Here is a 95336-nt window from a genome sequence, read left to right on the forward strand (position 1 = left end):
AAATGTCACGTTATTTGTATGCGGACATTCAAAAGTCAGACGAACAAATCACAATCACGAAAAATGATACGTCCATTTCTTATAATTTTCTAACCACTGAAACGACAGTCAATCAAGTGATTATTCCCGACAACGCAATCCAAATGATCGACGATATTCTGTACATTCCAATTCGCTTGTTAGGAGAATCCACAGATTTCAAAGTTGATTACTTATCCGACATCTTAACAGTAAGACTTTATACGGATCGTTACCCCCATCTGAGCCATCCGCAGTTTATTCAACAAATAAAGAAGAAACGTAACGAAAATGCATCACCGAAACCAAACCCACCCGCTGAGCCTGGAAAGCCAATTGTTTATTTGACCTTTGACGATGGACCGAATCGCTATACATCCGAGCATTTAAAAATCATGAGAAATTATAATGTAAAGGGCACGTTCTTTTTCGTTGGAAATCAGATTTCAAGTTTCAAATCATTGACTCAGCAAACTTATAATGAAGGTCACACCCTCGCTCTTCACAGCATGACGCATGACCGTAAGAACGTTTATGCGTCCGCACCCGCATTCATCGGTGAAATGAAGAAAGAAACGGAAATGATCCAATCGCTGACTGGGTTCAAGCCTACGTTGGTTCGTCCCCCCTATGGAAGTAAGCCCTACGTAACGTCTGCCATGCGTAGTTTGCTGAAACAGGAAGGCTACAAAATGTGGGATTGGGATGTCGATACATTGGATTGGAAAATATCAGAAGCCAATTTCCAACAAATTATCACGAATGTTAAAAGAGGTGTGGAGGAAGCCATTCGGGCCAAGGATCAACACATTGTGATATTACTCCATGATCGTGTACAGACCACAAAAGCGTTACCTGGAATCATTGCATGGCTAATCGAACAAGGGTATTCAATTCAGCCATATAAGTCGGAGTTGCACGTTCTACAAAATTTTTGGCATGATAATGAGCTTTAGAGGAACTAATTTTTAAAAGCCCATTGAAGACTTTTCTTAATTTTTTTATCAAACATCGTTTTAATTCAATCCATATAAAAAAGGGAGTAGCGTTTAATCTACTCCCTTCAAAATTGCTTATATACCGCCTAGGTATGCTAATTTGATTTGCTCACTTGCTTGTAACTCTGCAGCTGGCCCTGAAACGACCACGCGTCCAGTTTCAATTACGTAACCCCGGTTTGCAATGGATAAGGCAACGTTGGCATTTTGTTCAACTAATAATATCGTCGTACCTTCACGATTGATTTCTTCAATAATTTGAAAAATAGTCTTTACCATAAGCGGTGCTAGGCCCATGGATGGTTCATCAAGCAAAAGAAGTTTTGGTTTTGCCATTATGGCTCTTCCCATCGCTAACATTTGTTGCTCCCCACCCGAAAGTGTGCCCGACATCTGTTTTCTTCGCTCAAATAATCGAGGGAAAAGTTCATACACCTTATCAAAATCTTTGCTTATTTCTTTTGCATCTATTCGTAAATAAGCCCCTAACTCTAGATTTTCCAGAACGGTCATATTCGAAAAAACACGTCTTCCTTCTGGAACATGAGAAATTCCGGCTTTCACAATGCCTTGAGCTGGTTTACCTGCGATTGAAGAATTCATGTAATTAATGAGTCCTGATTTGGGCTTAAGTAATCCTGAAACCGTTTTTAGTAGAGTACTTTTTCCCGCTCCATTTGCTCCGATTAACGTTACAATTTCACCTTCGTTGACTTCCAGTGAAATTCCTTTTAGTGCTTGTATATTTCCATAGTAAACATCCAATTGATCTACTTTAAGTAAAGTCATTTCGGAACCTCCTCTCCTAAATAGGCCTCAATCACTTTAGGATGGTTACGGATGTATTCAGGTGTGCCATCAGCTATCAATACCCCATGGTCTAACACATAAATTCTTTCACAGATACCCATAACCAAGTTCATATCATGCTCAATTAATAAAATCGTTAAATTGAACTTTTCTCGAACAAATGCGATTAATGACATTAAATCGTGTGTTTCTTTATGATTCATCCCCGCTGCCGGTTCGTCTAATAATAATAATTGAGGTCCCGCTGCTAAAGCACGGGCAATTTCCAATCTTCTTTGCTTACCATAAGGAAGATTCTTGGCAATCTCATCTTTGTATTGGTCCAATTCGAAAAGCTTGAGAAACTCTAAAGATTTCTCTTCCATTTCTTTTTCACCAGAAAAGTGAGAAGGCAAACGCAAAATCGAGCTAAACATTGAATGCTTCGCTAATGAATGATAAGCAACTTTCACATTATCTAAAACAGATAATTCATTAAAAAGTCGGATATTTTGAAAGGTACGACTAATTCCCCCACGGGTTACTTGATATGGCGCCAGTCCATTCAAACGTTTTCCGTTGAATACAATCTCACCTTCTGTTGGTACATACACGCCAGTCAATAAGTTAAAGCTAGTTGTCTTTCCAGCACCATTAGGTCCTATAAGACCAATTAACTCTCCCTGATGGATTTCTAAGTTAAAATCAGAGACAGCCTTAAGTCCACCAAAATGAATGCCAACATTTTGTACTTGAAGTAAAGGTTTACTTACCATATTGGTTGTCTCCTTTCGAACTTTTCCATGATTTGAAATAATCGGTGATTTCGCGCGTTCCCATTAATCCTTTAGGTCGATATAACATGACAATGATTAAAATAAGACTATAGATAATCATACGTGTTTCGGGATAACTTTGAAGAAAAGTCGATACAATCGTTAACAGCACCGCTGCAATAACTGCTCCAGATAAACTTCCTAATCCACCTAACACAACGTATATTAAAATATCAAATGATTTTAAAAACGTGAAGTTTGTAGGTTGAATAATATAAAAATTATGAGCATATAAAGCACCTGCAACCCCTGCAAAAAACGACCCTATAACAAAGGCTGTCACTTTGTAATAAGTTGTATTTATACCCATAGCATCTGCAGCAATCTCGTTTTCTCGTATAGAGATACATGCGCGTCCATGTCTGGAATTAGTAAAGTTCACAATCACAATAATCGTAATTACTAAACAGACAAAAGAAGTTGTCCATGTAGTTAATTGATCAACTTGCATACCTGCTGCCCCACCGACATAGTCAATGTTAAGAAAGACAATCCGAATAATTTCTCCAAATCCTAATGTGGCAATTGCCAAGTAATCACCTTTTAATCGTAAAGAAGGAATTCCAACGAGCATTCCGGCTAACGCAGCAACCAAACCAGCCATGACGATTGCAAGAGCAAAAGGTAGCTGAAGTTTCATTGTTACAATAGCTGATATGTATGCCCCAATTGCCATGAATCCCGCATGACCAATTGAAAATTGTCCCGTAACCCCAATTACTAAATGTAAGCTTACGGCTAATATTATATTGATGATAATAAAGATGAGTGTGTTTGAATAAAACAGATCCAAAACTCCACCGGTGATGAGAAATTGGATAACTCCATAAATCACTACCGATAAAATGATAAATAACCAGAATCCCTTTATCTTTTTCATATGTGCCTTCACCTACACTTTCTCTCGTGTATTTTTCCCAAAGATGCCATTCGGTCTGAAAATTAGAATTAAAATTAGAATGATGAAAGCTGCCGCATCTCTCCATAGTGAGAACCCTAAGCCACTTACCACCGTTTCAACAACTCCAAGGACAAGACCTCCGACCATTGCTCCTGGAATAATACCAATACCACCTAGAACGGCAGCAACAAAAGCCTTCAACCCTGGAATAACTCCCATTAATGGTTCGATCTTTGTATAATACACGCCAAAAATAACACCAGCGGCTCCAGCTAAAGCTGAACCAATCGCAAAGGTAGCTGAAATCGTATTATCAACATTTATACCCATCAATTTTGCTGCGTCTACATCATGTGAAACGGCCCGCATTGCTTTACCAATTTTTGTTTTATGTACGATTAATTGCAAAATAATCATAAGTATCACTGATACAGAAAGGATTAAAATAGACTGACTGCTAATTTGAGCCCCGAATAAATCAAAAGAAATATTAGGCACTACATCTGGATATGCTTCCGGTTGAGCCCCTCTAACATATATGACACCGTATTCAATAAGAAGTGAAACCCCAATTGCGGTAATTAAGGCGGCTATGCGAGTTGCATTTCGAAGTCGCTTATAGGCAATTCTTTCAATGAGGACACCAAATGCTGCACATGCAACCATTGACAATAATAATGCTGGGAAAAATCCAAATCCAAACGCGGTAATTGAATAAAACCCAATAAAAGAACCTACCATGAATACGTCCCCGTGGGCGAAGTTGATTAATTTAATAATTCCATAAACCATCGTGTAGCCGAGTGCGATTAACGCATAGATGCTGCCGAGTGATATTCCGTTAATAATCTGTTGAATCCATTCCATGTATTCTCACTCCCTTATAAAATCTCAACATCTTAATAAAAACAAGATGAGAGGATGGTTGTTCCATCCTCCCATCTCAAGTTAAATCATTAAGGATTTACTTTTGTATTAAAGACTTGTTTGCCATCTTTGTATTCCAAAATTGTTGCAGACTTGATTGGATTATGTTGCTCATCAATTGTTACATTTCCAGTAACTAAAGATAAATCTTTCGTTGCTGCTAGTTCATCTTTAATCTTAGTTGTATCTAAATCTCCTGCACGTTCAATTGCGTCTGCTAACAAATAGACAGAATCATAACCAAGTGCGTTAAATGCGTCAGGTGATGCGCCGTCATATTTATCAGAGAAGCTCTTAACGAATTTTTGAATTTTCTCATCTGGATCTTCAGAAGAATAGTGATTTGTAATAAATGTATTATTAAGTGCTTCTGCACCTGCTAATTCAACTAACTTCGGAGAATCCCAACCATCAGCACCCATTAGAGGAACATCAATGCCCATTTCTCGAGCTTGTTTTACAATCAAACCAACTTCTTCATAATAACCAGGAATAAAAATGAAGTCTGGTTTTGCTGATTTAATACGCGTTAATGTCGAGCGGAAATCTGTATCTTTCGCAACGTACGCTTCTTCAGCTACAATTTTTCCACCAGCTTCTCCAAACGTTTCTTTGAAAGATTTTGCAAGACCTTTTGCGTAGTCACTTGAACTATCAGAAAAGATAGCTACGTTTTTAATTTTCAACTCATTTGCTGCAAAGTTAGCTGCCACTGTTCCTTGGAATGGGTCGATGAACGAAGTTCGGAAAGCAAACTCATTTACACTACCATCTTCATTAACAGTTACGTTTGGACTTGTACCAGAAGGTGTCAGTAGAATTGTTTTATTTTTATTCGCAATTTGTGCTTGTGCAACTGTATTACCGCTTGTAGCTGCGCCAATAATTGCAGTAACTTTGTCCTTGCTTGTTAATCTAATGGCCCCACTTGTTGCTTCTGAACCTTCGGATTTATTATCCACTTTAATAATTTCAATTTCTTTACCGTCGACTCCACCAGCTTTGTTAATTTCTTCAACAGCAAGGTCGATTCCTTTTGAGATTGAAGAACCAAAAGAAGCAACACCGCCAGAAAGCTCTAAGTTCGCACCAATTTTAATGGTGTCTCCGTTAGCTGAACCCCCACCTTCTGCTCCGCAACCAGTTAAAATACCAGCTAGTAATGTAGAAACCACAGCCAATTTCGTAAACTTTCTCTTTATCATACGCAATCCCCTTTTTGATAATTCTGAAAACTTAAATCGCAATATGTTTATGGAGTTTAGTAGTCAGATATTATCATTATTTTATAGTAAGCAATTTGATTGTAAAACAAGATATCCGTTTAGTCTATGTTATTTTTTGTTAATTTAGATATTTCGGAATATTAATTAACATAATATAATGATTTTTATAATTATTTATTGTATAAGTGCGGCTTTTATTAATATTATTAATCAAGAATAAAAAGTTAGAATACTCTGTTTTTATTCCTTCTCATTTATGTTTATCCGAAACCTAAAGCTAAATCAAAACGTATAGATGGAATAATAGGTAAAAAATGTTATTACCACGATAGTTATTCTGATACTTCAAAATGATTAGGAGTGAGGTTTTGAAAAAGTTTATCACTTTAAGCGTAACTATTTTAATTATTGGGAGTTTGCATGGAATTACTGCTTTTATATTTGACTCTAATTTTGTTGATATCGCCATTCCCTTCGGATTAGCAGCTATATTCTTGGCATACATTTTTACAAACAAGGGCGGGGCCTTAAGTCGTCAGATGGATATGCATATTCAAGGAGAAACCGGAATTCGAATAGCCACGACAAAAAAAGTGACCAGTCAATCATTTGTCTTCCTCGGATCAATTGTGTATTTTTCTCTGGCTCTATTACTTACACTTTATTTTTATAAAGATTATTTCATTGATTAATAAGGAACTTAAAGGGGGTTTTTATGAGAAGTTTTGCAGTCATATCATTAAAATTTGTGCTGGGCATCCATACTGACTGCCCCTCGAATAAATATACTTGAAACAGTATCTATGAAACCAAAGATAGAAAAACAAACGCCCGATACAAAAAGTTTTATTCGGTTAGGTGATGTGAAATAATCCTTGTATGGTCTCCTTTAGTCTTAGGCTCTGTTGAACATCGATATTGATAATTAAGCAAATTAAAAAGGACTCAATTGCAGTCCTTTTTTGTGTTTTTATTAATATTTGACCAATGCATGCAGTAAGTATGTAAAATCTTCGTCTGTTATGGCAGCTTCTTTTCCACAAATCCCTAAAAGGCTTTCGAGTGTGCATTTTGGATTTTCCCATGACATATCAATTAGTTCCTGCCTTAATCCATCTTTTTTTGCACTGCCCCATAGCATAGGAATAATTTTAAAAGCCCTGCTTGTTTTTACTGACTTACTCTTTCCCACAATTCTCATTTCAAAATCAAGATTTTCAATTCTGGACTCCATTTCCGTTTCCCTTAATTGAAATTTGATTTTATTACCAAAAAACTAAAATTCTATTTTCTTTATCACTCTTGCTGGGTTTCCACCTACAATCACATTTTCTGGAACATCTTTCGTCACGACTGCCCCGGAAGCAATGACAACATTATCACCAATCGTTATTCCGGGATTGATGATTGCACGCCCACCGATCCAAACGTTGTCACCGATTGTAATAGATTTTCCGTATTCGTGCATCGTGTTCCGTTCTGCCGGATGAATCGGGTGGGTAGCCGTATACAAATGGACACCAGGTGCCATAAAGCAATTGTCTCCTATACGTACTTCACACGCATCGAGAATGACGCAATCGAAGTTAGCGAAAAAGTTCTCTCCTACGTGGATGTTGTATCCGTAATCGCATCGGAATGTGGGTTCAACGTATAAGCTTTTACCCGTTGAGCCTAACAAATTCTTCAGCATCTCCACTCTCTTGTCCGTCTCATATTCAAGTGTATTGTTAAATAATCTAGTTTTAAGTCGGGCTGTCCCCCGTTCGATTGTCAGTTCCGGATCTGCGGGATTGTACATATCACCAGCAAGCATTTTCTCTTTTTCAGTAGCCAAATGGTGTTCCTCTTTTCTATCGCAACTTTTATAAATCGAATCTTTTTCTAATTAACTCCGCAGTTTCAGCTGCAGTCAAATGTGTATTGTTAACTTTTATGTAGTTTTCCTTCTTAATTTCCCCATCGATTGAGTTAAGCCTAAATTTATTAGCTACGCTTTTCAGATGTGCCTCTGACCATGATATGTCTCGTTTGGTTGGTTTGTGTTCAAGGCGATGAGGGGATTTATTTCGTTCAAGTCTTTCATCCATGTCAGCCTGCAACTCAACGATATAGACTGCCGCTCCTTTGGATTCGAAAATTCGACTTATTTTCTCGACATAATCCCAGTCGACTTGCACGTCGAAGCGCCACACAAACGTAAAAATCACACCGTACATCTCACTTACCGCAAACTCCTCGAACATTTGCTGACGGAATGATTTAACCAACCGATTTCCCGCTTCGGTGCCGTAATCAAAAAATGGATGGACGAGCTCGATGGTCAAATGATTATGAAACAGCTTTAAGTCCGTTATCTTTTCCAGTTCATGCCCGACTGTCATCTTCCCGACAGCCTGGGGTCCCACGATGATGACAAATTTCATATTTTTCTTTCCTTTCCTGTTTTTACTTTGATAACAGAATTTCGCTACAAAGCCAACAAGTATGGTGCCTGACACCCAGACTCAGCTTTCCAAATAATACCCAGCTTTTCTCATCTAACCAAAGGCTTTGAAGATGTTTTTGGGAAGATGAGTGCCCAACCGATGACGACAGCTCCCAGTAGGACAATAAAATAGATGGGTAATACGTAAGGGACCTTCAATGCTAAGTGATGAGCTCCGTAAAAGAGTCCGGTGACTAAAGCGAGCAAGAAGGTTTTGGCGGATTTGGCTTCTTTAATGAATTTGAACGACTTAGAAAAAGGATGAATCTCATTGTCGAGCAGTTTGTAGGTCACGAGAGTCTGTACGATACCAGCTAGGAAGATAATGACCAACTGCGGCAGGAGACTGACCGAAAACAACCAAGTAAAACCGATGCTAACGACAAGGAAGATTGGCATATACAGTTTCACGATGAACGATTTTAGTGTCGCGCTATATGTTGACGTAATCTGCTCAATGGGAGTGGTCTTGAATATCCAGCTTGCTTTGTCGTTTCCTGAGTATTGAAGCATTTGAATGACTGCAGGTATCATAAAATTACAGAAGTAAATTGATAAGTATCCGTTCCCACTTGAAACTTCCTCCATGGAACTAAAGCGGGTTTGATTCACCACGAATAGGAAGGGGATGAAAAGTGACAAGGCCAATCCCGGATAAACCTTCAGTTTGAATTCCCTGTCCTTCTCCATCATCAATCCTGCAAAACGGAACATCGCTCGTTCTTCATTTGTTCGACATAGAATCTTTGCCCACAATTCGTTAACGCCACTCCATCTCTTCTTGCTTTTGCTTGAGTGAGTCAGCAACTTTTGCAAATTCCGTTCGAATGAAGGCATCATCTTCAAGTAAACAATCAATGAAATGACCGGAACCAGTAATGCTAGGATGGATAATCCAATCAATGGTGTGGAAAAATCCCCGCGCAACAAAAGTTCGAATGGGGCACCGAACCAGAAGGCAGGAACAAAGAGATGCCACCAGTCGAATTGATAAATAAATCCTGACATGGTGAACTCAACTGACCTCCCAACAAGTTGGTACCCCAAGAAGATGCCGATGCTCAAGATGATTTGGACATAGTTGATGATGTCTTTAAGACGCTCGCCATCAAAAAATTTCAACACCAACAAATACAACAGTGCCGTTAACACTACAACGAACAGGCTAACAAAAATTAAGACCCCCACAAACAACAGAGCAAATAAGGGACCTTGGCTGAACAAACTGACAGCTACCGGAATAGTAACAAAAGCACAGGTAATTGACACCATATAAATTAGCACATGAATGGTCTTGGCAGCCTGGATGGTCCGATTGTCAACCGGTCGGCTATTCAACATGGTTTTATCCCTTAAATCCAACAAAACGGTTGAAAAGTCGGTGATCATGGTGGTCATTAGGATGAAGATGATGATGCCGAAGACCAGGCTTAATTGAATCATATAGTTTTCACCAAGCAGGATGAAGGGAATCAAAATCAACCCGTAGAGTGCATATATGCCCAATGATTTCAGGAAGTGATTTTCTCCTTCTTCTGGATTGGCTCCATCGAAAATGGTTGGTACACGACGGTCATCCATCGTAAGCTTCAATTGAAGAATTTTTCGCATGACGTCGTAATCAATACCTACTGCTATGAACAATTTACGAAATGCATCCAGCATTCTCAGTGAGCGAAAATTATCCATTCTGCTGTCCCCCCGCCATTGTCGTGACAAGGCGTACGGCAATATTCCGATGTTCATTAAAACCCGTCAATTGATTGAAAATGTCTTCTAGAGACCCTTGTTCACTTTTCATGACCAGCTCCTCGAACGTTCCATCTGCTACAATCGCGCCTTCCACTAGAAGGATAATACGAGTACTGATTTTTTCGACGACATCCATGATGTGGGACGAATAGAAGATGGTTTTGCCTGCAGCTGCAAGCAATGTGATCATTTCCTTGACGACCATCATGCTGTTGGCATCAAGCCCGCTCAGCGGTTCATCGAAAAATAATAAATCCGGGTCATGTAACAAGCTTGAGATAATCAAGACTTTTTGTTTCATTCCCTTCGAAAAGGAAGATATGCGGCTGTCATACACTTTCTCTAGTCCAAAATCCCTCAGCAAGTCGAGTGCTTTGTGCTCTGCTTCTTTTCGATCAAGCCCATAAAGCTCACCTGTGAACGTCAAATATTCCCGTGGCGTTAAGGTCTCATACAGTTCCGCATTTTCAGGAACATAGCCAATTTTTTTCTTATATGTAATGTCACCGTCAATAATATCCTGACCGAAAATCTCCACTTTTCCCTTGTATCCATTAATCAGGCCCAACATAATTTTAACGGTGGTACTTTTCCCTGCTCCATTCGGCCCAATATAGCCAATGATTTGACCTCGGTAAACGTCCAAATTGATTCCTTTTAAGACGGATTTATTTCCGTAATTCATCTTCAAATCGGTCAGTGACAATATCTTTTCTCTCGATCCATTCATGTTAATTCCCCCTATTACCAGTTTAACACGATTCCAACATTTGGATATACCTATACAATTTATCCAATTCATTTAATGCTGTAGGCAAAAAATGCAACATGTCGACAAAGGTTAAGATACACCCGCCATCAAATGTGACGTGTGTAAAATGAAAAAGGAGCATACTTTCCGTTGTGGAAGTACACTCCTATTTGTATACCTATGGCAGTACTGTTGTTCCCATCAAATAGCGATCACATTCCCTCGCTACTTCACGCCCTTCGTTAATGGCCCATACAATCAAGCTTTGTCCGCGACGCATATCACCTGCAGAAAAAACACCTTCCACATTTGTTGCATACTTGCCGTATTCCGCCTTGACCGTAGAGTTTCGGTTTGTTTCAACATTCAATTGCTGAAGAAGTCCTTGCTCCGGACCATTAAACCCTATGGCAAGCAAAACAAGATCAGCTGGCCATACTTTCTCGGTCCCCGGAATTTCTTCGCGGACACGGTTTCCATTTTCATCGATGCGGAGTTTTACATTAATAGTGTGAACTTCTTTGACGTGACCATCTTTGTTCCCTACAAAATGTGTGGTTTGAACGGCATAGGCGCGTGGGTCTTCTCCAAATTTACTGGCCGCCTCCTTTTGGCCATACTCCATACGATGGATGATGGGATATTGTGGCCAAGGATTGCCCAACTCGTCACGCACCGCACCTTTTTTATCGTAAATATCAAACTGCGTTAAACTTTTGCAATCATGACGAACGGCTGTCGCCAGACAATCTGTCCCTGTATCGCCACCCCCAATTACAACGACATCTTTGCCCTCCGCTGAAAGGAAATTGCCATCTTGAAGATTTGAATCCAGCAAACTTTTAGTATTGGCATGAAGGAAGTCCATGGCGAAATGAATACCTCTTAATTCTCGACCCTCCACTTGGATGTCACGATGAACCGTTGCCCCTCCACATAAAATGGTCGCATCAAACTCGGTTTGCAGTTTTTCAGCAGGGTAGTTCTTTCCAACTTCTGTTTTGGTAATGAACGTAATGCCTTCTTTAATCAATAAGGCAACCCGTCGTTCCACCATTTCGTATGGCAATTTCATTTCAGGAATTCCATACGTCAACAATCCGCCTACGCGATCGTTACGTTCGAAAACCGTTACCCAGTGCCCTGCTTTATTTAATTGCGCTGCCGCAGCAAGACCAGCTGGTCCTGATCCGATGACCGCTACTTTTTTTCCTGTACGTTTTTCGGGAGGCTCAGGAACAACCCAACCTTCTTCAAAACCTTTTTCGATAATGGCACGTTCTACGGTACGAATGGCAACAGGAGGTTCGTTTATTCCAAGGACACACGCACCTTCACATGGAGCGGGACAAGCAGTGCCTGTAAATTCAGGGAAGTTGTTCATTTCATGTTCACGCTTCAAGGCTTCCTGCCATTGTCCCTGATAGACAAGGTCATTCCATTCAGGTATCAAGTGATATACCGGACAACCGGATGTCACCCCGTTGATTTCTGTTCCTGTATGGCATGTAGGCACTCCGCAATCCATGCAGCGTGCCGCTTGTATCTGCACTTCCTGTTCCGTCATCGGTGCAGTATAATCCTGCCAATCCTTTACACGATGTTGCGGTTCACGTTCTCGTTGCGAATGACGCTCATACTCCATAAATCCAGTTGGCCTTCCCATCGTATCCCTCCTTTTCGCCAGATTATTTTTCCGCTCCTACTTTTTTACTTTCCTCAAATGCAGTCATTTGTGCATCGAATACCGTTAAGCCACTATCGTGAAGCTCTTTGATTCGATCGTTTATCGTTAAATAGGATTTCGGAATAACTCGCACAAATTGTGATGAGTATTTCTCCCAGTAAGTTAAAATGCGTTTGCCCAGTCCACTGCTTGTATAATCCACATGCTTTTCAATCATTGAGAAGAGCTCATTCAACTCTTCATTATTTTCAATTGGCTGGATATGAACGAGCTCCGCATTGCACTTGGATAGGAATGTTCCATCTTCGTCAAAGACATACGCTACACCACCAGACATCCCTGCAGCGAAATTGCGTCCGGTTGAGCCAAGAACGACCACTTTTCCACCCGTCATATATTCACAGCCATGATCGCCAACTCCCTCTACCACTACGTTGGCACCACTATTACGGACACAGAAACGCTCTCCAGCGACTCCTTGGATATATGCCTCCCCGGCTGAAGCCCCGTAAAAAGCAACGTTACCGATGATAATATTTTTCTCGGGTGGGAATGTGACCACTGGATCGGGATGAACGATGATTTTCCCGCCAGACAATCCTTTTCCAACAAAGTCATTCGAATCTCCAACGAGTCGAAGCGTTATTCCCCGGGGAATAAATGCACCAAAGCTTTGACCTGCAGATCCTTTTAACGTCAGACGAATGGTATCCTCAGGTAGTCCTTTTTCACCGTATCGTCGCGTGATTTCGCTGCCGAGCATTGTTCCGGTTACCCGGTTAATATTTCGAATAGCGGTTGTAAATTCGATTGGTTGTTGTTTTTCGATGGCATTTCGACAAATCGGTATCAGCTCCTGGAAATCGAGCGTTTTCTCTAAATCATGGTCTTGGTCTACTGTGTGATAGCGACCTACTTTTGCTGGCAGTTTAGGTGAGTAAAGGAGTGCAGACAAGTCGATGTCTTTCGCTTTCCAATGGTCAATCGCTTCGTTTACTTCAAGTGCATCTGTGCGTCCCACCATTTCGTTGATTGTTCTGAAACCAAGTTCAGCCATCAGCTCTCTCGTTTCAGTGGCAACAAAACGCATAAAGTTCGCGACATGTTCAGCATCCCCCGTAAATTTCTTACGCAGTTCAGGATTTTGCGTCGCAATTCCTACTGGACATGTATCCATATGACATACGCGCATCATGACACATCCTAGGACTACAAGTGGAGCGGTCGAGAATCCATACTCTTCTGCTCCGAGAAGTGTGGCCAATACTACATCTCTTCCGGTCATCATTTTCCCGTCTGTTTCCACAACGATTCGATCACGAAGTCCATTTAATAGCAAGGTCTGGTGCGTTTCAGCTAAACCGATTTCCCATGGTAGCCCTGTATGTTTCAGACTCGTACGAGGTGCCGCCCCCGTACCACCATCATATCCACTGATTAATACAAGGTCTGCTCTTCCTTTTGCGACACCAGCAGCAATTGTTCCCACCCCAACAGCGGATACCAATTTAACGCTGATACGTGCTTGTGGATTAGCATTTTTCAAATTATGAATAAGCTCGGCTAAATCCTCAATGGAATAGATATCGTGATGCGGTGGAGGTGAAATGAGTTCAACCCCAGGCGTAGAGCCACGGACTTCTGCAATCCACGGATATACTTTCTTGCCAGGCAAATGCCCACCTTCACCTGGTTTTGCCCCTTGAGCCACTTTGATTTGGATTTCATCGGCATTGACAAGGTAATGGCTCGTCACCCCAAATCGGCCTGATGCCACTTGTTTAATTGCACTTCGTCTGGAATCTCCATTTGAATCAGGTGTGTAACGGTCGATATCTTCCCCGCCTTCACCTGTGTTACTTCTTCCGCCTACGCGGTTCATGGCAATCGCCAATGCTTCATGTGCTTCTTTCGAAATGGATCCATACGACATGGCACCCGTTTTAAATCGTCGACAAATTGTCTCAACGGATTCTACCTCTTCAATCGGCACGGACTGTACTTTCTTAAATTTTAAAAGTCCACGCAATGATTGTAAGTTGGTTGTTTCATCAGTTAACAATTTCGTGTACTTTTTGAACAAGTCGTAGTTATTTGTACGGCAAGCATGTTGAAGCGTGTGGATGGTACTAGGATTGTATTGATGGTCTTCCCCGTTCGCACGGTATTGGAATTCATCACCAGCCTCCAGAGCCTGATTGTTCCCACGATTTTCGCCAAACGCCATTTCATGTCGCATAAGCACTTCTTTTTCAATCATTTGGATGCCGATTCCACCAAGCCGTGAAGATGTTCGTGTGAAATACTTCTCGATGACATCCATGTGAATGCCAACCGCTTCAAAAATTTGAGCACCACGATAACTTTGAATCGTAGAAATCCCCATTTTGGAAAGGACTTTAATGACTCCGTCTGTTACTGAATGAATATAGTTAGCTACTGCCTGGTCAAAGGACTCCATGGCGATTTCACCTTTATCCATCAGGCTTCGTACTGAATCAAATGCTAAATATGGATTGATACCTTCAGCCCCGTAACCGAGTAAGGTAGCAAAATGATGAACTTCTCTCGGTTCTCCTGACTCTATTAAAATACTAATTTTTGTACGCGTACCTTGGCGAATGAGATGATGATGCAACCCCGATACCGCGAGTAGTGCCGGAATGGCTGCATATTTTTCCGACGTGCCACGATCGGATAGAATCAACAACGTATGTCCTGCTTGAACTGCCTGGTCAGCTTTAACAAACAATGCGTCGAGTGCTTTTTCTAAATTGCATTCGTTACTTTCGCTTGATGTTGCGTCAAACAGCGTCGAGAATGTAATGGATTTAAAGCCTTCCATTTGTTGCGTTCTTAGTTTTTGGAGTTGTTGATTTGTCAGGACCGGTGTTTTCAAACGAATATGCCTACAGCTCTCTGGACCTGGTTTTACCAAGTTCCCTTCAGCACCTATCGTGGTATCGACCATCGTCACGATTTTTTCGCGAATGGCATCTATGGGTGGATTTGTTACTTGAGCAAAGAGCTGCTTAAAGTAGTTATAGAGTAATTGTGGTTTTTTCGATAAAACGGCTAGTGGGGAATCATAGCCCATGGAACCGACTGGATCTTTGCCTTCCATTACGAGGGGCTTAATGATTTTATTGAGTTCTTCTCTTGTATAGCCAAATACAAGCTGTTGTTTTAACAGTTCTTCTCCCATGTACACGGGTGGTTGTTCCACTGCTTCAGGTAAATCCTCTAAATCTTTCATATTTTTCAGCCACTCTTTATATGGCTGTTCAGAAGCAATTTGTAGTTTAATTTCTTCATCCGGAATGATTGTTCCTTTTTCCAAATCAACCAAAAGAATTTTACCAGGTGCAAGTCTTCCCTTGTATTCGATATCATCGGCGAAAATATCCAATGCGCCAACTTCGGAGCCCAGGACAATCATGCCACCCTTAGTTACATAATAACGGGCAGGTCTCAGTCCATTTCGATCAAGACACGCACAGATTTGGTTGCCATCTGTAAATACCAGTGCAGCCGGGCCATCCCAAGGTTCCATCAATGTACTGTGGTATTCGTAAAAATCACGTTTTTCTTCTTTGATGGTCTGATCATTCGACCAAGGTTCTGGCACCATCATCATAGCTGTATGGGCCAAGGAACGTCCTGATAGATGTAAAAATTCAAAGCAATTATCAAACATCGACGAATCACTGCCGTCAGCATCGATGACAGGTAATACTTTTAACAAATCTTCCTGACTGAAAAACTTCGATTCGCATAGTTGCTCACGTGCTCGCATCCAGTTGACATTGCCTCTTAATGTATTAAATTCACCATTGTGGATGGTATATCGATTCGGGTGAGATCTCTTCCAGCTCGGGAAGGTATTTGTACTAAAGCGGGAATGAACAAGTGCTAAAGCGGATTTAAATTCCGGATGATTTAAGTCGATGTAAAACGAATCAAGTTGTTCGGGGATCAGCATGCCTTTGTAGACTATAGTGCGCGTCGATAAACTACAAATGTAAACATCCTCAAAGCCCTTCACACTTGCTAACTCTTTTTCAATTCGTTTGCGAATCACATAAAGCTTTCGTTCAAAATCCATTTGATCTTTAATATCTTCAGATACTTGAATAAATAATTGCCTAATGGCAGGTTTGGTTTTTGTCGCTACTTTCCCTACAAATGAGTCGTTGATTGGAACAGGGCGCCATCCCAGAAACAGTTGACCTTCTTCAGCAATAATCTGCTCAAAAACTTCTTTGCTTTTCATGCGCAAATCGTGCTCTTTAGGTAAATAAACCATGCCAACACCATATTCGCCTTCTCTAGGCAACACGATGTTCTCCTTCTCACATTGTTTTTTAAAAAAACGATGGGGAATCTGCGTTAATATCCCAGCTCCGTCTCCTGTACTCGTGTCAGCGGATTGCCCACCGCGATGCTCCATATTGCAAAGCATGTTGATGGCATTCTGTACGATACCATGTGTCTTTCTACCGTTGATATTGGCAAGCATCCCAATCCCGCAAGCTTCGTGCTCTTGCTCAGGATTGTATAAACCTTGAGGTGCGGGATATCCAAACTTCGTCATGATAACATCTCCTTTCTATTAATCTGCTGAAAGATGTTCACTCTTTTCATGAAGGGGTTCTTCACTGTATGCACACTTTCAATTTTGGAAAGTATATCACAAAACTACATTAACACACAATTCGAATAATATTATTTATTCATTTTCTTCGATAAATATAAATGAAAACGCTGTCATTTTCTGTTCATTTTTTTATTATATGCACCATAAATGCATACATACTCGCGTTTTTCATTATCTAATGTTCTATTGTATTTTTTCTTCTAAACAGTCTTATTCATCTTCAACAACTCGATTTATGAATTAGGAGTTTAGATAGGAGAAGTTGGGTAAACTATACATATGTAAATTTCTAAGGGAGGTTAATCATGAAAACGAAAGCTAAATTTCTAGCCATGCCACTGGCAGCTGCATTATTATTAGGTGCTTGCGGTGAGGATGATAAAGCGGATGAAATTGAAGTCGAGGACCCGATGTTAGAAGACAACGGGGAAAACGATATAGGTGGATGACTTAGTCATCTAAACGAAGAGATTGAGATCTCTTCGTTTTTTTGTTATTTAAACAAATAAGCATTCCCTTAAAAAAATCCCAAGAAATTTTTGATCTAAAAAAGAGGTTAAAAAAACCGCAGGCACGAATGCCAACGGTTTCATAAATAGGTTTGTTGCCACAATAGCGGTTCGCTTTCCCAGTTCAATGAATAAATGTCCAATCTGTCCTGGGGATTTAGCCAAATAAAAGTGAAACACAGTCAGGCTCTTTTATTATGAAGGAATAATAATTGAAAAACATGTTCCCTTCCCTTTTTCACTTTTTATTTCTATATCCCCGTTTAATTCTTTAATAATTCCATATGCAATCATAGTGCCGAGCCCAGTCCCCTCCTCTTTTAATGAATAAAACGGCATGGCGATTCGCTTTATCTCCTCAGGAGACATTCCAATACCTGAATCGATAATCTCAATTACAATACTATTCTTTCTCTTTTTTACATTAATTCGTAGCATCCCGCCATTTGCCATGGCTTCAATCCCGTTTTTTATTATGTTAATTAAACACTGTTTAATTTTATCGGCATTTGCATTTATAGAAAGTGAATCATTAATACTGCTTTTGATTTCAATATTATGTAAGCTTGCTAGCGGTGAAATATTATTTATTACTTGATTGACAATTAGCCTAATATTTAACGAGTCTTTTATAACATTATTTTGTGGTTTTCCTAATGATAAATAATCGTCAATAATGAGCTGTGCCTTTTCTAACTCCTGCTGAATGACTTGTAAATACTCATCCTTATGTGTTTCCGAGATTTCATTTTTATGAACCAACTGTGTAAATCCAGATATAGTTGTTAGTGGATTTCGAATCTCGTGAGCAAAAGAGGCGGCCAATTCACTTATTACATAAAATTTTTCTGCCCTTTGAATTTTTTCTTTCATTTTATACTTTTCAATCATTCCTTCAATTAAATAAATAGAAAATAATCCCGTAAGGATATTGATTACTATATAACTGCATAAAAATTGCATACGAACATAGCCGGCCGTTCCATCTATTTTTATTTCGGTCATTATAGCAAAAACAGAAAAAGTAATAGTGCTAATAAGAATTAGCAGTGTGCCGAAGAATTTTCTCCTTTTCTCTAACTTTGCCGGTTCAACAAAATAAACTATTACAATAATAGAAACGAACAAAATAACCATAATAATAAATGATGGGAAAAAGCCGTTTCCTCCTAAGTAAAAACGGTAAGAAAGATATACAAAGGTGACAAAAATAAAGCTTCTTAAACCTCCATATAGAAAAGCTAAAAGGATAGGAATAAGCCGTAAATCATAAATATATCCCAAATGAAAACTAAAGGGGAACGTTATACAAAGAACAGTAGAAATTGATGAAAGAAAGGAAATCAATACCTTATTACGTACTTTATTACTATCTTTATCTAACCAAAATATTTGATAGCAAAAAATACAAAGGATAATAATGAATGCATTTAATAACAGTGTATGTATCCACATGCTCTATCCCCTTCTTTCCATTAAAATAAATGTCTATTAAGTATAATTAACAAAATATTATTATGATTATACATGATTTTACCCAGATGAAAAGTATGAATATTGCGAAATTTATATTAATTTTTTTAAAAAAATTATGAAAGGAGGAAATAAATAAATTCGTTAAGTAGGGGGACAGTTTAGTTCATGGGATCATCGTCCCACGCACCCGTACGTCCTACCCTGGCTACTGATATCTTAAATCCTATAAAAATAAGGTCAACCAGTAAAAACTAGTTGACCTTATAATACGAACGCACCCGTTAGCATAATAAGTTATTTATTAAATTCTTCTAATTCCTTTTCTATTTCTTCGTTAGAATACTCATACTCAGCTTCATTTTCCTTATTTCTACCACCAGAAAAAAACAATGCAAGACCTATTACAAAAACAATTATAACTAAAACTACAGTCATAGTAGGCGGATCTCCACCATCTGTCCTAGAATTTTGTGAAATAATGGCACCCGCAAGCAATGACAAACTAATTATTAAAATACCGAATAACCTATTAAATACATTTATCATTTGACTCACTTTATCCCTCCACTATTTAATTCTATTCTGCTTTGTAAAATGGCTGTGTAGGCTAAATCTCGGTTACGATGGGCTCTTTATAGCGACCACTCGCCGTAGGCTCTGATTTTGACTCTGGTCATGATAAAAAATTGCCGTACAGTATGCAACACCACGGTCGTTGAACTGACCTTCCGCATCGGTTGGATTGATTTGTTGCCAAAACAAATCATCCAATTTTCGTATGGGAAGACAGTTGGATTATATGTTATTTATACCGCTTCATAATGACCAGTTGTGTGCATGTGCACTTCTTCATATGTAGGGTTCTCAACGAGGCCACCTGTGTAACCTGAGACCACATCAAGAATACCCGTCTGCTCATCAAATGGCGACACCATGCACCAGAAACACCCGCCCGCAAACGTAGCGAGTTTCGTATGTTAGTCTCTATTTGTTTAATGGGGCACGTAATGATTGTTCCCAAATCGCCGGGTAATCCAAGTCTACGATCGGTTCGTCCTTAATTAGACGATTGCGAATACCAACTACGAGCTCATTTACACGTTCATTGTTTGCTAGGTCGACCTTCTTGTGGAAAACTCCATACAATGTATAGTCGCGCATCTTCAAGAATAAAGGCAAACGCTCAATCCATTCTAGCGGTATGGCTCTTACATTCAAATAACCTTTCAGGAAATGGGTCAATACTTCAGTGCCAAAAGCTGAGCGTGTTTCAAGCGATTCTTCTCCGTACTTCCACCACGTTGTGTAATAGACCGGTATGGCAATATCGCTCACAAAATAAAAATACATCGCATCATCGAAATCAAATACGTGAATGTCGCCGTCATGGTAGAAGAAGTTGCCAGGATGTATGTCCGAGTGAATCAAACCAAATGTTTCCTTTGTTTGTGGCAATTGTTGAATCTCCGCGACAAGATTACGATTGCCTTCAACAATTGCTTGATCTTTTACGGGATCAATATATTTGTCGAGCTCAATTAAATCATCCTGTTCCCAACTTAAACGCTCTGTCCCCGACGCTTCATAATCTTCGGTGACTAAGTGCATTTTCGCTGTAATAGCTCCCCATTTTTCAAAAAGTTCCGGCCCAAATTGAGGATCCTTCATTTTAACTGGAGTTCCAGGTGCCTTATCAAACAAGCAGACATAGAAATAAGAATCACCAACCGATAATTCTTCGACGAGTTCACCTTTTACAGACTTATGTACAAGTGACACGTTGATTCCGTGCCCGTTTAGAAAGTTAATCCACGTCAGTTCGCCTTCTACTTCCGATTTTGAACGATGCGAGGAGTGTGTCAGCCTTAATATAAATGGTTTGCCATCCCGTTTTACTTCATATACATAATTCTCGAAATCCCCTAGCCTCTTGGCGTCCGTTGCATCCGCTCCGTATCGTGTTGCCGCATCCTCCAAAACCTCTTTTGTAAAAAGATTTTCCACCCATTGTTCCATAATTATTCCCCCGTTAATCTTTATTTATTGTTGTATGAACTATCACAATTGCCATTCATGAACTTTCAGGATACATGTTTTGCAAAAATGTGATGGATTGATGGATCAACTCTTTCATTACATCCACGTCAATATCGTCTAGTTTGTTAATATACACGCAGGCTTTTCCTGACGTGTGTTTGCCAAACTTTTCGAGCAGCTGCTCACGTTCGGTATCACCCGTCGCAAAGTACAAGCTGATTTTCGCTTTGCGTGGTGAAAATCCTACGAGAGGGGCATCACCTCCATGTCCTGTCGGATATTTATAATGGTATCTACCGAATCCAATTATGCTCGGTCCCCACAGTTTCGCCTCATAGCCTGAAGTTTCTTTGAAGATGTCGAGCAATTTGTATGCATCTTCCCGCTTTTTCGGATGATCCACTCCTTCAATGAACTCAATTACACTGCGATCAGTTTCCTTCGTTTTCAATTCATATGTCATCTATGTTTGTCCTTCCTTTTCACTAAAAACATGTGTCGTCAAATCTGGTTATGTACTTCCTTTTCGATTTTACAAGTATGAAATCCTTTATTTTTGAAACATACCTTTTAGGAATCTGACAAAAGATTTCTTCTTATAGTATTTTCACGAAAACCTTTGCTACTAGAATTTCAAATGCTCTGAAGTTGAATATGGGTTATACTTTTTAATATCAAAGTGTTGAATCTTTTCTGGGATTCATCGAATTCGGCAAAGGAAGGATGATGTTGAAATGGAAGATAAAAAAAATCCGAACGACAAAGGATTAAGATTACTGTTAATTGGGCCGAACATTCTTATGTGGGTGTTATTTTTAGGACTGTTATTGTGGTTTGGACTACATTTGGAAGAAATCAAAGAAAACAATCGCTTAATTGTTTATTTAATTTTGCTTGGCGCACTGTTATTCGTTTCGATATTTGGTGCCTTTCGTAATTGGCTTTGGATTAAAGAAGGCAAAATGTAAGGTTTTCTGTATCAAACGATTGAAAACATCAAATCCCTCCAATCATTTACTGATTGGAGGGATTTTTTGTGCTTATTTTGCCTGAATGTTTAAAAACGCTCTTACTACTTTTGCATAGTCTTGAGGCTCTTCAACTCCTGGCATATGAGAGCTGTTTTCGAATACATGAAACTCGGAATCTGGAACTAAGCTCGAATAGTATTCTGTTGTATTCGGTGTTGCTTCATCATAGCGTCCACACGTAAAGAGGCTTGGTATGTCGATTTCATGCAATCTATCGGTGACATCAAAGCTTTTTAATGTTCCTGTCACGGTAAATTCTGACGCACCCCACATGTAGCCATAGATTTGATGATTGCCTTTCGACATATTTGCCAGAAGTTCTTCAGGCCAAGGCAACAATCTGCAGACATGTCGTTCATAAAATTGAATCATCGCTTGATGATACTCTGCTGAATCAGTTGTATTCTCCCGTTCGCTTCTTTCGATGATATCCTGTGATTCTTGAGGTAACTGTTTCAAGTATTCGCGCTGGTCGCGTTCCCACATGCTTGAATTAAGACACGGGCTAGAGAAAATAACACTTTTTACGCCTTTCGGTTGTTCAAGAAGGTATGCAGCGGCAAGCATAGTTCCCCATGAATGTCCGAGAATATGCACTTCATCCAATCCAAGAGCTTCTCTCACTTGAGCTAATTCTTCCACATAGCGTTCAACCGTCCATAATGAAAGATCTTCCGGACGATCTGAATTCCCACATCCCAATTGATCATAATGAATGACCGGTCTGTCGTCACCCAGTTCCCTAAGAGGATCAGATTCCCGGCTCATTCCGCCTGGTCCCCCATGTAAAACCAGCAGTGGAACTCCAGGTCCATCCCCTGTCTTTCGATAATAAACATTTCCTCCTGTAACAGGAACGAATCCTTCTGAGAGATGCTTCATGTGATAACCCCTTTTGTATTTGTTTCTGTAAAGTTACTACTATTTTTAGTATAGAACAATAGCTGCAAACGTTTTATAAGGTCTTCATGAAAAATTAACCATCAACAGTAATACACCGAGACCCGCAACCCATAGCATTGGAATCGAATTGATGATAATGGCGGTTCGTTTTCTCTGTATATGCAGAAGCCAGGAAAAAATGGAACAGAGGATAACGGCTATCGGGTAAAATCCAATCACGAGAACAAATGAAACGTTCCATACGCTAAACCCATTATCAAAACTCATAAACGACAAGCCCCAAATCACGAACCAAGGAATCAGACACAGCACATAAAAAATCTGACTGCCAATTAAAAACCCCTTCATTCTACTCTCCTTACCTATTTGAAATCTTCACTCAGCTACACATAAATTGGCCAAACGTCTAATTTCTTCACCCATCCTCTGATTGATAGGAAAAACATCTTCTAAATACTTTAATATATGCAACGCTAATTCAGGGACATGGTGATACCCTTGCATCATGTCACCAATCGTCTGTGCAAAACGTGGAAATCTTTTTTCCAAGCGTCTTTCATTGCTAAATACGTCTGGAAAGTACTCTACTTCTGGTTCAATCAAATGCAGCACATTCAGAATATTATCGATTTTTTCTGTTTTCTCAATCGCGCACTCCTCCCATATGAATAAAAAAAGGGTCCAACCACCGTATTTGTGAGGTTGAACCCAATCGTTACATAGCCTTTAGTTTTCTTAACTTGAAATTATCGTTTGTGTTGTCTCTGAAACTTCAGGATGAACAAGGGCATATTTTTCCCAAGCTCTGCTCTTCCATCTAAAATACATAATGATCCCTCGTGTCCATTCATCTGCAGCAATGGCCAACCAAATTCCTGGCAGCCCCATATTCAAATGAAAAACGAAGAGATAGCCTAAAGGCAAACTCATCAACACCATTGAAAAGACTCCTATTAGTACTGGGAATTTAGCATCTCCTGCAGCGCGCAAGGAATTGATGATGACGATATTCATTGTCCGTCCCGTTTCCAGAAGGATACTGAGCAACAGAACAGTGGACGCTATTTTGATGACTTCTGGATTATCCGTAAACAACCCGATCAGCTGATTGCGGAAAATCATAACAAGAATGACCATACATAGCGTAAAGATAAGAGCTGATTTTAAACTCTTCCATAATCGCGAATATGCTTCTTCTTTTTCATTTGCCCCGACCAATCGCCCAACGATGATAGCGGTTCCCATACCAATCGCGATGGCAAATAAGAATGTGAACATGGAAATATTCATCGCATATTGTCTGGCAGCTAAAGCTTCCGCTCCTAGATAAGTCGCATAATACAAGAAGACAATTTGACACGCTTGATACATAACTTGCTCAAACGCTGCCGGAATCCCGATGTGCAGGATTTTGCCAATGTATTCTTTGGACAGGTTAATGTAATAGTGAAATTTCACTCGATATTCCATGACTTGATAGAGTAACCAGAAGAACACAATGAGTGCAAGGAAGCGACTGATGACTGAAGAGATGGCGGCACCTTGAACCCCCATTTCAGGGAATCCGAATTTCCCGAAAATCAGCAAATAGTTACCGATTACGTGAATAATGTTCATGCCCAACGAAACATACATCGTTTGTTTGGTCCACCCGTGTACACGTATAATGGCCGCTAACGAATTAATGATGGCCTGAAGAAAGATTGCGCCTCCTACAATGGACAAATATTGTTCTGCATACGCCAATACCTCGCCTTGTAAATTCATGGCCGACATCATGCTTCGCGCAAACAACAAGTATCCAGCGCTTATTACAAGACCAATCCCAAGATTTAATGTAACGGCTAGCCCGGATATTTTTGATGCTTCGATATACCTCTTGGAACCGAGATATTGTGAAACCACAATCGCAGCACCTGTTCCGACAACTTCGAGTACTAAAATGGCAATGTGTATATATTGATTTGCTGCACCGACTCCCGATACGGCATCATCCGAAAGGGCACTCAGCATGAACGTATCTACAATTCCCATTAACATAAAAAGAAAAATTTCTAAAAAAATAGGCCATGTCAGGCTGAATAATTTCAACTTCTCCATTGGCTTGTTCTCTGCTTTAATGGTTGCCATTTTTTCACCTACTTCCCAAGTAACAATATGTTATCTTATCAATTACTAGGACAAAAAGAAAGACAAGTAACACAGTGGTTACTTGTCTCAGCTATTTTTCAGATAGGTCATTTCTTCAGCAAAGTTGTGTTAGATGAATAGTCCAACGACTGTAGCTGTTAGTACCGATGCCATTGTAGCAACTAACAACATCTTGAGGCCAAACTTGGCTACAACCCCTGATTGTTTTTCATCAATTGCCTGTACTGTTCCGATGATGATTCCAATAGAACTAAAGTTAGCAAATGAGATTAAGAATGCTGATACAACGCCTACAGTTTTTGCAGACAAGTTAGGGATCATTTCTTGGAAGCCCAACATGGCAACAAACTCATTAGAGATGATTTTTGTTCCCATTACCCCGCCTGCTTGTACCATTTCATTAGCTGGTACACCCATTAACCAAGCTACAGGTGATAATACAAACCCCATAATTGTAGTCAAGTCTATACCAATAGTTGATGTAAGAACAAAGTTAACCATTGCAATAAGAGAGATGTATGCAATAAGCATAGCTCCTACAATTCCTGCAACTTTCATCCCATCGATGGCACCATTGCCAATTGCCTCGAATAGAGACTTATCATTAATCATATCTTTAACTCTTATTTCTTCACCTTCAACTGATTGAGCCGGAGCCACCATAGAGGCAAGTAGTAAACCTGACATTATATTAAGAGGTAGAGCTACCAGTACGTATTCAGAAGGTATCATCGTCATATAAGCTCCTACAATGGATGCTGATACACTTGTCAGAGATGCTGTAGTAGCAATAAATAATCTGTTCTTATTCATTTTAGGAATATGGTTCTTTACTGCGATTAAAGCTCCTGTATCTCCAAAGATTGAAGAGGCTACAGTAGAGAAAGATTCAATTACAGGAAGACCTGTTAATTTAGAAACTGCTCCTCCAAGATACTTGATCATAAGAGGTAAAATTCTGATGTATGTCAATACACTTAGCAACGTGGATGTAAATACAATCAGCAATAAAACCGAGATAAAGAATACTGGTCTGTCATTCTCAAACACAAAGCCACCAAAGACAAAAGCGATCCCTTCATTACCAAATACCATCAACTTAGCGAAAAAGTCAGTAACTGCTTTTACTACCTGTCCACCAATTGCTGTATTAAGCATGGCATAAGCTGTAACAAGCTGAGCTACAAACAAGATTACTACTGCTCTATAGTTGATGTTTTTCTTATCATTCGACATTAAGAACGCCGCTCCAAGTAATACAATAACTGATAAGATTGCTGTTAATATTCCTGTCATGTTGATTACTCCCCATTTCATCAGTTTATTATTTTACATCCTCTGATTTGTTAAACAATGTGTGTCATTATTCAAAAACTGCAAATCCAATGTAGATTATCCATGTCACCACGGAATTTTCAATTCCTATGATATCCCTTAAAATTTAGCTTTTCCCATACTTTTAACTAAATACATTGATAAATGAAATCGTTTTCTTAAAACGGTACACGATTGGAAAAGCACAATTTTTTTAAAAAAAATTAAGTGTTGGTACAGAGCATTTTACACACTCGTTAGGATTACGACGAATCGCTGAATAGAGTTATGTTTAACATAATCAAGAGGTTTTATATACGTGCTCCAAAAACCAAAGCTACGGACGATTATAAAAAATTGACAACAAAAAAAGCATCTCTAGAGAGACACTTAAACAATATACTATATCAAATTGGATTCTCTTTAATTTTGAAAACTTATACTTAACTGATTTTAATTGCCGTTTCAATTAGGAATTGGACATAATGACAACAACCGAGCAGAAAGAACAGGTGCCAGAACACTGTTTCTCTTTGATAACCCAATGCTTCATCTTTCAACTTTGATTGTTGTCATTTTTCCATATATTTCTTAGGTTAACAAGATTTTATTTTAAAATTACTCGGTTTTTTTATGATTTTAATCATTTAACAATCAAGCTTTCTTCCTTAACGATCGAGCAATCGAAGAAGGCACAACCAATTATTTTCAGTATATGATCCTCATCCAGAACTCAGAGGAAGCAACTCCTTATTAGGCGTTCGAACGATTTCGCATAACTCCCCATACTTTGTCATAACGTGGAGATATGGGGGGAATAAAATTACAAAGGTACAGAAAACTGCAGATGTCGTAAAGAAAGGAATCGGTTTTGGAACTTGCCTTTCGATGGTTATCTCGTACACGGCTTATAAGTCTATTGGTTGGGCCATTGTACACGGGTTTTTTAGTTGGTTTTATGTCCTTTATTATTTTATAAAGAATTCAACAGATTTATTTTAAAAAACAAAAGACAGACTTCTGCAAACGAAGTCTGTCTTTTGTTTTTCGAGTTTCACTTACACGTACCACTGATTAAAATCCTTGTTCTTTTGCCTTGAACACCGCTTTATGCCTTCCCGTAACTTCTAATTTTGAATAAATATTTGAAATATAATTTTTCACTGTTCCTTCCGTCAATGTCCACCAGAATATACTACTTATGGTGATAATTCATTCGTGATGAAGAAAATTCGACACTAATCCATAATGCAAACGCGGTTAGACTTTCAAAGTGAATTTAGGCAACTTTTTAAGGCCGTAATATACAAGGATTGTTTCTGAATCCTGTATATTACGGCCTTTTTAATTTATTTATATGATGATTTCGTATACATAGGACATAAACAAATATTCTCTAGACCATGAATCTGTAGCAATAGATGCTTACTGTGTGTCTTCCCATTTTGCGACTTCTTCCCGAACGATCGGTGCCACTTCCGTTCCTAACAGTTCAATGGCCTTCATCACATCAGCATGAGGCATCGTCCCAACGGGTACATGTAGCATAAAGCGTGTAATCCCTACATTTTTACGCAGGTGTATGATCTTTTGGGCAACGGTTTCCGAATCCCCTACATACAATGCCCCTTTAAAACTCCGAGCTGCATCGAATGCCGCACGGTCGTAATGACCCCAGCCTCTCTCCCGTCCAAGGACGTTCATGACTTGCTGAGTCGGTGGGAAAAATTTATCTGCTGCCGTCTCATTATCCTCTGCAATAAACCCGTGTGAATGGGAGGCAATCGGTAATTTTGATACGTCATGACCTGCCTTAGCCGCTGCTTGTTTATAGAGCTGAACAAGTGGGGCAAACTGCACGGGGCGTCCTCCTATTATTGCCAAAACCAGTGGCAGTCCCAAAAGTCCTGCGCGGACGACCGATTCACTATTACCCCCGCTACCAATCCATATAGGCAAAGGATCTTGAACAGGACGCGGATATATACCAACATTATCAATGGCTGGACGATGCTTTCCAGACCATGACACGATTTCGGACTTCTGTAATTTCAGCAGCAAGTCCAACTTTTCTTCAAACAGTTCGTTATAGTCCTCTAAATCATAGCCAAACAGCGGAAAGGATTCGATAAAAGAACCCCGTCCAGCCATAATTTCCGCACGCCCATTCGAGATACCATCAAGTGTAGCAAAGTCCTGGAATACCCGGACTGGATCTGCAGATGAAAGCACAGTGACCGCACTCGTCAATCGGATTCTCTTTGTCTGTGATGCTGCAGCTGCCAACACAATTGCTGGCGAAGAGGCCGCAAAATCATGACGATGATGCTCCCCAACCCCAAATACATCCAATCCAACTTGATCGGCAAACACAATTTCCTCCACGACTTCACGCAACCGTTGTGCGTGGCTGATTACTTTACCGGTTTTAACATCAGGTGTTGTTTCTACAAACGTGCTGATTCCTATCTCCATTAACAAGACCCCCTATATAATTCACCGTTTTCTGAAATGAATAAATTTTATATTTTCTTTAATATACTTCATTTTCGAGATATTTTCCTTTCGAAGGATTTCTTTCAAGCAAATTGAAAATCGCACGTTTATTTAAGAATTTTCATGGGCAACTGCTAATTAAGGTTTTGAAGATTTTAATTTTTCCCATTGCATAACACCCGTTTTACAGCATCCTTAATTCCATCAAATCCTGTCATAATGGGCTCCATTTTCAAAATTCCGTTTAAACCTATCGTTTTTTGGCTTCCTTTTTCACGGTTTATTTGTTCTGTGGCGAGTACAAAGAATTCCCATTGATCCAAATCTAATGGATTTACGAGTTGACGATCCTGTTCGTTCAATAAGCAAAAAACATATACATCTGCTGTTCGCTTAATCTCGGTCGCATACGTATTCGTACTAGCTTCCCACGTCAATGTAGGTCGAATATTGTATTGAATTATTGAATTCTTTGATTGCTGCCATGATTGCAGGTAAGCTGCAGATTTTACTTCAATTTTGATACCATCAGCTGTTAAAAGGTCGTAGGCATCCCATTCGACTCTCGTTTCATTAATGGCATTTACAGCTTTTGAAACAATAAATTCTGCTAGGATTCCTCGAAGAGAATTATTTAAGATGTCCGATTGATTCCATTTCCAAAAATCTAATAATCGAATATCCGTTTCAGTATTTTGTAATATAAAGCGTTCCTCCCCAGTCTTTTTCATATTTATTCATCCCCATTCTTATGGCTTATTAAGATTGAACTGAATAGTTGAATTTTGCTTTTCACCTCGTATGCTTGCATCTATATCCCGTTACCCAGTATTGTCTGAATGAGAATTGTTACTATTTCTTTTTCCCGTTCTCCACTCAGAAAAACCACGTGTATACCGCCCTATACATCAACAGAACACTGATATATAGTAAAATCAGGTGATGATATGAAAACAAACATATACTTAAACAATGAAAAATTTATTGCAGGAATGACCATGAAAGATGAAGTCGAATTGGAGCACAACAATATGGCTCTTCATGCCTGTGAAACCACGGCCGACATAGTGGAAAACCGCAAGAAATTAGCTGCTTACTTGCAATGCGAACTGGATACTTTCGTGTGTGCGAATCAGACACATAGTGCGAATTTCCATCGTGTAACGCTTGATGATAAAGGACGCGGCGCGAATCAGGTTGATACAGCCATTGCGGATACAGATGCCCTGTATACGTATGAGCCTAATATCTTGCTAAGCAGCTTCACAGCTGATTGTGTTCCTGTGATTTTTTACAATGAAGTGACTGGCCTGATAGGCGTTATTCATTCCGGCTGGCAAGGTACCGTCAAAGAAATCTCATTAAAACTTTTTGAGCATTTAAATCAAGTTGAACGTTGTAACCCAAGTGATTTACATGTCCATATTGGTGCAGCGCTGAGCCAAGAAAAATTTGAAGTTGATGAAAATGTGTATGTAAAATTCAAAGACCTTGGCTACGCCGATGATTTTATGTATTACAATGATCAAACCCACAAGTATCACATTGACAATCAATCAACCGTGAAAAAGCAATGTGAATTAGCAGGCATCCCATCAGAGCAAATTACGATTGACCGTACGTGCACGTTTGTTAGTCCGGATGGCTTCTCTTATCGCCAAGACAAACAAAGCGGAAGGCATTTGAGTTTTATTATGAAAAAAGGGAATGACCCGGAATAATTTTAAAAGCACATCAACATTAAAAAGTTGATGTGCTTTCTTATTGTTACAGCTCGACCTTGGTTAATGCTCCTATTTCAATGGAAATTCATCTTTTTTGACAGTCCTTTAATTCCCATTTTTCAAAATGGAATCTAAATACATTTCACACACCTACAAGTGTACGCATAGCATAGGAGATAATTTCATAACGATGGAGGTACAAATTTGGTCAATTTTTTATCTTTCCAGGGAACGGTCACGGAAATCAGTGATTTCATGATAGGAGCAAATGGTGAAGGAGAAGGTTGCTATACGTTGATGTCAGTAGATAATGGTGCTGGAGCTTCAGTAAATTTCGTGGTATCGCCGACCACTTATTTTGTTAACCAGGAGATGGTCGCTGTGGGAGACCGGGTAACCGGGTACTATGATGGAAATGCCCCTGTTCCTCTCATTTATCCACCGCAATACCGGGCACTTATCATCGTGAAAGATAATCCTTATCAAGATGTGAAAGTCGATTACTTCAATAGCCAATTGGAAAGTCAGGATGGACAATTAAAATTAAATCTCTCTCCTTATACTCCGATTGTATCTAGGAATGGGCAACCATTCACACGGAATATTACGAATCGAGACCTGATTGTCATCTATGGTCCAACTACGAGAAGCATTCCGGCACAGACCACGCCATATGGAATTATTGTTTGGTGTTGAATTTAAAGGAATCCGCATGGAACTTACGATTTTTATTTATTCGTTCATGGTAGGGTTCATCGAAATAATGTAAGAGACAAAAAAGACGGGAGATTTTTTCTTCCGTTTATTTTTTTTATGCCGGTAGCACCTTAATCTGACCCCTACATTTTGCTATAAACTGATACTTTTAAATAGTCCAGCCCTTTGCTACTGTTATCAGTGAATTCAAAAAAACGCAAAGAAGGGTTAAACTATGCAAAATACACAAAGTTATTCAAGCTCAATCTCACGCACTCGCACATTTGATTTAATTTTAACGTCTATGTTAATTGCACTTGTATTCGTTGCTACACTCTTATTAAATATCAAACTACCTATTACGGCGAATGGCGGTTTAGTTCATCTTGGAACAGCTATGCTCTTCATTGCCTCCATTTTATTTGGTCCTAAAAAAGCAGCCATCGCTGGTGCTGTTGGGATGGGGTTATTCGACATAGTCTCTAATTGGACATTGTGGGCACCCTTCACCATTGTGGCTCGCGGCTTACAAGGATATATAGTTGGAAAAATTGCTTGGTCGAACGGTCGCAATGGTAGCAGTGTTGCTTTCAATCTACTCGCTACTATTGTTTCTATTCCTGTGATGTTAGCGGTTTATTACCTTTGTGAAGGGGTTCTATATGGTAACTGGATTGCACCTGTGGCCTCTATTCCTGGAAACATCGTTCAAAATGTTGTCGGGATCATTGTAGCCATTCCTGTAGCTATTGCACTGAAAAAGGTTCCTTTTTTTAAGTAGTACTATTGTTAAACACCATATAACAATTTTTATATAACCTAAAAAGGGGAAGGCTTTGTTATTAAGCCTTCCCCTTTACTATTGTTTTTTAGAAAGTGAATTATCGGTTAGTCACTTGATCATCTTTTTGAGTATCTATTGGAACACGCTTGCCGATTCGAAAAGCGTAAAAACTAATGACAACAAGACATAAGAACACAATACCTGCAATAAGCGACATCCGTGTGTCCTCATTAAACCACATGCCAACTAAAACTATAATTAAAAAGGCGATGGTAATGTAGTTTGTCACCGGTGCAAAAGGCATTTTGAATGGATGATTATCCATTTCAGCCCCTTTTCTTTTTCGGAATTGAATTTGACTAATTAGAATGACAAACCACGGAATCATACCAGGCAGTACACTTGCACTGTATACATACACAAATAAATTTTCTGGTGCAATGTAACTTAGCACAACGCCAACTATTAAACCAAGCATTACACCAAGCAAACTAAATATAGGCACTCCATTACGAGATAGTTTTGTAAAGAACTTTGGTGCTTGTCCATTTATCCCTAATGTATAAAGCATACGTCCTGCACTATAAATACCACTGTTACAGCCTGACAACGCCGCTGTGATGACGACAAAGTTAATAAGTCCGGCGGCGGCTGTAATACCCACTTTCGCAAAAGTTGCTACAAATGGGCTACCAATCGAACTCAGCTGATCCCAAGGATAAACTGTTACTATAACAAAAATCGCACCAATGTAGAAAATTAAAATACGCCAAATAAGACTTTGAATGGCTTTCGTTAATGTTTTTTGCGGATCTTTCGCTTCACCAGCTGTAATCCCAATTAGTTCGACACCTTGATAAGCCCCAATAACTAGTGATAGCGCAAAGAAGAAGCCTGTCCAGCCACCTGTAAAGAAGCCGCCATGTTCCCAAAGGTTAGATAATCCGATTGCATTTCCTCCATTACCAAATCCGAAGAAAATAAGGCCAAACCCAGCAATAATCATCAATACAATTGTAACGATTTTAATCATCGCAAACCAAAATTCAAATTCACCAAATACTTTAACAGAAACTAAGTTAGCTGCACCCAGAATCACTATTGCGATAAGACCTGGTATCCAAGCAGGCAGGTCTGGGAACCAGTACTTCATGTATGCCCCAACAGCTATAATTTCTGACATCCCAACAATTACCCACTGGAACCAGTTACTCCATGCCGTCATATACCCCGCTAAGGGATGAATGTACTTATGGCCAAATGTCGCATATGAACCTGTACTTGGCTCTAAATATAACATTTCTCCCATTGCACGCATTATGAAAAAGATAAAAATCCCTGTTATTGCATAAGCAAGCATTACAGACGGACCCGTCCATTTAATTGTGCTGGCTGAACCCATAAATAAACCAACACCAATTGTACCTCCCAAAGCAATCATCTGAATATGACGCGCTTCCAAGCCTCTCTTTAATTCTTTGTTTGCCATTCAATTTCCTCCTCTTAGACTATAAAATTGCTTCAATTAACAGCAAGCTACTAATATCTCTATTCGGTATTAAAAATGATGAAGGGAGCGTCACTTTCAATATATTTTAAAAGTAATTTACTTGTCTTATAATAATAAATTATCCGACAGAATACAAATGTATTTTTCAGGAAAACACTGGTATAATCAGTATCTTTCGACTATATATAAAACAGTAACTATGTTAGAAACAAAATAATTTTTATTTCAAAATAGTAATAATATTATACAGATTCTTTCTATTGTATTCTTTCCCTCGATAAATATCTTTTCTTTATTGGATAAAAAATCAAACTTAAAAAATATATTGAATTTCACTTTCAGTAAACAGACATAGCTCCAGAGTTGTCGGAATCATTGTAGTTATTTTAGCTAAAATAAAAAAGGGGAAGGCTTATTATATCAAGCCTTCCCCTTTTTTATTGTTTTTAAATGCTATGTTAAAGAAAGTATGAAAATTCCATATCCAAAATTAACTTTAGACTTGTTCTTTTTCACTTAGACCAAGCTTCTCTGCTATTGAAATATTTATTTCGTGCAGAAGCTCTGGATTTTCCATTAGTGACACGCCATAAGAAGGAATCATTTCTTTGATTTTTGGTTCCCATTCTTCCATATGTTGCGGGAAGCATTTTTTAATTACTTCGAGCATAACGTGAACTGCCGTAGAAGCACCGGGAGAAGCCCCTAGTAATGCTGCAATCGAGCCATCAGCAGCACTAACAACTTCCGTACCAAATTGAAGCGTTCCTTTGCCTTCAGAAGTATCTTTGATCACTTGTACACGTTGACCAGCTACAACTAAATCCCAATCCTCGCTCTTGGCGTTCGGGATAAACTCTCGTAACTCATCCATACGCTGTTCTTTCGATAACATAACTTGCTGAATCAGGTATTTTGTCAATGACATCTCTTTTGCGCCTGCAGCCAACATGGTTAAGATATTATTCGGTTTTACAGAGGTCACTAGATCCAAATTTGAACCGGTTTTTAAGAACTTAGGTGAGAAGCCGGCAAATGGTCCAAATAGCAACGATTTTTTATTGTCAATAAATCGTGTATCAAGATGCGGAACAGACATTGGTGGAGCACCAACTTTAGCTTTTCCGTATACTTTTGCATGATTTTGAGCAATAACTTCTGGATTATTACACACCATGAAGATTCCGCTTACTGGGAATCCTCCAATTTGTCTTCCTTCAGGAATGCCGGATTTTTGCAGTAAATGCACGCTTCCGCCTCCGCCTCCGATAAAGACGAATTTTGCAGTATGGTGTTCCACGATACCGCTGTAGACATTACTCACTTTTAATTCCCATGAACCATCGCCATTCTGGTACAAATTATCAACATTGTGGTTATATTTGATACGGACGTTCTTATTCTGCAAGTGGTCAAACAACATGCGCGTTAAAGCACCAAAGTTAACATCCGTTCCAGAGTCGATTTTTGTTGCCGCTATGACTTCATCCGAAGGACGATCTTGCATAATGAGCGGAATCCATTCCATCAGTTTTGCTGGGTCATCAGAAAATTCCATTCCTTGGAACAGCGGATTTTTTGATAGCGCTTCAAAACGTTTCTTTAAGAACGCCACATTTTGTTCCCCTTGTACCATACTCATATGAGGCAATGGCATGATAAAGTCTTCTGGATTATTTATCAACCCGTTTTTTACAAGATGTGACCAAAACTGCGTGGACAGCCGAAACTGTTCATTTATTTTAATCGCTTTGCTAATATCAATAGATCCGTCTGGTTTTTCAGTTGTATAGTTAAGCTCACACAGGGCCGCATGACCTGTTCCTGCATTATTCCATTCGTTCGAGCTTTCCTCTCCTGCATTGTCGAGCTTCTCAATCACTGTAATTTTCAATTCCGGCGCTAATTCTTTCAAAAGTGTCCCTAAAGTGGCACTCATGACTCCGGCACCAATTAAGATAACGTCTGTATTAGTTTCTCTCATGTTCATTTTTACCATCCTTAGTCCCTAAAATTGCAGAAAGGATCTAGGCGCTCTTGCTTAGAAAGCATAATAAGCCAAGGCGCGACCTAGTCACACACCTTTTCTGTTTAAAATATATCCATATTATAGTGTAATACAATTATTTAAACATTAATATATATTTACTATTACCTAATAATTATAAGCTAAATAAAAGCAGGTTAACAGTGAGAAGTCCTTCCATAAGGCTATGGAACATCCTAGTGTGTGCTGCACTGAAAAAATTCTATTTTATATAGTTAATTATAGTGATTTACAGCGATTTAAATCTTTTCATTCTATATGACACAAAAAAGGGAGAATGCTTCGTATAACAAGCATTCTCCTTCTTTTTTGATTTAACTTCAAGTTTAAGTTACCTCATTTTGAAAGATTATTTTGCTCAAGACTTTGATAAACGAATATCATATCTTGTTTATCCAACTCACGAATACGATTGAAAATGGGTATATCCGCCACACCCTCTGTAAGCAATCTTTCAGCCACTACATCCCTTACTTTACCGGTCAGCCAGGTTTGTACGTCGAAACTTTCGATAATTTCCTTCCGACCTTCATCATTGATACCACTAGCATGACAACTCACACAGGGCACCGACAATTTATACACGCCGTCATGAAGACCATCTTCGGAAATGACTTTCTTCCCTGCACAGAATGGACATTTATGACTTGCTTTAACTTTATTGATTTGGGTAACAATTTTTTTGTATCCAAACGCTTCGTACACATAAGTTAGCTTTTTATATTTTCCATTGGTGAAATACTTATCGATAATGGTTTCTCTCGTTTCAGTAATCTTGGCGAAATCACAGATTGTGATCTGGTTTTTACAGCTTATTGCTTCGATTTTGCTTCCAATACTGTCCCAGAATGGGAAAGCATTCTGTAAAACGATCTCGTAGTCAATAAAGCTTGCCTGTTCCAGTTCTAGCATTTTCAGTGCTACTTGCGTTCCCCTAGAAAGGAGGGAAACATCTTCAGTAAGCGACATATCGCCGCCAACAACCGCTTTTAGTTTTTCCAGTTCCGGCAACTTCCCTACTGTTTTTATGACTTGATCGATCGGCTGTTGAATGAGTTCACGAATATCGATCCCACCAAACAATAGTTTTTTATGATGGTTCAGCACGGTTCCTTCACAAACTGGACAGGTAATCAGTTCTTTTGAAGCTTTCATATGATCTTTAATGATTGATTTCGAAATGAACATATAACGTCCAATGATCAAATTAAAGCCTTCCCATGTTCTCGATGCCTTACCAGCTTTATCATAAAATGACTTTTCCCAATAACCATATAAAAAGGTGTGCTTTTCCGCTTCAGTCATCTCATTGAAGATTTTGCTGATATCTTGTCCGAGTTCATTCTTGATCTCATCAAACAGGAATTGCAACTTTGGATATTGATAATATTTCAATACCTCCATGACGTCGGAATGTAATAAGCCATCCCAGAATGGCACAGTTTTGTCCTGAATGACCACATCAAAATTGAATCTCTCAATGACCCGACGGCCGGAACAACATGCACAATGGTTTTCTTGATTATAGAAATCGAAGTTTCTTGTATCTTTATTGGTCGGATGGGCAGCAACGATATGGTTGATCAGCCCGCCCATTTCATAGAGGAAGCTATATTGACTATACAAGTGCCTTTCAAGATCAATAGCGATAACGGGTGCGATGGTGTCGGATTCATATTCACCATAAATCAACCGAGCCATAGGTGAAAGGCTTTTTAAAATGCCGCCCTTATAGATATTTTCTGCATTTTTAAAGTAGACCAAATGATTTTCTTCTAAGTAGTGAATACCGTTTCGCTGCTTGAGTGTTGAAGAAATGTGCAATGGAGCAACTTCTTCACTATTTTTTTGACGGTAATACTCTTCATGACTAACAACATCAAGATGTTGAACTGGCGCAATCTGTCTTTTACCGAAATCAACAATAAAATCAGAGCTTTCCAGCATGTATGCATTATGTTCAATCATCATGATGGAGACAGATTCATTCTCTAGAATGCCCCTAACACTATCAATAAATTGGTTTAAAATATTTTGTGATAACCCTTTTGAAGGCTCGTCAAAAATAAACAACGTATGTGGATTTTTGGCGTTCGTAAACAACTCAGAAACTAAATGAACACATTGGAATTCACCCGTTGATAAAGTTTGTGTTTTTCTTTCTAACGTCAAATAGCCAAGTCCAAGTTTGATCAATAAGCTCAAGCGTTTATGAGTGATGTCTTCCTTAGGGAGTTCATCAATAATATCTTCAATCGAACGTAGAAAAATATCATCTATCTCGTCACTATATTTAGTGAGTTTCTTCTTAATATCAAGGAACGTCGCAACGGTTGACCGGCTCGTAATCGATTGATTCCGATCTTGCCCAACCATGACTAGTTTATCTTTTGGATATCGCTTCATAAAATCTTTGATGATACACTCATTGACGAGAGTGGATTTACCACATCCAGACTCACCGGTAAAAGTGACAAGTCTATTTTTGGGAATTTGGATTTCATCTATTTGAATATTTCGGCAGTAAAGATCCTGGAATTGATAGTATTCTGTTGGCATAGCCTGATTTCGTTCCCAGATGATTGGTTTTGGACGTGGGGATTCTTCTACAATTTTGCCGCCATACTTGCCACTTCCTGGTCCAAAGAACAATTGCTCATCTGTTGCATCGAGTACCGTATCAGAATGATCGATGAGCCAGATTTGATTCTTATACCCTAATTGTTTTATCTGTTCTAAAATTTTCAATAGTGTTTCGTGATCAAGGCCAACCGAGATTTCATCAATTATAATAACGGTATTTTCACTGGCTGCCATGAACTCGGCTAAGTAAAGCCGTGTTAATTCCCCGCCTGATAAAGTCCCCATTATCCGATTCAATGTTAAATAACCAATATTCATATTGATTATATTTTGCAGAATATGCTGCTTCGCTTCACTAATGTGCAAAACTTCAGCTAATGAGAGAATGGTTTCTATGCTTAAGTCGTTGAGATCGGAAATACTATGTGGTTTTCCAAGTAATTCAATCGTATATTGCTCAACTTCTTGGTTATAACGACTGCCCTTGCACTTTTTACATTCCACATTTTTGGTCGTGCCACGTCCTTTACAATCCCGACACCAGCCTAATTCATTATTAAATGAAAAAACTTCTGGGGAAAGATTAAATTTTTCAGCAAGACGAACACGAATCTCTTTAAAAACGCCCGTATGGGTGCCAATGGTAGACCGCGGATTAGAAGAAATCGATGCTCTTCCAAGAAAAAGCACTAAAGGCATGTCTTCCATTTTGATGGCACTGAAATTTGTTTCCATAATTTTAGAAAACAAATACTGATATTCTGCCTTTGGCAATAATGAAACGAGACGCTTCTTAGACTCTTCACCAATGGTTTGACTAAAAGTGGTTTTTCCGGACCCAGACAGACCTGCAATTCCTAACGATTGATTTACTGGCAGTACGGCATCTAATTGATTAATGTTATTAGCAATTAATCGATTTATTTTCATATGTACATCCTCTCTATTTATGTAAACTCAGTCTTTCCACGTTAGAACATCGACAAACTCTTTTATGATACGGGTTCATCTTAATGGTCCAAAATGAGGTTTAACCACGTTTTTTATTTGATTTATAAAACTTCTTAAAAATCTCTGGAAAATACAAATGTAAACCACGCTCTATTATTCAGTTACTTCCTTCATTTAAATTTATCACTAATTATGGATTATTAAAATAACGTCAGAGTTAAACTATGTGATAGCTATTTTGATAAAGGATGTGTATTATATGGATTTTTTTCAAAGCCAAGAAACACTTACTACCTTTGAGTGGATTCTTCGAGCTATTGTTGCTTTTTTCTTCTTGTTAACTGTTACTAGAATATTAGGTCAGCGTGTCATCTCTCAATTAAGACCTCTTGATTTCGCCATTGCTTTAGTCATTGTAAACATTATTGCCCATCCACTATCAGATGAACATCTTGGGCTTAAAGGGTCTATCGTTACAACCATTGTATTGGATGTACCATTTACAAAAGGCTAATAATAGTGTAATATTACACTATTAGTATAATTTAACACTATTACATGGAGATGATGTTATTTGAATAAAGAAACTGTAATTGATTTGATTTCTAAGAATGTTCGACTAATTCGTCTTGAAAAAGGATATTCTCAAGAAAAAATGGCTACTGTTCTAGGAATTTCCAAAAAGACACTGCTTCAAGTTGAAAAAGAAAGAACATCAATTGGTTGGACGAATGCAGTCGTAGTTTGTGCCTTATTTAAGGATAGTCAAATCCTAGAACACATTTTAGGAGAAGAACCTTTTGAAGTAATTGAAACACTAGCTCACGATGGTATGAATACTCCAAAAGTAAAAACATTAGGAGGAAAAATGTTTTGGAATGAGATTGCGAAAAAAGGAAAATTTCGAGTACAACAAAATGTGATCAGCCAACATTATCGTATTTTAGATGGTAGTGATTATAGGTGGTATAGCACGTTTGAAGAGGAAGAAGTTATGAATCGTTTTTACGAATTAACTAAGGAGTAATTAAATTTTAAAGGAGAAATTACAATGGATAAAAACAAGAGAGTCATTATATTAAACAGCATATTAGTAGGAACTATCGTACTAAATCTGTTTATTTTTACTTCACGTATGCGCTTTTTCCCTTGGTTTATTGAAGATGCATGGGGATATTTAGGATTATTCCTTACTGCACCAATTTTAATAGGTATTTATTTCATACTAAGACATTTTCACAAGCAACAACTAGTCACAAATATAAATAAGGTAATTCCATTGTTTGTCGCAATAACATCATTGATTATTGTGTTTGGGCCGACAACTGACTTTTTAAATATTGTTGCCCTTGTAATTAACGTAGCTTCAGTATTTTTAGCAACAAATTTCCTATTCAATCAAAATGGGAGCGGGACTCCATCTCCATCAACTTAAAATTTAATAGTGCCCCCAGAACGAAATTTTGTGTTAACTTGTAACAAAAAAGCACATTTTTTCGTTTTTGGGGGTGTCTCAAAATATTAGCTTGATGGGCATGTGGGGCTAACCCATGGATTTGTGTCTAACTTCTACGGGACAGTTCATTGTTCCATTTGATTGGATATGTCTTATTCCATCATCAATCAAACCTTCACCTTAAATCCTGCAAACCGAAATTTACTTGTTGTATATGGCCCTACCACAATATGTGAGTATAAAATTTACATAGCATTATTCCATAAGTCGGGTGTGATATCCATTAATATTAGATTTTAATAATTCTGCAACTTACATCTTTTCACAAATGTTATCTAATAATCCTTTTGTCCATAACCACATTTACTTATGGTATGGTTCCCCGTAATGGTACTAAGTGAGGGTATTGATGCTGTAAATTATGTTTAATAAATAGAATGGCCCCTTTACCTAATCATAAAATCAGACTATCCCTACGAATTGTTTCTGTACGGCAGACACTCTTTTCCTTGCCTAATGGTTGCTGTACCCTTCGTTGTTGTATAAGGCGGTGTTTTCGGCAAAACGTTCATGACCAAGAGCCGGATTGAATGATCTTTATAAAATATTTCATCAAACGAAGGGGTTATGTGTGGATCCGTATTTTCAAATATCCTTTTTTGTAATTCTTCTATGTCTATATCAAATGGAATCCCTATTAAAACATTGTCTATTCCCTGCATTTTGTCGGCCACGCCGAAAACAACGCTGCCCCCGCCGCCATTTGCCATACAAACAGCGTATTTAATCATTTTATTGACGTTTTCCTCCACAGCACTAAAATTCCATTGTTTAAAGTCTAGATCCTGTGCCTCAAAATCATCTGCAATATGATGATCCAATTGCTGAATGATCTCCATGATTTCGCTTTTATTCTTCATAAGAATATCCTCCTTTCCAGCAAAAGCGATCTATATACCTTGCAAATACGTTAACCAATGCTTATACAAAAAAGGCAGTCCCTTATTACAAATACACTTGTAGGAACTACCTCTTATTATATTTATATGTTTGTTTCGTCATGGCTGTTTATAAAGCTTTTTGAAATTGCACGCCGGCTTCATCATACATTTTTCAACACATTCAATTCCCAGCTTTATCCAAATCGACACCTACATTTTTCGCTAAAGTAATACTTTTGAATAGACTAATCCTTTGCTAACGTTGTCAGTAAATGTGAAAACGGATTTATTATGTAAGGATTTCAAAGGAAGGCTTACGTGCCACTCCTCAATATCTATAAAAGAAGAAAGTTGATGAACAAACATGGAAACTTAAACATTTATCAATACTCCTTGCACAGGTACCTGAAATTTTGTTAAACAGATTAGAACCTCATTTACTTATGATAAGGTTCTCCGTGACTAATCTAATTGAGGATTATTCAAATTGTTTTTAGAATAGAATTTAACAAAAAAAGTAGTGCCATCTAATCCAGTTTGAATTTCAATTTTCGCATTATGACGGGCAGCAATGGCGTAACAAATGCCTAACCCCAAGCCAGTGCCATTATCTTTGGTTGTATAGAATGGAGTACCCAGTTTCTCTAAAATTTCTTGTCTGATACCTTCTCCTTGATCCCGCACTGCAAGAACCACACAATTTTCATCTTCCGTGTAGGTACTGATGGATAGAACTTTCCCTGTGCTCATCGCTTCTAAGCCGTTACGGTATAGGTTTATTATTAATTGCCGTATCTCATTACGATTTAAAAGCAATTCTGGGATGTCTTTAGTATCGAATTGAATAAGTTTATTTTGATTAAATGTATCAATCTTTATTAAAGGTGTAATATCATGGATAATTGAATTTAAATCTAACATCTGTAAATCAGATGTCCTTGTATTTCCCATTGAAAGAAATTCAGTAATAATGGCATTGGCACGGTCAAGTTCTTCAATCATTAAATTAAAGTGGTCATTATGTTTTTCAAATTCGTCCTCTTTTTTTATTAACTGTAAGAATCCTCGTACCGTTGTCATTGGATTTCTAATCTCATGGCTGATACCTGCTGCCATTTGCCCTATTAATTCTAAGTTGGAAAACCTTCTCAGTTCATTTTCATATTTCTTTTTTTCCGTTACATTTTTAAATAGGCAACAGATACCCTCGTCATACGGGTAAGCCACTACTTCGTACCAATAATCTTCAGAGGTTGCGGGAATATCGAAATGTACAGGAACTCGCTCTAACATCGCACGATGAAATTCTTTATACATGACGGCATCTATACTTTTCGGGAAAATCTCCCATATATTTTTGCCTAATACATCTTTTGCCGCTTTCTTTTGTGGTAGATATTGATGTTTATTTATGTAAATAAATTCCCATTCTTTATTCAAAGCAAAGAACCCATCCGTAATACTTTCAATAACACGTGTAACTTTTTCATTAGCAGCGGCTAGTTCCCTTGTTCGCTCTTCCACCATGTTTTCAAGTTGGTCCATATATAACAAGTTTGAAAACGTTGGGGCTGTGGCATCAACTATAGATTGTGCCAGCTGAATTTGGGATTCATCGTAACTGTGAGTTTTTCTCACCAAATCCACAACTGTTATTACCCCTAATACTTCTCCCATTGAAACCAATGGAATCATAAGCAGCCCCTTTATATCTTCACTTGGGATGTGAATTATATTTTTTGTTATAACAACCTCTTGGATCATGGCTTCATAGCTATGGTCCATTTTTATGTTATTAAGGGTTGCACTCCACTCTGCTTCCGTCCAATCACAGTCTTTACTTAACTTCGTTAATCTAATTGTTTTTTTTTCTAACGGTTCTAGGAGGTGGGCAGCAATATTTTTGCTATCTAAAATCTTTCCTAAGTAGAAAAAGCATTTATCGAGACTTTCCTGTATCGAGGAACACATCGATAAATCACGTGTAACATTAAGCAACAACTGCTTTTCGGCAATAAGGTTTTCCTTTTGTGTTAAATTATTCACGTTTTGAATTGCGACTGCAGCCATATTCACATAAGCTTCAACACTTTGAATTTCCGACTCTGTCAAGTTCATTGGCGTTCCATAATCAAATAAAAAAACTAGACCAAATAACTCTTGCTCAATTGAGATAGGCAGAACTAATAAGGATTTAATTTTGAAGGCTTCAACTGATTTCGGATCCGGCCGATTATCTTTTGAGGTATCCGGGATGTGGATGGTTTTTTTAGTTTCAATCACTTCTTTGGCTAGTAAGTCTATTTCAGGATCAATTAGTTGCGTATCGAGCGCCATGCCATTCATGAGTTCAGGTTTTCCTGCAAATCCTCTAAATGTTCCATCTTTTTGAGGTAAATAAATACCAACGGAATTACATTGAACAATCTCTTCAGATATTGCACTCGTTACACGCTGTAATACTTCACGTAGTTCTAACTTTGTATTTATTATTTTTGTTATATTTGCAAGCCTAGAATATCTTGTTTGTTCCATTAACATTCACACAGTCTCCAATCAATTGGGTTAGCGTTTATTATTTACGTCTTAGTGATCTTTCAAAGGAAGGTATCCAAGTAGAAATAAAGAATACTAGATTATTAATAAAAAAGATTCAATACTGAATATCTTTTTACATGGGGTAGGAATTTGGATTACTTATTTGAACCGATTAATGAAAATGTATATGTACTAGCAATATGGGACACAAGTTGGAACTCTTATAACAACTGTTACTTTATTGTACAGGAAGTTAGAGTAACACTGATAGATTTTAGGTAAAAAGGAGCATTCCATATACCTTGAACAAGCTCTAAATAGAATAGGCAAATCACCAGAAGACGATACTCTCATCCTAGCAACCCACGGTCATAAGGATCATGTACAAGAAGCTACTATTTTTAAAAATGCTAATAAATATATCCACCCAAATGAGCGCAGTCTGTTTACAGATCAAGAGCAATTTTATTATTCATTGTCAGAGTTCTTTAACATAGTAACTACTTCTTGGAGATAAAAAAGTATTTATTAGAACAAGTGTCTACTCAAAACGAAATATATGAGCATATACATATTGAAATATCCAATAATTTGTTACGTTTTCGATGTTAAGAAGATAAGTGTAATTTTATTACGCGAGACCATCATTTTCTTCCCTACTGAAGTTTAACCTCTCATTTTTTTGGAGAATAAAATGAATTCGATAAAGGAGGAATAGCAAAATGATGCATCCGAATACCGAAATTCGGTATGTAAATGAGAAAGTAGGAATTGGAGTTTTTGCAACAAAATTAATTCCTAAAGGAACCATTGTCTGGATTAAAGATGATTTAGATATTATTCTTGATGAGTCATATATTGAAAGTCTTGATGATGTTCGAAAAGAGTATATATATAAATACTCATATTTAGATAATGACGGCGAATACGTTCTCTCTTGTGATCACGCAAAGTATATTAACCATAGCTTCAATCCAAATATAGTAGATACAGTATATGATTTTGAGTTAGCTGCAAGAGACATTCAACCTGGCGAACAAATAACATGTGATTATGCTGCATTGGGTGAAGATGAAGATTTTGAATGTATACCTGAAGAAGGCACTTCAAGAACAAAAGTGTCAGCAGATGACTATCTATTTTTAACGAAGAGTGGGATAAAATGGCAATAGAGGCGTTTAAGTATTTCAACAAGGTGGAACAACCTCTAAAACATCTGATCAGTGAGCAATATACTGATAAAGTAAATGCGGTTGCTAATGGAACCGAACCACTAGACTCAATCCTTACTTTATTTATCAATGATGATGATGAAGACTGAGACTGAATTTTCGAACTTTAGAATAACAATTTTAAAGGCGTTAACAAAACACGACCTAAAACAAATTTTTGAACGCTACTATCGAGGTACAAATACCAAAAACGTTCGCGGCACAGGTCTCGGCATGGCTATTTCTAGAGATATTATTGAGGCACACGGTGGAAATGTTATATTGTCGAGTAAAGTTGGCATCGGCACAACCGTGGAAATTCGTTTAAGTAAGTAAAAGATAAAAGGGCTATCTTAGTTGGAAAAATAACTAGAAAAGCCCTTTCTTATTGAAAAAAACAGTCCAAATAAAATAATTAAACTGTTTCCTTTATTACTTCCTAAACCTCATTTACTTATGGTATGGTTCACCTTAGCAGGGCTAAATGAGGTTTATTCTCTTTTCCATTTTAGATAGCCGGCTGAAGGACCACCCAACTCTCTCCTACTCCAACAGCTCTTCCGGAAGCAGCTTAAATCCTTCAATCATCGTGTCTTCTTCCACCTCGATCAATAGACAGCGTTTGCCATTGTAATTGATCTGTTTGACATATCTCAAGTCTTGCGGGCTGATCGCAATATTCGCTACTTTCGTGCTGATTTTGATTGACTTGGACGCGTAGCTTGGAACGACATGGCTTGCTTTCATTTCATAGTTTTTGTCTTCAACCACCTGCTGAAAGGCCATTTCCACTTTTTCCGTAGTCACATCTTTTACGCCGCTCGCCTTCAACACACGTGCAACCTCTATAGAATCCAAAGTAGGAGTACTCCCTTCTTCGTCCTCACTCTCTTTTTCCACCAATAACATATTATTGATTTCATCATATACACCGGCGAGGGTTTTCGAATTTACTTCATCACCAATTACTGCTTTGACAATTTCTTCAAACACCGCTTTATCTTCCTCGGCCGTCATGATTTCATTGCCGTTCAACACATTCTCGATAAATTGGAAATCCGGTTTATTCGCTTTGCTCGCTGCGTAAAGGATGTGATGGATGTCTGCGGCGTTTTCCGTGAAGCTCGGGAACAGGAATCCACCAATTGGAGTGGCCAGTTTAATGACGGGATCTGTCACCAGGCTTGACTTAAACTCTTTCTCGACAAAATCAAACACCAGTGAACTTTTCGGCAATTCGGTTTGATTCATGCTGCAAAGAATAAAAGGAGTGGTATACACTTCATCCCGCATGTCGATTTCCGTTTCATTAGGCTGGCGCTTCGTCGTTTTAAAAGAATTCCCACGAATAAATGTGACCACTATGTCCTTTTCGTATTGTTTGTCCTGAACCATTTTCAAGGCGATCTGCTGCATATACGCTTTCCATTCACCTATATCTTCAGTCTGAAGTCCTTCATATAAAAGTCGTTGCGTATGGTCCGTTTGCTCTTCTGCCTGACGCTGAAACTTCACCTCAAATAGCTTCACATCCAGTTTTCCACCTAAAACCTTTTTAAAATTGGCAAGAAACAGCTCTTGCTGCTCCCGGTCCAACAACGAAAATGAGCGGCTTTCCTCATGATAGATTTCACTGCTTTCCTGCTTGATGTAAACGTTATAAATGTCAGCGATTTTCAGTAAATCAGTATCCATCTTAAATTGTTTGCGAATCTCCGCTATATCCTTATTATTCATCTCTAATTCCAACTCCCTGGCAAGTAAGATCCGTGTTGTCTACAAAAAAAGAGCATCCAAAGCTACAGTTTAGCTTCTGACACCCCTTTATTATAACAATATTTAAAATGAAGAAAGGAACACAGTCAATTTTGGATCGAGTGACTACTGTGGGAGCAGCGTAGGTATTAACAACAAAAATATTATAAAAATCAACAAAAATTTATTGTTTATCAATAAATAACATGTTAATATCTAAAAAACAATACTTATGAGAGGTGCTTTTCATGAAACCTGAAACACTATTTTTAAAGTTAGCAGTTGTTCTTATGGCATCACGATGGCGAATCTTTCTATATTGAAAAATGGAAAGGCAAAAGCGATTCGATTATCAACTCTAGAGGCGATTTGTAAATCATTAGAATGTCAGCCTGGAGATATTTTAGAATACAAAAGTGACGAAGACAGTCAAAGGTAAGAGAGCTTGATTAATAAACATTGTTGAGGAAAGTAGGACTTAATAGACAATTATTAAGGGAGGTATAATCATGGACAGTAACAATTTAATTATTGAAAATATTGCTAATCCCCATGAGCTGGAGAGAATGTTTAGAAATGACCCCAAAGCCTTTAAAAAGTCATTCTCAGACGCATGGGAACAAAATCCTGATTCTCAGGTTCTTGGCATTTGGTATGAAAGATTGCATTTCAAGGAGACAGCACATTCAGAAAAATCTTCCTTGCTTCAAAAAGGTTTCTTATTCATGGGCATTTTAGCCATTCTGGCCGGGATAAGCACCAGAATCATTTTCCATTTTGTCGAACAGGAAGCAATTGCTCCAATTAACCTGGCTTTTGGTATAATTCCCTTTATTGCTGCCTATTTTGTTTACAATAATACTCCGAAAAAAAGTGTTATTTATTCCCTTGCAGCGTTGTTCCTAATTTCCGGGTTTTATCTTAATATGCTACCATTAAATTATAAAGACAGTATTATCCTTGCTTATTTACACCTACCCATATTCTTATGGGTATTGGTAGGGCTTGCATTTACAGGAAATGAATATTCAAAAGGCAGTACAAGATTAGCCTATATTAAATTTAATCTGGAATATTGTATTCTCTACGCCAGCATGGCAGTTAGCGGAATGGTGCTAGCGGCATTAACCATGCAGTTATTTAGCTTTGTTGGCTTGGATATAGAAGAATTCTATTTTAGTAATATCGTTTTATTTGGTGCTGCCGCTCTCGCTATTGTGGCTGCATACCTGGTATCAATGAATCTTAAACTTGCTAAGAATATTACACCATATATAGCTAAAATTTTTAGTCCTCTTGTCCTTGTCACATTGTTGGTCTATCTTATAACGGTTATATGGGTCGGAAAAAATCCATTCTTGGACCGCAATTTCCTGATAGCCTTCAACGGAATACTCCTCGGTGTATTGGCCGTTACCATATTTTCTATTACCGAAAGCGACTCAGACGAGAAAAAGAACATTTCAGATTATATAAATTTTTCCTTAATTGTTCTTGCGCTTATCATTGACAGTGTGGCTTTGTCAGCCATCGCGTTCAGACTTTCTTCTTATGGGATTACACCAAACAGACTTGCTGTTTTAGGTGTAAACATACTTATCTGGGGAAATCTTATTTGGATTATGGTCTCATATATGCGTTTTCTACAAAACAAGACCGGACCTTCACCCATCCAAGATGCGGTCACTAAGTATTTGCCAGTTTACGGACTTTGGGCGGCTTTCGTTACATTTACTTTTCCTTTCTTTTTTAATTAGAAAGGCTATATTAATGTAACGGATGTTGATCTTCCTTATAAACACCAAAAATGAAAAAGTTATACTCATAACTTTTTCATTTTTGGCTTTTTATTTTTCTAAAAAAACCTCATTTACTTATGGTAAGGTTCACCTTTAATAATCCGAAAAGCTCGATATACTTGCTCCACCAACACCAATTTCATCAATTGGTGTGGCAAGGTCATTTTTGAGAATGACAGCTTTTCATCAGAGCGCTTCATCACGTCTTCATGCAGACCGAGTGATCCTCCGATGACGAACGCGATTTTGCTGCGACCGTATGTCATGAGTGACTGTAAATCATCCGCCAGTTGTTCAGACGATTTCATTTTGCCCTCGATTGCCAATGCGATGACATAAGTGTCCGCTCCGATTTTTGCCAAAATGCGTTCGCCTTCTTTTTTCTTGACGATTTCCATGTCAGCATCACTTAAATTTTCCGGTGCTTTTTCGTCTGCCACTTCAATTAAATCTATTTTTGCGTAACTTCCCAATCGTTTTGTGTATTCTTCAATGCCCATTTTTAAGTACTTTTCTTTTAACTTCCCAACGGAAATTATTGTGATATTCACAGGTTATCCACCTTTACACTTTATTTACAAACACGCTATCCACAGAAGTTATACACATATCCACAACCACAAACTATATATAGTAGGCAATCATTCGTTCGCCACTAAATATATTGCAGCGACATCACAGTAATCGCATTTTGTGGATATCTTTTCTTCATCTGTGAGTTCCGTTAAAATCGGGAAGGTATTTTGCTCAGCCACAAACATGTCCAATGCATGTTCTATATGGGTTTGACAGCATTTAATTTTCATTTTTCTTCATCCTTTCGATTTTCGAACAATTCAATTAGTTATACACAATTCACACAACTTTATCCACAATCTATTTTAACAAACAAAAAGCGAGTAGGAAAGGTACGGGTTCGCACCTTCTACTCGCTGTGTAAATGTTTTGTTAATATAAAATTGTTATCCACAATTCTTTTTGGTCATCCACAACATTGACGAACCTTTTTATAGAGCTGAATTGTCTTTCAATTCTAAGGTCGCTTCTATCAGTTGACCTTTACGATACACTTTCACTTTCAAATCGTCACCGATTTCTTTTTCATTGTATAAGTGTTTACGTAAATCGACCATGTTCTCGATTTTTTCTCCATCCATCTCAACGATTACATCATATTGTTTCAATTTCGCTTTTTCCGCTGCTGATCCTTCTATTACTTGGTCAATGACCACTCCTGTTGAAACTTCTTCCGGTAAACGAAGTGTATCTCTCTGGTGGTAAGCAGAAACGTTGGTCACATCGACTAATGTTACACCCATTGAAGGACGTTTCATTTCGCCGTATTTTTCAAGATCTTCAATGACAGGAATGGCAGAGTTAATTGGAATCGCAAGGCCAATTCCTTCGACTGTCGCCTGAGATATTTTCATGGAATTGATTCCTATCAATTGACCAGCTAAATTGACAAGTGCCCCACCACTATTTCCTGGGTTGATGGCTGCATCCGTTTGCAATACTTCAGCCTGCCAATCAATTTGGTTATCTCCATTTAAATCAACCGGAATTGCACGGTCTTTACCGGAAACAACACCTGTCGTTACGGATCCTGAAAAATCCAGACCAAGTGGATTACCGATTGCAATAACCGTTTCCCCTTGTTTCAACGAATCTGAATTTCCAAATTCCGCAACTGTTGTCACTTTTGAAGCATCCATTTCTAAAACAGCTAAGTCTGTCCAAATATCGGCCCCAAGTAATTTGGCATCCACTTTGGCTCCGTCTGCCAATGTCACTTCTATTTGAGTTGCACCTTCAATAACATGATTGTTGGTAACAACGTATGCTTTATCTCCTGATTTTTTATAGATGACACCTGAACCTGTTCCCGCTTCTTGTTCTTCACTGGTTGGTCTCAAGAAATCTGACGTGGATTGAATGTTCGTCACGCCTACAACTGCGTTCGCTGCCTTGTCGACTGCAGATGTGACATCAGTAGTTATATCCGCAGATAATTGCTGAGTAGTTGAAGACACAGCTGAGTCTTTGCCACTTACCTCGGTTCCACCAGGCATCATGCCAACGAGCGAAGGAAGCATCAACCAAACGACTAATGCCCCAATCATAACCCCGATGAGACCACTGAAAAAGTAGCCACCTTTACTTCCTTTTCTAATAATCCTCGTTTGTTGTTCTTTTTGTGGATCTGATGGTATTTGATCGTAGTAACCCATAGATAATCTCCCTTTCTGTTATTCGATACCTTTACTTTACCTAATCAACATTAAAATTAGATGAAAATGAATTTAAAACTTGCTCAAAATGAAGAAAAGCGTAAAGGGCCACTCAAGCTCGACGCCATGAAATGTGTAACAGGACAATGCGCTGGAAGGATGAAAGGATTTATGCCTTACTGACCCCTAAATGGACCCGCGAGCTGGTCTTGGAGCTAGACTCTACTTTGTTAAATAAAATAGAGAAAAAAAGCATCAAAAAACCCCACAAAATTGTGGGGTTTAGATAGTCACTAATTCAGTGGCTTTATTGGCATCTGTATCAAAAAGATTCAAATATTCACCGGTAATAATTCCGCATGATTCAAGTGTTTGAGTAACACTCATTCGTGCGAGGTCTTTCATGTTATTATCTTTACTCAAATGAGAAAGATAGATACGTGTTGGTTTTTCTTCGACAACTTCGCTCATTGCGACAGCGGCATCTTCGTTTGACACATGTCCTACGTCGCTTAAAATCCGGCGTTTGACCGACCACGGGTAACGCCCCATTTGCAGCATTCCTACGTCATGATTGCTTTCGAACACAAATGAATCTGCACCTTTGATATGACCCTTCATCCGGTCACTGACATATCCAGTATCCGTGATTAACACCAGTTTACGTCCATTTTCATGAAATACGTAAAACATTGGATCCGCAGCATCATGGGAAACGGCGAACGATTGAATGTCTAGTGAGCCGAATGTTTTTACAGTCTCCATATCAAAATGAAAACGTTGCTCGAGTGGAATGTTTCCGACAAGATGTTCCATTGCCATCCAGGTCTTGGCATTGGCATATATGGGAACTTTATATTTACGGGCGAGAATTCCAAGCCCTTTTATGTGATCACTATGTTCATGCGTAACCAAAATTCCGCTCAAGTTTTTCACATTGCGGTCAACAGAGGCGAACAACTCCTCCATTTTACGTCCACTAAGACCAGCATCCACTAAAAATGAATGTTCTTCGTTTTCAACGTAAATGGCATTTCCGCTACTGCCGCTTGCTAGAACACTAAAACGCATGATGAAAACTCCTTACTCTTCTACTTTTTCCTCGGACTCTTTGTTAAATTCGATAATCTTTCCTTCTACGGCATTTACAAAATAGTCTTCCTTCGAGCCATCTTGTAATTCTACACGAACTCGCCAAGTCGGTGCAAACACTTGTGTTTCCGTCAATTGAACGAGTGTGGAATATCCTAAACTGATTTTTGTAATCGTCGAATTTGGTTTCAATAAATTCCGTGTATATAATACTTCAACTGCTTTTTCATCCGGCAATAGATTTTCGGTTTGCTCAAAATCATCTTCCAACTTTTCGAAGGCCGTTTGTTCATATCTATATACTTCATTATCTTCATTCCAATAAATTGTGAGAAGCGCATTTTGGTTAAAGAAGATTTGGCGATTATTGATAGTTTGGAAAAACACTGCTTTTTTAGCTTTTGCATCAACCTCATACAAGTCGTATGACGAGCCTTCGAATACATGCGTATTAACAAAGTCCTTGAGTGTTGCCGGGTCTTCTAAACTTGCTAATACCACTGGTTTTTTAAATGTGGCTACAAGTTCAGTACGATCAAATATTTCAAAGGTTTGATTATCCAATGTTTTTAACTCTTCAGGAGAGTAGACACGAATGTTGCCGGAAACATATGATTCTTTCAGTGTATTTTCAGGCGCACTCTCATAACGAATGTTATCCGCTTGCAAACGTTCTTCAATTGTTGTTTCACCCAGCACTTCGACTTCCTGTGCTTCATTGTAACGATTTATATATAGTAAATACAAAAATATGTTTAAAATAGAAAACACGATAATGAAGATGGTTTTTGTTTTATTCCAATCCAAACTTCCCACCTCCTAAAACATCAGGTGAAATGCGAGACCACTGATTGTTTGATAAATAAAACCAAGATGGTTCCAATGTCAATAATCGTCTTTCGTCATCGCGTGTTAAATAGTAGCCCGTGGTAATTTCATCGATATTGTTAAAATCAAGTTCTTTCACGGTTTTCATGACACGTGAAGCTTTCTCACCTGAAGGCAACGTTGAAATCACGGTATCAAATGCCAACGACAGATCAAGCGTATAGTAAGGTCTCCGATAGCGATAAATCCCGGGGTCTCCCCAAAACGCCGTTATTTTTGTAGATGTTTCATCACTGAATACGGGATATCCCAACAAATACAATTGGTAATCTATTTGCTGCTTTTCCGGGTTGATACTTGCAAAACGAAATTCATCTGTCCAGCCCCCGTGTTCATTTACATAATCCAAGCTATCAAAAATCAACTTAGATGGCTCGGCTGGTACAAAAGTTTCAGCAGAAGGATTCACAAAACTTAATGTGCGTTCAAGCAAGTTCACATTCATTAATGAGGTTCCATCCGAATATTCTTCATTTGTTGCGCCTACAGGACTTTGACGAACTAGATTTGGGTCACTGAACAGGGCGTCCCTGAAGCGATTGGGATCTATTTCTTGCAGGTAATATGTGTAACGGATACTTTCCACATCTTTTGCTGTAACAAAAAGTGAAGACCTTCCTTTTCGTTCAATTTCCGTGAACTGTGTAAAATTAGCCGTCGGTGATACTACTTCTTGCTTCAATAAATTCATATCAACATTACCTGCAATTGCTGAATACAGTTTTTTGGATTTTGAACTGGCAAAGTAGATTTTCAGTTCATTATTATCAATACTATTCCAATTGACAATTAAGCGATCAAATTCATTTTCAGGTATGTTTGTCATCGAAAATGGCAAAATGATATCATATACCGGAAACGGCACATCATCCGGGAAGAATAGGGTAAAGCGATCAGGCGCATGAATCAGTTCATTTAAATCCATTTCACTTAAATTATTGTTCTCTAATTTCAACTCACTGACTTCCCAGCCCTTCATGACATTAATAACACGATCCAAGTCAAACGGAGACATAGAACCAGTCATTTTGTTTTCCCGACTCGCTATTATTTTATATGGTTTGATTACATCATCTACACGTTTTTGATCTGCAATTGATATATTGAGTACCGGTGCTTGTTTAATGGTTTCATAGTTCGGTGTATAGGTCCATATTGTAAACGTCAGTGTCACACTTAAAACGACAAGCAAGGTGAGGACAATCGATTTAATTTGCTCTACATACTTCAATCCCATTCACCTGCCTCATCCAACTCAAATGGCAACGTAAAGAATATCGTCGTCCCATGTCCTTCTTCACTCTCTGCCCAAATGGCTCCACCGTGTGCTTCAATCATTTCCCGGGCAATAGCTAGTCCAAGTCCTGAGCCCCCCATTGACCTTGCACGCGCACGGTCCACACGATAAAAACGGTCAAAAATTCGTTCTACATTTTCTTTTGGAATTCCCATGCCATCATCCGATACCATCACTTTTAAGAATCCTTCTTGCACAATAATGCCAAAACGAATATTACCGCCATCCGGCGAATATTTTAAAGCATTCGAAATGATATTATCAATGACTTGTGTTAATTTATCAGCATCGATTTCCACAAAGAATTGTGAATCTGGCAATAATCGTTGGAAATGAACTTGTTGTGATTTCGACATTTCAAAACGATCGATGATTCGATTGAAGAATTTAATGAACTCAACAAACTCTTTATTCAAATCGTAAGAACGGCTGTCCATTTTCGATAACTGTAACAGGTCATTAACCAAACGAATCATACGCTCAGTTTCCGTCTGCGTAACATTCAGGAATGAAGGTGCTAATTCCTGGTCTTGCCACGCGCCATCCGCAAGGGCTTCTAAGTAGCTGCGCATCGTCGTTAATGGTGTCCTTAGTTCGTGTGATACGTTGGCTACGAATTCACGACGCTCCATATCAATTTTCTCTTGTTCGGTATTGTCATGAAGAACTGTAATCAGGCCATTTACGAATCCTGTTTCTTTCTGAATGACCGAGAAATTTGCGCGCAGAATATACGGACGTTCTGGTGAACTGAAATCCAAGTTAATGGACTCTTTCATATGAATTAAATCTTCAAATGTATATTCCACTTCTATTCCAAGAACGGATGAAATGGGACGATGCAATACCAGTTCTCTTGATACTCTCAACAGTCTCAGAGCTGGATCATTGATTAAAATAATTCGCCCTTTTCGATCCGTTGCAATTACGCCATCCGTCATGTTAGAAAGGACTGACGCTAGTTTGCGTCGTTCACCTTCCGTAGTGGACTGGGCTTCTTGCAGACGGTTGGTCAAGTGATTGAAGGCAATTGCCAATTGCCCAATTTCATCATTTCCGTAAACGCGCACTTTACGGGAGAAGTTCCCTTTTGCCATAGCCTGTGCTTGTCTACGCATATCTGAAATCGGCCGTGTGATGGTCTGGGCAATCAAAATCCCCAAAATGATGGTGATGGCAAGTGACATCGCTGTACCACCAGCAAGAATTCGGTTAATTTCATTCATCTGCTCAAAAACTGTTTCGATATTTGATTCCAAGTAAATCGTACCGAGTACTTCACCTTGATCTATTATAGGTGAAGTGAGAACCCAAATACGATCGCCTTTTTTTAATGAAATTTTATTGTCTGGTGTTTCAGAAGATATGGATCGACGGACCATCGCATCTGTTGAACGTTGACCAACAATGGATTGATTGGTCGTTTCGGATGTTGCTAGAATACGAAAATTGGGATCAATCACACTAATTTCATTAATATCTTCCGAACGGATACTGAATAGAACAGAACGTAAACTTTGCTCTAAAGTAGGGTCTTCTTCTCCCCGCTTCTTTATAATTTCTTCACGCACACTAAACTCCACCAAATCCACTCGTTCTTCAATGGATTTGGTGAAGCTTGCTTTAAGCGTTTGTTCTAATTCGCGCGCAAAATATATTCCTATGATTTCCATTGCCAATATAATAAGCAATATATAAACAAGGACAATTTTGACGTGAATTGATTTAAAAAAGCCAACCTTTTGCATTCTGTCTACTCCTGTTCAGGATTACGCAAATAATACCCTACGCCGCGACGTGTCACAATCCATGCAGGGTGACTTGGGTTATCCTCAATTTTTTCACGAAGGCGACGAATGGTTACGTCTACAGTACGAACATCTCCAAAATAATCATAACCCCATACAGTTTGCAGTAAATGTTCGCGTGTCATCACTTGACCGATATGTTTTGCCAAGTAATGTAGCAATTCAAACTCACGGTGTGTCAGTTCAATTGATTCCTCTCTTTTCAAAACTAAATACGCATCTGGCTGAATAATTAATGAGCCAACCGCAATATCATTTGACGCATCTTCTGCATCTTCAGATTGTACGGTTTGATGGCGACGCATATTGGCTTTCACACGGGCAATCAATTCACGCGTACTGAACGGTTTAGTTACATAATCATCTGCACCTAATTCCAAACCAAGTACTTTATCAATTTCCGAGTCTTTCGCTGTCAGCATGATAATAGGAAAATCGTGTTTTTTACGAATCTCACGACAGACTTCCATTCCATCCCGGTTTGGTAACATAATATCTAGTAACATCAAATCGGGTTTGATTTCTTCTGCTTTTGCTAAAGCTTCATCCCCGTCATAAGCACAAACGACATTGTAGCCTTCTTTCTTTAAATTGAATTGTAGAATGTCCGCAATCGGTTTCTCGTCATCTACTACTAAAATTGTTTTACTCATTGTTCGTCATCCTCTCTTGCCATCTATCTATTTAAATATGAATTGACCTCTTTATACTACTTACTCTATCACGCTTTACTATGTTACGCACCTATCGACTAGAGGAATCAGAATGTTGAATATTTCCCGGGTAATATTTCGACAAGATTCTTAGATAAACTAACACTCTATTGTCGATGAATATAAAAAAACGGCCAACTCTGTCGAATTGACCGCTTCCGCGTATATTATTTGTTTAAAAACTTAAGAGGATTTACGTTTACACCATTATGTTCTACTTCAAAGTGTAAATGTGTTCCAGTAGATCTACCTGTTGACCCCATTACACCTATTTTTGAACCGACAGGAACAGTTTGTCCTACGTTAACATTAATTGATGCTAAATGAGCATATGTTGTTTCATAACCATTTTGATGATCAATAACTACTTTGTTACCGAATGTACCATCTGCTCCAGCAAATTTCACAACGCCGTTATCAGCTGCTTTAATTGCAAAGCCGTCAGGACGTGCAATATCGATTCCACGGTGCATTCGTCCCCACCGTTGACCCATCCCGCTAGATATGTAGCCACCTTCTGCCGGCCATGCGAACATACCTGACCCTCGTGATGGAACGACTTTAGTACCTTTTAAGATAATATTGTTTGTCACTTCTTTTACTACTGCTTCATCTTTAATTGATTTGCCCACGCGTGTCCCGTTATTCTCACGGATAACGTATGTCATTTCTTTGGCACCATTGCTGCCTTCTTGAATGACTTTGGAATCCCCTTTAAGCATATCTTTCGATTCGCGTACTTGGTTTTCAAATTGAATGGCTTCTGTCACTCTTTTCTCGCGAACAACTTCAATGTTCACTAAAGGTTTTAAAGCTGTTACCTTCAATTTTTCTCCAATTTGAAGAACGCTATTTTCGTTGACACTTTTGTTCAGCTTTGTTAAATCCGCTGTAGTTAAATCATGTTTTGCTGCTATTTTGCTGAATACATCTCCAGATTGTACGGTATATGTTTTCTCTTCCAAAGTACCTTTTTGAAGGTAATCTACTGCTTGATCAACAGTTAAAACCTTTTCTGGTTTTGCTTGTTTCGTAACACCTGAAATTGATTCTTTTAAATTTATATCCAAAACACGTGTTTCATTGTTCTTTAATGGGGGTAAAGAATTGTTAGAATCTTTTAGATTTTCCAATTCGGTGAGTTCTTTTTCAGAAACGGTCTGAAGTTTCAGTTTGCGGATTACTTCATGATATGCTTCCAAGTCTTTGACGTAGACGGCAATCTCGTCATTGACCGACAAGGCAAATGCATCCGCTGTGACAGTTACCAGATTGTCCAGCTTGTCTAATGTTTCCTTATCATTTGTTTCTGCATTAAAAACTTGTTCTGAGATGATGGATAAATTGGAGCCACTTAGATTTAGATCTTTGTATTGGGAGCTTGACTCAGTAATTTTTTCATTAACAAGCTCTTTTACTGCTTTTTCATCTGAAACCGTACCTACATATTCGTCATTTGCATATATATGAAAAATTTCTTGTAATTGACTGTCTTCTTTGTCTTTTGCAAAACTGATATTAAATGTAAAGCTTGAAGCAAGCACTGCTGTTATGGCTGCTTTTTTCATTATATTTGATGTGCGGTTTGGCTTGCGGTCGGATGAAATCTTATCCCCATCACCAGTATTCCTTTTCAAATGCATGATAAAGCCCCTCTCAAAATTTCATCCGTAAAACGAATGGTTCTTTTTATTGTGAAAAATTTCACGCCCCTTTAATTTAACATATCCTTTTTAACACTGGTAAAGAAATGTCATTTTGTAAAGAAAATGACTCATTCTTACCATCAATTGCATTTAATTGTTTTATTTTGTAAGTTTACACAGGCTTTTCTCTTAAATCCATTGAAGATTCAACATATTTTTTCTATCTTTCGACCCTTCTCATTCATATTTCATGTACTTTTTTGTCATTTTTGTAATAATAATAGCGTTCTTCTATCGAATATCCTTAATATAGGGTAAAATAAGAGTATTCAAGGCGAAATGAGGTATCCCATTTGACAGACGAACAACAAGAGAGAAATGCCAAAATAAAAACCGCATACGTACATCGTCGGGCTTCCAAAACCGTAATAGCGAAGCGCATCCTCATGATTATTATTGGTGCCGTATTTATGGCAATGGGCATTGAGTTATTTTTGGTACCAAATCATTTATTGGATGGTGGAATTGTCGGTATATCCATTATCTTGTCTCACCTGACTGGTCTTCAAATTGGATTATTTATTTTCCTATTAAACATCCCCTTCTTTTTTTTCGGGTATAAACAAATTGGGAAAACATTTGCACTTTCTACTGTATTAGGAATTACGGTTCTTTCTATTTGTACATACTTTTTACATCCAGTTGCACGTTTTACTGATGACTTGTTACTTGCTACCGTCTTTGGTGGCATTGTACTTGGCATTGGTGTCGGTCTTGTCATTCGCTACGGTGGCTCATTGGACGGAACTGAAATTTTAGCTATTTTGTTCAGTACGAAAAGCGTTTTTTCCGTCGGGGAAATCATTATGTTCTTCAATTTGATAATCTTTACTGTCGCTGGTTTTGTCTTTACTTGGGAGCAAGCTATGTATTCCGTACTCGCTTATTTCATCGCTTATAAAATGATCGATATTGTCATTCAAGGCTTTGATGAATCCAAATCGGTTTATATTATTAGTGATCTTGTAGATGAAGTCGGCGAAGCGATTATGGATCGTCTCGGTCGCGGAGTCACTTATTTACATGGAGAAGGCGCATACACAGGTGATGATAAAAAAGTTATTTTCACCGTTATTACACGTCTGGAAGAAGCAAAATTAAAAACAATCGTGGAAGATATTGATCAACAAGCGTTCGTCGCCATTGGCAATATTGCTGAAGTACGCGGTGGACGATTCAAGAAACGTAATATTCACTAATATGCACTCTATATAAAAATGCGCTGCCCAATATTGGGACAGCGCATTTTTTAATTGGGTCATTCCATTGGATATACCCTTCCCTGGTCGGGTGGGAAGGTTTTCTGTAGATTACGGAGAGTGATAATAAACGCGACATGAACACTGAGCGTCAACACAATAATAGCTACCGCAACTGTAGACTGAACATCCTGTTTCATATTAATTAAAAACGACTGAATAAACGTTGAAGTGAGTGTTATGGTCATATAGACAATCATAATTTTTTTAATGCTATTCTGTTTTTCAGCCGCTTCAATTGGATAATCCACTTCATGCATCAGCATTCTGAATACATAATACATCAAAATTAAGTCAATCAGCGTGACACTAAAGCCATATACCAGCCAAGATGTACTGTTAACTTGCATTTGAGTGAGTACTTCCCCTGATAAAAACAGTGTAGGAATGGATAGAGCCATCAGGACAAAAGCAGTTATTACAGCTTTTTTAGCATTCGCCTTTCCTGCGGCAAGTTGATGAATGCCTGATGCGATCAAAATATATCCCAGTGGGTCAGGAAGAAAATCGAAAAAAATATGAACGTCCAGCAAAACCAATAAAAACCCGGCAATCATATACTTGAATGCTCTTCTATTTGCCATCTTTCACCACTTTCTCCACCATGCTCCGTAGATCTTCATCTGTAAGCTGTGGAATATGATGCAAGGGAAATGAAGCCGTAAAAGACTGTCCAGCAGCCGTTTCCCCTTCCCATGGAATCCATGCATCGATTGCCTTTTTATTAGTCGGCTCTATTTGTATGTATAAGCCGACACTACCTTGTGGTTCCAATACGATGGGCCAATTGACGTCTTTGGCAAGAGGTTGTTTTACATCGCTCCAATTAGGCATAACTTCTGCTTGATAGATAGGATCGGGAACTCGGCCTTCTTCTCCTTCATAATGTACTTTCACTTGAACATCCTTCGCAATATTTTCAGGCACAACGAATTCTTTCATTTTTAACTGCTCTTCTGCAGAATATATGCTGGAATGAAGACCGTCTGAAGTACTTCCAGTCGATATGCCCTTCAATTTAGGATCTTGTCTGAGCGTTGACGGCGTGATTCGAATTTCTCCGATGTCAAAATGTCCAGCCGTTCCGTCACTGAATTGTAGGAATACATTGGTCCCTATATAGGTCTTATCTTCTTCGCCTTCAAGAGACAGCATGGATGGGTCAAATTCAGCTACCAGTAGAAGATGTTGATTGAACTCCTGTACGACATTTGGTGAGTTGTATATCGAATTCTGGTTTCCATGTAACCACATGTCATTGCTCGGTGAGACGTTTGAGAGCGAGAATCCATCCACTTCAATCGTTTGGAGAATTGCTGGATTGTTTTTATTGGTCAAATAGTAAATGTTGAATAGATGTGTCTGGTCCATTGGTCGTTCGATATAATGTTCCAGAACAATGGGTTCATCCAAAAATTTCGCCTCGTAATTGGTTATATTAATCGTCCAAGCCACAATGATTGCCAGCAGTGCTCCCCAAAACCAAAATCTCTTCATTTATTTTCAACCCCAAATCGTATGAAAATTCACATTACTTTTACATACGAAAAAGAACGGGAAAAGTTTCCTTTTCCCGTTCAATAAAATTTAGCGCCAAACGCTCGCAATGATATTTGTTTGATTTCGATCTGGTCCTACTGAGAAAATCGAAATTGGAACACCAGTTAATTGTGAAATGCGTTCCAGGTAGTGTCGTGCATTTTCCGGAAGCTCATCGAGTGATTTACAAGATGTCACATCTTCGTTCCAACCTGGCAATTCTTCATAAACAGGTTCACAGTCAGCCAGCATACGTAAGTTTGCTGGGTATTCCGTAATCAGTTCCCCGTTGTAACTGTAAGCTGTACAAATCTTCACTGTTTCCAAACCAGTTAACACATCAATCGAATTGACCGTTAGATCTGTTAAACCACTAACACGACGTGCATGACGTACAACTACACTGTCGAACCAACCGATGCGACGTGGACGACCAGTTGTTGTACCATACTCTTTACCGACTTCACGAATTTGATTGCCGACTTCGTCAAACAATTCAGTTGGGAACGGACCGTCTCCAACACGAGAAGTATATGCTTTACATACACCAACCACATGGTGAATTTTCGTTGGTCCGACTCCGGCACCGATTGTAACGCCACCTGCTACTGGGTTAGATGATGTTACAAAAGGATAAGTACCTTGGTCGATATCTAGCATAACGCCTTGTGCACCTTCAAACAGTACGCGGCGGCCTTCATCCAATGCATCGTTCAATACTTTAGATGTATCTGTTACGTACTTCGCAATTTCTTGCCCGTAGCCGTAATACTCTTCAAGAATTTCTTCTTTTGTAAAACCTTCTGTCTCATAGAACTTATCGAACAAACGATTTTTCTCTTCTAGATTACGTTCAAGTTTTTCTTCAAATACTACTTTATCAAGTAAGTCGGCCATACGAATACCTACACGTGCTGCTTTATCCATGTAAGCCGGTCCGATTCCTTTACCTGTAGTTCCAATCTTGTTTTCACCACGACGAGCTTCTTCCACTTCGTCTTGCTTCAAGTGGTAAGGTAAAATGACGTGTGCGCGGTTAGAAATACGTAAGTTTTCTGTCGTTACCCCACGTTCATGTAATCCTTTTAACTCTTTCACTAATGCTTTAGGATCGACAACCATACCGTTACCGATTACTGAGATTTTGTCTTTATAAAAAATACCTGATGGAATCAAGTGAAGCTTATACGTTTCTCCACCGAAAATAATGGTGTGTCCAGCATTATTCCCACCTTGATAACGTGCAATTACTTCTGAATTCTCGGATAGGAAGTCGGTAATTTTCCCTTTACCTTCGTCTCCCCATTGTGTTCCTACTACTACAACTGATGTCATAATCAGCACCTCCGTCAGACGCTGTCACGCGTCCTGAATCAAACAGTGTTATTGTATCAACTGAAACGGCTGAAGTCAACCAAAAACAAGAAAAAACACGAACGGAAAAATGTTTTCAGACATTTATCGTTCGTGTTTTTGCATCAATCACAATTTAGAGATATTTGCTGCTAGGCTATTCTTGATGTCTAGCTTCAAGAGCCAGTGTCGAGCTTGAGTAGCGCTTTCTGCTTGGGCCCACAGGATGTGGGTCATGAAGGCATTCCGACACGATGTCGGGACCTTAGCCTTCTTACATTAGTAATCCGGGGTAGGTTGTTGGTGCTGGCTCCAGTCAATGTTAACGAATTTGTTGAACTCTTTAACAAAAGCCAGGGTTACCGTCCCTGTCGGACCATTACGTTGTTTTGCGATGATGATTTCAATCATGTTTTGATTCTCGGTTTCTTTATCGTAGTAATCCTCACGATATAGGAACGAAACAATATCGGCATCTTGCTCAATACTTCCGGATTCACGTAAATCGGACATCATAGGACGCTTGTCCTGACGTTGTTCCACGCCACGGGAAAGCTGTGACAAGGCGATAACTGGAACTTGGAGCTCACGAGCAAGGGATTTTAATGAACGGGAAATTTCCGATACTTCTTGCTGACGGTTTTCTTTCCCATTCCCGCTTCCTACAATCAGTTGCAAGTAATCAATCAAAATCATGCCAAGTCCATACTCTTGTTTCAAACGACGGCACTTCGAACGGATTTCATTAATCCGAATACCCGGTGTATCGTCAATAAAAATACCTGCGTTGGATAAACTCCCCATCGCCATTGTTAGTTTGCGCCAATCTTCAGCAGTTAATGCACCTGTACGTAAAACTTGGGCATCAATATTTCCTTCTGCACACAGCATACGCATCACAAGCTGCTCAGCACCCATCTCCAAACTGAAGATGGCTACGTTCTCTTCTGTCTTCGTTGCTACGTTTTGCGCTACGTTTAACGCAAACGCTGTTTTACCAACAGACGGACGTGCTGCTACAATAATTAAATCGTTCCGTTGGAAACCGGCTGTAATACGGTCTAAATCACGGAATCCTGTGGGAACTCCTGTTATATCGCCCTTACGTGAATGGAGAAGTTCAATATTGTCATACGTTTGAACAAGTACATCTTTAATGTGCCTGAAATCACCCGCATTTTTTCGATTGGAAACTTCCATCATTTTCTTTTCGGCTTCAGATAACAAGGCTTCGACTTCGTCTTCACGCGTAAAGCCATCTTCGACGATATTGGTTGCTACGCGAATTAATCGTCGCAGTAACGCCTTTTCTTCAACAATCCGTGCATAATGTGCGATGTTTGCGGCAGTTGGTACTGAATTTGCAATTTCCGATAAATACGAAAGTCCACCGACATCTTCAAGTTCTTTTTTCGATGCCAACTCTTCAGTCACTGTTACAACGTCAATTGGTTTTCCTTGATCACTGAGGCGGTTCATCGTTTGGAAAATCTTCTGATGTGCCACGCGATAAAAGTCTTCGTATTGCAGAATTTCTGCTGCCGTAATGAGCGCTTGAGGCTCTAAAAAGATGGCCCCGATCACGGACTGCTCGGCTTCTTGGTTGTGAGGGGGTATCCGGTCCATCATGGGCTCGCTCATTAACGTCTCTCCTTACGCTTCTTCTGTTACGTGTACTTTCAATGTTGCTGTTACTTCTTGATGTAATTTAACTGGAATGTTTGTATATCCAAGACCACGAATGGCATCGTCCAATTCCATTTTACGTTTGTCGATTTTAATACCTGTTGTTTTCTGAAGTTGTTCCGCGACTTGTTTCGTTGTTATCGAACCAAACAAACGGCCACCTTCACCTGATTTTGCTTTTAGTTCTACCGTAATTTGCTCTAACTTCTCTTTTAACTTTTTCGCTTCTTCATGCACTTGTTCTGCATGTTTATCTTCTTTGCGTTTTTGACCATCTAATGCGCTGATTGTCGCTTGATTAGCTTCAGTCGCCAAATTGTTTTTCAATAAAAAGTTATGCGCATAGCCATCTGCTACATTTTTGATTTCGCCTTTTTTCCCTTTGCCTTTAACATCTTTCAAGAAAATTACTTTCATGTTATTTGGCCTCCTTCGACAATTTCAATGATTGCTAATTTTAGTTGTTCAATGGCACTTTCAATCTCCTTATCATGAATCTGACAAGCAGCATTGGTTAAATGACCACCGCCACCGAGCTTCTCCATAATTAATTGGACATTGATTTCACCCATAGAACGGGCGCTGATGCCAACGTCTCCATTATTTTTTCTTGCGACCACAAATGATGCAGAAACATCCTTCATTGTCAGTAAAATATCTGCGGTTTGTGCTATAAGCACCTGGCTATAGGAATTTGTTTCTTCCCCATGTGCTATCGCAATGCCTTCTCGGAAAAACTCAACTGTCTGGATAATTTTAGAACGTTCAATATATGTTTCAATATCTTCTTTTAGTAAGCGCTGAACTAGCACCGTGTCCGCTCCGTTTGTACGTAAATACGAGGCTGCTTCAAACGTTCGTGCACCCGTTCGAAGGGTAAAGCTCTTCGTATCGACAATTATACCGGCAAGCATTGCAGTTGCTTCTAGCATCGTTATTTTATCATGTTTCGGTTGATATTCGAGCAATTCCGTTACAAGCTCTGATGTTGATGATGCATATGGCTCCATGTAAACAAGCATTGTATTCGAAATAAATTCTTCTCCACGGCGATGATGATCGATCACTACTATTTTTTCAGCTCGATTTAACAGTTTTTCATCAATGACCATACTTGGTTTATGCGTATCCACGACCACAAGCAATGTACGATCGGTTAATTTAGATAAAGCTTCTTCGGGTGAAATAAACCGTTCAAATAATTGTGGCTTGTTTTTCACTTCTTCCATCAACCTGGTCACACTTTGGTCGAGTTCATCAAAATTAACGACGACATAGCCATTGATCTGGTTCATCTCTGCCATTTTACGTACGCCGACAGCTGCACCGATTGCATCCATATCGGGCAATTGATGCCCCATGACAAACACTTGATCACTATCCTGAATTAAATCACGCAGCGCATGAGAAATGACGCGCGCCCTAACTCTCGTTCGTTTTTCAACCGGGTTGGTTTTTCCACCGTAAAATTTCACTTTTCCACTTGGTTGTTTAATGGCTACTTGATCTCCGCCACGTCCCAATACCAAATCCAGACCCGACTGCGCAAGTTGGCCAAGTTCTACCAATGAAGATGACCCGGCACCCACACCGATACTCAGTGTTAACGCCAAATTCAATTTGGAGGTTGCTTCTCTAATATCATCCAAAATAGAAAACTTCGTTTTTTCAAGTTCCAGTAATATGGATTCATTCAATACTGCAAGGAACCGGTCGGATGAAATTCTTTTGACATAAATGCCATGTCCCGCTCCCCAATTATTGACAAGCGACGTTACTAAACTATTTAACTGACCGCGAGTCTGGTCATCCATTCCTTGTGCCAGCTCATCGTAATTATCAATGAACAGCACGCCAATTACGCTGCGATCTGAATAGTAAAGCGTCTCAATTTCTGTTTGCTCGGTGATATCAAAGAAATAAAGAAGTTTTTCTTCTTGTTTGTAAAATACTTTAAATTTCTTACCGGACAAACTGACTGTCTGCTCTTTATTATCTTCTTGCTTTACAAGTGAATGGAATTCATCTGACAACGTAAATAAATCTTCACCAATAAGTGAATCAAATTCAAGCTCTCTCAACATGTACGGGTTCGCCCATTCAATGGTCCAATGTTCATTGACCAATATAATTCCAATGGGCATTTCAAGTAATGCTTCTTCGCCAACCCGTTTCATGCGATAAGAAAGTGTTTCAATATGTTTTTCCGTCTCTTCGTATAAACGTTTCTCCATTTGCCAGCCAATGACCAGAACAATGAGGAAAAGAGCAGCAACAATGCTTCCTATCCACATTTGCCAGTATAGGAGCAAAAAAGCGCTTATTAGGCCGAGCAATGATAGAAAAAATAAAGGGACACGAATGGGTCTTTTTCTAAAGAATGCTGACATTTGTTCAGCTCCTTACTTTTTGTTCTTGTCTTTGACAAACGAACGAATGTTGAAACCTAAATCGAATATGCCTAATAACACCGTTAACGATTGTAAGGGAAACGCTAAAAATGTTGCAACAATTGCAATCCATTTCGGCCATCCTTTTTCATGGATGTAAAAATGGATGAAAGATATTCCCTGTAAAGTAAGCAATACACGGAGCATCATAGTTACGTTGGCTAATACCATAAAAGCAAATGTTCCCTGAGTTAATTCAACAAATAAAGTTACGACCATGACAATCATGTAGTACCATAATATGGATTTCGGTAACCGCATGTGTCTAATTGCCGGAAACTTTGGTACGTCCAAGCCTAATTTTCGCAAAACTGGCAACTGGATATTGATGAATACAAATACAAAGCAGAAAACTCCAAGTATCAGGAGAGTTGGCATGACAGTTTCGAACATGAATAAAACATCCGAAATGGTCTGATCGTAATTTTTAGGTAAAGTATTATAACTTTCCAGGAACGTACCCAATTGATCATATTGATCTTTCGTGTATACTAACATTTCTTTCACAGGATTGAATTTGAAGAGCAGTACAAGGATTACATATTCAATGACGATGCTTACTATCAAGACAATCGCCGAAGCCATTAACATGAACAGCTTACTTTTCTTCAAACGAATCGTATCTCCGATAATAAAACCGAGCAAGACATGAATCAAAGCAAAAGGTATGGCCATTAACCCTCCAATGAAATAGGAAATACCCATACTTAGTACAACAACATAAATAGAAGCAGCCCGACTAAATTTCGCACTATACCAAGCTATTGGCAGAGCGAGAAAGAGTATTGTAATCAAGTTCAGCACAGGCACATAAAAAGAAACAGCCAACAAAATAGAAAACAGCGCAATTATCATTGCACCTAATGTCAGCTGTTTCGTTTGTTCATTCGGCATTCAAAATCCTTCCTAACTTAAAAAACATGTATTCACTATCAGTTGTCCCAATCACATAGTTATTATCAAAATAGTCTACTGAAGCAATTTATCAAAGCTGTTTTACTACTTCTCTAATTTCATGAGAGAATGGACAACTATATCTTCCTATTGTATCATGTCGGACCAGTTGCAACAAAAGTTCCAAATGATAATGATTTTGGCACATAAGAAATGCTCAAAGTGCGATGTCGCACCGCCTTTATAACGATCCACCTGTGCCCAAGTTTAGATGCGAGCTGGCAATTAGAGCTAGACATAACGTATCTCGAAAGAATAAGAAACATTGTCAAAAATTCATACTTTCTTATAATATAAAAAAAGACCGGTTTCCCGGTCTTTTAAGCGTTCAAGAGCATTTCTTATCTCTCTTCAGTAGAGAATGGAAGTAATGCCATGATACGTGATAATTTGATTGCTGAAGTCAGTTTGCGTTGGTATTTCGCGCTTGTTCCAGTAACTCGACGTGGAAGAATTTTTCCGCGTTCTGATACGAACTTTTTAAGCAAATCAACATCTTTATAGTCGATATGCGTAATATTGTTAGACGTGAAATAGCAAACCTTTTTGCGTCTTTTGCCTCCGCGACGTGGTGCCATATCGTTTCGCCTCCTTAGTGTTTGGTTTTATTTTGGGTGTGCGTTAAAGTCAATTCGCTATCTGGCAATGTCTAGCTCCAATGGCCAGACCGTACCTCCGTTTCACCACTTCATTCGAAAACGGGTTTTCGATTCGTTGGTTCCAACGTCGGAGTCGGTCTATCATGGCCATCTACGCTTTTCTAATTAGAATGGTAAATCGTCGTCTGATACTTCGATTGGGCCGCTTCCAGAAGAGAAAGGATCTTCATCTACACGTGTATAGTTTTGCTGATTTGGTGATTGATTCTGTTGATAAGATGGATATTGATTGTTTTGGTTTGAACCGCCACCATAAGGTTGTCCTTGTTGTGGACGATCTCCGCCAGAACTATTACGTGGTTCAAGGAATTGAACACTATCAGCTACAACTTCAGTCGTGTAAACACGCTTTCCATCTTGGCCTTCATAGCTCCCAGTTTGAATACGCCCTTCTACACCTGCCAAACTACCTTTTTTAAGGAAGTTTGCTGTGTTTTCAGCTGGCTTTCTCCAAACAGTACAGTTAATAAAATCCGCTTCCTTTTCACCTGACTGGTTAGAGAATGAACGATTTACAGCTAGTGTAAAACGCGCAACTGCTACACCACTTGGTGTATAACGAAGCTCCGGATCTTTTGTCAGTCTTCCGACTAATACGACTCGGTTAATCATCAGAATACAACCTCCCTCGTCTGCAAGTTGTTTCGAGTATACTCGATGCTAAATTCTTATTTATCTTCTACGTTGACAGCTACAAAACGAATAATATCTTCGTTAATGTTAGCAAGACGGATGTATTCATCGATTGCTCTTGAATCAGCGTTTGCTTTCACGATTTGGTAGAAACCTTCGCGGAAGTCATTGATTTCGTAAGCTAAGCGGCGTTTGCCCCACTCTTTAGACTCGATGATTTCAGCACCATTCGTAGTCAAGATATCGTCGAAACGAGCTGTAAGAGCTTTTTTCGCGTCATCTTCGATTGTTGGTCGAATGATGTACATTAATTCGTACTTTTTCATCTTTTTGCACCTCCTTATGGACTTAGGCCTGACTGTTGACAGTAGGCAAGGAGCAAGTAACGTTCATTACTCACATCAATTGATTGTAACACACGCAATGACCACGTGCAACTACTGATTTGGTAGACAACTTAGGCTTTTCAGCTATACTACCTATTATGAGGTGAGAATAATGAAAGATTTCGATACACCCACTAAAATCATTGATTTGGACATTCAAAAAATCGGCAAAACAAGCTTAGTATTAACGGTCGTCTTAAGCGTGTTACTTTTGCTATTAACAAGTATTGTGCATCAAGATTTTGCATTTGAACCATCCTGGCTCGGATTGCTCCTATTCATCATTGGCTATATCCTATTAATCGTTTTGCATGAAGCAGCACATCTAGTCGGCTTTGTCATTTTTGCTAAAGTTCCATGGCGCTCGCTTGACTATGGCTTTAATTTGAAACTGGGTGTTGCCTACGCGACAACTACTGAACCTATTCAAAACAAAGCGATGAAAAGTGTATTAATCCTGCCATTTTGGACAACAGGCGTATTACCGGCCGTCATTGCTATTTTCATTAATAGTCCGCTTCTCGCATTACTAGGTGCCTGGCTGATTGCTGGTGCCGCTGGTGATTTTGCCATGATTAAAGAATTACGGACTGTACGCGATGATGCTTGGATCAAGGATGACCCAGAACGACCAAAATTATATGTGTTTGAACAACAATAAAGCTGCTTCCATTCGAAATGGAGCAGCTTTACTTTATTTCTTGAGATTTACGATAAGCAATCCAGTCTCCAGATGAAATCACAACTTTCTTCATCGTTTCATCACAAACAGTATACACAATGGCTTCTAAGATGCTTTCTCTTGTTTTTATATTCACCATTTGTTTCGTATAAAGATCCATTTCAGGGTCCCCTGTATAACCTTCAAGCACATCTAAATCCACCCACATATAATCGGGTACTTCGTAAACATCCCCTATTACTATTGATTCCTGAGCTAGCTCGATTGCAGGATAACCATCTCCTGTATCATACATAATCGCCGGAAGCGTAACCTTCTCATATAAAAGTTGTGCACCTTCGAGAACATGATGATTCTTTTCTCCATAAAGCAACGTCCCATATGCAAATAACTTCATACGACATTCCCCTTTTGTCTCTATAATTCAAAAAAGGGTCAGCCGACAAGTCGACTAACCCGAAAATATTTTATACGTTGAAACGGAATAACATAACGTCGCCGTCTTGTACGATGTATTCTTTACCTTCCAAACGCACTTTCCCTGCTTCTTTTGCAGAAGCCATTGAACCGTTTGTAACCAAGTCATCATAAGAAACAGTCTCGGCACGGATGAAACCACGTTCGAAGTCTGTATGGATGACACCTGCACATTGAGGTGCTTTCATGCCTTTACGGAATGTCCAAGCACGAACTTCCTGCACGCCTGCTGTAAAGTATGTTGCAAGTCCCAATAATTGATATGCGGCTTTTACAAGCTGATCCAGACCTGATTCTTTAATCCCCAACTCGTCAAGGAACATCGCTTTCTCTTCCTCGTCAAGCTCAGCCATTTCTTCTTCAATCTTCGCACACACAACAATAACTTGTGCATTATCTACTTTAGCGAATTCACGAACTTTTTGAACATATTCATTTTCATCAGCATTCGCAATTTCATCTTCCGCCACATTTGCTACATACAGCATAGGTTTGATTGTTAATAAATGAAGACCTTTAACAACGCGTAATTCTTCTTCTGTAAATTCAACAGAACGAGCTGGCTTCTCTTCTTCAAAAGCATCACGAAGTTTGACCAATACTGGTTCTTCAACCATAGCATCTTTGTCTTTTTGTTTCGCCATTTTGCCTACACGTTGCAAACGTTTTTCAACGCTTTCCAAGTCAGCCAAAATTAACTCAAGATTGATTACTTCGATATCTGAAATCGGATCTACTTTCCCTGCTACGTGTGTAACGTTCTCATCAGCAAAACAACGTACCACTTGGCAAATTGCATCTACTTCACGAATGTGAGCCAAGAATTTATTTCCTAGTCCTTCACCTTTACTGGCACCTTTTACAATCCCGGCAATATCAGTGAACTCAAAAGCTGTAGGAACCGTTTTCTTTGGAACAACAAGTTCTGTTAATTTATTTAGACGCTCGTCCGGCACTTCTACAATTCCAACGTTTGGATCAATTGTACAGAATGGATAGTTTGCAGCTTCTGCGCCTGCTTTAGTTATTGCATTAAATAGAGTAGATTTACCGACATTCGGCAAGCCCACGATTCCCGCTGTTAACGCCATATTAGTTCCCAACCTTTCATAACTTACGAGTTCTATATTCATGTGTGTATAGTCATTTTCAACGCTTGATTGAAGCTTTTACTTTTCATTTAACTAATCTATTATAAATTTTTGTCAACCAAAAGTCTATTCCTCTGTGGAAGGCTCAGCTGCTTTAATTACTTTTTTCATCTTTTTCTCGAATTCTCTTCTTGGAATCATCACACTGTGCTGGCAACCTTCACATTTTATCCGCACATCTGCGCCTGTGCGAATGATTTTCCATTCATTCGTTCCGCAAGGGTGCTGCTTTTTCATTTCAACAATATCACCCAGCTCAAAGGATTTCGTGTTCATCAGACTTTCCCCTTGTCTTCAGACTTCACAGGATCCCCAGTACCCGAATCAACCGATCCTGTTTTCTTTTGGTACATCACCATTTTCGGATATGGAATTTCGATTCCATGTTCGTCCATGAATATTTTCAGGTCACGACGGATTATTCGCGCTACTGCGAAATGTTGCATCGGCTTTGTTTCCGCAGTAATACGCATGACCACTTCAGAAGCAGCTAGATTTTGAACACCCAGTAACTCAGGTTCTTTAACCAATTGCTCGTATTTTTCAGGAAGACTCGATAAAAACTCTCCAATAAGCTCTTCCGCTTTTGGAATATCCGTTTCAAGTGCAACACTCACGTCGACAATCGCAATTGAATTGTTTAATGAGTAATTGATAACTTCCACAATCGTTCCGTTAGGGAAAATGTGAATCTCCCCGTTTAATCCTTTTAATTTAGTTGTTCGCAAACCAATCTCTTGTACAGACCCTTCTGATGCACCGATTCGAACATAGTCTCCGACAGAAAATTGATCCTCAAAAATAATAAAGAATCCCGTGATGACATCACGAACTAAGTTTTGTGCACCAAAACCAACAGCCAAACCGAGTACCCCTGCCCCAGCCAGCAAGCCCGTCACATCAATCGTCAATGCAGAAAGGACTGCCAGAAGCGCAGCAAAGTATACAACATAAGCAACTACATTTTGGAGTAATTTGAGTAATGTATTCTGTCTGCGTTCCGAGTAGCGCAAGGGTGCTTTCATACGGACTTCAAATACTTTACGAATGACCACTTTAAATATTTTCACAAAAATTCCTGCTAAGAACATAATGAATATTACTTTTAGCGTAATAACGCCAGCAGCAATCCATATTTCCTCATCTAATAGAAAATCTTTGACACTTTCAATCGTCTTGTTAATGTGAATGTCCACTTGATAACTACCACCTTTTTGAATAAAGCCCATTTCTAATACGTATACTACGAAAAAAGAGAGTGAGCTAACCTATGTTTGCATTTTCGTCTCAATTACATTCAGAAGATTTTTCCTATCAAGATTCAGGTGTTGCCTGGCGCTTAAGCTCGCTTTTTCTTCAACTTATACCATTTGATAAACCGAATCTCACTTTTTGTTGCATAGGCACCGACCGGTCTACTGGAGACTCTCTAGGACCATTAATCGGAACTTGGCTTCGCGACCATCCTACATTTCCGTATGAAGTGATTGGTACTTTGCAGCAACCTTTGCACGCTTTGAATTTACAACAAACAGTCGAGTCACTTCAAGCGAGAACATTAACTCCTTATATAGTTGCCATAGATGCTTGCTTAGGGAAAGTTGAAAAAATCGGACATATTGTTATCGAAAAAGGTCCTCTTTTCCCCGGCAAAGCAGTAAAAAAGGAATTGCCGCCTATTGGAGACCTTTCCATTAAAGGCATTGTAAATGTTGGTGGTTATCAGGAATATACCGTCTTGCAAAACACTAGACTTCAATTACCTTATGATATGGGCAAAGTTTTGTCCCGTGCTCTTCTACTCGCTTGGCAAAGGCACCAAATGAAAATAGTACGCAATAGCCACGACGATAGCTACCACGAGAATGCCTGGCAGTAAATTGGCTACTCTTATCTTGGTCAAACCAATCATATTTAAACCAATTGCTACGATCATGATTCCGCCGGTTGCAGTCATTTCCTGAATATATAAAGCAAGTGCTTCTTGTGGAATAACACGGCTGATTTGAGTGGCAAAAAGTGCGATCGTGCCTTGATATAAAATAACCGGAACGGCTGACAAAAGAACACCAATTCCCAGAGTGGTAGCCAATATGATCGAAGTAAACCCATCTATCAACCCTTTTACAATTAATAAATCATGATCATTTCGCAGTCCACTATCTAAGGATCCAATGACTGCCATCGATCCAATAACGAAAATCAATGTAGCTGATACAAAACCCTGTGCAATACTTATATTTTCGCCTTTTTTATTTTTGCCAACTTTCGATTCCAACCAATGGCCAAATCGATTGAGTTGATGGTCTAAATCAATCCACTCTCCAATTACTGCACCAACAACCAAACTAATAATAACGATTAAGAACTGACCGCTTTCAAAACCCATTTGAAGTCCTATAACAGTAACAGCAAGCCCAATGGCATACATCACTGTTTGCTTCATATTTTCCGGGATGTTTTTCAACAATCTTCCAATGATTGTTCCCACAATGATGAGAAGCGCGTTAATCAATGTCCCTAATAACACCATACGGAACTCCTCATTTCAGCTAAAAATAGAACCTATCCCCTCAAAGTTAAATTCTTTAAGGGAATAGGCAGTTTAGTCTTCTAATAATTCTAAAATACGTTCAAGATCATCTTCAGAGAAAAACTCAATTTCGATTTTCCCTTTGTTTTTCGATTTCTTGATTGAAACGGTTGTGCCGAAATATTCACGCAGTTGTGATTCTTTTTCTTTAATAAAGATATCTTTGTTTGGAACTTTTGATGTTTCACGTGAAACATCTTCATTCATTCTTTGAACGAGTGATTCAAGTTGACGAACATTCAAGTTTTCTTTCATCACTTTTTCAGCAATTGAAGGTATCAGCTTTTTACGCTTTAATCCAAGCAATGCTCTCCCATGTCCCATTGATAGTTTATTAGATGAAATTAGCTCTCGCACAACATCAGGTAATGATAGCAAGCGGATATGATTGGCAATATGAGGACGACTTTTCCCTAAACGAAAAGCTAATTGCTCTTGTGTGAGGCTCAGGTTTTCCATAAGGTTTTGGTAAGCATCTGCTTCTTCAATCGGTGTTAAATCTTCACGTTGTAAATTTTCAAGAATCGCAATTTCCATCATTTGTTGATCTGTGAATTCACGAATTACAGCAGGAATCTCTTTCAAACCAGCAGCTTTTGATGCTCGGAAACGACGTTCCCCTACAACAATTTCAAATAACTTGCCTCTTCTTCTTAAAATTATCGGTTGTAGAACACCGTGTTCTTTAATGGATTCAGTTAACTCACCTAATGCTGTTTCATCAAAAATTTTGCGTGGTTGATATGGGTTTACTTTAATATCTCTTACAGGGACTTTTTCAACACTTTCCATTTGATTGATTGATTCTCCTGGAAATAGTGCATTAATTCCTTTACCTAAGCCTTTAGACATTACGAATCACTTCCTTCGCCAAATCTAGATATACTTCTGCACCACGAGATTTTGGATCGTAAATAATAATAGGTTCTCCATGACTTGGCGCCTCGCTTAAACGAACATTACGAGGAATAATCGTTTTATACACTTTATCTTGGAAGTATTTTTTTACTTCTTCAATTACTTGGATTCCGAGGTTCGTACGTGCATCAAACATTGTCAATAAAACTCCGTCAATAACAAGTTGATTATTTAAGTGTTTTTGTACCAATCGAATGGTACTCAATAACTGGCTGAGACCTTCCAATGCGTAATACTCACACTGCACTGGAATTAAAATAGCATCTGAAGCCGTCAATGCATTAATCGTCAGCAAACCTAGTGATGGCGGACAATCTATGATGATATAATCATATTCTTCTTTCACTTCTTGAAGGGCCCTTTTTAAACGCACCTCACGAGAAATGGTAGAAACTAGTTCAATTTCAGCACCCGCCAATGAAATTGTTGCAGGAACTACATGTAAATTTTCAACTTTAGTTTCCAAAATTACTTTTTTTACGTCTATATCATCTATTAGAACATCATAAATACATTGTTGTACGTCACCTTTATTAACGCCAACTCCACTTGTAGCATTTCCTTGGGGATCCGTATCCATTAATAATACTTTTTTCCCTAAGTACGCAAGGCATGCGCTCAAACTTACAGATGTTGTCGTTTTACCCACGCCGCCTTTTTGATTGGCGATCGCAATGATTCTTCCCACGCTTGCACCTGCTTTCCTCTAGTTGTCGCTTCTCAGCATTTCTTCCCAGATATTTCTACCTTATCAGAACTTTCCGCTTTTCCTTTCATTCTAACAAAATTTTGATTAAAAAAGGATTATATTCTGATTACAAACAAAAAAACTCTTGCCATTTTCAGAGCAAGAGTTCACGATTTCGTAATATCAAGATTTCTTTTTCGGGATTTTCACAGTAATTTGGTAGAAATCCTCAAGTTCTTCTTCTTCCGTTTCCATCTTAATTCCCGTTTTTGCAACCATCGCAAATGACTGTCTGAGTGTATTCAGTGCAATCCTTACATCACGACTGACTGTCTTTCTTTTCGGCTTTTCTTTTTTACCTTCAACGACTGGTGGGTTTAACAGGTCCTCCACTTTCTTTTCCAGCTGCTTCACATTATATTGTTGCTCCACTACTTCCTGGAAAAGTGCGATTTGCTGTTCTTCTTCTTTAATGGGCATGAGCGCTCGTGCATGACGCTCTGAGATTTCACGCTTCAAAATTCCATCCTGAATCACTTGTGGAAGTTTCAGCAGTCTTAATTTGTTGGCAACAGTTGATTGACCTTTGCCTAAACGTTGAGCCAAAGCTTCTTGTGTAAGTTCATGAAGTTCCAACAACTTTTGATAAGCCAATGCTTCTTCAATAGCTGTTAATTCTTCGCGTTGTAAATTTTCAATCAAAGCAATTGATGCTGTTTCTTTATCACTTAAATTACGTACGATAGCAGGAACTTCTTCCCACTCAAGCTTCGTCATCGCACGGAAACGACGTTCCCCCGCAATAATCTCATATCGTCCATCGTCCATTTGACGAACTACGATTGGTTGAATAACCCCGTGTGTATGAATGGTACGAGCCAATTCTTCAATTTTGGACTCATCAAAAACAGTCCGCGGTTGAAAACGATTCGGAACAATCGATTGCAAAGGGATTTTCATTACTTCTTCATATTGTTCAACTGTTTGCTTTGTAGCCGCTATCTCTTTTTCGCCACTCCCAAAAAAACGTGAAAAAGGACTTTTCATCCCCTGCACCACCTTTAAGAAACTACCTACTTGTATTAATTCGAGACAAATCTCTTCAATCCTTTATTAATGTTTCACGTGAAACACAATACTACAATGGAGTTTTATTTGGAACTCCAGGTTTTCTCGGATATTTTTTAGGGGTGCTCTTTACTTTATTAAAAACAAACAATGATCTTTCACTATTTTCTACAGGCAGTGTGAAAGAATATTCTTGAATTTTTTCAGCACCCAAAATTGTTAAAGCTTTTTTTGCATCATTTAGTTCGTCTTGAGCCGCTGCAGCTTTCATCGCCACAAACTGACCTCCGACTTTAACTAATGGTATGCAAAGTTCCGACAATACAGATAATCTCGCTACCGCTCTCGCTGTGACAATATCATACTGTTCCCTGTAATTTGGATTTTGTCCAAATTCTTCTGCTCGGGCATGTACAAATTGAACATTGGAAAGTCCCAATTGCTCACTTAAATGTGTGAGAAATTGAATCCGCTTGTTCAATGAATCAACAATAGTTACATGCAATTGAGGGAAGCAAATTTTCAAAGGTATACTTGGGAATCCCGCTCCTGCACCTACATCACAAATTGATTGGCCTTTGGAAAAATCCACATAAAAAGCCATGCTGATTGAATCATAAAAATGCTTTAAGTAAACGGATGGTTGATCAGTGATTGCAGTTAAGTTCATTTTTTCGTTCCACTCAACAAGCAGTTCGAAATATTTATGAAATTGTTGAAGTTGTTCAGGGGTTAAAATAATCCCTTTTTCTCTTAGTGCTTCAACAAATTGTTGTTGGTTCATATTGGACCCCTTCCGTATATGAAGAGTGGCTAAATGCTGAATTTAGCGAATAGCCACTTTTATACTTATCCGGATATTTTCGCTATTCTACCTTGTTCAATATACACCAGAAGGATAGAAATGTCAGCAGGATTTACACCTGATATTCTAGATGCTTGTGCAATTGATAAAGGTCTAACTTCTTTCATCTTCTGCTTCGCTTCAGTAGCGATACCAGAAATGGCATCGTAGTCAATTAAATCCGGAATTTTTTTATCTTCCATTTTCTTTAATTTCTCTACTTGTTGAAGTGCTTTTTCGATATAACCTTCGTACTTAATTTGAATTTCGATTTGATCCTTCATTTCATCTGTTAAGTCGATTGGTGAAGGAGAAAGCTGTGCAATATCATCATACGTCATTTCAGGGCGCTTTAGTAAGTCCTGACCTTTTATTCCGTCTTTAAGTTCAGTGCCGCCTTTAGAACGGATAATTTCTTGCGTTTCTTCATTCGGCTTAATAATCGTTTTTCTTAATCGGACGATTTCTTCATCGATCAATTTCTTCTTCGCTTCAAAACGCTCGTAACGTTCCTCCGAAATCAATCCTGCTTCGAATCCGATTTTGGTTAATCTCAAGTCTGCATTGTCATGACGTAACAATAATCGATATTCTGCTCTCGACGTAAGCAAACGGTAAGGTTCATTCGTTCCTTTTGTCACTAAATCATCAATTAACACACCGATATACGCATCTGAACGGCTTAAAATGATTTCTTCTTTATTTAAAGAACGAGCCGCAGCATTCATACCAGCCATCAACCCTTGACCAGCTGCTTCTTCATAACCAGATGTTCCGTTAATTTGACCAGCAGTATATAAATTACGGATTTTTTTCGTTTCCAACGTTGGCCATAATTGGGTAGGTACCATTGCATCGTACTCAATCGCATATCCTGCTCGCATCATTTCAGCTTTTTCCAATCCTGGAATGCTTTCTAGCAACTTACGTTGTACATGTTCAGGCAAGCTTGTTGAAAGTCCTTGTACATATACTTCACGCGTATTGCGCCCTTCAGGCTCCAAGAAGATTTGGTGACGTGGTTTGTCATTGAAACGTACCACTTTGTCTTCAATGGAAGGACAATAACGTGGACCTGTACCTTTAATCATGCCTGAATACATTGGTGATAAATGCAAGTTTTCATCAATTATCTGGTGAGTGCGTTCATTCGTATACGTCAACCAACAAGGCATTTGATCCATGATATATTCAGTCGTTTCATAACTGAATGCTCGTGGTAAGTCATCGCCTGGCTGAATCTCTGTTTTGCTGTAATCAATCGTTTTACTGTTTACGCGTGGCGGTGTTCCTGTTTTAAAACGTACCAAATCAAATCCTAAATCTCGAAGATTATCTGCCAATTTCAATGAAGGTTGTTGATTATTTGGTCCACTTGAATATTTCAAATCACCAATGATAATTTCACCACGTAAAAATGTTCCAGTTGTTACAATCACCGTTTTTGCACGGTAGATTGCCCCGACTTGTGTAATAACACCTTTTATTTCGTCGTCTTCAATAATTAATTCCTCAACCATCGCCTGATGGATGGACAAGTTCTCTTGTTCTTCCATTAAGCGTTTCATCTCAGCTTGATATAACACTTTATCGGCTTGTGCACGTAAAGCACGTACAGCTGGGCCTTTACCTGTATTCAACATTCTCATTTGAATATGCGTTTTGTCGATGACTTTCCCCATTGCGCCTCCAAGGGCGTCAATTTCCCGGACAACTATTCCTTTAGCCGGGCCTCCGATAGATGGATTACATGGCATAAATGCAATCATATCTAAATTAATTGTTAAAACGAGTGTTTTTGCACCCATTCCCGCTGCTGCTAAAGCTGCTTCAGAACCGGCATGGCCAGCTCCAATAACAATAACATCGAACGAGCCCGCTTCAAATTTCTGCATGTTCGTTCATTCCTTTCGTTTATCCAAATTTTTTATATTCAAGCTTTCCGCTCTTTTATGTCTAGCTTCAAGCGCCAGCTCGCACCTAAGCTTCAGAACCGGTGTCGAGCAAAAGTGGCGCATTTAACTTGGGCCCACAGGATGTGGGTCATGAAGGCGTTGCCGCAAGGACGCGGCGAACTTAGCCTTCGTTCCACTTATTTCCCTAAACAGAATTGGGAGAACAGTTGGTCAATCAAACTTTCTTCTACTGTATCTCCAGTAATTTCACCTAAAATTTCCCACGTTCTGGTGACATCGATTTGGATCATATCGATTGGCACGGCAGCATGCGCTGCGTCTATTGCATCTTCAATTGTTTGTTTTGCCTGGTGCAATAAAGCAATGTGACGAGCATTTGAGACATACGTCAAATCGCCACTTTCCAGAGATCCTTCAAAGAATAATGAAGCAATTGCTTCCTCGAGTTGATCCACTCCTTCTTCTTGTAATAAAGAAGTGGTCACGATTTTTCGGTTCCCTGCAAGTTCTTCTACACGTTGACTATCGATTTTCTTCTCTAAATCGGTTTTATTGATTACCACAATAAAGTCCATGCCTTCGATTGCTTCAAATAAACGCTCATCCTCAGGTGTTAGCTCGTCCGAATGGTTCAGTACCAAAAGAATCAAATCGGCTTGTTTAAGAACTTGTCTGGAGCGTTCTACACCGATTCGTTCAACAATGTCTTCTGTTTCCCGAATCCCGGCAGTATCAATGAGCTTTAACGGTACGCCACGGACATTTACATACTCTTCAATAATGTCACGTGTTGTCCCCGCTACATCGGTAACAATCGCTTTATTTTCTTGCACTAAACTATTTAATAAAGAGGACTTCCCTACATTCGGTCGACCGATAATGACAGTAGATAAGCCTTCTCTTAATATTTTCCCTTGAGATGAAGTACGCAATAACCCTTCAATTTCTTGTTTCACCCAAGATGACTTTTCAATAATCATGGGCAATGTCATTTCTTCCACATCATCATACTCTGGATAGTCGATGTTCACTTCTACCTGTGCCAACGTTTCTAACAATGCTTGTCGCAAGCTGGCAATGAGTCGTGATAATTTTCCATCCATTTGACCTAGTGCAACATTCATTGCACGATCAGTCTTGGCACGAATTAAATCCATAACAGCTTCTGCTTGAGATAAGTCGATACGTCCATTTAAAAATGCACGTTTCGTGAATTCTCCCGGCTCCGCTAATCGAGCACCATGTCTCAGTACTAACTGCAACACTCGATTTACGGTAACGATACCTCCGTGACAATTTATTTCAACTACGTCTTCTCGTGTAAAGGTTTTTGGACCTTTCATTAAAGACAGCATGACTTCTTCTACTACGTCGCCTGATTCAGGCTCTATTAAATGTCCATAATGGATCGTGTGTGATGCTTGACTACTTAATTTTTTTTCTCCAGGCGAACGAAAAATTTGATCAGCTATGGAAACTGCTTCTGATCCACTTAATCGCACAATCGCAATTGCTCCCTCACCCATTGGTGTGGATATCGCAGTAATCGTATCGAATTCCATGATCGCCCACCTCCTGTCTACTAGTTATCCACATGTGGATAACTGAAAAAACGGTCATGATTCTCTAACATACAACAATAGCATAAAATCACTAAAATCGAAAGTCGCAAACGTCATTTCGACAACAAGAAAACGGACCTTTTCGTCAAGTGACGTCAAGGTCCGCTGTTCATTACTTTAATGGTTCAATTACGAGATAACGATTAGGATCTGTTCCTACTGATACGGTCTCAATATCCAACCGTCTGGATAAAGCGTGGTGTATCACTTTTCTTTCATAAGAAGGCATTGGTTCAAACTCTACTTTTTTTCCAGTTCGGATTGCTTTATCCGCCATACGTTCAGCTAATTGTTCCAAAGATTCTTGACGGCGCTCGCGGTAATTTTCTACATCAAGCTGAATCATCAAAAAATGGTTAGCATACTTGTTTGCAACTAATTGTGATAATTGTTGCAAAGCGTTTAACGTTTGCCCTCGTTTTCCAATAAGTACAGCAGCTTTTTTACTTTCCAGTCGAAGCGTAACATATTTACCGTTCTGCTCCGTATGAATCGTTAAATCGTCAATTTTCATTTCTTTTGCAATAAGGTTTATATATGCTTTCGTTTCTTCAACTGCCTCGCCTTGAGTGGACTCGACTTTCTTAGAAACTCCTTTTTCTTGCAATGGCGCTACTGTTTTTTCTGTCGGGTCTTCTACCGACTCAACAGTGACAATTTCAGTCTCTTGCACAACGGGTGGTGCTTCCTTTACTGTAACTTGCACTTCTGCAAGTTTGGAGCCAAAACCTAAAAATCCTTTTTTACCTTCAGTTAAAACGTTAATGGTGACTTGATCTCTGGTTGTCTCAAGTTTAGCTAATGCAGCAGATATCGCTTCTTCAGTTGTTGAACCCGTTTGCGTAATCTGATTCACTTTTTAGCCCCTCCAGTTTTAGCAGGTTGAAGTGTACGTTTTTCCCATGGTTTGTAAATGATCATGTTTTGAGTCAATGAAATGATATTTCCGATTACCCAGTACAATGTTAAGGCTGAAGGTAAGAAAATACCGAACCCGATAATCATAATAGGCATGAAATACATCATGATCTTCATTTGAGGGTTGTTCATTGCTTGACCAGTACGTAATACCAGGAACTGCATGATTCCTGCAAGAACCGCAAGAATAATACTCGGTTCAGCAAGCTCAAACCATAAGAAGCTGCCTAAGTTAATTTCTTCTGTATTATTCATGCGACTGATCGCATGATAGAAACCGATTAGGATAGGCATTTGAATGACTACTGGCAAACAGCCCGCAGCTGGATTCACACCTTTTTCTTTAAATAACGCCATCATTTCTTGTTGATACTTTTGTTGCGTAGCCGCATCTTTTGAGCTGTATTTTTGCTTGAGTTTAGCAAGTTCAGGTTGAACATCTTGCATATTCTTTGCACTCTTTGTTTGTTTGATCATTAAAGGAAGAATCGCCAAACGAATTATAATTGTCACCACGACAATACCTAATCCGTAAGATCCGAGTAGTTCCTTGAACAATGTAATGAAAGAAACGAGAGGCCAAACAATAAATTCGTTCCAAAATCCTTTACTGTCCTCATAAATCGGTTGATCATACTCTGTACATCCACTAAGTAATAGCGTGACAGAAACAAGCATGAGGATAATAAGTAAGCGTTTGTTCACCCTTCTTCCCCCTAAAACGACATTCCATTTCTTCTATATATATATACATGAAAAATTTCTTGTCTTTATTACTTGATCTTTTGAATCATTTTAGCGATTTTCAAAACGTGCTGCAAACTTTTCTTTGTTTCATGAAAATCTAAACTGGCCGCCTGATTTCTGGCGATAATGACATAATCCATGTTCGGGTTGATTTCATCTTTCAGTTCCAAGAAAGATTGTCTGATATAGCGTTTGATTTGGTTGCGGACGACTGCATTTCCGACTTTTTTACTCACGGATAGGCCGATGCGAAACTCCTCTTGTCCTTCTTTCGGTAAGAAATATAAGACAAACTGGCGATTCGCAAAGGATTTACCGCGTTTAAAAATCTTTTGAAACTCTGTATTCTTCTTTACTCGTTGACGTTTATTCATGCTTCACCTTCTCCACCTGATCATTCACTTCTAATAGGTAAAGAAAAAAAAGACCACTGATGCGGATCAGTGGGCTTAAGCTGATAATACTTTTCTTCCTTTACGACGACGTGCTGCTAATACGCGACGGCCGTTTTTAGAACTCATACGAGAACGGAATCCGTGAACTTTACTATGTTTGCGTTTATTTGGTTGGTATGTGCGTTTCATCTATGTGACACCTCCTGAAAAATTGAAAGTCGATTTATCTTATAGACAGTCTTGGATATTATATATAGTTTGACCCCTAAATGTCAATAGCATTTCGAAATATCGTTCTCTTTCGGTGTAAATTCATCTGGTTATAAGTTGTCCACATATATGAAGTTTTCTACACACAGCACTGTGGATAACGAATTTGGGGCATTTTTTCTATCCACAACACTTATCTACAACTTTTTAACAAACTCACGGGCTGTGGACAACAGTAGTGTGCATGAATATGCATTTTGTGGATAACCATCGAGAACGCTTGTAATTTCTAGTTATTTTTGATACGATGTTTGTGTTTTACTCTTCAAAACCGAAAATCAGTATTCGTTGTTATCCACAACTGTTGATAATCTGTGGATAGCTTATCCCAAGGCTCTGATTAACCTTTATCCACAACTTGTGGTTTTGTGCATGACTATACATATTATGTGTAAGATTGTCGATAAAAAATATTTTAAAGAAGGAGGTACGTTGTTGGAACATTTAGAAGAACTATGGTCGAGCGTTCTTGCTCAAGTGGAGCAAAAAATCTCGAAACCTAGCTTTGAAACGTGGCTCAAATCTACAAAAATGTTGACCTATCAAGGAGATACAGTGACAATTGCCGCTCCAAACTCATTTGCACGTGATTGGCTTGATACGCATTATGTACATTTGATAGCCGGTATATTGACCGAATTGACGGGGGAAGGCCTGTCCATCAGATTTGTTGTACCAAAAGATCAAAGTATGGAAGATTTCTCGCTTCCAAAACCGATCATTCCAATGAAAGATGATGAGCAACCAGAGTATTCACCTGGCATGCTTAATTCAAAATATACATTTGATACCTTTGTTATCGGTTCAGGTAACCGATTTGCGCATGCAGCATCACTTGCGGTGGCGGAAGCGCCAGCAAAAGCCTATAATCCTCTGTTTATCTACGGGGGAGTAGGACTTGGAAAAACCCACTTAATGCATGCAATTGGGCACTATGTACAGGAACATAACCCAAATGCAAAAGTTGTTTATTTATCTTCTGAAAAATTCACGAATGAATTCATTAATTCTATTCGTGATAATAAAACGGTAGATTTCCGTAACAAGTACCGTAGCGTGGATGTACTATTAATAGACGATATTCAATTTTTGGCCGGAAAAGAACAAACTCAGGAAGAATTTTTCCACACATTCAATACATTGCATGAAGAATCAAAGCAAATTGTCATTTCAAGTGACAGACCACCAAAAGAAATTCCAACATTGGAAGATCGTTTACGTTCCCGCTTTGAATGGGGCTTAATTACGGACATCACGCCTCCAGACTTAGAGACGCGTATTGCCATCTTGCGTAAAAAAGCGAAAGCAGATGGCTTGGACATCCCAAATGAAGTCATGATGTACATCGCCAATCAAATCGATTCAAATATTCGTGAGCTCGAGGGTGCTTTGATTCGTGTGGTTGCATATTCTTCTTTAGTTAATAAGGATATGAATTCGGATTTAGCAGCTGAGGCATTGAAGGATATTATGCCGAATGCAAAGCCACGTAAAATTACGATTTTGGATATTCAAAAAACGGTGGGTGAGCACTTCCATATACGTTTAGAGGATTTTACAGCGAAGAAACGAACGAAATCTATTGCTTTTCCAAGACAAATTGCCATGTATCTTTCTCGAGAATTGACGAGTTTCTCTTTACCTAAGATTGGAGAGGAATTTGGAGGCCGTGATCATACAACGGTTATTCATGCACATGAAAAAATTTCTACTCTATTAAAAGAAGATCAGGCCCTTCAACAAGACCTGAAACAAATTAAGAGTCTATTAGGCAAGTCTTAACAGTTGTGGATAACCCCACATTGGACAGCCTAGTTTATACACAGTCTATCTACATGTGGATAGGCTGATTTTATTCGGCAAAATGGACTTATCAACAAATCCACAGGCCCTATTACTATATCTATTATTCTTTTAAAACATTAATAAATATATAAGCGAGGTATAATCATGAAATTTGAAATCATGCGTGAACGGTTATTAGATGGGTTAAACGATGTAATGAAAGCAGTAAGTTCTAAAACGACGATTCCTATTTTGACGGGAATAAAATTAGAAGTTACTGAAGAAGGTTTGCACTTAACTGGTAGTGATTCTGATATTACGATTCAAACTTTTATTAAAGCTGAAGAAAATGGCGAACAAGTAATTCGTGTAATTGAAGAAGGGACAATTGTTGTTCAAGCTCGTATGTTCAACGAAATCGTTCGTAAGTTACCAACAAGTGATGTGGAAATTGAAGTAAATGAACAATATCAAACGCATATTCGTTCAGGTAAATCAGAATTCCATTTAATTGGACTGGATGCTTCTGAATATCCATTACTTCCAGAAATTCAAGATGATCGCCAGTTTGTCATTCCAGCAGATTTATTGAAATCAATTGTTCGTGAAACAGTATTCGCAGTATCAACTTCTGAAAGTCGTCCTGTATTAACAGGTGTTCATTGGGAAGTGAAAAATGGAGAGCTTGTTTGTGTAGCAACAGACAGTCACCGTCTAGCTCGACGTAAAACGACTTTGGAACAACTACCTGAGGGAGAATATAGCGTAGTAATTCCAGGAAAGAGCTTAAATGAATTAAGCAAAATCATTGGAGACTCATCAGAACCAGTTCATATCGTCATGACACAACAACAAGTGTTATTTAAAACTTCTGATGTATTATTCTATTCACGTTTACTTGAAGGAAATTATCCTGATACATCTCGTTTAATTCCGAATGAATACAAAACAACGGTAACCGTAAACGGGAAAGCATTACTACAAGCGATCGACCGTGCTTCTTTATTGGCACGAGAAGAACGCAATAATATTGTTCGATTTAGCTCCTTGGAAGGCAATGTTGTTGAAATTTCATCCAGTTCACCAGAAGTAGGGAAAGTGGAAGAAGAAATTCAAGCAACATCTATCGAAGGAGAAGAACTAAAAATCTCGTTTAGCGCGAAATATATGATGGATGCATTAAAAGCTGTGGATGGTCAAGATGTAATGGTTCAATTCACCGGTGCAATGCGCCCATTCATCATAAAATCAGTTCATGATGATGCAATTTTGCAACTCATTTTACCTGTTCGCACATATTAAAAATAAATTATTCAAAGGGTAGTCCTCTATTGGGCTATCCTTTTTTACTTCTTGGTGAAAATGAAGTAAAATGAAGGGATAGACTAAAAAGCGAAGGATGTAATTAACTTGAAAGAACTTGAAATTGGAACGGAATATGTAACCCTTGGGCAAGTACTGAAAATGACTGACGTAATAAGCTCAGGTGGGATGGCAAAATGGTTTTTATCGGAAAATGAAGTATTGATAAACGGGGAAGTAGATCAAAGACGTGGACGTAAACTTCGTCATGGAGATTTAGTAAACATCCCTGGAGTAGGCGAACTTCGCATTGTGGATCCATTGAGCGGGCAATAATATGCACATAGAAAGTCTGGAATTAACGAACTACCGAAACTACGAATCGTTAGCGTTAAATTTTTCAAAAACAATCAATGTCTTGATTGGCGAAAATGCACAGGGAAAAACCAACATCATGGAATCGATTTATGTGTTATCCATGGCAAAATCTCACCGAACGTCCAATGATAAAGAATTGATACGTTGGGCTGAAGAATATGGTAAAATAAAAGGTGATGTTCATAAAAAATATGGTCGCTTACCGCTTGAATTGACTTTATCCAAAAAAGGCAAAAAAGCAAAAGTGAATCATTTAGAACAAAACCGTTTAAGTGATTATATCGGTCAACTAAATGTGGTGATGTTTGCACCAGAAGATTTGCATCTTGTAAAAGGCAGTCCTCAAGTAAGAAGACGTTTTTTGGATATGGAAATTGGGCAAATATCGCCTGTTTATTTACACGATTTATTAACGTTTCAAAAATTATTAAAACAGCGTAACCATTTACTGAAAATGCATCAAGGAAAATCATCTGTAAATGATGTGATGTTTGATGTTTATACTGATCAATATATTCAAGCAGCTGTCAGTGTTATCCGTAAAAGATTTCAATTTATGGAGCTTCTTCAAAAATGGGCAGAACCGATTCATTTCGGGATTTCCCGTGGACTTGAAAAATTAGAAGTTCGTTATAACCCTGTCAGTGGCCTTGACCAAAATGCGACATTTGAACAAATGGCTGATTTTTTGCAGCAAAAATTGCAAGCAGGCAAAGCGCAAGAATTAGCGAGAGGTGTAACATTAACCGGTCCTCACCGGGATGATCTGCAGTTTTTCGTTAATGGCTATGACGTGCAAACTTATGGTTCTCAAGGACAACAACGTACAACTGCATTGTCGCTTAAACTTGCAGAGATCGAATTAATCAAACAAGAAGTCGGGGAATCACCGGTATTGTTACTGGATGATGTGTTATCCGAACTTGATGACTACAGACAATCTCATTTATTAAATACCATCCAGGGAGAAGTTCAAACCTTCGTTACCACAACAAGTGTGGATGGCATCGATCATGAAACGATTACGCAAGCCGCAATATTTAATGTGAAGCAAGGACATGTTGAAGGAGGAGCGTGAGTGTTTTGTATGTGGTTATCGGCAAGACCATTGTCGTCAAGTACAGCGAAATCCTCACGATATTAGATTTTCGCGAGATAAAGGATGAGACGGAGCGGGACTCGTGGTTGCAAAATCCACGTACACGATGCTTGGTAGAAATACCACGTGTAAAGTCTTTAATCGTCACTCCTTTTTTAACGTATGCATCACCTCTTAGTCCGCAGAACATCGTAAAGAAATTTATTCAATTCCCAGGGGCAAGTCCCCTTCAGAACAATAGCGATAAGACAGTAGGAAAGAGCAGGTGAGCTAAATGGCGATGGAAGAAAAAGAACTGCAATCTTATGATGCTGATCAGATACAAGTATTAGAAGGTTTGGAAGCGGTACGTAAACGTCCAGGAATGTACATTGGTTCGACGAGTTCAAAAGGACTTCACCATCTTGTATGGGAAATCGTAGATAATGCAATTGACGAAGCCTTGGCTGGTCATTGTGATGAAATTGCCATCACAATCGAGAAAGACAATTGGATTAAAGTTGATGATAACGGTCGCGGAATTCCTGTTAGCAACCATGAGAAAATGGGACGTCCAGCGGTTGAAGTCATTATGACTGTATTGCATGCCGGCGGTAAATTTGGCGGTGGCGGATACAAAGTTTCTGGGGGTCTACATGGTGTTGGTGCCTCGGTAGTAAACGCCCTTTCGGAAATAACGGAAGTATATGTTCATCGTGATGAAAAGCTTCATTACATCAAATTTGAGCGTGGTGCAGTAACAAAAGAATTAGCAATTGTCGGGGAAACTGACAAGACTGGTTCTACTGTCCGTTTTAAAGCGGATCCAGAAATTTTTACCGAAACAACAGTCTACGAATATGATATTTTAGCGAACCGCTTACGTGAGCTAGCTTACTTGAACCGCGGTTTGAAAATTATCATATCGGATGAGCGTGAAGAAGAAGTGCGCACGAACACTTACTATTACGAGGGTGGTATTAAGTCGTACGTTGAGCACTTGAATAAATCAAAAGAGCCGATTCATGACGAACCGATTTATATCGAAGGTGAAAAAGACGGCATTTCAATTGAAATCGCTATGCAATATAACAGTGGTTACTCGTCTAATATTTTCTCATTCGCGAACAATATCAATACGTATGAAGGCGGTACGCACGAATCTGGCTTTAAAATGGCGTTAACGCGCGTAATCAATGATTACGGACGCAAAAACAACATGATCAAAGATGCCGACACGAATTTAACAGGTGATGATGTGCGTGAAGGATTGACTGCCATTGTGTCAGTCAAACATCCAGATCCACAATTTGAAGGACAAACGAAAACGAAATTAGGAAACTCTGAAGTGAGCACAATTACGAATTCATTGTTTTCGGAAGCGTTTGAACGTTTTATGCTGGAGAATCCATCGGTTGCCCGTAAAGTCATTGATAAAGGATTAATGGCTGCACGTGCACGTGTTGCAGCGAAAAAAGCGCGTGAATTCACACGCCGTAAGTCCGCTTTGGAAGTATCAAGTTTACCTGGTAAACTCGCTGACTGTTCTTCTCGTGTTCCTGCAGATAGTGAACTGTATGTAGTAGAGGGTGACTCTGCCGGCGGTTCAGCAAAATCAGGACGTGATCGTCATTTCCAAGCGATTTTACCGTTAAAAGGGAAAATTTTGAACGTGGAAAAAGCACGTTTAGATAAAATTTTATCGAATACTGAAATCCGTGCGATCATTACAGCTCTTGGAACGGGTATCGGTGACGAATTTGCGTTGGAAAAAGCACGTTATCATAAAATCGTCATTATGACGGATGCCGATGTAGATGGTGCCCATATCCGAACTTTATTATTAACTTTCTTATTCCGTTTCATGCGTCCGTTAATTGAAGCGGGTTATGTATATATTGCTCAGCCTCCATTGTTCCAGATTAAACAAGGGAAAAATGTGGAGTATTGTTATTCAGATAAGCAACTAGCAGAAATCCTGGAGCGCTTGCCAAAACAACCAAAACCAGTTATTCAACGTTACAAAGGTCTTGGAGAGATGGATGCGACTCAATTATGGGATACAACAATGGATCCAGCCGTTCGTACTTTGTTGCAAGTAAACTTAGAAGATGCGATTGATGCAGATGAAACATTTGAACGTTTGATGGGGGACGAAGTAGAACCTCGCCGTCAATTCATCGAAGAAAATGCAATTTATGTGAAAAACTTGGATATTTAATACCCCAAGTGAAGGGAGGTCGCCTGCGTGACGAATATAGCAAATGATGGAGTTAAAGGAATTAATATCAGTACAGAGATGAAAACGTCATTCCTTGACTATGCAATGAGTGTTATTGTTCAACGAGCTCTTCCAGATGTTCGGGACGGTTTAAAACCTGTTCATCGCCGTATTTTATATGCGATGCAAGATTTGGGGAATACGGCAGAAAAACCGTACAAAAAATCTGCTCGTATTGTTGGAGACGTAATTGGTAAGTACCATCCACATGGTGATACGGCCGTTTATGACACAATGGTTCGAATGGCGCAACACTGGAGTTATCGTTATATGTTAGTAGATGGTCACGGAAACTTTGGATCAGTTGATGGAGATGCGGCGGCAGCAATGCGTTATACCGAGTCTCGTATGTCGAAAATCGCGATGGAATTACTGCGTGATATCAACAAAAACACAATTGACTTCAAAGATAATTATGATGGCCAAGAAAAAGAACCGATTGTCCTACCAAGTCGTTATCCAAACTTATTGGTAAACGGTACGTCAGGGATTGCAGTTGGTATGGCAACAAATATTCCGCCACATCATTTGGGTGAAACCATTGAAGCTGTGTTGGCACTTGCTGAAAATGAAGCCATCACTACTGAAGAGCTAATGGAAATCATTCCAGGTCCTGATTTCCCAACTGGTGGTATTATTTTAGGACGAAGCGGCATTCGTCGTGCTTATGAAACAGGGCGTGGATCTGTCATTATCCGCGGTAAAGTTGAAATTGAACAAAAATCGAATGGCAAAGAAGTCATTTTAGTTCATGAACTTCCATTCCAAGTGAATAAGGCCCGCCTTATCGAAAAAATCGCGGAACTTGTGCGCGATAAGAAAATTGACGGCATTACAGATCTTCGCGATGAGTCAGACCGTAACGGAATGCGCATCGTCATTGAAGTCCGTAAAGACGCCAATGCTAACGTTCTATTAAACAATTTATATAAACAAACAGCTCTTCAATCAAGTTTTGGTGTGAATATGCTGGCGCTTGTCGATGGCCAGCCAAAAGTACTTGGCTTGAAAGAGATTTTATATCATTATTTAGAGCACCAAAAAGTCGTCATTAAACGACGTACACAGTTTGAACTGACAAAAGCTGAAGACCGAGCTCACATTTTAGAAGGTCTTCGTATCGCTTTGGATCATATTGATGAAATCATTGCATTGATCCGTAGTTCACAGACGGGAGAAGAAGCAAAACAAGGATTAATTGCTCAATTCAACTTGTCTGAACGTCAAGCCCAAGCAATTCTTGATATGCGTCTTCAACGTTTAACTGGTTTGGAACGCGATAAAATTGAAGAAGAATACAAGGAACTTCAAAAACTGATTGCAGAACTTCGAGCAATTTTAGCGGACGAATTGAAAGTTATTCAAATCATTCGTGAAGAATTGAATGAAATCAAAGAGCGTTTCAGCGATAAACGACGTACGGAAATTACTGCAGGTGGCGCTGAAATGATGGAAGACGAAGACTTGATTCCACGTGAGAATTCTGTTCTGACTTTGACTCATAATGGATACATTAAACGTCTGCCGGTAAATACGTATCGTAGCCAAAAACGTGGTGGACGAGGCGTACAAGGAATGGGTACGAATGAAAATGATTTCGTCGAACATCTCCTATACACTTCTACTCACGATACCATCCTGTTCTTTACCAACACAGGTAAGGTGTATCGTGCGAAAGGATACGAAATTCCTGAGTACGGTCGTACAGCTAAAGGATTGCCAATCGTCAATTTATTAGGTGTCGATAAAGAAGAGAAAGTTACCGCAATGATTCAGATGGCATCATTTGAAGACGATGCGTACTTCATTTTTACCACGCGTCTGGGTGTAACGAAACGTACGCCAGTCAGTGGATTTGCCAATATTCGAGCGAACGGTCTTATCTCAATCTCTTTAAGAGACGACGATGAGTTGATTTCTGTGCGATTGACCGATGGGAAACAACACATCATCATCGGAACTCGTAAAGGTATGCTCGTACGTTTTGAAGAAACAGATATCCGTTCAATGGGACGTACAGCATCTGGAGTTCGAGGAATTCGATTACGTGAAGACGATCACGTCGTAGGTATGGAAATCCTGGAGCCAGGTCAGGAAGTATTGGTAGTGACGGAGAATGGTTACGGAAAACGTACACCTGAAGAAGAGTATCGTTTGCAGTCTCGTGGTGGAGTTGGTATTAAGACAAGCCAAATCACCGATAAAACTGGTCCATTATCCGCAGTTAAAGCGGTTGATGGTTCAGAAGATTTGATGCTCATCACGATTAATGGAATGTTAATTCGAATGGATGTTAACAGCATTTCTATCACTGGCCGCAGCACGCAAGGTGTTCGCTTGATTCGTTTAGGCGATGATGAACTTGTGGCAACTGTCGCAAAAGTAGAGAAAGCTGAAGATGAAGAAGAATTTGATGAAGATGGTGAAGAAAGCACAACTTCAATAGTTGATGGAGAAGAATCAACAACTGAAGCAAGTGAAGACTTACCGACAGAATCAGATTCATCAGAAGAATAATAGAAGGACTAAGGTGCATATGCGCCTTAGTCCTTTTTTTATGACTTGACTCTGTTAACTTTTTAAGGCCAACAGGATGTTGGTCACCACACGAGGTGGCGTTCTTAGCCTTCGTTCCTTTGTTTCTCACTGCGGGGTCTTTGCGACGAGTAACCGCAGGAGCAAAAGGTTTGTCGCAGATTCCCTCCTATCAACAACATCATCGTCATTTAACTGAGCCTATGACTTAATTACGTATCTACTTCAACAGTAGTTTTTTCATTGCTCCACTGCCAGAAGTTATGCTTTTTGCTTTTCAAGAATGTGCAGATTCCCCAAGTAGTAAAAGAAAATGCTGCACAAAATAATGACTGCGATTACAGAAAACAAGAAATCCCCGCCGAAGTCCTGAAGTAACCATCCACCAAGAACAGGACCAGTGAAATTTCCAATGGACCGAAACTGGCCTGCCCCAAAGTAAGTTCCTTTTCGATTCTCGGGTGCAATTTGATCAATAAAGACACTGGTGGATGGGAAAATGAAAATTTCACCTATGGTGACAATTGCCATTGCAATCATCATGCCAATTGCTGTGGTAGCAAAACCAAAACTTGCAAACCCGATAGCAAAGAAAAGACTCCCTAGTATCATGACACGGAGAACCGGCCATTTTTCAGTGATCAAACTTAAAGGAACTTGCAAAATGATAACGAGAATTGCATTGAGTGCAATGAGCTTAGCAAAAAGTGCTACCCCATCAGAAAACGACTGTTGTATGTATTGAGGTAAGTTCGAATCAATTTGAGAGTAGCCAACATTTATCAAGATGCCGCCAATAATAAATACGAGTAAAGTTTTATCTTTCCAAGTTACCATCAGCGTATCCATCAATGGCAATTGATGAACAGGCGTTACATGTGTAATTGAATGACGATTTAACATGATGAACAATGTTCCTCCATATAGAAGGTACATCAAACCCGTCAGTAAAAAAGGCAAAGAAGAAGAAAATTGTGCTACATACACCCCAAGAAGCGGACCAAGGGAAGCCCCAATGTTAATCGCCGTATATCTTAATGAGAATACACGCTTCCTTTGTTGTGGCGAAGTTAAATCTGCCATCATCGCCTGGGATGAAGGTTCAAAGAATGAACGGCAAAGACCATTTAAAGCATTTAGTGCCATAAACACGCCAATATGCGAAGCTTGAGAAAATCCAAAATAGACTAATCCCCAAACAAGTATGGTCCATAGCATGACCTTCTTGCGGCCATAACGATCTGAAAAGTAGCCCCCAATGAAGCCCCCTATGGTTCCGGTTAAAGGAGACAGGCCAATTGTGAGTCCAATCCAAACAGGATGAATTCCATGAGTGTTCGATAAATACAAGGCAAGGAAAGGAAGAGCCATAAAACTGGCACCTCTTGCAAAAACAGTTCCGATCAGTAATGTCCAGACAACAGGATGAAATGCAAACTTTTCTTTCATACTAAAACCTTCTTTCTAACTTTCATACTACGCTTACACAAGTAGTCTGGATAGTTCGAAAAATGAATAAAAGGTCTTCAGAATAAGTAATGACTTGTGGGGGAAGGGAATGCTTATTAAAACTATGAAAAGAATTGAAATTAATGATTCAATATATAGATGTAAGTCTGCATATTTATGGTAATTCAACACCATATATAGGGCAAATTATTTCTCGTACAATTACCACTGAAAAAACAATGAAAGAAATTGAATAAATCTCTGAAATACTGTTGACACTTGTTTGTGGAATTGTTATTATAAGTGAGTCGCTAAAACAAGCGGCAAACAAAAAAGAAAAAGCAAAACTTTTTGTTGACATGACAATTTGGATTTGCTATGATATAAAAGTTGCTGTTGCGAGAGTGACCAACGAAATGAACCTTGAAAACTGAACAGCAAAACGTCAACAATAAAGCGGAACACACTTCGGTGTGGGAAGCAAAACTTGAACTTGATTGTTCATTTTAAAACGTCATTAATTTGACGCCAGCAACAAAGTCGAGCTAATCGACTCACCTATTATGGAGAGTTTGATCCTGGCTCAGGACGAACGCTGGCGGCGTGCCTAATACATGCAAGTCGAGCGGAATGATGAAGAAGC

86 protein-coding genes, 1 rRNA gene and 4 pseudogenes (1 of these 91 only partly in view) are annotated in these 95336 nt (G+C 38.9%); 26 read left to right on the forward strand and 65 right to left on the reverse strand.

The window, feature by feature from the left end; all coding sequences use genetic code 11:
* Positions 1–974 carry the 3' portion of a polysaccharide deacetylase family protein gene (locus AC1DSK_RS09420; protein ID WP_477598200.1) on the forward strand. Its footprint begins 184 nt before the window's first position, so only the last 974 of its 1158 coding nucleotides appear in the window; the start codon falls outside the window, past its left edge; its stop codon occupies positions 972–974.
* 117 nt (positions 975–1091) lie between these two features.
* Here the strand turns inward: AC1DSK_RS09420 and AC1DSK_RS09425 are convergent, their stop codons facing one another.
* The 5 genes from AC1DSK_RS09425 to AC1DSK_RS09445 all read right to left on the reverse strand — a co-directional run bounded on the left by AC1DSK_RS09425 (position 1092) and on the right by AC1DSK_RS09445 (position 5674).
* Positions 1092–1805 (reverse strand): ABC transporter ATP-binding protein, encoded by a 714-nt coding sequence (locus AC1DSK_RS09425; RefSeq protein WP_477547841.1) that lies wholly within the window; start codon positions 1803–1805, stop codon positions 1092–1094.
* Positions 1802–2581, reverse strand: a complete 780-nt coding sequence (locus AC1DSK_RS09430; RefSeq protein ID WP_016428853.1) for an ABC transporter ATP-binding protein — start codon at positions 2579–2581, stop codon at positions 1802–1804. Before AC1DSK_RS09430 ends, AC1DSK_RS09425 begins: the two co-directional genes overlap by 4 nt.
* Positions 2571–3521 carry a branched-chain amino acid ABC transporter permease gene (locus tag AC1DSK_RS09435; protein ID WP_342542557.1) on the reverse strand — a complete coding sequence of 317 codons (951 nt, stop codon included), beginning with the start codon at positions 3519–3521 and terminating at the stop codon, positions 2571–2573. Before AC1DSK_RS09435 ends, AC1DSK_RS09430 begins: the two co-directional genes overlap by 11 nt.
* Positions 3522–3533: 12 nt before the next feature.
* Complete coding sequence (locus tag AC1DSK_RS09440; protein WP_477547842.1) at positions 3534–4409, reverse strand: branched-chain amino acid ABC transporter permease; 876 nt, start codon at positions 4407–4409, stop codon at positions 3534–3536.
* 89 nt (positions 4410–4498) lie between these two features.
* A complete protein-coding gene (locus tag AC1DSK_RS09445) occupies positions 4499–5674 on the reverse strand; it encodes an ABC transporter substrate-binding protein (protein ID WP_016428856.1) in 1176 nt (391 codons plus the stop codon).
* Between the two features lie 389 nt (positions 5675–6063).
* On the opposite strand from AC1DSK_RS09445, the gene AC1DSK_RS09450 reads away from it, so the two are divergent.
* A complete protein-coding gene (locus AC1DSK_RS09450) occupies positions 6064–6387 on the forward strand; it encodes a hypothetical protein (RefSeq protein ID WP_477547843.1) in 324 nt (107 codons plus the stop codon).
* Between the two features lie 302 nt (positions 6388–6689).
* On the opposite strand, the pseudogene AC1DSK_RS09455 reads toward AC1DSK_RS09450, so the two are convergent.
* The 7 genes and pseudogenes from AC1DSK_RS09455 to gltB form a co-directional block, all read right to left on the reverse strand.
* A pseudogene (locus AC1DSK_RS09455) lies at positions 6690–6959 on the reverse strand (AraC family transcriptional regulator); the annotation flags it as partial.
* 12 nt (positions 6960–6971) lie between these two features.
* Positions 6972–7532 carry a sugar O-acetyltransferase gene (locus AC1DSK_RS09460; protein ID WP_477547844.1) on the reverse strand — a complete coding sequence of 187 codons (561 nt, stop codon included), beginning with the start codon at positions 7530–7532 and terminating at the stop codon, positions 6972–6974.
* A gap of 28 nt (positions 7533–7560) precedes the next feature.
* Positions 7561–8121: a DEAD/DEAH box helicase family protein gene (locus tag AC1DSK_RS09465; protein WP_477547845.1), complete on the reverse strand. Its 561-nt coding sequence runs from the start codon at positions 8119–8121 to the stop codon at positions 7561–7563.
* A gap of 110 nt (positions 8122–8231) precedes the next feature.
* Positions 8232–9872: a hypothetical protein gene (locus tag AC1DSK_RS09470; RefSeq protein WP_477547846.1), complete on the reverse strand. Its 1641-nt coding sequence runs from the start codon at positions 9870–9872 to the stop codon at positions 8232–8234.
* Positions 9865–10665: an ABC transporter ATP-binding protein gene (locus AC1DSK_RS09475; protein ID WP_477547847.1), complete on the reverse strand. Its 801-nt coding sequence runs from the start codon at positions 10663–10665 to the stop codon at positions 9865–9867. The genes AC1DSK_RS09470 and AC1DSK_RS09475 overlap by 8 nt, the downstream gene beginning before the upstream one ends.
* A gap of 199 nt (positions 10666–10864) precedes the next feature.
* Complete coding sequence (locus AC1DSK_RS09480) at positions 10865–12352, reverse strand: glutamate synthase subunit beta (protein ID WP_477547848.1); 1488 nt, start codon at positions 12350–12352, stop codon at positions 10865–10867.
* Positions 12353–12374: 22 nt separating this feature from the next.
* A complete protein-coding gene (gene gltB, locus AC1DSK_RS09485; protein WP_477547849.1) occupies positions 12375–16967 on the reverse strand; it encodes a glutamate synthase large subunit in 4593 nt (1530 codons plus the stop codon).
* Positions 16968–17335: 368 nt separating this feature from the next.
* Here gltB and AC1DSK_RS09490 point away from each other — a divergent pair, with 368 nt between their 5' ends.
* Positions 17336–17479: a hypothetical protein gene (locus tag AC1DSK_RS09490; protein WP_016428866.1), complete on the forward strand. Its 144-nt coding sequence runs from the start codon at positions 17336–17338 to the stop codon at positions 17477–17479.
* A 255-nt stretch (positions 17480–17734) separates the two neighbouring features.
* Here AC1DSK_RS09490 and AC1DSK_RS09495 read toward each other — a convergent pair whose 3' ends face one another.
* The 5 genes and pseudogenes from AC1DSK_RS09495 to AC1DSK_RS09515 all read right to left on the reverse strand — a co-directional run bounded on the left by AC1DSK_RS09495 (position 17735) and on the right by AC1DSK_RS09515 (position 21515).
* Positions 17735–18994, reverse strand: a complete 1260-nt coding sequence (locus AC1DSK_RS09495) for an ATP-binding protein (RefSeq protein WP_477547850.1) — start codon at positions 18992–18994, stop codon at positions 17735–17737.
* Between the two features lie 315 nt (positions 18995–19309).
* Positions 19310–19570, reverse strand: coding sequence for a hypothetical protein (locus tag AC1DSK_RS09500; RefSeq protein WP_477547851.1), 261 nt, complete (start codon positions 19568–19570; stop codon positions 19310–19312).
* Positions 19571–19625: 55 nt separating this feature from the next.
* Positions 19626–19950 (reverse strand): annotated as a pseudogene (msrA, locus tag AC1DSK_RS09505) (peptide-methionine (S)-S-oxide reductase MsrA); the annotation flags it as partial.
* 49 nt (positions 19951–19999) lie between these two features.
* On the reverse strand, positions 20000–21031 hold the full coding sequence (locus AC1DSK_RS09510) for a phosphotransferase enzyme family protein (RefSeq protein WP_477547852.1): 1032 nt from the start codon (positions 21029–21031) through the stop codon (positions 20000–20002).
* Between the two features lie 55 nt (positions 21032–21086).
* Positions 21087–21515, reverse strand: coding sequence for a DUF1801 domain-containing protein (locus AC1DSK_RS09515; protein WP_477547853.1), 429 nt, complete (start codon positions 21513–21515; stop codon positions 21087–21089).
* 271 nt (positions 21516–21786) lie between these two features.
* Between AC1DSK_RS09515 and AC1DSK_RS09520 the strand changes: the two genes are divergently transcribed.
* Positions 21787–22020 carry a hypothetical protein gene (locus AC1DSK_RS09520; protein ID WP_342542565.1) on the forward strand — a complete coding sequence of 78 codons (234 nt, stop codon included), beginning with the start codon at positions 21787–21789 and terminating at the stop codon, positions 22018–22020.
* A 72-nt stretch (positions 22021–22092) separates the two neighbouring features.
* On the opposite strand, the gene AC1DSK_RS09525 is transcribed toward AC1DSK_RS09520, so the two are convergent.
* The 7 genes from AC1DSK_RS09525 to AC1DSK_RS09555 form a co-directional block, all read right to left on the reverse strand.
* Positions 22093–22965, reverse strand: a complete 873-nt coding sequence (locus AC1DSK_RS09525; protein WP_477547854.1) for a proline iminopeptidase-family hydrolase — start codon at positions 22963–22965, stop codon at positions 22093–22095.
* A 396-nt stretch (positions 22966–23361) separates the two neighbouring features.
* Positions 23362–23589, reverse strand: coding sequence for a hypothetical protein (locus AC1DSK_RS09530; protein ID WP_477547855.1), 228 nt, complete (start codon positions 23587–23589; stop codon positions 23362–23364).
* A 132-nt stretch (positions 23590–23721) separates the two neighbouring features.
* Positions 23722–25116: an MATE family efflux transporter gene (locus AC1DSK_RS09535; protein ID WP_477547856.1), complete on the reverse strand. Its 1395-nt coding sequence runs from the start codon at positions 25114–25116 to the stop codon at positions 23722–23724.
* 129 nt (positions 25117–25245) lie between these two features.
* Entirely contained in the window at positions 25246–26433 is a 1188-nt protein-coding gene (locus AC1DSK_RS09540; protein WP_016428879.1) for a NupC/NupG family nucleoside CNT transporter, read from the reverse strand.
* A gap of 1092 nt (positions 26434–27525) precedes the next feature.
* The gene (locus tag AC1DSK_RS09545; RefSeq protein ID WP_477547857.1) at positions 27526–27630 is read right to left on the reverse strand and encodes a LuxR C-terminal-related transcriptional regulator; all 105 of its coding nucleotides are present in this window, start codon (positions 27628–27630) and stop codon (positions 27526–27528) included.
* A gap of 246 nt (positions 27631–27876) precedes the next feature.
* Positions 27877–28926, reverse strand: coding sequence for an LLM class flavin-dependent oxidoreductase (locus AC1DSK_RS09550; protein WP_477547858.1), 1050 nt, complete (start codon positions 28924–28926; stop codon positions 27877–27879).
* Positions 28927–29102: 176 nt separating this feature from the next.
* Entirely contained in the window at positions 29103–29678 is a 576-nt protein-coding gene (locus AC1DSK_RS09555) for a hypothetical protein (RefSeq protein WP_477547859.1), read from the reverse strand.
* Between the two features lie 216 nt (positions 29679–29894).
* Between AC1DSK_RS09555 and pgeF the strand changes: the two genes are divergently transcribed.
* The 3 genes from pgeF to AC1DSK_RS09570 all read left to right on the forward strand — a co-directional run bounded on the left by pgeF (position 29895) and on the right by AC1DSK_RS09570 (position 32148).
* Positions 29895–30668, forward strand: a complete 774-nt coding sequence (gene pgeF, locus AC1DSK_RS09560) for a peptidoglycan editing factor PgeF (protein WP_477547860.1) — start codon at positions 29895–29897, stop codon at positions 30666–30668.
* 207 nt (positions 30669–30875) lie between these two features.
* Positions 30876–31367, forward strand: coding sequence for a hypothetical protein (locus tag AC1DSK_RS09565; protein WP_477547861.1), 492 nt, complete (start codon positions 30876–30878; stop codon positions 31365–31367).
* A 235-nt stretch (positions 31368–31602) separates the two neighbouring features.
* Positions 31603–32148: an ECF transporter S component gene (locus tag AC1DSK_RS09570; RefSeq protein WP_477547862.1), complete on the forward strand. Its 546-nt coding sequence runs from the start codon at positions 31603–31605 to the stop codon at positions 32146–32148.
* 100 nt (positions 32149–32248) lie between these two features.
* Here the strand turns inward: AC1DSK_RS09570 and AC1DSK_RS09575 are convergent, their stop codons facing one another.
* The 3 genes from AC1DSK_RS09575 to AC1DSK_RS09585 form a co-directional block, all read right to left on the reverse strand.
* Positions 32249–33640, reverse strand: a complete 1392-nt coding sequence (locus AC1DSK_RS09575) for an amino acid permease (RefSeq protein ID WP_016428891.1) — start codon at positions 33638–33640, stop codon at positions 32249–32251.
* A 517-nt stretch (positions 33641–34157) separates the two neighbouring features.
* Positions 34158–35651 carry a malate:quinone oxidoreductase gene (locus AC1DSK_RS09580; protein ID WP_016428892.1) on the reverse strand — a complete coding sequence of 498 codons (1494 nt, stop codon included), beginning with the start codon at positions 35649–35651 and terminating at the stop codon, positions 34158–34160.
* Positions 35652–36044: 393 nt separating this feature from the next.
* Complete coding sequence (locus tag AC1DSK_RS09585; protein WP_477547863.1) at positions 36045–39221, reverse strand: ATP-binding cassette domain-containing protein; 3177 nt, start codon at positions 39219–39221, stop codon at positions 36045–36047.
* Between the two features lie 280 nt (positions 39222–39501).
* Between AC1DSK_RS09585 and AC1DSK_RS09590 the strand changes: the two are divergent.
* The 3 genes and pseudogenes from AC1DSK_RS09590 to AC1DSK_RS09600 form a co-directional block, all read left to right on the forward strand.
* Positions 39502–39738, forward strand: a pseudogene (locus AC1DSK_RS09590) (DUF421 domain-containing protein); the annotation flags it as partial.
* 78 nt (positions 39739–39816) lie between these two features.
* Positions 39817–40269, forward strand: coding sequence for a helix-turn-helix transcriptional regulator (locus AC1DSK_RS09595; protein WP_477547864.1), 453 nt, complete (start codon positions 39817–39819; stop codon positions 40267–40269).
* Positions 40270–40293: 24 nt separating this feature from the next.
* Positions 40294–40677: a hypothetical protein gene (locus AC1DSK_RS09600; RefSeq protein ID WP_477547865.1), complete on the forward strand. Its 384-nt coding sequence runs from the start codon at positions 40294–40296 to the stop codon at positions 40675–40677.
* 494 nt (positions 40678–41171) lie between these two features.
* Here the strand turns inward: AC1DSK_RS09600 and AC1DSK_RS09605 are convergent, their stop codons facing one another.
* A complete protein-coding gene (locus tag AC1DSK_RS09605; protein ID WP_477547866.1) occupies positions 41172–41618 on the reverse strand; it encodes an ATP-binding protein in 447 nt (148 codons plus the stop codon).
* Positions 41619–42101: 483 nt separating this feature from the next.
* A complete protein-coding gene (locus AC1DSK_RS09610; protein ID WP_477547867.1) occupies positions 42102–44180 on the reverse strand; it encodes a GAF domain-containing protein in 2079 nt (692 codons plus the stop codon).
* Positions 44181–44899: 719 nt separating this feature from the next.
* Here AC1DSK_RS09610 and AC1DSK_RS09615 point away from each other — a divergent pair.
* From AC1DSK_RS09615 to AC1DSK_RS09625, 3 genes and pseudogenes are all read left to right on the forward strand, one after another.
* Entirely contained in the window at positions 44900–45349 is a 450-nt protein-coding gene (locus AC1DSK_RS09615; RefSeq protein ID WP_477547868.1) for an SET domain-containing protein, read from the forward strand.
* The gene (locus tag AC1DSK_RS09620) at positions 45340–45498 is read left to right on the forward strand and encodes a hypothetical protein (protein WP_477547869.1); all 159 of its coding nucleotides are present in this window, start codon (positions 45340–45342) and stop codon (positions 45496–45498) included. Before AC1DSK_RS09615 ends, AC1DSK_RS09620 begins: the two co-directional genes overlap by 10 nt.
* A gap of 52 nt (positions 45499–45550) precedes the next feature.
* Positions 45551–45724, forward strand: a pseudogene (locus tag AC1DSK_RS09625) (sensor histidine kinase); the annotation flags it as partial.
* Positions 45725–45931: 207 nt separating this feature from the next.
* Here the strand turns inward: AC1DSK_RS09625 and AC1DSK_RS09630 are convergent.
* The gene (locus tag AC1DSK_RS09630; RefSeq protein ID WP_477547870.1) at positions 45932–47125 is read right to left on the reverse strand and encodes a DUF4317 domain-containing protein; all 1194 of its coding nucleotides are present in this window, start codon (positions 47123–47125) and stop codon (positions 45932–45934) included.
* A 319-nt stretch (positions 47126–47444) separates the two neighbouring features.
* Between AC1DSK_RS09630 and AC1DSK_RS09635 the strand changes: the two genes are divergently transcribed.
* Positions 47445–47582, forward strand: coding sequence for a helix-turn-helix domain-containing protein (locus AC1DSK_RS09635; RefSeq protein WP_402853184.1), 138 nt, complete (start codon positions 47445–47447; stop codon positions 47580–47582).
* Positions 47583–47652: 70 nt separating this feature from the next.
* Positions 47653–48900 (forward strand): DUF4153 domain-containing protein, encoded by a 1248-nt coding sequence (locus AC1DSK_RS09640; RefSeq protein WP_477547871.1) that lies wholly within the window; start codon positions 47653–47655, stop codon positions 48898–48900.
* Between the two features lie 113 nt (positions 48901–49013).
* Here the strand turns inward: AC1DSK_RS09640 and rlmH are convergent, their stop codons facing one another.
* The 9 genes from rlmH to AC1DSK_RS09685 all read right to left on the reverse strand — a co-directional run bounded on the left by rlmH (position 49014) and on the right by AC1DSK_RS09685 (position 58614).
* Entirely contained in the window at positions 49014–49493 is a 480-nt protein-coding gene (gene rlmH / locus AC1DSK_RS09645; protein ID WP_477547872.1) for a 23S rRNA (pseudouridine(1915)-N(3))-methyltransferase RlmH, read from the reverse strand.
* A 90-nt stretch (positions 49494–49583) separates the two neighbouring features.
* The gene (locus AC1DSK_RS09650; protein ID WP_016428905.1) at positions 49584–49748 is read right to left on the reverse strand and encodes a CxxH/CxxC protein; all 165 of its coding nucleotides are present in this window, start codon (positions 49746–49748) and stop codon (positions 49584–49586) included.
* A 201-nt stretch (positions 49749–49949) separates the two neighbouring features.
* On the reverse strand, positions 49950–51173 hold the full coding sequence (locus AC1DSK_RS09655) for a S1C family serine protease (RefSeq protein ID WP_477547873.1): 1224 nt from the start codon (positions 51171–51173) through the stop codon (positions 49950–49952).
* Between the two features lie 282 nt (positions 51174–51455).
* A complete protein-coding gene (locus AC1DSK_RS09660) occupies positions 51456–52244 on the reverse strand; it encodes an MBL fold metallo-hydrolase (protein WP_016428907.1) in 789 nt (262 codons plus the stop codon).
* 12 nt (positions 52245–52256) lie between these two features.
* Positions 52257–53081 (reverse strand): two-component system regulatory protein YycI, encoded by an 825-nt coding sequence (locus AC1DSK_RS09665; protein WP_477547874.1) that lies wholly within the window; start codon positions 53079–53081, stop codon positions 52257–52259.
* A complete protein-coding gene (locus AC1DSK_RS09670) occupies positions 53059–54390 on the reverse strand; it encodes a YycH family regulatory protein (RefSeq protein ID WP_342542584.1) in 1332 nt (443 codons plus the stop codon). The genes AC1DSK_RS09665 and AC1DSK_RS09670 overlap by 23 nt, the downstream gene beginning before the upstream one ends.
* Entirely contained in the window at positions 54381–56198 is a 1818-nt protein-coding gene (walK, locus tag AC1DSK_RS09675; RefSeq protein WP_477547875.1) for a cell wall metabolism sensor histidine kinase WalK, read from the reverse strand. Before walK ends, AC1DSK_RS09670 begins: the two co-directional genes overlap by 10 nt.
* A gap of 5 nt (positions 56199–56203) precedes the next feature.
* Complete coding sequence (gene yycF / locus AC1DSK_RS09680) at positions 56204–56911, reverse strand: response regulator YycF (protein ID WP_016428911.1); 708 nt, start codon at positions 56909–56911, stop codon at positions 56204–56206.
* Between the two features lie 227 nt (positions 56912–57138).
* Entirely contained in the window at positions 57139–58614 is a 1476-nt protein-coding gene (locus AC1DSK_RS09685) for a peptidoglycan DD-metalloendopeptidase family protein (RefSeq protein ID WP_477547876.1), read from the reverse strand.
* Positions 58615–58970: 356 nt separating this feature from the next.
* Here AC1DSK_RS09685 and AC1DSK_RS09690 point away from each other — a divergent pair, with 356 nt between their 5' ends.
* Positions 58971–59876 (forward strand): YitT family protein, encoded by a 906-nt coding sequence (locus tag AC1DSK_RS09690; protein ID WP_477547877.1) that lies wholly within the window; start codon positions 58971–58973, stop codon positions 59874–59876.
* Between the two features lie 59 nt (positions 59877–59935).
* Here the strand turns inward: AC1DSK_RS09690 and AC1DSK_RS09695 are convergent, their stop codons facing one another.
* From AC1DSK_RS09695 to rpsF, 10 genes are all read right to left on the reverse strand, one after another.
* Positions 59936–60520, reverse strand: a complete 585-nt coding sequence (locus AC1DSK_RS09695) for a hypothetical protein (protein ID WP_477547878.1) — start codon at positions 60518–60520, stop codon at positions 59936–59938.
* Positions 60510–61433: a hypothetical protein gene (locus AC1DSK_RS09700; RefSeq protein ID WP_477547879.1), complete on the reverse strand. Its 924-nt coding sequence runs from the start codon at positions 61431–61433 to the stop codon at positions 60510–60512. Before AC1DSK_RS09700 ends, AC1DSK_RS09695 begins: the two co-directional genes overlap by 11 nt.
* A gap of 90 nt (positions 61434–61523) precedes the next feature.
* On the reverse strand, positions 61524–62810 hold the full coding sequence (locus AC1DSK_RS09705) for an adenylosuccinate synthase (protein WP_477547880.1): 1287 nt from the start codon (positions 62808–62810) through the stop codon (positions 61524–61526).
* Between the two features lie 297 nt (positions 62811–63107).
* A complete protein-coding gene (dnaB, locus tag AC1DSK_RS09710; RefSeq protein ID WP_016428917.1) occupies positions 63108–64469 on the reverse strand; it encodes a replicative DNA helicase in 1362 nt (453 codons plus the stop codon).
* A 12-nt stretch (positions 64470–64481) separates the two neighbouring features.
* On the reverse strand, positions 64482–64931 hold the full coding sequence (gene rplI / locus AC1DSK_RS09715) for a 50S ribosomal protein L9 (RefSeq protein WP_016428918.1): 450 nt from the start codon (positions 64929–64931) through the stop codon (positions 64482–64484).
* Positions 64928–66904: a DHH family phosphoesterase gene (locus AC1DSK_RS09720; RefSeq protein ID WP_477547881.1), complete on the reverse strand. Its 1977-nt coding sequence runs from the start codon at positions 66902–66904 to the stop codon at positions 64928–64930. Before AC1DSK_RS09720 ends, rplI begins: the two co-directional genes overlap by 4 nt.
* A 12-nt stretch (positions 66905–66916) precedes the next feature.
* Complete coding sequence (locus AC1DSK_RS09725) at positions 66917–67858, reverse strand: YybS family protein (RefSeq protein WP_477547882.1); 942 nt, start codon at positions 67856–67858, stop codon at positions 66917–66919.
* A 401-nt stretch (positions 67859–68259) separates the two neighbouring features.
* On the reverse strand, positions 68260–68496 hold the full coding sequence (rpsR, locus tag AC1DSK_RS09730; protein WP_016428921.1) for a 30S ribosomal protein S18: 237 nt from the start codon (positions 68494–68496) through the stop codon (positions 68260–68262).
* A 186-nt stretch (positions 68497–68682) separates the two neighbouring features.
* Entirely contained in the window at positions 68683–69189 is a 507-nt protein-coding gene (gene ssb / locus AC1DSK_RS09735; RefSeq protein ID WP_016428922.1) for a single-stranded DNA-binding protein, read from the reverse strand.
* Between the two features lie 56 nt (positions 69190–69245).
* The gene (gene rpsF, locus AC1DSK_RS09740) at positions 69246–69536 is read right to left on the reverse strand and encodes a 30S ribosomal protein S6 (protein ID WP_477547883.1); all 291 of its coding nucleotides are present in this window, start codon (positions 69534–69536) and stop codon (positions 69246–69248) included.
* A 172-nt stretch (positions 69537–69708) separates the two neighbouring features.
* Here rpsF and AC1DSK_RS09745 point away from each other — a divergent pair, with 172 nt between their 5' ends.
* On the forward strand, positions 69709–70257 hold the full coding sequence (locus tag AC1DSK_RS09745) for a metalloprotease family protein (protein WP_477547884.1): 549 nt from the start codon (positions 69709–69711) through the stop codon (positions 70255–70257).
* A gap of 28 nt (positions 70258–70285) precedes the next feature.
* Here the strand turns inward: AC1DSK_RS09745 and AC1DSK_RS09750 are convergent, their stop codons facing one another.
* The 4 genes from AC1DSK_RS09750 to AC1DSK_RS09765 form a co-directional block, all read right to left on the reverse strand.
* Positions 70286–70675, reverse strand: a complete 390-nt coding sequence (locus tag AC1DSK_RS09750) for a gamma-glutamylcyclotransferase family protein (protein WP_477547885.1) — start codon at positions 70673–70675, stop codon at positions 70286–70288.
* A gap of 70 nt (positions 70676–70745) precedes the next feature.
* Positions 70746–71846, reverse strand: a complete 1101-nt coding sequence (gene ychF, locus AC1DSK_RS09755) for a redox-regulated ATPase YchF (protein WP_342543801.1) — start codon at positions 71844–71846, stop codon at positions 70746–70748.
* A gap of 126 nt (positions 71847–71972) precedes the next feature.
* Positions 71973–72182, reverse strand: a complete 210-nt coding sequence (locus tag AC1DSK_RS09760) for a DUF951 domain-containing protein (protein ID WP_016428927.1) — start codon at positions 72180–72182, stop codon at positions 71973–71975.
* A complete protein-coding gene (locus tag AC1DSK_RS09765; RefSeq protein ID WP_477547886.1) occupies positions 72182–73102 on the reverse strand; it encodes a mechanosensitive ion channel family protein in 921 nt (306 codons plus the stop codon). The genes AC1DSK_RS09760 and AC1DSK_RS09765 overlap by 1 nt, the downstream gene beginning before the upstream one ends.
* 74 nt (positions 73103–73176) lie before the next feature.
* On the opposite strand from AC1DSK_RS09765, the gene yyaC reads away from it, so the two are divergent.
* The gene (yyaC, locus tag AC1DSK_RS09770; RefSeq protein ID WP_477547887.1) at positions 73177–73785 is read left to right on the forward strand and encodes a spore protease YyaC; all 609 of its coding nucleotides are present in this window, start codon (positions 73177–73179) and stop codon (positions 73783–73785) included.
* On the opposite strand, the gene AC1DSK_RS09775 is transcribed toward yyaC, so the two are convergent.
* From AC1DSK_RS09775 to rpmH, 11 genes are all read right to left on the reverse strand, one after another.
* Positions 73705–74439 carry a DUF554 domain-containing protein gene (locus tag AC1DSK_RS09775; protein WP_016428930.1) on the reverse strand — a complete coding sequence of 245 codons (735 nt, stop codon included), beginning with the start codon at positions 74437–74439 and terminating at the stop codon, positions 73705–73707. The genes yyaC and AC1DSK_RS09775 overlap by 81 nt on opposite strands.
* A 72-nt stretch (positions 74440–74511) precedes the next feature.
* Positions 74512–75351 carry a ParB/RepB/Spo0J family partition protein gene (locus AC1DSK_RS09780; RefSeq protein WP_477547888.1) on the reverse strand — a complete coding sequence of 280 codons (840 nt, stop codon included), beginning with the start codon at positions 75349–75351 and terminating at the stop codon, positions 74512–74514.
* Positions 75344–76105 carry a ParA family protein gene (locus AC1DSK_RS09785; RefSeq protein ID WP_477547889.1) on the reverse strand — a complete coding sequence of 254 codons (762 nt, stop codon included), beginning with the start codon at positions 76103–76105 and terminating at the stop codon, positions 75344–75346. The genes AC1DSK_RS09780 and AC1DSK_RS09785 overlap by 8 nt, the downstream gene beginning before the upstream one ends.
* A gap of 183 nt (positions 76106–76288) precedes the next feature.
* Entirely contained in the window at positions 76289–77152 is an 864-nt protein-coding gene (gene noc / locus AC1DSK_RS09790) for a nucleoid occlusion protein (RefSeq protein WP_477547890.1), read from the reverse strand.
* 91 nt (positions 77153–77243) lie between these two features.
* A complete protein-coding gene (gene rsmG, locus AC1DSK_RS09795) occupies positions 77244–77957 on the reverse strand; it encodes a 16S rRNA (guanine(527)-N(7))-methyltransferase RsmG (RefSeq protein ID WP_477547891.1) in 714 nt (237 codons plus the stop codon).
* A gap of 65 nt (positions 77958–78022) precedes the next feature.
* Positions 78023–79912, reverse strand: a complete 1890-nt coding sequence (gene mnmG, locus AC1DSK_RS09800) for a tRNA uridine-5-carboxymethylaminomethyl(34) synthesis enzyme MnmG (RefSeq protein ID WP_477547892.1) — start codon at positions 79910–79912, stop codon at positions 78023–78025.
* A 197-nt stretch (positions 79913–80109) separates the two neighbouring features.
* Positions 80110–81495 (reverse strand): tRNA uridine-5-carboxymethylaminomethyl(34) synthesis GTPase MnmE, encoded by a 1386-nt coding sequence (gene mnmE / locus AC1DSK_RS09805; RefSeq protein ID WP_016428936.1) that lies wholly within the window; start codon positions 81493–81495, stop codon positions 80110–80112.
* Between the two features lie 172 nt (positions 81496–81667).
* The gene (jag, locus tag AC1DSK_RS09810) at positions 81668–82411 is read right to left on the reverse strand and encodes an RNA-binding cell elongation regulator Jag/EloR (protein ID WP_477547893.1); all 744 of its coding nucleotides are present in this window, start codon (positions 82409–82411) and stop codon (positions 81668–81670) included.
* Positions 82408–83151 carry a membrane protein insertase YidC gene (yidC, locus tag AC1DSK_RS09815; RefSeq protein WP_477547902.1) on the reverse strand — a complete coding sequence of 248 codons (744 nt, stop codon included), beginning with the start codon at positions 83149–83151 and terminating at the stop codon, positions 82408–82410. Before yidC ends, jag begins: the two co-directional genes overlap by 4 nt.
* 95 nt (positions 83152–83246) lie before the next feature.
* On the reverse strand, positions 83247–83594 hold the full coding sequence (gene rnpA / locus AC1DSK_RS09820) for a ribonuclease P protein component (protein WP_477547894.1): 348 nt from the start codon (positions 83592–83594) through the stop codon (positions 83247–83249).
* Between the two features lie 75 nt (positions 83595–83669).
* On the reverse strand, positions 83670–83804 hold the full coding sequence (gene rpmH / locus AC1DSK_RS09825; protein WP_016428940.1) for a 50S ribosomal protein L34: 135 nt from the start codon (positions 83802–83804) through the stop codon (positions 83670–83672).
* 516 nt (positions 83805–84320) lie between these two features.
* Between rpmH and dnaA the strand changes: the two genes are divergently transcribed.
* The 7 genes from dnaA (at position 84321) to gyrA (ending at position 93226) form a co-directional block, all read left to right on the forward strand.
* On the forward strand, positions 84321–85667 hold the full coding sequence (gene dnaA, locus AC1DSK_RS09830) for a chromosomal replication initiator protein DnaA (RefSeq protein ID WP_477547895.1): 1347 nt from the start codon (positions 84321–84323) through the stop codon (positions 85665–85667).
* A 168-nt stretch (positions 85668–85835) separates the two neighbouring features.
* Entirely contained in the window at positions 85836–86972 is a 1137-nt protein-coding gene (gene dnaN, locus AC1DSK_RS09835) for a DNA polymerase III subunit beta (protein WP_477547896.1), read from the forward strand.
* Positions 86973–87080: 108 nt separating this feature from the next.
* Positions 87081–87308, forward strand: a complete 228-nt coding sequence (gene yaaA, locus AC1DSK_RS09840; protein WP_016428943.1) for a S4 domain-containing protein YaaA — start codon at positions 87081–87083, stop codon at positions 87306–87308.
* Position 87309: 1 nt separating this feature from the next.
* On the forward strand, positions 87310–88428 hold the full coding sequence (gene recF / locus AC1DSK_RS09845) for a DNA replication/repair protein RecF (RefSeq protein WP_477547897.1): 1119 nt from the start codon (positions 87310–87312) through the stop codon (positions 88426–88428).
* Complete coding sequence (locus tag AC1DSK_RS09850; protein WP_196930508.1) at positions 88425–88718, forward strand: hypothetical protein; 294 nt, start codon at positions 88425–88427, stop codon at positions 88716–88718. The genes recF and AC1DSK_RS09850 overlap by 4 nt, the downstream gene beginning before the upstream one ends.
* 5 nt (positions 88719–88723) lie before the next feature.
* Positions 88724–90649, forward strand: coding sequence for a DNA topoisomerase (ATP-hydrolyzing) subunit B (gene gyrB, locus AC1DSK_RS09855; RefSeq protein ID WP_016428946.1), 1926 nt, complete (start codon positions 88724–88726; stop codon positions 90647–90649).
* A 78-nt stretch (positions 90650–90727) separates the two neighbouring features.
* On the forward strand, positions 90728–93226 hold the full coding sequence (gene gyrA / locus AC1DSK_RS09860; protein WP_477547903.1) for a DNA gyrase subunit A: 2499 nt from the start codon (positions 90728–90730) through the stop codon (positions 93224–93226).
* 279 nt (positions 93227–93505) lie between these two features.
* Here the strand turns inward: gyrA and AC1DSK_RS09865 are convergent, their stop codons facing one another.
* A complete protein-coding gene (locus AC1DSK_RS09865) occupies positions 93506–94693 on the reverse strand; it encodes an MDR family MFS transporter (RefSeq protein ID WP_477547898.1) in 1188 nt (395 codons plus the stop codon).
* A 560-nt stretch (positions 94694–95253) separates the two neighbouring features.
* Here AC1DSK_RS09865 and AC1DSK_RS09870 point away from each other — a divergent pair.
* Positions 95254–95336: ribosomal RNA gene (locus tag AC1DSK_RS09870) — 16S ribosomal RNA — on the forward strand; the annotation flags it as partial.

The organism is Paenisporosarcina sp. P4_B8, assembly GCF_056402175.1.

Bases quoted from the DNA above. Each gene is read 5' to 3' on its own strand.
- AC1DSK_RS09425 (WP_477547841.1), bottom strand. From the start codon at position 1,805: ATGACTTTACTTAAAGTAGATCAATTGGATGTTTACTATGGAAATATA.
- AC1DSK_RS09430 (WP_016428853.1), bottom strand. From the start codon at position 2,581: ATGGTAAGTAAACCTTTACTTCAAGTACAAAATGTTGGCATTCATTTT.
- AC1DSK_RS09435 (WP_342542557.1), bottom strand. From the start codon at position 3,521: ATGAAAAAGATAAAGGGATTCTGGTTATTTATCATTTTATCGGTAGTG.
- AC1DSK_RS09440 (WP_477547842.1), bottom strand. From the start codon at position 4,409: ATGGAATGGATTCAACAGATTATTAACGGAATATCACTCGGCAGCATC.
- AC1DSK_RS09445 (WP_016428856.1), bottom strand. From the start codon at position 5,674: ATGATAAAGAGAAAGTTTACGAAATTGGCTGTGGTTTCTACATTACTA.
- AC1DSK_RS09465 (WP_477547845.1), bottom strand. From the start codon at position 8,121: ATGAAATTTGTCATCATCGTGGGACCCCAGGCTGTCGGGAAGATGACA.
- AC1DSK_RS09470 (WP_477547846.1), bottom strand. From the start codon at position 9,872: ATGGATAATTTTCGCTCACTGAGAATGCTGGATGCATTTCGTAAATTG.
- AC1DSK_RS09475 (WP_477547847.1), bottom strand. From the start codon at position 10,665: ATGAATGGATCGAGAGAAAAGATATTGTCACTGACCGATTTGAAGATG.
- AC1DSK_RS09480 (WP_477547848.1), bottom strand. From the start codon at position 12,352: ATGGGAAGGCCAACTGGATTTATGGAGTATGAGCGTCATTCGCAACGA.
- gltB (WP_477547849.1), bottom strand. From the start codon at position 16,967: ATGACGAAGTTTGGATATCCCGCACCTCAAGGTTTATACAATCCTGAG.
- AC1DSK_RS09490 (WP_016428866.1), top strand. From the start codon at position 17,336: ATGAAAACGAAAGCTAAATTTCTAGCCATGCCACTGGCAGCTGCATTA.
- AC1DSK_RS09495 (WP_477547850.1), bottom strand. From the start codon at position 18,994: ATGTGGATACATACACTGTTATTAAATGCATTCATTATTATCCTTTGT.
- AC1DSK_RS09510 (WP_477547852.1), bottom strand. From the start codon at position 21,031: ATGGAACAATGGGTGGAAAATCTTTTTACAAAAGAGGTTTTGGAGGAT.
- AC1DSK_RS09515 (WP_477547853.1), bottom strand. From the start codon at position 21,515: ATGACATATGAATTGAAAACGAAGGAAACTGATCGCAGTGTAATTGAG.
- AC1DSK_RS09520 (WP_342542565.1), top strand. From the start codon at position 21,787: ATGGAAGATAAAAAAAATCCGAACGACAAAGGATTAAGATTACTGTTA.
- AC1DSK_RS09525 (WP_477547854.1), bottom strand. From the start codon at position 22,965: ATGAAGCATCTCTCAGAAGGATTCGTTCCTGTTACAGGAGGAAATGTT.
- AC1DSK_RS09535 (WP_477547856.1), bottom strand. From the start codon at position 25,116: ATGGCAACCATTAAAGCAGAGAACAAGCCAATGGAGAAGTTGAAATTA.
- AC1DSK_RS09540 (WP_016428879.1), bottom strand. From the start codon at position 26,433: ATGACAGGAATATTAACAGCAATCTTATCAGTTATTGTATTACTTGGA.
- AC1DSK_RS09550 (WP_477547858.1), bottom strand. From the start codon at position 28,926: ATGGAGATAGGAATCAGCACGTTTGTAGAAACAACACCTGATGTTAAA.
- AC1DSK_RS09555 (WP_477547859.1), bottom strand. From the start codon at position 29,678: ATGAAAAAGACTGGGGAGGAACGCTTTATATTACAAAATACTGAAACG.
- pgeF (WP_477547860.1), top strand. From the start codon at position 29,895: ATGAAAACAAACATATACTTAAACAATGAAAAATTTATTGCAGGAATG.
- AC1DSK_RS09570 (WP_477547862.1), top strand. From the start codon at position 31,603: ATGCAAAATACACAAAGTTATTCAAGCTCAATCTCACGCACTCGCACA.
- AC1DSK_RS09575 (WP_016428891.1), bottom strand. From the start codon at position 33,640: ATGGCAAACAAAGAATTAAAGAGAGGCTTGGAAGCGCGTCATATTCAG.
- AC1DSK_RS09580 (WP_016428892.1), bottom strand. From the start codon at position 35,651: ATGAACATGAGAGAAACTAATACAGACGTTATCTTAATTGGTGCCGGA.
- AC1DSK_RS09585 (WP_477547863.1), bottom strand. From the start codon at position 39,221: ATGAAAATAAATCGATTAATTGCTAATAACATTAATCAATTAGATGCC.
- AC1DSK_RS09600 (WP_477547865.1), top strand. From the start codon at position 40,294: ATGGATAAAAACAAGAGAGTCATTATATTAAACAGCATATTAGTAGGA.
- AC1DSK_RS09605 (WP_477547866.1), bottom strand. From the start codon at position 41,618: ATGAAGAATAAAAGCGAAATCATGGAGATCATTCAGCAATTGGATCAT.
- AC1DSK_RS09610 (WP_477547867.1), bottom strand. From the start codon at position 44,180: ATGTTAATGGAACAAACAAGATATTCTAGGCTTGCAAATATAACAAAA.
- AC1DSK_RS09615 (WP_477547868.1), top strand. From the start codon at position 44,900: ATGATGCATCCGAATACCGAAATTCGGTATGTAAATGAGAAAGTAGGA.
- AC1DSK_RS09620 (WP_477547869.1), top strand. From the start codon at position 45,340: ATGGCAATAGAGGCGTTTAAGTATTTCAACAAGGTGGAACAACCTCTA.
- AC1DSK_RS09630 (WP_477547870.1), bottom strand. From the start codon at position 47,125: ATGAATAATAAGGATATAGCGGAGATTCGCAAACAATTTAAGATGGAT.
- AC1DSK_RS09635 (WP_402853184.1), top strand. From the start codon at position 47,445: ATGGCGAATCTTTCTATATTGAAAAATGGAAAGGCAAAAGCGATTCGA.
- AC1DSK_RS09640 (WP_477547871.1), top strand. From the start codon at position 47,653: ATGGACAGTAACAATTTAATTATTGAAAATATTGCTAATCCCCATGAG.
- AC1DSK_RS09650 (WP_016428905.1), bottom strand. From the start codon at position 49,748: ATGAAAATTAAATGCTGTCAAACCCATATAGAACATGCATTGGACATG.
- AC1DSK_RS09655 (WP_477547873.1), bottom strand. From the start codon at position 51,173: ATGGGTTACTACGATCAAATACCATCAGATCCACAAAAAGAACAACAA.
- AC1DSK_RS09660 (WP_016428907.1), bottom strand. From the start codon at position 52,244: ATGCGTTTTAGTGTTCTAGCAAGCGGCAGTAGCGGAAATGCCATTTAC.
- AC1DSK_RS09670 (WP_342542584.1), bottom strand. From the start codon at position 54,390: ATGGGATTGAAGTATGTAGAGCAAATTAAATCGATTGTCCTCACCTTG.
- walK (WP_477547875.1), bottom strand. From the start codon at position 56,198: ATGCAAAAGGTTGGCTTTTTTAAATCAATTCACGTCAAAATTGTCCTT.
- yycF (WP_016428911.1), bottom strand. From the start codon at position 56,911: ATGAGTAAAACAATTTTAGTAGTAGATGACGAGAAACCGATTGCGGAC.
- AC1DSK_RS09685 (WP_477547876.1), bottom strand. From the start codon at position 58,614: ATGCATTTGAAAAGGAATACTGGTGATGGGGATAAGATTTCATCCGAC.
- AC1DSK_RS09695 (WP_477547878.1), bottom strand. From the start codon at position 60,520: ATGGCAAATAGAAGAGCATTCAAGTATATGATTGCCGGGTTTTTATTG.
- AC1DSK_RS09700 (WP_477547879.1), bottom strand. From the start codon at position 61,433: ATGAAGAGATTTTGGTTTTGGGGAGCACTGCTGGCAATCATTGTGGCT.
- AC1DSK_RS09705 (WP_477547880.1), bottom strand. From the start codon at position 62,810: ATGACATCAGTTGTAGTAGTAGGAACACAATGGGGAGACGAAGGTAAA.
- dnaB (WP_016428917.1), bottom strand. From the start codon at position 64,469: ATGAGCGAGCCCATGATGGACCGGATACCCCCTCACAACCAAGAAGCC.
- rplI (WP_016428918.1), bottom strand. From the start codon at position 64,931: ATGAAAGTAATTTTCTTGAAAGATGTTAAAGGCAAAGGGAAAAAAGGC.
- AC1DSK_RS09720 (WP_477547881.1), bottom strand. From the start codon at position 66,904: ATGTCAGCATTCTTTAGAAAAAGACCCATTCGTGTCCCTTTATTTTTT.
- AC1DSK_RS09725 (WP_477547882.1), bottom strand. From the start codon at position 67,858: ATGCCGAATGAACAAACGAAACAGCTGACATTAGGTGCAATGATAATT.
- rpsR (WP_016428921.1), bottom strand. From the start codon at position 68,496: ATGGCACCACGTCGCGGAGGCAAAAGACGCAAAAAGGTTTGCTATTTC.
- ssb (WP_016428922.1), bottom strand. From the start codon at position 69,189: ATGATTAACCGAGTCGTATTAGTCGGAAGACTGACAAAAGATCCGGAG.
- rpsF (WP_477547883.1), bottom strand. From the start codon at position 69,536: ATGAAAAAGTACGAATTAATGTACATCATTCGACCAACAATCGAAGAT.
- AC1DSK_RS09745 (WP_477547884.1), top strand. From the start codon at position 69,709: ATGAAAGATTTCGATACACCCACTAAAATCATTGATTTGGACATTCAA.
- AC1DSK_RS09750 (WP_477547885.1), bottom strand. From the start codon at position 70,675: ATGAAGTTATTTGCATATGGGACGTTGCTTTATGGAGAAAAGAATCAT.
- ychF (WP_342543801.1), bottom strand. From the start codon at position 71,846: ATGGCGTTAACAGCGGGAATCGTGGGCTTGCCGAATGTCGGTAAATCT.
- AC1DSK_RS09760 (WP_016428927.1), bottom strand. From the start codon at position 72,182: ATGAACACGAAATCCTTTGAGCTGGGTGATATTGTTGAAATGAAAAAG.
- yyaC (WP_477547887.1), top strand. From the start codon at position 73,177: ATGTTTGCATTTTCGTCTCAATTACATTCAGAAGATTTTTCCTATCAA.
- AC1DSK_RS09775 (WP_016428930.1), bottom strand. From the start codon at position 74,439: ATGGTGTTATTAGGGACATTGATTAACGCGCTTCTCATCATTGTGGGA.
- AC1DSK_RS09780 (WP_477547888.1), bottom strand. From the start codon at position 75,351: ATGTCTAAAGGCTTAGGTAAAGGAATTAATGCACTATTTCCAGGAGAA.
- noc (WP_477547890.1), bottom strand. From the start codon at position 77,152: ATGAAAAGTCCTTTTTCACGTTTTTTTGGGAGTGGCGAAAAAGAGATA.
- rsmG (WP_477547891.1), bottom strand. From the start codon at position 77,957: ATGAACCAACAACAATTTGTTGAAGCACTAAGAGAAAAAGGGATTATT.
- mnmG (WP_477547892.1), bottom strand. From the start codon at position 79,912: ATGCAGAAATTTGAAGCGGGCTCGTTCGATGTTATTGTTATTGGAGCT.
- mnmE (WP_016428936.1), bottom strand. From the start codon at position 81,495: ATGGAATTCGATACGATTACTGCGATATCCACACCAATGGGTGAGGGA.
- yidC (WP_477547902.1), bottom strand. From the start codon at position 83,151: ATGCTTGTTTCTGTCACGCTATTACTTAGTGGATGTACAGAGTATGAT.
- rnpA (WP_477547894.1), bottom strand. From the start codon at position 83,594: ATGAATAAACGTCAACGAGTAAAGAAGAATACAGAGTTTCAAAAGATT.
- rpmH (WP_016428940.1), bottom strand. From the start codon at position 83,804: ATGAAACGCACATACCAACCAAATAAACGCAAACATAGTAAAGTTCAC.
- dnaN (WP_477547896.1), top strand. From the start codon at position 85,836: ATGAAATTTGAAATCATGCGTGAACGGTTATTAGATGGGTTAAACGAT.
- recF (WP_477547897.1), top strand. From the start codon at position 87,310: ATGCACATAGAAAGTCTGGAATTAACGAACTACCGAAACTACGAATCG.
- gyrB (WP_016428946.1), top strand. From the start codon at position 88,724: ATGGCGATGGAAGAAAAAGAACTGCAATCTTATGATGCTGATCAGATA.
- gyrA (WP_477547903.1), top strand. From the start codon at position 90,728: ATGAAAACGTCATTCCTTGACTATGCAATGAGTGTTATTGTTCAACGA.
- AC1DSK_RS09865 (WP_477547898.1), bottom strand. From the start codon at position 94,693: ATGAAAGAAAAGTTTGCATTTCATCCTGTTGTCTGGACATTACTGATC.